Below are 115,343 nucleotides of genomic sequence, written 5' to 3'. Positions count from 1 at the left end.
TATACTGCTTTGATGGTGTTGACGAAAAACGTCAGGAACATCAGGTTGTTTTTCGGTGTTTTACCGGGAGAAAGTAGATTGATGCCGGTGTTGGTAATTAATGACCAGTTATTATGTTTACCGGATCCGTTGATACCACTGAAAGGTTTCTCGTGCAATAATACTTTAAAGTGGTGACGAACAGCAATCTGCTCCATAAGATTCATTAACAATTGGTTGTGGTCAATTGCTAAGTTGATTTCTTCGAACATCGGCGCACACTCAAATTGGGATGGTGCTACCTCGTTGTGTCGCGTTTTGAGTGGAATGCCTAGTTTTAATGCTTCATTCTCCAAATCGACCATATACGCGAGTACGCGCTCTGGGATGGCTCCGAAGTAATGGTCTTCCAATTGCTGACCTTTTGCAGACATGTGACCGAAAAGTGTGCGTCCGGTAAATTGAAGATCCGGGCGAGCATGAAATAAGGAAAGATCTACTAAGAAATATTCTTGTTCTATACCGAGTGAGGCGTTTACTTTGGTAACGGATTTATCAAAATATTGTACCACGTCTGTGGCAGCCTTGTTAATCGCTTCTATCGTTTTTAATAAAGGAGCTTTATAATCTAAAGATTCGCCGGTATAAGAAACAAATACCGTTGGAATACATAGTGTTTTGCCTGCTGCAGTTTCGAAAATAAAGGCAGGAGAGGAAGGATCCCAAGCAGTATAACCACGTGCTTCGAAAGTATTCCGGATACCACCACTTGGAAAGGAAGATGCATCGGGTTCTTGTTGTGCCAAAGAATCGCCGGAGAATTTTTCAATTGCTTCGCCGTTCGAATCGGGTTCGAAGAAAGCGTCGTGTTTCTCTGCTGTAGTTCCTGTCAAAGGTTGAAACCAGTGGGTATAATGCGTGGTACCATTGCTAATAGCCCACGTTTTCATGGCCTGTGCAATTTCGTCGGCAAGTTCGCGTGAAATCTTCGTGCCGGCATCAATTGTCTGAACAAGCTCGTTGTATGTACTTTTCGAAAGATAATTCTTCATCTTCGCAATGGTAAATACATTTTTCCCGTAGATACTGGTGGGGTTTAATGACTCCACTTTCTCCATATCTTCCGCTGGACGGGATATGGCTAACTCTGCTGCTTTAAATCTGGGGCTTGACATTTTTTTTGATATTTTTTAGTTTGGGTTGTTATTTCGTTGTAAAAGTACGTTTATTTTGATAAATACAATAGAAAAATTGAAAAAAACTGAATTTTTATCGTGTTTATGTTGGATTTTTGTGTAATTTTTTGTGAATAGTGAGTTTTTTTGTGAAATCTGATTTTTTTTGTGGGTTTATTTGATGGGTGTATTGTTTTTTTTTAGTGGTTGTTTGTCTTTGTCAAGATTTTTGTGTCGCGGAGACGAAACTCGGGTGGATGTGATGAATCTGTTTCGCTTGAAAGGGTATATCCAGTAGTAGGCTATATTTTAAGCAACGCACGTGTCGAAGGTGAGGTTTATCGGAAATAGGCATGAAAGTTGGAGAAGGTGAAGGTAAAAATACATATGAAATCAAATGGTTTATTAATGGCGCTGATCGGTGGCTTGGCTTTTGTTATTTTTGCTGTCGTTTTGGCGAATGCTTATAAGTTTAAGTATAAAATCAGCAGCACCATCAATGTGACGGGAAATGCTAAAAAGAATTTTGAATCGGATATTGTAAAATGGTCCGCATCGTTTAACCGTAAATCGATGGATTTAAGTGTAGCTTCCGAACAATTGAAGCAAGATAGGGACTTAGTACGACAATTTTTGGAGCAGCAGGGAATCAATCCGCAAGAAATTGTTTTTAATGCGGTTAATATTAATCGGGAATTTTCCTATCATTCCGACGGGCAGGGAAATAGTTACAATACCTTTACGGGGTATAACCTGTCCCAAAACGTAACTGTGGAATCCAAAGATCTGGATAAGGTAGATAATGCTTCGCGAGAGATTTCTGCGTTGATTTCTCAAGGTATCGAATTGAGCTCTAATTCGCCGAACTACTATTTTTCAAAATTGGAAGATCTGAAATTGGAGCTGATTTCCCAGGCTTCTGAAAATGCTAAACAGCGTGCTTCTAATATCGCTACCGAGGCAGGGTCATCACTTGGGGATCTCGTGAAGGCTGATCTGGGGATCTTCCAGATAACTGGCCAAAATGATAATGAAGAGTATTCTTATGGCGGAGCATTTAATACGACGGCGCGGAATAAAACAGCTAATATTACCGTTAGAGCGAGTTATACTGCTCGCTAAAAAGGTTGATAGGATCTTTTAATCGTTAGACGCCTCCGTTGGTCGCTTCAAAAACGGTGTCTATTTGCCAATTGGCTTTATCCTTAGACGCTTTTACGGCGAGCTGGTCACAGCGCTCGTTGAGTGGGTGTCCTGCGTGCCCTTTGACCCAGACTAATTTGATGTGGTGTTGTCTATAGAGATTCATTAGCCGCATCCAGAGGTCTTGGTTCTTTTTTCCGGCGAACCCTTTTTGCATCCAACCATACACCCATTTTTTGTCAATCGCATCGATGACATATTTGGAATCGGAATATATGGTTACGTTTTGCTTACTGTTTTTGAGTGCTTCCAGCCCAATGATCACGGCCAAAAGCTCCATTCGGTTATTTGTGGTCTTTCGAAAACCTCCAGAGAATTCTTTTTCAATCAGTTTACCTTGGTATGCTGCATTATTACCTTGATAAATGGTTCTTAAAATAGTGCCGTATCCTCCTGGACCGGGATTGCCGCTCGAGGCGCCGTCTGTATAAAGTTCGATCATGAATGCCAAAAATAAGAATATCTGTTATTACAAAAAAAGCCCGCGTGGAATTTGCGGGCTTAAAATATTAATCTGTTCTATTCAGCTCCTTGGGATGTTTGACTTTCTCTTTTAAAAGTGCGATCTCAATAACTTCGGCCATTTTGGTTACATAATGAAACCTTAAATCTTTGATGTAATCTTCTTTGATTTCCAAGACATCTTTCTCGTTTGCTTTACACAAGATGATGTCTTTAATATTGGCGCGTTTTGCGGCTAATATTTTTTCTTGTATACCACCTACAGGAAGTACACGGCCGCGTAGAGTAATTTCACCGGTCATGGCCAGCTTTTCTTTGACTTTTCGTTGTGTAAAAAGTGAGGTTAAAGCTGTTAGCATCGTGATACCTGCCGACGGGCCGTCTTTTGGCGTGGCTCCGGCGGGCACGTGGATGTTGACGTCCCATTTGTCGAAGACGTGGTAGTCGATACCGAATGCTTCTGCATGGGAGCGGAGGTAGGCCATCGCGATGGCTGCGGATTCTTTCATGACATCGCCCAAATTACCAGTAAGGCTTAATTTTCCTTTTCCTGGACTCAAGCTGGATTCAATAAATAGAATGTCGCCGCCCACGGCTGTCCAAGCCAATCCAGTAACAACGCCTGCGATCTCATTGTCCTCATATAAATCTTTGTCGAATATTGGTGGGCCAAGGATTTCCTCCACCATCTGGGCGTTTATTTTGGTGTTGTACGCTTTTTCCATAACGATACGTGTTGCCACGCCGCGTACAATGGAACCAATTTTCTTTTCCAATCCCCGAACGCCAGACTCGCGGGTGTATTCTTCTATAATTTTTTCATTGATGCTACTCGATAAAGAAAGATTTTTTTTTGTCAGTCCGTGTTGCTGAAGCTGCTTAGGGAGCAGGTGTTTTTTAGCGATTTCTTTCTTTTCTTCGATGGTATAACCATTTACTTCGATGATTTCCATGCGATCTAACAAAGCAGGTTGAATACTGTTCAGTGAATTGGCTGTTGCGATAAACATCACCTTAGAAAGGTCGTATTCCATTTCTACGTAATGATCATAGAAATTCGTGTTTTGCTCGGGATCCAATACTTCTAGTAAAGCTGATGAGGGATCTCCTTTAAAGTCCGCACCTAATTTATCGATCTCATCTAAAACAAATACGGGATTGGAGGTTCCAGCTTTATTAAGGGACTGAATGATGCGTCCAGGCATTGCGCCTATATAGGTTTTTCGATGCCCACGGATTTCTGCTTCATCGCGTACACCACCTAAGGCCATTCGTGTGTATTTACGGCCTAAGGCTTTTGCAATAGATTTTCCGAGCGAGGTTTTCCCGACTCCCGGAGGTCCTACTAAGCAAAGGATCGGCGCTTTCATGTCATTTTTTAGTTTCAATACGGCCAGGTACTCAATAATACGTTGTTTTACCTTCTCTAGTCCATAGTGATCTTTATCTAGCACCTTGATGGCTCGGTTTAAATCGAAATTGTCTTTGGTATATTCTCCCCAAGGTAAATCCAATAGGAGTTCCAGGTAATTGATCTGCACGGAATAATCTGCCGCAGCCGGATTAATACGTCCTAGTTTTTCCAGCTCTTTGTGGAAATGTTTTTCTACCTCTGCCGGCCATTTCTTACTTTTCGACCTTTTTTCGAGTTCCTGCATTTCCAAATCTGGCGTGTTGCCACCCAACTCTTCTTGAATGGTTTTTAGCTGTTGGTTTAGGAAATAGTCCCGTTGCTGTTTGTCTAAATCTACCCGGACTTTGTTTTGGATTTGGTTCTTCAACTCCAGCATCTGAATTTCGGTCGTAAGGTGCTCTAATAAGATTTGAGCGCGCTTTACAAAGTCTTTGGTCTCTAGCAACTCCTGCTTTTGATTGATTTCGAGCGACATATTCGACGAAATAAAATTCACTAGGAACGTCGGACTCTCAATATTCTTAATGGCCATGCCAGCTTCGCTAGGCAGGTGGGGAGAAAGCTGGATGATTTGCAAGGCCATTTCTTTGATAGAAGAAATTAATGCCTTGAATTCTTTGCTGGAGACTTTTGGTTTATCTTCCGTAACCCTTTCTACTTTAGCTTTTAGATAAGGGTCGGTAGAAACCATTTCGGTGATTTTAAATCGTTGTTGACCTTGGATGATAACCGTAGTGTTGCCGTCTGGCATCTGCAGGATTTTGATAATGTTTGCTGCCGTCCCAATTTTATGAAGTTGATCGAGTGTGGGCTCTTCAATGTTCATGTCTTTTTGAGACACCACGCCAATGGTACGATCTCCTTTGTAAGCTTCCTTGACAAGTTTAATGGATTTGTCGCGCCCAACGGTAATTGGAATGACCACTCCAGGAAAAAGGACCGTATTGCGTAAAGGAAGTATGGGTAATATTTCGGGTATATCGGCTTTGCTCATTTCTTCTTCATCCTGCGAGCTCAATAACGGAAAAAATTCCGTATCCTCGTTTATGACAGAAAATACTTGTTTGATATCAAATGTGTCGTTTTTATTCATATATGCGTATGTTCTTCCGACAATATGTCAGAACTTTTCCTAATTGTTGCGATAATAATATCGGATGGAGTAATTGCAAGAGAAATGCCAAGTTTAAAATTTGGTATCATTTATGTTAATAAACGTTGAAACCTGTTAAATCGTCAGAATGGACCAGGTGAGGAAGTTAAATAGTTTAGGAGGAAATGTGGAAATGTTTATAACTTCGCGTTGTGTTGTTAAACTATTTAGCGGAGATTTATTCCAATGACACAGTATTAGTAAAGCAGAATAAAAAAAATTATATGAAACGGAGATTTTTGAATAACTCATGGAAAGCAGTGAAGTTAGGTTTAGCTTCGGCTACGCTTGCTCTATTTACGTTGACAGTGCAAGCGCAAGAGCAGGCTCAACACAACAACCCAAATGTTCGGCTCGGACAGAAAGCGTTATTGGAAGGTGATTTTAAGGCAGCAGCTTCCCATTTGCAAAAAGCTCTTCCAAGCGAAGCTAATGATCCGGATGTACAGTATTTGTTAGGGTATTCTCAATTCCATAATGGAGATTACAACAAGGCGATCGAGACGTTTAGAAAAGTCATTGCTTTGGATGCTAAACATACATCAGCTTATTATTATAAAGGAAAGGCCAGTAGTAACTTAGCAGTGGCTAGCGATAGTAAATTGGATCTCTCAGCAAAAGAGCAGCTGCTAAAAACAGCGATTGAAGATTATAGTAAGGCTTTAACGATTACACCGAACGATGCGAAACTTTATCAAAACCGGGCGGTAACTTATCGTGATCTTGGTATTTTAACCGGTACATCGGGGGCGACGAATTATAATAAACAAAAAGCTACCGACGCATATAACAAAGCGGTTGCCGATTACGAGAAGGTATTAAGTTACGATGCATCGCGTAAAGACATTCAAACCGAGGTAAAGAAAGCGAAGGTTTATCGGGATAACTTGAAATAACAATATAGCACTCCTTATATAGCTATAAAGGCCACCCCATACTGGGTGGTCTTTTTTATTAACCTACATCAGCCGCAAAAGAAATAAGCCTATTTGTCTTGACACAAAGAGGCTTATTTCTTTTTTACATAGCGTTTGATGTTTCCCTCTTTAATGTATTCCAGTTCACCTTCTTTACAGTAGGTGCTAAGATAGACGGAGAATTTATTACTGTCACTTTTATCAGAATCCAATTCTTCGATAACCTCCGCAACCCTTTTAGGCGTATGGAAGAAATCACTATTATTGACGAGCTCGTCTAATTTTTTAGTGATATCGATTCTACGCTTCGTAGATGGTGGCAGGTTGTACAAGGGTGTGAGTTCGATGTCGTTGATAAAAACCTCTTTGGGTTGTATCTTTAAGGCGCGGCAAATAAGGATAAAATTATTTATGGTAGATCCTTTTCCTTTTTCGAGGGCAGAAATTGTATTAACCGTGAGCCCTGTCATGTTAGCGATATCATTCAATGATAAGGACAATCTCTCGCGTCGGGCACGAAGTATAGCGCCGATGCTAATTAGTATATCTTGATTGATATGCTGCACAACGCAAATAGAATTATTGTTTGCGCAAAATTTGTACAAATAAATTTCATATAATTATTTGCTATTAGAAAAGAATATTGTATATTTGAAATAGAAACCATTTCTTAGCTATGCAAACCGTATTATACTTTTAGTAAACTGAGACCTGCTAAGAATAGACTTGATAAAAAATTAATGTTCTTAAAGATATTGAGATCAAAGTCTCAAAAAGGTAGTCATTTGATGAATGGTGGTAGATGTTAGTCTATGTGCCCGTTTGTAGTGTGTTCTCATACCGTTACACACAGCCCGGTACAGATGGAAAGCACATAGACTTGCTACCGCTACGATTCAAAAAGAGCCCCAACTTACGCAGCCTCGTAAAAAAATCCGCTAAGTATACACGTCATACGGGGCTGCCGTAAGTTGTTTCCAAAAATAGGTAACAAAAAAATAGGGAGCCATGCTCCCTATTTTTTTACTACGAATATGCTATTTTTTCTTTCCTTTTTTAGGCGAATCTACCGCTTCTTTAAGCGCTTTTCCCGCCGTAAACTTCGGGAGTTTTTTTGCAGCTATTTTGATAGTAGCTCCTGTTTGCGGGTTTCTACCATTGCGAGCAGCACGATCAGATATACCAAAAGTACCGAAACCGATTAAGGTAACGTTTTCACCGTTTGCTAAAGAGGAAGATATAGCTCCCGTAAAACTATTAACGGCTTTCTCTGCTTGTGACTGCGTAATTCCAGCCTCGCTGGCAATATGCTTAATCAAGTCTGTTTTGTTCATTATTATTCAAGTTTAAGATTTATAGTGTATGTACTAATTCTATGCCACAAATATTAATTTTAGATAATAGTCTAATCTTCACTCAACTCTGCTATGGCTATCTTATCAGGCTTATCTTTGCTCTCGGCTCGAATATAAATATAATATCGCTTATCGCAAAATTAATGCGGGAGAATAATAACTTTTTTTCTTTCTTTAAAATGTGATGGGTTTCCCGGTATTTAATCCGTTATTTTTAGCGAAAACACCACATAGGTGGAATAATAAGCGAGCACCTACATTTCCATCCCATTCATCGTTTTCGCCCGGAGCTACTTCTACTAAATCGATTCCAATGATACGCTTATTCGAATGGGCTAGGACACTTAACATATACGTTGCCTGCTCATAAGATAATCCTCCAGGAACGGGGGTTCCGGTATTTGGACAGTACCAGCGGTTCAGGGCGTCGATGTCAAAACTCACTACTACGTTTTCGGGAAGTAGCTCAATCATTTCATCTACTTGTTGTCGCCAAGTTTTTCCTTCAAATTGTTTTGCTTTAAGATCGGCGTCTGTAAATACATGTACTTTATCCGATGATTTCACAACGGACACTTCCTGGTCGCAAAAATCACGTATACCTACCTGTACTAATTTGCTGATTTGTGGTATTTGAATGGCATTGTACATGATGGAGGCGTGGGAATAAGTGAAACCCTCGTAGGCAACACGAAGATCCATATGTGCGTCAAAATGAAGAATACCAAAATCTGCATATTGAGCTGCCAAAGCCCGATAGTATCCGAGAGGTGTAGAATGGTCTCCGCCTAGTAGGATAACTTTTTTTTCCTTAGCTAGCCATTCGGACACGCGCTGCTGCAACGTATTATTTAGTGTTTCACAAGCGTCGTTTATTCGGGCTAAATCTGTAGCAAGCGCTGGATTTTCTTGGATATCGCTTCCTGCTTCCAATGCTTCTATAATCGGCTGGGCGAGCTTTTTATACCGCTCACTATTGGTCGTCCATTCGCCGGGCGCTTCATCCATGTAAATGCCCAATTTCCAGAGATCTGGAAACTCTTGGTGGAGCAAATCTACCTGAAAGGACGCGTCCATAATCGCGTCGGGTCCTAGCGAGGCTCCTGCGCCATAACTTACCGTAACTTCCCAAGGTACAGGGACGATGATAATTTCGCTTTCAGCTGCGTCAAAGGGTAAACCATAGATACTCGCATCGGCCAGTCCAGGTTGCGACGGATCAAAATTTGCTATCTTTTGTTCTTTTGTAGACATGGGTTATGATTAAATTTAGGGGTAAAGATAATAGAAGATGTATAACTTAATACAATATTAATATTGGATTTATTAATATTGTACTTTATTAAAGAGGTAATTCAGATCATCAAACTTGTCGTCTGTGAGATACGGAGCTATAGATATTGGATCTAACGCGGTCAGATTATTGATTGCGGAAGTCAACCGGGAAATTGAACCCATACAGTTTAAAAAAGAAGCACTTATTCGTGTACCCCTGCGCTTAGGGGATGATGCCTTTATCCATCATCATATTTCCGTGCCAAAATTTGATAATATGGTGAAAACGATGCAGGCGTTTAGAAATTTAATGGATGTTTATCGGGTTTCGGAGTATATGGCTTGTGCAACCTCTGCTATGCGGGAGGCAGACAACGGAGCGGACATTATAAAAGCTTGTCAGCAAGTTGGTGTAGATATCCAAATTATAGATGGGGGAAAGGAGGCACGGATTATCTATAGCAGTCATCTCCAAGACCAGATGAATTCGGATAAAGTCTATCTTTATATTGATGTCGGAGGAGGAAGTACAGAGATTTCCCTATTTGCTTACGGAACTTTGGTTGCATCTAAATCTTTTAATTTGGGAACAATCCGCATATTGGATAATCAGGATAAAACAGAAACCTGGGATGATATGCGGGGTTGGGTAAAAGAACATACCAAAAAGTATAAACACATATATGGAATAGGAACAGGAGGGAATATCAATAAGCTTTCCCGGATTGCCAACGAGAAGGCAGATAAACCGATGTCATACGCCAAACTACGGGCTATTTATGAGCATTTAAATGCATATTCTCTTAAAGACCGTATTCATGTATTGGGATTGAAGCAGGATAGGGCAGATGTTATTATTCCCGCTGCAGAAATTTTTCTTACTATTATGCGGATAGGGCGTTTAAAGAATATTGTAGCGCCTAGGGTGGGTTTAGTGGATGGAATTATTCAGACTTTGATAGACAAGAACTTACAGAAATAATCGTAAAAATGCCGAAATTTCTTTTTCAAATGTCCTAAAAAGCATTACTTTTGCTAGCGCAATGCCCAGGTGGCGAAATTGGTAGACGCACCATCTTGAGGGGGTGGCGCTCGCAAGGGCGTGGCAGTTCGAATCTGCTCCTGGGCACTGGAATAAAATAAAAAAAGAGGTCATTATTGACCTCTTTTTTTATGCTTAAGTTGTTTATAGCTTACTCTCTTTTTTTACTTTGCGTTTGGTGCTTACGGCTTTGGCTGCTTGTGTAATTGCATATTGCCCTTCCAGGTATTTCACGATTTCGTTTGCAATGTCTTTTCCGGTGGCAGTTTCAATGCCTTCTAAACCCGGCGATGAATTGACTTCTAAGATAAGTGGTCCGCGAGCAGAAGGAAGCATATCTACTCCCGCTACAGTAAGTCCCATGGCTTTAGCTGCAGATACGGCAGTATGTTTTTCCTGGCGGGTTAATTTGACGATTTCTGCGGTTCCACCTCGATGGAGATTTGATCGAAACTCGCCTTCCCGAGCCGTGCGTTTCATGGCACCTACTACTTTTCCATCTACAACAAAAGCCCTTATATCGGTTCCCTTGGCTTCTTTGATATATTCCTGTATGAGGATATTGTTTCCTAATCCGTAGAAAGCTTCTATAACCGACGAAGCAGCTTTTTTGGTTTCTGCCAAGACAACTCCTATGCCTTGTGTTCCTTCCAATAGCTTGATGACCAAGGGGGCGCCGCCAACCATATTGATCAAATCATCCACATCAGAAACGGATCGTGCAAAACCGGTTATAGGAAGCCCCAGGCCAGCACCCGAAAGGATTTGCATACAACGCAATTTGTCACGCGAACGTGTAATGGCTTGGCTCGGGTTGGCTGATACCACATTCATTACTTCAAATTGGCGTACGATAGCCGACCCGTAGAATGTTAAGGAAGAACCGATGCGAGGGATGATGGCATCAATATGGGCTAAATCTTGACCTCTGTAGTGAATGGTGGGTTTCCCTTGTTGAATCCCTACATAACACTTACTGTGATCGATTACTTCGCAATGGTGGCCACGGAATTGCACGGCTTCTACTAAGCGCTTAGTCGAATACAGATTTTTATTTGTTGATAATACAGCAATGTTCACTGGAATTGTTTTTTATAGTTAAAACAGATGAAGCACGGATAAGTTTCTTCGGATCTTTATATATTCTTTGCCAGATAATCGTGGGAAACATCCACAATAAACTTGCCGCTAATAAAGTTTCTGCCGAGCAGCATGGGATAAGACATGGAAGAACGGTCTCTTACGGATAGTTTGATGTCGAAGAGATTATCGAATAATTTAATCTTCGTTATAAATATGTGCCGTGTTTCAGATTGGCCAAAAGAGCTTTTCACCACTCGCTCCCTATGAATGAGGAAAGTGAAATCGGGGTGCCCTTGTATGGTACACCGGATATAGCGATGGCCGTCTTTTTCGAAAATTTCAAACTGATCGCAATGCAATACCGAAGTTTCGGCACCCGTATCTACTTTTGCAGGAATATCGTAGAGTCCCAACTCGGGTAAATCTACGATTTCAATGCGGCCAATGAGACGTTTTTCTTGCATCGCTTAGCACAATTTAGTGGTTTATCTTCTTTACTTTAGGTATAGATAAATTCTCCATGGGTGGAACGGATGGTCACTTTTTTAGCAGTAGCCTCTTCCACACGACCTATTATTTGAGCAGGTATACCGTATGATTCGGATATGCGAATTATATCTTCGGCAATTTCTTGCGGAACGTAGAGTTCCATGCGATGCCCCATATTAAAGACTTTATACATCTCCTCCCAATTGGTATTGGACTGTTTTTGTATAAGTTCAAATAGCGGAGGGGTTGGGAATAAATTATCCTTGATTACATGAACGTCGTCCACAAAGTGTAATACTTTGGTCTGTGCACCGCCTGAGCAATGCACCATTCCATCTATTTGTTGACGATACTTGTCGAGAATGGTTTTGATCACGGGAGCATAGGTGCGCGTAGGCGAGAGTACAAGCTTACCTGCAGTGACATCGGTATCTTCATCTACCTTAATGAGGTCTGTTAATTGACAGCCGCCGGAAAATACTAATTCGTAAGGAACGGCAGGGTCATAACTTTCGGGATATTTTTCAGCTACGTATTTATGAAAAACGTCATGACGGGCCGATGTTAAACCGTTGGACCCCATACCGCCGTTATAAGCGTTTTCGTAGCTTGCCTGTCCGTAAGACGCTAGTCCAACGATAACGTTGCCTGCCTGTATACGGTGGTTCGAGATCACGTCTTCCCGCTTCATCCTACAGGTGACCGTGCTGTCTACGATAATGGTACGTACTAAATCGCCTACATCTGCCGTTTCTCCACCCGTAGAATAAATCCCAATGCCGAGCTGGCGTAATTCAGCGAGAATATCTTCTGTACCGTTGATGATTTCTGCAATTACCTCGCCGGGGATTAGATTCTTATTACGTCCGATAGTCGAGGAAAGCAAGATGTTGTCCACTGCACCTACACACAACAAGTCATCCACATTCATAATGATTGCGTCTTGGGCAATACCTCGCCAGACGGAACTGTCTCCCGTTTCTTTCCAATAAACGTAAGCTAATGAAGATTTGGTTCCGGCACCATCGGCATGCATGATGTTGCACCAAGCTTCGTCTCCGCCTAATATATCAGGTATGATTTTACAAAAAGCTTTAGGAAATAAGCCCTTGTCAATGTTTTTGATCGCATTGTGTACATCCTCTTTACCGGCGGACACACCCCTTTGGTTGTATTTTAAGTCTGACATCGTATGTGCAAAAATAACAAACCCAATGATATTCCTATAACAGAAAGATAAAAAGTAGCAGATCAGGAGTTACTTACCATCGTCTGAACTATTTGCCAGGCTGCTAACAAGCGTTCTTGGTTGAAACTTGCATTTGCAGGGCTAGTGCTCGGAAGAGTAATATATTGAAGGTGAGGAAGGCGTTTAAAATACTTATCGAATAACTTTTGTGCTTTTTGACCGTTAAAGCAAACGACACGGATCTCTGGGTGTTCGTGCAGTAAGCGATCAATGTTATTAGGCTGTTCTTCCATAATATCCATGTCCATGCTTCCTTTTCGGATAGCGGCTTTACAAACGTCCCATAAAGCGATATGGTGTTGATGTAATAAATGCATCTTCTCGGCGTAATGGATGGGGAAGGGTTTGTCAAAGAGCAAGGTGAGTGTTCTCCAAAAGCGGTTTTGTGGATGTGCGTAATATTCGTTTTGCTGCAGCGATCGATCGCCCGGTAAGGAGCCTAAAATGAGCAATTTGCTTGTTGCAGGAATAATAGGAGCGAATGATTTTTTGAACATACTTCTAATGTAGTGTTTTGTGTTCTTTTTTAGAAAAAAAAGGACGAAAAAATCGTCGCTTCGAATGTTTTACATTGGGGATATTGCTAAGGATGGATGTGTACAGTTGTAAAACGTTCGGATGCGACCTAAAAGGTTAAGAAAGGGGTAATACAATTGCACAATCTCTCTTTTAACATGCATTGTCGCCTCCGGATTTTTGAGATATGTAGAAACTTATTCTTAGTACAATCCAATCCTCTCAAAAATCCGAATCGACGCTTTTTTGCGGTACTTTTTTCTAAAAAAAGTACCTAAAATATTTATTAGCTTTGTTCAGAACGTTATGAAGCAAAAGAAGAAAATAATTGTCGCTATTACAGGTGCTAGCGGGTCGATATACGCGAAAGTATTATTGGATAAATTAAGCAAGCTGGGTGATCAGGTAGCCGAAGTAGGTGTGGTGATGTCTGATAATGCAAAAGACGTGTGGAAATTTGAGCTGGGAAACGAGGATTATCGAAAATATCCGTTTACTTTTTATAATAAAAATGATTTTATGGCGCCTTTTGCGTCGGGTTCTGCTCGTTTCGAGACCATGATTGTATGCCCGTGTTCTATGGGGACGTTAGGTCGCATTGCTCAAGGGACATCTTCTGATTTAACTACTCGGGCAGCCGATGTAATATTAAAAGAACGTAGAAAGTTAATCCTGGTTGCGCGTGAGACTCCTTTAAGCGCGATCCATCTACAAAATATGCAGGTTGTAACGCAAGCTGGTGGAATCGTTTGTCCGGCTAGTCCTTCGTTTTACAGTTTACCCAAAACTTTTGAAGAACTAGCAGCAACAGTAATTGATCGGGTACTTTCGCTCTGCGATCTATACGTAGATAGCTACGCGTGGGGAGAGCAGGAATAAAAACCCGTATTTTCAATATCGAGGTTTAGATATATTTTGTACATTTGTTCTTCAATGAAACGACGTATAAATTTGGATAACTACCTTCCATATTTCATTGGTTTATCTGCGGCGAAGCTATATTGTTTTGAGCCTTTATATGTTTCGTTTATTCACCATTTTAAAACCCAATTTTCTGTTTATTTTGTTTAATTACTATTCATGGATAATATATTGATTTCTTCTGCCCACCTTATATTGCCCGGTCATCCGCAGAATGGAAATATCGTTGATATCCTTATTGAAGAAGGACGTATTAGCCGTATCGCGCCACGCATTGAGTCGACAAATAAAAAGTTACTTACCCTATCAGGGCAGGGAAAGATAGTTACTGCAGGATTTTTTGATTTGCACGCTAATTTTGGTGAGCCTGGCCAGGAGACCAAAGAAGATATTGTAAGCGGTACCGCCGCCGCCGCCGCCGGGGGATATACAGGGGTTGCGGTTTACCCAAACACCAATCCACCTATCCACAGCCGATCTGAAGTAGCCCTAGTGGTCAATTCCGCAAAGGGAAATATCGTAGACGTGCATCCAGTAGGTGCCGTGAGTAAAAAACGGGAAGGCAAGGAACTGGCTGAGTTGTATGATATGCAAACAGCAGGGGCGATTGCATTCAGTGATGGGGACCGTGCGGTTCAGCAAGCGGGTTTAATGGGAAGAGCATTGTTGTATGCAAAAGGATTTGATGGATTGGTAATCGCTTTTGCGGAAGATGAATCCGTGGCCGGTGGGCACCAAATGAATGAAGGTTTAATGAGTACCTACTTGGGTATGAAAGGTAAACCTAATCTCGCTGAATCATTAATGGTTTCGCGTGACTTATTCTTAGCGGAATATAATGAAGCACGCATTCATTTTACCTGTATTTCTACTTCGGAATCGGTAGATTTGATAAAGAAAGCAAAAGCTAAGGGTGTACAGGTAACCTGTGACGTAGCCGCACACAACTTGTTGTATACTGATGAAGAAGTGGCTGGGTTTGATAGTAATTTCAAGGTCAATCCGCCGCTCCGGACAAAAAAGGATATTAAAGCGCTGGTGAAAGGTTTGAAAGACGGTACGATAGATGCGGTTGTTTCGCAGCACACGCCGCACGAAATAGAATATAAGAATGTAGAGTTTCATATTGCCAAAGACGGTATCTTAGGCCTACAAACGGTATTACCTTTTTTAATAGCCTCAGGATTTAAAGCTACGGAGATTGTGCAATATCTGGTCGTGCAACCTCGGCAGGTGGTAGGAAAAGCTATTCCGACACTCGAAGAGGGAAGTGAGGCTAATTTGGTGTTGTTTGATATGCAGGAAAAATGGCAATTAACGCGGGATACCAATAAATCGAAATCGGAAAATAGCCCCGTTTTTGGACAAGAATTAACAGGTAAAGTAAATTTAGTAATTAACCACAATCAAGTGGTACAAATTAAGTAAGCTATGGATGCAAAAGTAAAAAGAGCGTTTGAAGCCGGTATAGAGACCTATGCACAAACCGAACAAATTGATGCAGCGGCATTTGCTGTGGCATTACAAGAAGCTTTTGAGAAAGAGGCTCCTTTTTTAGAAAAGGTACAAGCGTTGGACGAGACTTTCGATGATCATCAGCGTTTTGAGGAGCTTCGGGAGATTTACTTCGATTTATTGATGGTTAATTTCTTCGCTGCTGATGTGCAGAAACTAGAAGAGGATTATTTGGATTCGCCGGAATGGGAAGCGATTGAAGAAGAAACCATCGACAGAGGGACGGAATTGTTGAATATCTTCTTGTATCTTCAGGAATGTGAGGACGATGATATTGATCCTTCGTTGGACGACTATTTAAAAGAGTTTCTACTGGTCGAAGAGGATGAGTTTCAGGATGAATATGCTATTTATGAAAAGGTTATTGCAAACCAGATTTTGGTAGACAGCACTTTTTCTGAAATCCATAAAGTGGCTTCCTCACTAGCTCCTCACGATGAATTGAAGGAGTTATTCTATTCGATTATGTCTTTTTTCAACGAGCCGTATCCGGAAGCGGAACATCTAGCGAATTACCTTGAAGCCTCGGCAAACAAACCGTTTGATGCTGCACTCTACCAGATTATTGTAAACTTTAATAAATAGATTATGAATCAGGACGTCGATTTGGCTTTTCCTACGGAAGAAGTTAAAAAAGAAGGTATTAAATACGGGATTTATTTAGGGATTATCTCTTTGGTCATCAGTATCGTGTCGATGTATGTGTTGGTTAACAGCACCGATTTTAAGACTGGGTCTATGGTGACAGGAGTGGTTTCTTTCGTGCTTATGATTGCTTTGTCGGCATATTTTGCGGTGTTGCTGAGAAGAGTAGCTGGAGGATTTTGGAATTTCAGCCAGGCACTAAAAGGAATTTTTGTGATGCTGGCAATAACGGTTATTGTGTCGACTGTGGGAGGTGCTTTGTTTAATTTCGCTAATCCGGAGCCACAGCAGATCGTTTTTGATAAGACGATTAATTTGACGATCGAGACTATGGAAAGCATTGGAGCCGATGATGATTTGATCGATAAACAAGTGGCAGATCTAGAGAAACAGCGAGACGAACTTCGAGAGTTTTCTATTGGACAAAATTTGAAAGGGTTGGGTGTAGCCTTGATTATGTATTTTATTTTTGCGCTTATTCTCGCGGCAATTTTAAAACGGGAACGTCCTGCCTTTTTAATGGTACCCCGCGATTTGGACCGACAAGATGGCGAAGGGCAATCTAAGCCAGATGGAGAATAAGATGGATATATCGGTTGTTGTTCCCTTATATAACGAAGAAGAGTCTTTGCCGGAATTAACCGAATGGATTCGTCGGGTCATGAACGAACATGGTTTCGCCTATGAAATTATTTTGGTAGATGATGGTAGCAAGGATCGTTCGTGGATGGTTATAGACGGGTTAAAAGCGAACCATCCGCAGATCGTAGGGATTAAATTCCGTAGAAATTACGGGAAGTCTGCAGCTTTAAATGTAGGCTTTACTGCTGCGCAAGGAGATGTAGTGATTACGATGGATGCCGACTTGCAGGACAGTCCGGATGAAATACCGGAATTATACGACCGCATAAAAAATCGTGGTGCCGATTTAGTTTCCGGTTGGAAACAAAAGCGCTACGATCCAATTACCAAAACGATTCCTACCAAGTTGTTTAACGCTGTAACACGGCAGATGTCGGGTATCCATAATTTGCATGACTTCAATTGTGGATTAAAGGCTTATCGCCGTGAGGTGGTAAAGAGCGTAGAAGTCTATGGGGAAATGCATCGTTATATCCCGGTATTGGCTAAATGGGCTGGATTTCGGAATATACAGGAACAAATCGTTAAGCATTATCCGCGTAAATATGGGACAACTAAGTTTGGTCCCGGACGTTTCGTAAAAGGCTTTTTAGATTTGCTTTCGATTTTCTTTGTGGGGAAATTTGGAAAACGCCCGATGCACTTTTTTGGCACAATAGGTGTCCTGAGCTTTTTGATCGGCTTTTTTATCACTTTTTATTTGATATTTGAAAAGCTGCGGAGTATTGCGGAAGGGACGGTGTATCGTAATGTTACGGATCAGCCGTTGTTTTACCTATCGTTGGTGGCTATTCTAATCGGAACGCAATTGTTTGTGACGGGTTTTATTGCAGAACTTGTCTCTCGTAATTCTTCCGAAAGAAATCAATATCATATCGAAAAGGAAATCTAGCCTATGTTTTTCTCGATTGTCATTCCTTTGTACAACCGGCCACAGGAAATTGACGAGCTTTTGGCATCGTTAACCCTACAAAAATACACCTCATTTGAGGTTATTGTTGTTGAAGACGGTTCGGATAAGGGAGCTAGGCACATGGTAGAAAGCTATCAGGATCGGTTGGATATTCGCTATTTCGAGAAACAAAATGAAGGACAAGGTTTTGCGCGCAACTACGGCTTTGCCCGTGCAAAGGGCGATTATTTTATCGTTTTTGATTCGGATATTATTGTGCCTCCGCATTACCTTCAAAATGCCGTTGCCGGTATTGCCCGGGATAATTGGGATGCTTTTGGCGGACCGGATGCGGCACATCATTCCTTTACGCCTATTCAGAAAGCGATTTCCTACGCCATGACGAGTCCGTTTACCACGGGAGGGATTCGTGGTAACAAAAAGCACGTCGGACAATTTCATCCGCGGAGTTTCAATATGGGGCTGTCTCGAAAGGTGTATGAACAAACGGGAGGTTTTAAATTATCCCGTCGGTCGGAAGATATTGAATTTAGTATCCGAATGATTCAGCAGGGTTTCCGGGTCGGATTGATTCCGGAAGCTTTTGTATATCATAAACGCAGGGCGACTTTTACACAATTCTTTAAACAAACCTATGGTTTTGGCAAGGGGCGTATTGATATTTATAAGCTTTTTCCAAACGAGTTGAAACTGGTGCATGCGCTGCCTGCTTTTTTCGTCATTGGGTTAGTCTGTTTACTGCTATTAAATCCGGTATTACCCACATGGAGCGGGATAGGCAACAGGTTACTTTTCCTTTACACGTTTTTATTGTTTTTGCACGCTTGGTTTGTTACTCGGAGTATACAGGTCGCCGGACTGGCTGTGTTGGCTGCTTATACGCAGCTGATCGCCTATGGTTTAGGTTTTATACGGCATTATCTGCAACGGGTGGTGTGGAAAAAATAGCGCTGGAACAAGCAGATAATAGAATAAAGTTTTATAATTTAGATTTGTGCTAACATTCACTCAACATAATTTAGGAAAACTGGAAGACCTTTTTGCTGCGCTGGGTTATCACATACGGTACGAAAAAGGTTCTTTTCGGACGGGCGCCTGTGTACTTCAAAACACCCGCGTTATTGTCGTTAATCGATTTTCGAATTTAGAAGTCCGGATACAGTCTTTAATACGATTATTACGGGATATGGACGTAGACCTGACACTATTAGATGAAAAAAAGACGGCATTTTATAACTTGGTTAAGAAAGAAGAGGCTCCGTTGTGAGGATAACTTTTTTAGGTACAGGAACATCTCAGGGTGTGCCCGTTATAGCCTGTCGCTGTACGGTATGTCAATCGACCGAACCCCGTGATAGGCGTTTGCGTACTTCTATTTTAGTGTGTTTTGACGACGGCACGCAAATCGTTGTGGATACGGGACCAGATTTTCGCTATCAGATGTTGAGGGAGGATGTCCGGCAGTTGGATGCGGTATTGGTGACGCATGCGCACAAAGATCATATCGCTGGCATGGACGATGTGCGTGCATTTAATTATCAACAACAAGGGCCTATTCCAATATACGGAACGACGGTCACCCATGAATCCTTAATGCGGGAGTTCTATTATGCTTTCGGTGAACAAAAATATCCCGGCGTCCCGCGGTTGGAACTGAAAACTATTGTCGCAGGAGAAGCCTTCCCTATAGGTGAGCAGCATATTCTACCGCTTGAGGTCATGCATTATAAAATGCCGGTTATGGGATTCCGAATGGGGAATTTTGCCTATATTACGGATGCCAAAACGGTCTCGGACGAATCAAAAGCGCTTCTGGACGGGGTAGAAGTATTGGTCGTGAATGCTTTGCAAGAAGAGCCGCATATTTCCCACTTTACAAAAGAGGAAGCGATAGCGTTTGCCGAGGAAATTGGAGCAAAGACGACTTACCTGACGCATATCAGTCACCGTTTCGGCAAACACACCGCGATAGAAGAGACCCTTCCGAAGGGCATTTACTTAGCCTATGACGGCCTTGTTATCGAGGTGAGATAACTGAAAAACGTTTACCTAGAGAAAACTTTTCTTATTATTTCCTGTTCTATAATAAAAAATGTATTTATCTAATTTTTATAAGTCATGGGAAATATACTTTATTTAATCGCAGTAATTTTGGTTATTATTTGGGCTGTTAGCTTTTTCGGTGGCTATGCTTCAGGAGGTATTATCCATATCCTGTTGGTGATTGCCGTTGTTGCTATTCTATTACGTGTGATACGCGGTGCGGCCTAATTGGTTAATGAATTTAAATAAAATTGGGCTATAGCGATGTCTTCTGGAAAGGTGATTTTGATATTTCTATAATCACCTGGGATGAGATGTATGTTATAGCCCAGTTTTTCAACCACGGATGCATCGTCCGTGAAAGACGGCAATTCTTCTTGCAGGAACGCCTCATGTAAGAGATCTCCTCGAAATGTTTGAGGGGTCTGTACGATCCATATATTTTCTCTGTCTACCGCTTTATTTTCTACAACATTTCCTTGGCGCACAGAATTGGTACTCCGAACGGCAAGCACAGTGGCCTGGAATCGTGTCGTTTGTTCGTAGCAGCTGTCTATAATTGTAGGTGTAACAACGGGACGAGCAGCGTCATGAATGGCGATAAGGGTATTTTCTAAAAGCCCAGGCTGTTGCTTTGCAATATAATCTATTCCATTCCGAACACTTTGAAAGCGCGTGTATCCACCGGCAATAACGCTATGGGGGATTTCAAAATGATGGTTGCGGCATAAGTCTTCCCAGACGGAAAACATATCGGGATGTAATACCAAAATCAATTGTGGCTTACTCTTGGAATTAGCAAACTTTTCCAAAGTATGCATCATCACGGGTCTATCCTCCAAAAGTAGAAACTGTTTCGGCAAATCACTTTTCATTCGGCTTCCTGATCCGCCAGCAACTATAATGGCATATTTATTTTGCATGTTGCAAATTAAGATTTTATCTTCTTTTTCTTGACAAAAAGAAGCAAAAGTCATGACCTTATATCGTTCTGCTCTTTTTCTTCGTTTATTCCTAAACAAAATAAACTCGCTCTGCTCAAAAATTTTGTTTTATACGGAATAATCTTATAAAAATGACCGCAGAACAATATAAGGTCGTTTTGACGGTATAATCACCTGTTTATCATTGGCCACTTTCAGGTATGTATTGCACACGACCTTCATTTAACCGCTAAGGTCGCATCCGAATTTTTGAGGTATGTAGAAATTCATTTTGAGTAATACACCTCTCCTCAAAAAATTTGAAGCGACGATTTTTTTGGTTCTTTTTTGAGGAAAAAAAGAACATAGAAAATCAATTATACCGTAACTGACTTCCCTTTTCGTTATCATTTACTACGGTAATAGCCCGTGGTATCCGTTCCTTCAGCTCTTCTACGTGTGAAATAATACCAACAATTCGGTTGTCTTTATGTAAGTATTGTAAAGTTTCAAAGACGGTATTCATACTGTCCGGGTCCTGCGTGCCAAAGCCTTCATCAATGAAAAAGAAGTTTTTATCTGCTTTGTTCATAGACTGGATGTTTTCTGCCAAGGCAAGTGCAAGACAGAGCGATGCCTGAAAAGCTTGACCACCCGAAAGGGTTTTGACAGAACGTCTAAAACCATTGTTTAAGAAGTCTACGACCTCAAATTCGTTGCTTTCGTTAATGGTAAGACTGAGGTTGTTTTTCGTTAACCGGTGAAAACGTTGATTGGTAATTTCGCAAAGTCCCTGCAAATGTATGCTAGAGACGTAATTGACAAATCCCGAGCCTCGGAAGAGATTTTCTAGGGTAGTCAGATTACTTTTTCGGAGCGACAGCTTTTCATAGGCCTCTAATAATTTTTCTTTTTTCTCAAATTCTACACGAAGATGGGTGTACTCTTTTTCCAGTGCACCGGTTACACGGATTTGCAACTCCATTTCCTCGCGCTTTAATTTGTAAAAGGTAGTCTTTTCCTGGTAGTTAGACTCGTCGTAGTTGTCGTGAACGATACGTTGCTCCAAGGTGGCAATTTGACGTAGCAGTATCTGTAAGTGGAGGTTAAATTCCTGTATCGTTTTACGAAGACGTTCCACATCCATGTTTTTTTGAAGAATGTGCTGCACCTCTACGATATCGTTGTAGCGATGTTCTTTTAGTAAAGCGGATATTTCAGCTTGCTTACTACTAATTTGTTGATAAAGCTGTTGGAATTGTTCTTTTGATGCGCCTCGCTCGCCATTAATATGGGCAAACTCGGTCCTAAGGGATTGGATCGAAGCGGTCAGGCGTTCGTGGCTTTTTTCTAGCAGGTTGATTTTATTTTCTATTTCTGCTTTTTTGTCGCGCAGTATGTTTTCATCAACCCCTTTATAATCAACCTCTTTTAGTGTTTTGATTTGCTGGAGATTATAATGGATAAGTTGATCGAGTACACTCATACGTTGTTCAAATTCGGTGAGCGTGCTTTTGTATTTTTCTATTTTAGCTTGGGTCGCCTGTAACTGGGTGCGGAGGTCCTTCAGAGCTACTTCACCCGATTTAATGTGGGTCTCAGCAAGCTGATTCTTATTCTTATAAGAAAGGAAGTCCGTTTTGTCCGTCGGTGAAAATTCAGGCCAGCAAAATGCCGCCCGATGTTGGTTTCGTTTTTCGCGCAAGTTCGTCAAAGCGGACTCCAATTGGGCTAGTTGGGTGTTTTTTTCTCGATGACGTACCGACGCTGTCGTTAAAAGCTGATGATTGGCTTTCAGTTGCTGTAAATGATCTTTGATTTCTGCCTGTTTGTCGAGTACTTCATGGAGTTTGATCGCCATATTTTGGTTCATCATCGGGGTTGGATGATCTAACGCACCACAAAGCGGGCAAGGTTGCCCTTCGATTAAGTTGTCTGCGAATTCGGACAGCTTCGCCTGTACCTTTAAATGAGTTTCTTCCTGCTGCAGCGACGCAAACCGATTATTTAAATCCGTTTCCTTTTGCATTAAATCCGCTTCCCACTTATCTATTGCAAGCGTTTGTTTTTCAAATACTTCGGCTATTTGCGCTAATTCGTGTCCGTTTTTTTGAATCTGCGTTTCTAGCTCTGTTATATGATGCTGCATGTTTTCATCGCCCTGATACCAAGCTTCCAACGCTAACAATACGGAGGTATCCACGCGGGTGTTTTTGAGCTCCTCCAAGCGCTTTTCTGCGGTATCAATGGATACCATGACGTGTTTTTCTTCATCCTGAGCCTTTAACAAATAGGGTCTGCCGTCTTGTAGGCGTTTGTAGAGCGTCTCTCGCTCTTTTTTCTCTTTTTCAATATCAATCAGTAAACGTAAGTCTTCACCTTCGGCTTTAAATACATCTAACCGTTGAAAATCCGGAGCTATTTTTTCCCACTCGATCTCTTCCTTTTCGAGCCGACTTAGTACTTCCTGTTTGCGCACTGTTAGCTGTTCAATTTTGTGGGTAAGCAGTTCTTTTTCCTTATTTAAGGTGTGGGTGGTGTTTAGGATTTCCCGGAAAGCCACCTGTGTCTTTTCATAGGTCTGCAATTCTTTTTCCAATTGCAGGATGCGAGGCTGCTCCTGTAAATATTCTTGAACTTCCTCCTGCTTTTTACGGAGTTCTTCCCTTACTTTCTTGCTTTCCGAAAGCTGCGCTACTTCGTTTTCCAACAGCATCGTTTCTTCTTTTACCAAAATCAATTGGCGTTGTGCTGCGTCGAGTTCTTCCTTCTTCCCGTGTAACGTTTCCGTACTAACCGCTTCGAAGCCAGAGAGCGCTCCGCTGAGTTGTTCTAAGCGGCTATTATTCTTCCTTTGCAATAACGCGGTCTTAGGGCCGAGGTCAAAACGGTTCAGATTAAAGATCTCTTTCATCATTTCCGATCGGTCTTTCCCGCGTAATTCCAGGAATTCTTTAAACTGTCCTTGCGGAATAATGATCGTGCGCCGAAAGTTAGGATAACTAAGCTGGGTGACGGCGGTTCCATCGTTAGATGCTAAGGGAATCCATGCATCATCCTTCCATTCGTAAGCATAGCGTTCTACGGTGCTGGTATCCTCAAATTTTTTTCTACGCTTCCATTGTGCTGTAAATCGAAATTTCCGCCCTTCGTAATTTAGAAATTCAAAGACGATGCAGGCATTGTCTGATCGGAGATTAAGCATGTTGTAAGCACGTTTCTCCTGTTTGTTAAGGCGTTCCGTTTCTCCGTATAAAGCAAAACTGATGGCTTCCAATATGCTGGATTTGCCAGAGCCCACTTTGCCGAAAATACCAAATAAGCCTGCTTCCGTTAAATGCGTAAAGTCAATTTCTTGTTTATCTTGATAAGAATATAATCCTTCGATGCTTAAATAAAGTGGTAACATGTTTAGTCTTCTGGTTCCGTTTCACAATTAATAACCTCTTGTAATAAATCCAATATTTCTGGATTAGGCGCCTGCCCGAGCCGATGCTGAAAGTAATCTTTAAAAAGCATATCGATATCCTGATTGAGATTGATAGCAAGAGCGGGGGGAACGTTGGTGCCTGTATGCTGTACGACGGGAATGATATGGATGATGCCGTCGTGCGCTTCATGTATGCGCTTGAGATCGGCCGACTGCAAAAAGGTTTCGCTCACCAGGGTGAGTTCTACCAATGTATCGGGGTTTTCGTTTAACCAAGTCACGGCGGTGTCGATATCCGAAAAGCGTTTGCGGTGCAGTTTCCTTCCAGTCGTAAGGGGAATAAACCGATGTTGAACGGGATAGGCTGGAAGGGCTTCAATGATGACGACACCTTTCTGCTGTCCGGTTTCTGAAAAGGAGTAGGCAAGTGGACTGCTCGGATATACAGCCGGACGTTGTTGATCACCAATATTTTGAAAACGGTGAAGATGCCCCAGCGCCGTGTATTGAATTTGTGGCGGTATAGCATCGTGATAAACGAGATCGGCATGGCCAACCTTCAGTGGTTTTTCACCTTCGGGTTCCTCTAATATCGGTCCTCCACGCTGTAGCATATAGAGGTGTGTGGTAAGGATGTTTACGCCTTGGGTATCACAATAACTATTTCCTAGACTGAGCCAGTGTTTTCTCAGCAGGTCGTTGAGCTGCTCTGCTTTATCGTCCAATCCTAAGAACTGTTTTAAACGAAGTTCGTTGGCGAACGGTGTATGAATAATTCGTAGCGGATAGGCATGTTGAGGAAGCGTTATCTCCAAAAATCCGGGTGCCGAAGCGCTGATCGAAAACTGGTCCTGCATTTGAAAGGGCCGCACCGTCGCTTTCGGGTAACCGACAAAGATAATACCACATTCGCGCGCCAGTATATCGGGTGCATCGATGCGATCGGCGCTATCATGATTCCCGGCGATAGCAAGGACTGGCCGACGGCCGTCGCGGCTAAGCCGCCGTAAAGTACTGTATAATAATTCGACAGCCTCGACAGGCGGATTAAAGGTGTCAAAGAGATCACCCGCGACGATGACGGCGTCTACGTCTTCTTGATCGGCTATTTCAACTATTTCTGCTAATACGGCGCGCTGTTCGGCTAATCGTGAAAAATAATCTAATCGTTTACCCAGATGCCAGTCGCTCGTATGTAATATCTTCATGCGTATATTTTTTATTCGTTCCCGAAAAAATTATGCCATCTCGCTATTTCTTGTCAGAATGTCCTAAATCTTTCTGTGGGTTAACCACGTCGCGAATTAACTGCTTAAGCTCTTTAATTTCTGGAAACCGGCCCGCTACTTTTCTGTCAAATATAACATGTCCGTCAATGGTTACCGAGAATCGACCGCTTATTTCGCTAGGAACGAGCGTAACCCCATAAATATCATCTACAAACGTAGTCAATAATTCTTGAGCCATGTAAGCAGACCGGAGCATCCAACCGCATTTGGGGCAATATACAATGGTAATAGTGGGCTTCATATCGTGTGAAATTATCCTGTTTGAAAATAAATATAGTTTTTTCTTGGATATATGCAAAGTAGTTTCTAAATTAGTAGTTCATAATTCAGACCGCTAGAGCATGGCGGTAGTTATAATTGGTTTTACAAAGGTTTCTACTCGCCCGGGTAGAAACCTTTATTTTTAGTCAATTATTTTTTTTAATTTTACCGCTACTTTTTGTTAATGCTTGTCATAAAAATTAGGAGAAAATTTTGGATTATTTAGCAGGATTAAACCCTTCGCAACGGGCAGCGGTGGAACAGACGGAAGGGCCAGTCATGATTGTTGCCGGTGCGGGTTCGGGAAAGACGCGCGTCATTACGTTTCGGGTGGCGCATTTGATTCGCAAGGGGGTAGACCCATTTAATATTTTGGTGCTGACATTTACCAACAAAGCGGCAAAAGAAATGCGGGAGCGTATCACGAGTGTCGTGGGGAAGGAAGCAAAAAATATATGGATGGGAACATTCCACTCCGTGTTTGCCCGTATTCTGCGGGTAGAAGCGGAACTTATCGGTTATCCCAAAAATTTCACGATATATGATACAGATGATACAAAAAGCTTGATTCGCGCCATTCTCAAGGAGATGAATCTAGATGATAAGCTGTATAATGCTAATCACGTATATGGGCGGATATCTTCTGCCAAGAACAACCTGATCTCACCGCAGGAATATAATAAGAACGAGGCGATTATGGCGGAGGACATTGCCAATGGTCGTCCGCAAATGGGACAGATCTACATGACCTATGCACAACGTTGTTACCGAGCGGGAGCGATGGATTTTGATGATCTTTTGTTTAAGACCAACGTATTATTAAATAAATACCCAGAAGTTCTGCACAAATACCAGCACCAGTTTAAATACCTGATGGTAGATGAGTATCAGGATACCAACTTTTCGCAATACCTTATTGTAAAACGATTAGCAGCGGTTAACGAAAACATTTGTGTCGTGGGAGATGATGCGCAAAGTATTTATGCGTTTCGGGGAGCGAATATTCAGAATATTCTGAACTTCCAAAAGGATTATCCAGATGTGCGAGTTTTTAAATTGGAGCAGAACTACCGTTCTACCCAAATGATCGTCAATGCGGCGAACAGTGTGATTGCAAAAAACGAGAACCAGCTGGAGAAGAATGTTTTCTCCGAAAACGAAGAAGGCGAGAAAATAAAGGTCGTCCGTGCCTTTTCGGATAATGAAGAGGGAAAAATTGTGGCCGAAGCGATTAGCCAAGAACGCATGCTAAAAGATCTTCGTTACAAAGATTTCGCTATTTTGTATCGGACCAACGCACAGTCCCGTGCCATGGAGGAGGCGTTACGTAAAATTAACGTGCCTTATAAACTATATGGAGGTACGTCTTTCTATCAACGCAAGGAAATTAAAGATCTAATTGCCTATTTTCGACTGACATTCAATCCGAATGACGAAGAAGCGTTAAAAAGGGTTATCAACTATCCCCGTAGAGGAATAGGGGATACGTCGTTGGAACGTATTTTGGTAGCCGCAGACCAACATCAATATCCATTGTGGGATGTTGTGGCCAATGCATCGCAGTTTTTGGATGGCCGAAGTGCCAATGCCGTGGGTAATTTCGGTCTGATGATCCAAAGTTTCCAGGCGGTAGCAAAAACGAATTCCGCTTTTGAGACCGCTATGCATATTGCGCAACATTCGGGCATCTTAAAAGATCTTTATGAGGATAAGTCGGTCGAAGGCCTGAGTCGCTACGAGAATATTCAAGAACTGTTAAACGGTATCAAGGAGTTTTCCGAACGTGAAGATATCGAAGAGCGTGGTCTGGATATCTTTATGCAGGATATCGCCTTGCTGACGAACGATGATAAGGATAAAGACCCCAACGCCGATACCGTATCCTTAATGACCATACATGCATCGAAGGGCTTAGAGTTTCCGGTCGTTTTTATCGTCGGTTTAGAAGAAAACCTGTTCCCTTCGCAGCTGGCACTTAATTCCCGATCGGAGCTAGAGGAAGAAAGACGTCTGTTTTATGTTGCAGTGACGCGTGCAGAAAAAAAGCTACATCTGTCTTATGCGACATCCCGTTATCGCTGGGGTACACTCAATAACTGTGAGCCAAGTCGTTTCTTAGATGAGCTTAATCCAGCCTGTTTAGAACTCGATTTTAAAACGCGCAGCGGTGGATTCGATACGAGTGGTAGTTTCCAGTCCGAACGTGTGGCTTGGAAACAGAAAGATAGTGAATCGTTTTCGAAGCCTAAGCCGAAAGTGGTCAAAACGACCACCATATTGCCCAAAGCACACGTGCCTACAGCAGGTTTTGCGCCTTCAGATACTTCTTCCTTACAGGTGGGGATGGAAGTGGAACACGAACGGTTTGGTTTTGGGAAGGTGGTAAGCCTAGAAGGTAACCGACCGGATATGAAAGCAACTATTTTTTTTAAAGAGTTGGGACAGAAACAATTGTTGCTTAAATTTGCAAAACTTAGAATAGTATAATAATCAGACAAAACAATAAAATACGCTTATATAACGTTTTCTAAGCGTAAAATTACACTTTATGGATTTCGACTACAACAGTACACGGCCAAAATTGATTTTGGCAGAATATGGAAGAAATGTGCAAAATATGGTAGAATATATATGCACACTTCCGACGAAAGAGGAAAGAAACCGATATGCACAGGTCGTTATTGATATGATGGGTGTATTGAATCCGCATTTGCGGGATGTCTCCGATTTTAAACACAAATTATGGGATCACCTACAGATCATCTCCGATTTTAAGATTGATGTGGATTCCCCTTATCCTATTCCTTCACGTGATGCGATTCATAAGAAGCCTGATCTGTTGGAATATCCGCAACATCGTATACGTTATAAACATTATGGACATACGGTTGAGCGTATGATCGAAAAAGCGTTGGCCATGTCTACGCCGGAGAACAGAGAACGTATGGCCTTATCTATAGCCAACTTCATGAAGATGGCTTACATGACTTGGAATAAGGACACCGTACAGGATGAACACATTATCCAAAATTTGGCAGAGCTTTCCGACGGACAGTTGGTTTTGCCCGCCGATACGGTGTTGACTAAACTAGATTTTAAAACGCCGCCTCCGGGAAGCCGGACGAAGGGCGGTGGAACGGCGACTAATAATAACAATAACCAAAAAAATAACCAGAAGAGCGGTGCTAAAAAGGTTATGGTTAAGAAAAAAATTGGACCCAAAAAAGGTTCGTTTAGGAAATAGGCTTGTTTTACCTGTTTAATATAGGAGGGCAATTGTGTGGCGGAAATCGTTATTCAGTTGCTCTCTGCATTTTGTAGCGGACTTCTTCGATCGCCATTTGCTGGGTATTATCCTTGCCTAGCGGCTGGTTCGGTGAAGGTAGGGTTTACGGACCAAAGCTATCTGTTTTTTACTATTAAATAATACGATAATAAAAGTATGAGCGCATTTGAAATAATCGGTGGAAAGAAATTAAAAGGAGAGATCATTCCTCAGGGAGCAAAAAACGAAGCATTACAGATCTTGTCTGCCGTGTTGCTCACCGAAGAAAAAGTAGAGATTAGCAATATCCCGGATATCAAAGATGTGAATAAACTGATCGATCTTTTAGCAGCATTGGGCGTTTCTGTAAACCGGATTAATAAAGACACGTATTCCTTTGAGGCGAAAGATATTCGTATAGATTATTTCCAGTCAGAAGAATTTAAGCATAAAGGTGGCGGATTGCGCGGGTCGATCATGATCGTAGGACCTTTGTTGGCGCGCTTTGGAAAGGCGGCTATCCCCAAGCCGGGAGGAGATAAGATCGGGAGGCGCCGATTGGATACACATTTTCTCGGCTTCGAGAAATTAGGTGCCAAATTCGTGTACGATGCCGAGCAGAATTTTTTTAACGTGGATGCATCCGCGTTAAAAGGTACTTATATTTTGATGGACGAAGCTTCGGTAACCGGTACGGCCAATATTGTTATGGCGGCTGTGTTGGCGGAAGGAGTTACGACCATTTATAACGCGGCTTGTGAACCTTATTTACAACAGTTATGTAAGATGTTGAACCGCATGGGAGCTAAAATATCCGGGATTGGATCGAACCTCTTGACGATAGAAGGGGTAGAGCGTCTAGGGGGGACGACCCATCGCATGTTGCCGGATATGATTGAGATTGGTTCTTTTATCGGTTTGGCTGCGATGACGGGGTCAGAAATCACGATCAAAAATGTATGTTTTTCTGAGTTAGGTATAATTCCTACGGTATTTAGAAAACTGGGGATTCAGTTTGAATTGCGTGGAGATGATATTTTTATTCCAGAACAGGACTCCTACGAAATAGAAACCTTTATCGACGGCTCTATATTAACGGTTGCAGACGCACCATGGCCGGGCTTTACACCGGATTTGCTAAGTATTGTGCTGGTAACTGCTATTCAAGCAAAAGGTAACGTATTGATCCATCAAAAAATGTTTGAAAGCCGGTTGTTTTTTGTCGATAAATTAATTGATATGGGGGCGCAGATTATTCTCTGTGATCCGCACCGGGCCACCGTCATCGGGCTAAACAAACAGGTGAAATTAAGAGGTATTGAAATGACCTCGCCTGACATCCGCGCAGGGGTTTCTCTCTTAATAGCCGCACTTTCTGCTCAAGGCAAGTCTATTATATACAATATAGATCAGATCGAGCGCGGATATCAGGACATAGAAGAACGGCTCCGTGCGCTAGGTGCTGATATGCGAAGAATAGAAGTTTCATCCCATTCATAAGGGAGCGCGTTTCGTAAGAATTTTACACCCTGCTGGAAGGCGAAGTATTTAAAATCCTGCCCAATTTTAGAGTTTATCTAAAAATTGGGCAGGATTTTATCATAATAGATAGGGTTGTTTTTAGGAACGCTTTAGGTAGTCTGTGTATTTTGTTTTATTTAATAAAATTCTATTTCTGCTGTTGTTTTTATAATTTTTATATTATTTCATTATTTTTTATTCAATAAAAATGAATATTATGTATAATTTTCATATTATTGCGTTATAAAAATTGTGAAACATGTCTATTTATCAAAAAAAATCGTTTTTACCATTCCTTTTAATGGTTGTTTTGGTGGTTATTGCTTTTTTTAACCCCGCTTTGCCTACTTCGTCATCAGCATATGAATACGATCCCGCCGATGTGGCGTGGATGTTAACTTCAACCGCTCTTGTTTTAATCATGACGCCTGGTCTGGCGTATTTTTATGGTGGGATGGTTAAGAAAAGAAATGTCATTTCAACCATGCTCCAAAGTTTTATATGTATGGCGGTCGTAGCCGTTATGTGGTTTGCTTTCGGTTTCAGTCTGGTTTTCGGAGATTCTATCGGCGGAGTCATTGGAAATCCGATGACTTTTTTTATGTTTAACGGGGTTGCTGATCATGCGCCTTGGGATGGCGCGCCTACAATTCCGTTCATTTTGTTTGCGATGTTTCAACTGAAGTTTGCCATTATCACACCGGCGCTAATTACAGGTGCCTTTGCAGAGCGTATCCGGTTTACGTCCTATATTCTCTTTATTTGCTTGTTTTTTATATTTATTTACGCGCCTTTGGCACACGCTACTTGGCATCCCGACGGGGTTTTACTTCAAATGGGTGTTTTAGATTTTGCAGGTGGAACGGTTGTCCATATGTCTGCGGGTCTAACGGCGTTGGCATCTGCTATTTACCTGAAGCAAGGTAAAACAGCGAAAGAACATACGCCTGCTCGTATTACATATGTATTATTAGGTACCGGCTTATTGTGGTTTGGCTGGTTTGGTTTTAACGCCGGTTCGGCATTTGCAGCGGATGCATTGGCAGCGACGGCTATGGCCACAACGACCGCGGCATCAGGAGCGGCAGCCGTAATGTACATCTTATTCGACGCCGCACGCGGGATCAAACCTTCTGCCATGGGCACTTGTATTGGCGTGGTCGTCGGGCTGGTAGCCATTACGCCTGCGGCTGGTTTTGTTAGCATTCCTCATTCTATTGTTATTGGCGCGGTAGCAGCTATTGTAAGTCGGTTGTTGATCGACTGGCGTACCAAGTCTACGATCGATGATACGTTAGATGTATTCCCGAGTCATGGTGTAGGAGGAATGGTCGGTATGGTGTTAACCGGGGTGTTTGCCCATTCTGCGATCAACGGCGCGGTGGAATCAAATGGTCTGTATTATGGGGAAACGGATCTGTTTTTTGCGCACATCATTGGTCTGATAGGGAGTATGGTATTTATTTTAATCATGGCGTTTCTGCTTTTAAAGATAACCGATACCATCACTCCTTTACGTGTCACGGAACAGGAAGAGGAAGAAGGATTGGATTTATCGCAACACGGTGAAAGGCTTTCGTATGATGCTAATAATTGATAGAAATTAGTGAAAATAAGATGGCAGAAAGTTTAGATTTGCTTTATGAAGAGGTGAAGACGTATGTCAGGGCGCACTATGGAGAGAAAGATTTAAACCGTTTGGGTATCGCTAAGGCATTTGGATGTTCTACCAGACAGCTTAGTCGGGCTTTTGAAGGTCGGCCAGAGACGCTACACGCTTGGATAATAAAAATCCGATTGCTGGCAGGTCACAATCTGTTGATGAACGAACCGAAACTATCCATACGGGAAGTGGCACGTCGGTTGCATTTTCATGATGACAAGCATTTTAAACGTGCCTATAAAAAGCAATTTGGTTACCTGCCCCGGCAATCGTAAATCATCGGGGTCAGGTAAAAAAATTGTTATCCACAAAGATTAAAGTCGGTTCGTGTTAACCGACTTTATTTTTGGATTAGGAACAATTTGTTGGTGAATACCTATAATCGCTCAGCACTTACGGACTTTATTTTCAGATTAAGAATAATTGGTTGGGGAATAAAAATCATTGGTTCGTGCTTTTGAACGCTGTTTTCAGATTAAGAATGATTGGTTGGGGAATAAAGATCATTGGTTAGTGCTTTTGAACGCTGTTTCCAGATTAAGAATGATTGGTTGGGGAATAAAGATCATTGGTTAGTGCTTTTGAACGCTATTTTCAGATTAAGAATGATTTGTTGGTGAAAAAGACTTTTCTTATTTCGAAAAAACGGGCAATAAAACGGTGTCTAAATGGTCTTTAAGGCGGTTTTTTGAGTTAAAACGAGCTGCCTGCGTGGGGTATATTTTCGCCAAATAAAACGGATTCTGAACGTTCATCATATTGGATATAGCTATTTAACGCTTATTGCCTGTCAGATACTGGTTTCAGCGAAACCCCTATGGCTGGAGCGGAAAGCTCTCGCCAGCCAGGTGATGCGTTTTTTATATCAATATCTGCTTTAAAAAAATTATCTTTGCCAATTAGAATATTGGATAAGGACCTGTATGAAGCATATACGTAATTTTTGTATTATCGCCCATATCGACCACGGGAAGAGCACATTGGCCGATCGCCTGTTGGAGTTTACGAACACCATTACACAACGGGAGGCTCAAGCACAACTGTTGGACAGTATGGATTTAGAGCGTGAACGTGGGATAACGATTAAATCGCACGCCATTCAAATGGAATACACCCAAGATGGCGAGCAATATATTTTGAATTTGATTGATACGCCCGGGCACGTCGATTTCTCCTACGAAGTCTCGCGTTCTATCGCGGCCTGTGAGGGAGCGCTGTTAATCGTGGATGCTTCGCAAGGTATTCAAGCACAGACCATATCGAATTTATATCTAGCGCTGGAGCATGATCTGGAGATTATTCCAATTCTTAATAAAATGGATTTGCCGGGCGCTATGCCTGAAGAGGTTAAAGATCAGATTATTGAGTTGATCGGCGGTAAGCGCGAAGAGATTATACCAGCTTCGGGTAAAACTGGAATGGGTGTACCCGATATTTTAAGGGCCATTGTGGAGCGCGTTCCGCATCCGGTCGGCGATCCGACAGCCCCTTTACAAGCCTTGATTTTTGACTCTGTCTTTAACTCTTTTAGGGGAATCATGGCCTATTTTAAAGTAGAAAATGGGGAAATTCGCAAGGGTGATAAAGTGAAGTTCGTGGCAACTGGAAAGGAGTATAATGCGGATGAAGTCGGTACGCTTAAATTGAACCAAGTAGCGAAGGATGTTATTAAAACCGGCGATGTAGGGTATATTATATCCGGTATCAAGGAGGCGCGTGAGGTAAAGGTTGGAGACACGATTACACATCGCGAGCGTCCTTGCGCACAAGCGATTCAAGGGTTCGAAGAGGTTAAGCCGATGGTATTCGCGGGGATTTATCCGGTGGATACGGAAGATTATGAAGAGCTTCGCGAATCCATGCACCGTTTGCAGCTCAATGATGCGTCCCTGGTTTTTGAACCGGAATCGTCTGCCGCTTTAGGATTTGGTTTCCGCTGTGGGTTCTTGGGGATGCTCCATATGGAGATTATCCAAGAGCGTTTGGAGCGCGAGTTCAACATGACGGTTATTACCACTGTACCTAACGTGTCTTACCGTGCTTTTTTAACAAAGGATCAATCAGAAGTTGTTGTACATAATCCATCTGATTTACCCGATCCAAGTAAATTGGATTTCATCGAAGAGCCGTATATTAAAGCAAACGTGATCACGAAAGCGGATTTCGTGGGAGCGGTCATGTCGTTGTGTATTCAAAAACGCGGTACCATCACTAATCAGTCTTATCTAACATCTGACCGGGTGGAACTGACCTTTGAGATGCCGATGGGGGAGATCGTTTTTGATTTCTACGATAAATTGAAGACAATTTCTAAAGGGTATGCATCGTTCGATTATCAGCAGATTGGGTATCGCCAATCGGATCTCGTAAAGTTAGATATCCGCTTGAATGATGAGCCCGTAGATGCTTTGTCATCCCTGATCCATCGAAGCAATGCGTATGATTTTGGAAAGAAGATCTGTGAGAAATTAAAAGAACTCTTACCACGCCAGCAGTTTGAAATTCGTATACAGGCCTCCATCGGTGCTAAGATTATTGCGCGCGAAACGATTTCGGCTTTGCGTAAAGACGTAACAGCAAAATGTTACGGAGGGGATATCTCGCGTAAGCGTAAGTTATTGGAGAAGCAGAAAAAAGGGAAAAAGAGAATGCGCCAGGTAGGAAATGTGGAGATTCCGCAGTCTGCATTTATGGCGGTTTTGAAATTGGATTAGGGGTTATCGGATAACAAATATACAGCATGAATATTTTAGACGGAAAGCTGGTTTCAGCAAAAATTAAGGAAGATATAAAAAAGGAGGCTGCGGCATTTACAGCGCAGTCTGGACGTAAACCTCATTTAGTAGCTATTCTTGTCGGAAACGACGGAGGTAGTGAAACGTATGTCGCCAGTAAAATGCGTAATTGTGAACTGGTTGGATTTGAATCGACTAATATCCGTTACGATGTAGACGTTACAGAGGATGAATTGCTTGCTAAAATCCAGGAAATAAACGGCGATGCGAATATAGACGGCTTAATTGTGCAGTTGCCACTGCCTAAGCATATCGATCCGGAAAGGGTTACCGAAGCCATTGATTACCGGAAAGATGTAGATGGTTTTCATCCGATTAATCTGGGAAGAATGCAACGTAATTTACCATGTTTCATCCCTGCAACACCTTATGGCATCATGCTTATGCTGGAATATTATGGCATCGAAACCGCCGGTAAGAAAGCCGTGATCGTGGGGCGGAGTAACATCGTTGGGTCGCCGATGAGTATCTTGCTTGCTCGGAACAGTAATCCGGGGAATTGTACGGTGACGGTCACCCACAGCCGCACGGCGAATCTAAAGGAAGAAGTACAGGCTGCTGATATCGTTGTAGCTGCGATTGGACGGAAACACTTTGTAACCGCCGATATGGTAAAAGATGGGGCGGTTGTGATCGATGTGGGGATCAATAGAGAGGAGTCTACAGAAACAAAATCAGGCTTTAAACTATATGGCGATGTGGATTATGACGCGGTGTCGAAAAAGGCTTCTTGGATTACGCCTGTCCCAGGGGGAGTCGGATTGATGACGATTGTCGGTCTATTGAAAAATACGTTAGAAGCTGCTAAGGGCACGGTCTATTCGAAATAGGATTAATCTATTTGGTATAGTAATTGTTTAAATAGTATTAACTAGGTAAAACTTAAATAGATTAATAAGATGAAAAAATTAATGTTAATGGCGGCCGTTGCAGGCACGATCGTGGCTGCATCGTGTAATAACAGTGCTAAGCACAACGATACGGAAACGGAGATTACGGCGGAAGAAAGATTAGACGACGCACATGATTCGTTGCAAGTAGCGTTGGACAAAGCAGAAGAGCAAGTGAACCAAGCCAAAGCAGATTTGGATGCGGCGATTGAGCGCGGCGATAAAGCTGCGGAGGAACGTGCGCGCGAATCGTATAACGAAGCGAACACGCTATGGGATAAAACCAAAGCAACTGCCCGTGACGCAGGGATGAAGATAGAAGAGGGTGCGAACAAGGCGGTGGATGCCACAAAAGATGCGGCCAAAGCTACCGGTAATGCACTCGATAGGGCATATGACAAAACGGTTGATGCTACAAAAAATGCGGCTGACGCTACGGGAAAGGCGATCGATAATGCGGTGAAAAAGACCGGAGAGACCGCAAATAAAGTGGCTGATGATGCCGAAAAAAAGATGGAAGATTTAAAAAAACGTAACGATTAAGCTGTTTACGCGATCATTCAGTTAAATATTTTTGAGCCTCCTGAATCCCAGGAGGCTTTTTTATAAATTGCTCGATATGGACATGGAAATAAAGAAGAAAGTCATCCAGCATTGTTTGGACAGGGTAGACAAACGTTCGGCTGAAATTATGAAAGCCATTCAGCAGGCGGAGGAAGCCATACAAGGTGAAACTAAAAGTAGCGCGGGTGATAAATACGAGACATCTCGTGAAATGATTCAGCAGGATTTAGATCGATACCATAAGCAGCTGGTCCAGGTCAAAAAGGATCGTATTGTATTGCAAAAGATCGAGCTAACAGCGCGCGAGGAGATAGGTCTTGGCGCTATCGTTCTGACGGACCACATAACGTATTTCATCGCGGTGAGTTTAGGGCAACAAGCCATAGAGGGAATAAATATGATGGTTATTTCGCCTTCTTCACCTATAGGCGGCTTGTTGCTCGGGAACAAGGTGGGCGAGCATATACGGTTTAACGGAACGACGCAAACTATACAAGCAATTCATTAAAAGGATGGTAGAAAGATGACTTAAAACAATCAGGTCTCCTTGGGTGTTTTGTTAATACATAGCCCTAAACTATCCGCCGATGTTTAGGGTAATACAAAACAATAACTTTATAGATATGACACTATTAAACAAATATAGACCCCTTATTGCTGCTGTGGATGAATTGATCCCAACGGGTGTGGAAGTTATGGAACAAAATAGTGTGTTGATTTTCAGGGGTATTGCACCCAATGGGGAAGTGAAAAATAAGCTATGGGATCTATATAGTCAAATCGATCCAAACTTTATTTCTGGAGAAGTTATTCTGGACATCCAAGTCGCACCTGCTGTAAAGGGCTGTAAAGCCAAATTGATTGTCGATAGTCCGACACTTACTATTCGCAAGGGACCTGGCGTAGAACTACCTATTATCGATACGCTCGGGAGTGACGAAATGGTCACGGTGTTATGTCGTGCAAACGTTTACTGGTGGCTTATACGTGTCAACGATAAGGAGGGATATTGTTATGCAGAGAATATTGACTTGCACAAGGAATAGTATACTTTATTATTGAAACTAACTAAATATATCTTCGAAGCGGAACGTTTCTTTTAGCCGAATGCCTTTTTCGGTATGTTGTAAGGTACAGCAGGCGTTTGCTGGGTCGTGGCCGAGAAACAGGATATAATCATTATCGACTATTTCTTGCCAATAATCTTGACGTTCGTCCATGGTGGTCAGGGGGCGAACATCGTAGCCCATGACATAAGGAAGTGGGATATGTCCGACTGTGGGTAGCAAATCGGCCGTATATAAAAGGGTTTTCCCCTGATAACGAATTTGAGGCAGCATCATCGCTTCGGTATGTCCGTATGCATAACGAATGTCAATGTTCGGAGAAAAGGATTCGCCTTCTGTTATAAAGTGCAATTGTCCGCTTTCCTGTATGGGCAGGATATTCTCCCGGAGAAAGGTAGCTTTTTCGCGAGGGTTGGGGTTTACCGCCCATTCCCAATGTTTTTCGTTGCTCCAAAAACGTGCATTTTTAAATGCAGGTACCAGCCGATCGTCTTCTCGTTTTATTGCTCCACCGCAATGGTCGAAATGGAGGTGCGTGAGGATAATGTCGGTAATATCGTCTCGATGGAAGCCGTGTTTGGCCAAGGATCGATCTAAGCTAGCGTCTCCGTGTAGATAATAATGGCTAAAAAATTTATCGTCTTGTTTATCGCCAATCGCTGTATCAATCAAAATTAATTGTTTGCCATCCTCTATGAGCAACAGTCGATTGGTCAAGGTACAGAGATTACGCTCATCGGCCGGATTAGTACGTTGCCACAGGGATTTAGGCACTACGCCAAACATAGCGCCACCGTCCAACTTAAAGAATTCCGTCTCAATGCTGTATAATTTCATATTTACCTTTTTCTTTGAAAACTATATAAAAATAGGAAATTCGGTCGGCATCCCTGTATTTTATCTTTTATAAATTGTTTTTGGCTATATAAAGACGATTAGAAAACAATTGTCATCTAGCGAAAAAAGATTTATCTTTACTGATGACCGGTAACGTATCGGATATTGACCGAATATGAGAAACATAAGCAAGTCTAGTGAGAAAAGCACGGAAGACGAAGACGCTTCTGCAAGAATGAAGGCGGACGAAAGCAGTTCTATTGATTTATTGAATCAACTACAGGAAAGCGAATCAAAACTTCGGTTGGCCATTGATTCGACCGAGCAAAATACTTTGTTCGCAGCGATTATTGCATCTTCCAATGATGCGATTGTGGCTAAGACATTGGAAGGAAGAATAATGACCTGGAATAACGCTGCGCAGAAGTTGTTTGGCTATATGGCAGAAGAAATTATCGGGAAGTCTATCATGACCATCATTCCCAAAGATAGGACGGATGAGGAACTTTATATCTTATCCAAATTACGAAATGGCGAAACGGTTGAACATTACGAAACTAATCGACTGACCAAGACGGGACTGCAAATAGATGTATCGCTCACGATATCGCCTATAAAGGATCACTCGGGACGAGTCATCGGGATTTCGAAAATTGCACGTGATATTACGGAGAAAAAGCAGGAAGAAAAGCGCAAGAACGATTTTGTGGCCATGGTAAGTCATGAACTCAAAACTCCGTTAACATCGATGTTGTTATATGCGCAACTTTTAGTTAGAAAATCGAGTACGGTCGAAGATACGGCTTTTCTTAACATGAGCACGAAGATGGAAGCGTATGTAAAACGGATGATTTCCATGATCGTCGATTATTTGGGGCTGTCACGCATTGAGGAAGGGAATATTGATTTAAATAGAACACATTTTGACCTGAGACTATTAGCGGAGGAGGTCATGGAGGAAGCGGGATTGATTAGTGCTAAGCACCAACTGCAAATTGTAGGTTGTGAGGGGGGGCAGCTTTATGCAGATATAGAGAAAATGCGTCAAGTGCTCATCAACCTTGTCAGTAATGCGGTGAAATATTCGCCTGCTGGAGGGGTAGTTACTTTAGGTTGTGAATGTATGTCGGGCAAAGTACGGATCTATGTAAAGGATGAAGGAATGGGGATTACGGCTGTCGATCAAGCTAAATTATTCCAACGATTCTATCGGGTAAAGGATGAACAGAACAAAAATATATCGGGATTTGGGATAGGCTTATATCTGGTTTCCGAGTTATTGCGTTTGCACGGGAGCGAGATTGTGGTAGATAGTGTAATAGGAGAGGGATCCACGTTCTATTTCTATTTGGATATGGATAACTAGTTCTCATCCCGCTTTAAAATAAAAAAGCCACTGGTGTTCAGTGGCTTTGTCGGGTTGGCGGGATTCGAACCCACGACCTCCAGCACCCCATGCTGGCGCGATACCTGGCTACGCTACAACCCGTGATGGAAGCGCAAATATAATAAAAAAACGATATTTCGGAAATCTATTCAAAAAAGTCTTTTTTTATTAAAAAATTTCCGCTATAAAATTACCGGTTTGGTCAATAATATCCTTTTTATCAAGGATTTCCTGTAAGTTGATTTCGCCGATAACATAATGGAAGTCGGAACCATAGAAGCGTTCCGTGATTTGATTGAATTTCAGCTGATTTAAGGTGTTTTCGTGCTCATATCGAAAATATACCTGTAGGTTGTAATCATTGCTGTATGCAATTTGAGAAGCTTCTATATGTTTCTTGTATTCGTAACGGTATCCATAGCGTAACGCCGCAATGTCGGAAAGAACGGCAGAACCGGTCGGATGGCCTCCTGCGCCCTTACCATAAAAGAACTGTTCATCGGCAAATGCTGCTTTAACCAATACGCCGTTATTTTCGTTTTCGACGTTAAACAACATATTATCTGCATCGATAAGCCGAGGCAACACATACAGCACCACTTGATGTTGATTAATTTCTTTTGCTAAGGGTAGGAGTTTGATCTTGAGTCCTTTTTCTTTCGCAAAGCGTATGTCCTGATAGCCCAATTTATCAATACCGATGTTGAGGATATCGTCCGGGTTGACATAGATTCCGTAAGCATGCGAAGCGACAATAGCTAGTTTGTATTTGGCGTCGAAACCGCCGACGTCTAATGTTGGATCACTTTCCGCGAAGCCTAGTTCCTGAGCCTGTTTCAATGCCTCCTCGTAAGGCTTATTTTCATTGAAAATCTTTGATAGGATGTAATTAGAAGAGCCGTTAAAAATCCCGGTTATGGCATAGAGCAGTTCGTTGTCATAGTATTCTTCCAAGTTACGGATAATAGGTATACTGCCGCATACTGCACCCTCGTATAACAAAGCAGTGCCGTATTCTTGTTGAATCTGTGTCAACTCTTCTAGATGTAGGGCGATCATCTTCTTGTTAGCAGAGACGACATTTTTACCCGATTTTAGTGCGCGTTTGGTTATCTCGAAAGCGGCGTCGGCATTATCAATAAGCTCCACGACGGTGTTAATTTCTGTATCGGACAAAATCTCTTCGGCATCGGTTGTGAATAAGTCTGCCGGTAAGGTTCTTTTTTTTGCGGCATTTTTTATTACGAATTTTTTGATTTCTAAATTTAGCTTTTTCGTTTTTATAATGTCGTATAATCCCTGTCCCACCACACCGAAACCAAACATACCAATGATTAATCTTTCACCCATCGTTATTGTACTATTATGTAGTTGCGTAAAGTATATATTTATAGGTCTAATCGTTTGCTATCAGGCGAATAGCATCGCAACCGGATATTTGAATTAGGTTAAGATTGATTTTATCCTATGCCTTCATTCAAATATCCGAAGCGACGATTTTTAGTGTTGAAAAAACACTTATTTTATTTTATCGAAAGCTTGTTGCAAGTCTGCTTTGATATCATCGACGTGTTCAATCCCCACGGAAATGCGTAGTTGGCCGGGGAATACGCCTGCACTTTTTTGTGCTTCTTCCGACAGTTGTTGATGGGTAGTGGCGGCGGGGTGGATGATCAATGTTTTGGCATCACCCACATTCGCTAAGTGGCTGATCAATTCCAATGCATCAATAAATTCATTGGCCTTTTCAGCACCGCCTTTGATCGTGAACGATAACACGGCACCGTATCCGTTTTTTAAATATTTTTGTGCTGCCAAATGGTTAGGATCACTTTTTAACCCGGGGAAGTTTACTTTTTCTACTTGCGGGTGAGCTTCCAGCCATTGTGCTATTTCTAATGCGTTGTCTACGTGACGCTGTACGCGTAAGGAGAGTGTTTCCAGTCCCTGTGTTAACAAGAATGAATTGAACGGAGAAAGTGCTGGTCCGAAGTCGCGCAAGCCTTCTACGCGTGCACGGATGGCAAATTGAATGTTGCCAAATGGTCCGTCTGGTCCAAACACATCCGAAAATACCAATCCGTGATAACCTTCAGATGGTTCGGAGAATTGTTTGAACTTGCCATTTCCCCAGTTATAGTTACCGCCGTCGATGATGATACCGCCTATACTCGTGCCATGGCCCCCAATCCATTTTGTTGCGGCTTCGACCACGACGTGTGCTCCGTGCTCCAAGGGCTTGAAAAGATAGCCTCCGGCGCCAAATGTATTGTCAACGATTAAGGGGAGGTCGTATTTCTGTGCCAAAGCGGAAATTTTCTCGAAATCTGGGATCGTATAGCTCGGATTACCTATTGTTTCGACGTAAAGTGCTTTTGTCTTATCATCGATTAACGGTTCCATATTTTCAGCTGTGCTACCTGTTGCAAATCGCGCTTCAATTCCCAGACGCTTAAACGATACTTTGAACTGGTTGTAGGTGCCGCCGTATAAGTCAGAACCGGTCACGAAGTTTTCGCCACTTTCAAGAATGTTGGTCAGTGCTAAGAACTGTGCCGCCATACCGGAAGATACTGCAACAGCTGCAACACCGCCTTCTAAAGCCGCCATACGCTTTTCAAAAGCGTCCGTAGTGGGGTTCATGATACGGGTGTAGATATTTCCGAATTGCTTTAATGCAAAAAGATTAGCACCGTGCTCCGCATTTTCAAAAACATACGAAGTCGTTTGATAAATCGGTAGCGCTCTGGAGCCTGTAGTTGGATCTACCTCTTGTCCGGCGTGGACTTGTAACGTTTCGAATTTTAGGTTTTTATTTGTTGACATAATTTAAAATATTTTAATGTAGTAAAGATAACGAATTAAATAGATATCCCGGTTGGGAATGACGTGGCCATTCAAAGCTTGTTGATGTGAATTTGAGCGACTAGCGCATTCGCATGGTTGTGCGAAAAGAATAACAAACGGCTATTACCGAAGAGAATAGGAGGGTGTTAGAAATTGTGAATGTAGATGCTTCCATTGTCTTAATCATTTATATTTTCCAAAACGGTATTGTTCTGGACAGGATTTGGCACCTTTTCAATTTTTACTTTGCTGGTTGCCAGTGGGTCATTGAGCCAGTCTCTCGCCACTTCTTTATAAACCAAGACCTAACAGGTTGTGAGGTGATGATTGATTTTCCCGGAGGAAAGTTTTTTGTGGTGCCAGCTGGATTCGAACCAGCGACACAAGGATTTTCAGTCCTTTGCTCTACCAACTGAGCTATGGCACCTTAAGTTTTTGATTGAAAACTGTTACTTTCAGTTTTTAGTGGTGGTGCCAGCTGGATTCGAACCAGCGACACAAGGATTTTCAGTCCTTTGCTCTACCAACTGAGCTATGGCACCTTCCGCAACCGCGTTTTTCCCTTGATTGCGTTGCAAATCTATATTCTTTTTTTGATATCTAAAACTTTTGTGTGGATTATTTTTTAAGTATTTTTCAAGTGGTTGATTCTTATAGAAATAAATTACACGAAATTAACACGGCAATGTTTCAAATAATCTATCTTTGCAACTCACAAAATCAATATGAGTAAAAAAGGCAGGGTATTGGTCGCGATGAGTGGGGGAGTGGATAGTTCCGTAGCGGCCATTATGTTACATGAGCAAGGCTATGAAGTTATCGGAATTACCATGAAAACGTGGGACTATGCTTCGGCTGGTGGTTCGTCCAAAGAAACGGGCTGTTGTAGCTTAGATAGTATAAACGACGCACGTGCTTTGGCGGTAGGGTATGGTTTCCCTCATTATATATTGGATATACGGGACGAATTTGGAGATTTTGTTATCGATAATTTTGTTGATGAGTATATCGCGGGACGCACCCCTAATCCTTGCGTCTTATGTAATACACATATTAAATGGTCGGCTTTGATGAAGCGGGCAGACAAGTTAGATTGCGAGTTCATCGCAACAGGGCACTATGCTAATATTCGTCAACAGGATAATGGAAGGTATGTTATTTCCAAAGGCCGTGACGAAAATAAGGATCAATCTTATGTGTTATGGGGGGTGTCGCAAGAAAATCTTGCTCGTACGCAGTTTCCATTAGGCAATTTTACCAAGCAGGAGATCCGACAGATGGCCTTGGAAATGGGGCAAGAGGAGTTGGCAAAGAAATCGGAGAGCTATGAGATCTGCTTCGTTCCTGATAACGATTATCGAGCCTTTTTACGGCATAAACGCCCGACGCTTGATGCGGAAATAGGTCCCGGCAATTTTATATTGTCAGACGGCACAGTTGTAGGTCAGCATATCGGTTATCCGTATTTTACGATCGGTCAGCGTAAGGGCCTCGGCATTGCCTTAGGTAAGCCTATGTTCGTGATCGAGATATTGCCAGAGAGTAATACCGTCATGTTAGGGGAAGAGCACGAACTCGAAAAATCGCAGGCTTTCGTACGGGATATCAATTTGATCAAATATGCTTCAATCGAAGAGCCGATGGAAGCCATTACAAAAATACGTTATAAAGACGCCGGCGCGTTGTCTACAATTACGCAGCAGGGTAACGTCATGCAAGTTGACTTCGCACATCGTGTGAAAGGAATTGCACCGGGCCAATCAGCTGTCTTCTATGAAGGCAATGATTTATTAGGTGGAGGATTTTTAATGAAATAAAAAAGGTTCGCTTTAGCGAACCTTTTTTTATGGTTATAATTTACCGACTTCTTGTGCTAAATCGATAATCTTATTAGAGTAACCCCATTCGTTATCGTACCAGGATACCACTTTCACAAAGTTATCGTTCAAAGATATACCTGCTTTCGCATCAAAAATCGATGTGCGTGCATCTCCGATGAAGTCAGAAGATACTACTTCATCTTCCGTGTACCCTAGGATACCTTTCAAATCCCCTTCAGAAGCCTCTTTCATCACTTTTTTAATTTCTTCGTAAGAAGCTCCTTTTTCCAAACGAACGGTCAAGTCTACTACAGAAACGTCAGCAGTCGGAACACGCATAGACATACCTGTTAATTTTCCTTTTAATTCAGGAAGAACCAATCCAACGGCTTTCGCTGCGCCGGTAGAAGATGGGATGATATTTTGGTATGCACCACGGCCGCCTCTCCAGTCTTTTACAGATGGACCGTCTACGGTTTTTTGGGTAGCTGTTACTGCATGTACGGTAGTCATCAAACCTTCTAGAATACCGAAGTTATCGTTCAATACTTTTGCAAGTGGCGCTAAACAGTTTGTTGTACAAGATGCGTTGGATACAATGGTGTACTCCGCCTTTAATTCTTTATGGTTTACACCCATTACGAAAGTAGGTGTGTCATCCTTTGCAGGGGCTGACATCACTACCTTTTTAGCACCGGCATCGATGTGTTTCTGTGCTGTTTCTTTTGTTAAGAAAAAGCCAGTTGATTCGATAATGACCTCGGCACCTACTTCGTCCCATTTTAAGTTGGCAGGATCTCTCTCCGCTGTTACGCGAATCGTGTTTCCGTTGACGATTAAGTTTCCGTCTTTAACTTCTACTGTACCATCGAATTTTCCGTGTGTAGAATCGTATTTTAACATGTATGCCAAATAATCTGGCTCTACCAAATCGTTAATACCTACTACTTCAATATCCTTGCGGTTAATTGCCGCTCTAAAAGCTAAACGGCCAATACGACCGAATCCGTTAATTCCAATTTTCATTTTCTCTATTAGTTTTTATTAATGTAATACTTTATTAAGTTTTGAACTGGCTCCTTAATAATAGAGCCAATATGTAAGCCATGTTCTGCGCTTAGTTCCCGCAACCAATCTGCGTAATTGTTGGCGACGGACCCCGTGAAATTGAACACGCTATCCGGGTAATTTTCCGATAGCGGTATCAAATATGTTCTTATATATATATCCAGCCCTTTTTTTATTAGTTGTGTAAAATAAGGTTCATCACGATGTTCATAGATAAAATCTGCAAAGCTGGTTAAGAAAAGATTCGGGTTAGGGTTGTAATATACTCGTTCTAATATGGAGCGTCGGTCAAGGTTATATTTATTTAATAATTTTTCTCGGATGCTACTGGGCATTAAACCAGTTAAAAAATCTTTCAGCAATTGTCGACCTAACCAATTTGTAGAGCCTTCATCCGCTAAAATATATCCCATGCCGTAATTGTTCGGTAAGAGTTTACGACCATTATAATAGGCTGCATTCGAACCGCTGCCTATAATACCCACGATGCCCTTTTCGTCTCCAAAGGTTGACTTTGCAGAGGCTTCCATATCGTGTCCTGCTTTTACTTTAGCATGCTTAAAAAATTGCGCGAATATTTGTTCTATTTTTTGTTGCCGCTCCGGTGTAGATACCCCTGCACCGAAAAAGAAGATTTTACGAATTTTTTCGGCATTGTTAATGAGATGGTTGCTCTTATTTAGTAATTGTGTGATGTATCGCTCATCTTGTATATACGAGTTGATGCCCGGTGTGCGAAATCCGTGTAGTACACGTTTTTTATCCGCAATCCGCCAGTCTGCATACCTTGACCCGCTAAATACAACTACTATCATTCTTAAAAATATATAAAGATGAATGCACGAAAAGTCAAAAATAAAGAATGTTAACTTATAAAGCCATTATTTTTGCAATTTCAACAAGGTCTTCATTAAGTTTTAATTCTTTTTTACTAAGTGCCTCTTCTAAAGGTGTGGTTACCATCTCTGATCCACGGATGCCGATCGTTGCTCTGGTGTTTCCTTTTAAAAGCTCATTAACAGCGGAATAGCCCATTCGGGTCGCTAATACCCGATCGGCGCTACTGGGAGCGCCACCCCGCTGTAAATGTCCTAATATACTAACTTTTGTATCATAATCACCAAATTTTTCACGAACACGTTTCGCAACATTATTCGCGCCCCCGTTTTTATCTCCTTCCGCGACAATAACAATCATGGACGTTTTGTTTCGGTCGGCAGCGTGGGCTAACATGTCGATAAGCTCATCAATAGCGGTATCTTTCTCGGGGAGAAGGATCGCTTCAGCGCCACCAGCGATACCCGCATTAAGTGCAATACATCCCGAATCACGTCCCATCACTTCGATAAAAAACAGGCGGTTATGGGAGGCTGCCGTATCGCGGATTTTATCAATCGCTTCGATAACAGTATTGTTTGCCGTGTCATAGCCGATGGTCAGATCCGTACCATTTAGGTCATTGTCGATAGTTCCTGGGATACACATCACCGGGATGTCGAATTCCCGCGAAAAGATCTCTGCACCGGTAAACGTCCCATCACCCCCAATCGCTACCAAAGCATCAATACCCGCCGCACGAACATTTTCGTAGGCTTTTGCACGTCCCTCGGCCGTTTTGAATAGCATACACCGGGCGGTCTTCAGTATAGTTCCGCCTTTTTGTATAATAGAACTTACCGATCTGCTATCCATCTCGAACATCGTATTATCGATCATGCCTTGATAGCCGTGATAAATACCGGTGACTTTCTTATCATTATGTAAAGCCGTTCTCACAACAGCGCGTATAGCAGCATTCATTCCCGGGGAATCTCCCCCCGAAGTAAAAACGCCGACTCTTGTTATTTTTCTCACTCGATTACTCATTTTAGGTTCTACGAATATAGTGTGTATTTCCTACACTATTAAATTTTTTTTGTTTTTTTTGGATTATTATGATAATATTGGTGAATATTGATTTTAAATCACATTGTTTTGCAGACTCATTTCACCATAGATTGTGTTATATATAGTTTCAACGAAGGTAAACTTCAGTTGTTATTAACGGAGAGGAGTGTATATCCTTATAAGGATTGGTGGGCGTTGCCGGGATTCTTCGTAGAAAAAGACGAAGAAATGGAGGACGCCGTGAAACGTATTTTGTACGAGCATACCGGTCTAAAAGACATTTTTATGGAGCAGTTAGGCGCGTTTGCGGATGTAAAGCGCCATCCGGAGGGGCGCATATTAACTGTTGCCTTTTCGACTATCGTGAAATATGAGGACGTAAAATCTAAGATTAAGCCGACGACTTCCTATATGCGTCAGGCGAAGTGGTTCCCTATCGATCAGTTGCCCGTGGTGGCTTTTGATCATGCCAAAATCGTAGAGCAAAGTATGCAGAAGCTCAAGCATACAATTAGTTATTCTACGGCCGTTTATGAGCTTTTGCCCGAGAAATTTACATTAACGCAGTTGCAGCAGGTGTATGAAGCTATTTTAGGAAAAACGCTTGATAAGCGAAATTTCCGAAAAAAGATAGCTAATGCAGGATTTCTTAAAGAACTATCGGAAGTACAAAAGGGGGTTTCTTATCGCGCAGCACGGTTGTATAAGTTTGATAAGCGTAAGTTTCAGAAACAGCTAGGCCTCCTATAATTTTTTTATTTACAGTTAGATTACAAATCCTGTGAGATTATTTCTTGCAGTATCATTTTGTTTTTATACTTTTGAACGTTTTTAGAAAAAAGTCAAAAAGTATAAAGGTAAGTATGGATCGTAAAAAGGAACAGATTGTGCAGGCGGCTCTTAAACGATTTTCCCATTATGGTTTTAATAAAACAACGATGAGCGAGATCGCGGTAGATCTGAATATTACAAAAGCGAACCTCTATTACTATTATCCTGATAAAAACGCACTTATTAGAGATGTGCTTGCTTATATCTCCGAAGAGATTTTTGCGAAGCAATATGAGGTGTTAAAGCAGTATAACGGTGGATTGGTGGAAGTGCTATGTAAATTGTTGGAAGTAAAGGCTGACTTTTTGAAAGACTATTATGTTCTTCATATTAATGAGAATCTGGAATGGATCAAAGGGCAAGGGATAGGGACATTGTTGGAGCAATTCCATTATAAAAATATCGAGATAGCCCAAGATTTGTTAGCGCAGGCTACCGAACGCGGTGAAATTGAGTTGTCTTCCGTCGAGGAAGCAGCTGTCTCGTATACGGAGATTATGGCAGGATTAAGCCTCATTCGCAGCGTCGCAGATACGATTTCTGGCATGCCAAATGCGGCGAATGTAGATGATATTCTGGTTAGCCAGAAAAAGGCTACAAAATTGATATTCCAAAATAAAATAGAGTCGAAAAATTAGTTTTATAAATCATGTTTTCAAAAATGAGATTTAAATATTTAGGAGTAGTAGCTGTCGGCATATTGCTGCAGGTAAATCCACTCCAAGCGCAAGAAGTGCTGACGTTACAAGATGCGATAAAGTATGCGCTCGAAAACAAAGCCGAAGCCAAAACTGCTAAGCTAGATGTTGAAAACGCCCAATATCAGATTGACGAAGTACGGGCTGGAGCCCTGCCCCAAATCAACGGTTCGGGAACATTGAAGTATAATATCATTATACCGGAAATGGCACTTGATTTTGGGGGGGAGACGATTACAGCGAAGATGGGTCAACCGTGGAATTCCACTGCAGTTGTTTCATTGAATCAGCAATTGTTTAACCAAACGGTTTTTACCGGACTGAAAGCAGCCCGCACAACAAGAGAGTTTTATCAGCTTAACGCACAATTAACCGATGAGCAGTTAATTGAAAATGTTTCGAATGCGTATTATGATATTTTCCAAACGCAACTGCAATTACAAACGATCCAGAATAATTTAGACAATACAAGCAAAACACAAAGAATCATCGATGGCATGGTCACGGCAGGTCTAGCGAAGAAAATTGATCTAGATCGTTTATCTGTAGCGGTAAATAATTTGGAGTCGCAAAAGCAACAGATAAAAAGCGCTTTACAGTTAAAAGAAAATGCGTTGAAATTTGCGATTGGCATGCCGATGCAAAAGGGGATTGAACTGCCTGAAGAAACATTTGAAATAAATCCATCTATTTCTTTGCAAATCAATGATGTGGATAGAAGGTCGGAAGTGCTTTTGAGCGAAAAACAGATCGAATTGTACGAATTAAATAAGAAGGCGCAGATATCGAATTTATACCCTACATTATCGTTGGGAACTGATTTTGGATTTACTGGTTTCGGGAAAGGGTTCCCGATAGGGGGAGATTTCATGTGGCCAAAAACGTCCAGTATCGGACTGAATTTGTCAATTCCGATTTTTACCGGGGGAGCAACTAAGGCGCGAATTTCTCAGGCCAATATCGATATTCGCAAGGCGCGGGTAGCGTTAGAGGATATGAAGTTAGGTATTTCCTTAGCGAATGAAAACGCAAAAACCCAAATTCGGAATAGTTTATTAACAGTGGATGCAAACCGAAGAAACGTGACGTTGGCTAGAGAGGTATTGAGCAATACGCAAAACAACTACAATAATGGTTTGGCTACGTTAACTGATCTACTGGATGCCGAAAAGGCTTTGGCTGATGCTGAGACTAATTTGAATACTTCTTTATTAGATTACAAACTAGCGGAGATACAAATTATCAAAGCAAACGGAAATTTAAAAACATTAATCAACCAATAATCAACATACTTATACATATCAAATATGAAACGGGTAATTATAACGGTAATCATCATTGCTGCAGCACTAGCAGGAATAGTGTTTATTTTGAGTCAGAACAAGGCTAAGAACGAGGCCGATACAGCTACAGTGGCCATTCAAAATGCAGCGGTAGCCGTTCGCGCTGATACGGCAGATTTTAAAGATGTAAATGCGGAATACATAACCAATGGTGTATTTGCGCCTAAGCAGGAAGTGATGTTATCAGCAGAAGCTTCCGGCAAGGTGATCAGGGTACTAGTAGAAGAGGGGACTTATGTAAAAGGCGGTCAGACTTTAGCAATCATCGATGGTGATAAACAGAGTGTCAACGTGTCTAACGCGCAAGCGGTTTACGCAAATGCTGAGGCGGAAGTAGCCCGTTTTGAAAGTGCATTTTCGACGGGAGGGGTTACGAAGCAACAATTGGATCAAGTCAAGCTCCAGTTGGAAAACGCCAAGAACAACTTGAAGTCCGCACAGCTTTCCGCATCGGATGTAAATATTTCAGCTTCCTTTGCAGGTATTATTAACAAGAGAAATATTGAACCCGGATCTTATGTAAGTCCCGGACAAGAACTCTTTGAAGTGGTTAATGTATCAACGTTAAAGTTGAAAATAAATGTCGACGAAAAGAATATTGGACAGACAAAATTGGGGCAAAGTGTTAGGGTGGAATCACCGGTATTGCCTGATCAAACTTTTTATGGTACAGTGACATTTATTGCACCCAAAGCAGATGGTAGTCTGAATTTTCCGGTAGAGTTGGAAATAAAGAACAATGCTAACAACGATTTGAAAGCGGGTATGTATGGTACGGCTTATTTCGGCGGAGAACAGTCGGTTAATGCCTTGGTTGTGCCGCGTGGTGCTTTCGTGGGAAGCGTTAGTTCTAATCAGATCTTCGCTATAGAAAACGGAAAAGCAGTTTTGAAGAAGGTCGTGTCGGGTAGAAACTTTGGTGATTATATTGAAGTTGTCTCTGGATTAGAGAAAGGCACGGTGGTAGTTACTTCCGGTCAGATTAACCTATTGGAGGGAACGCCTGTAGAAATTATTAAGTAAAAAAAGACTCTTTCAATGAAGATTTCTGAAATATCTATAAAAAGACCGAGTATAATAATCGTCTTGTTTATTATACTTACGCTTGGCGGGATATTCTCCTATAGCCAAATGGGTTACGAGCTCGTGCCGAAATTTGAGGTCAATGTCATCACGGTACAAACGATTTATCCGGGTGCGGCTCCTTCGGAGGTTGAAACATCCGTAACTAAAGTTGTCGAAGACGCCGTCGCCTCATTAGAAAACGTAAAGAAGATCGAGTCGAAATCGATGGAATCGGTTTCCGTTGTCATGATTCAGCTCAATACCGGTGCAGATGTTAACTTCTTGCTTACGGATGCACAGCGAAAAATAAACGCAGTCATCAACGAATTTCCGGATGATGTCGAAACCCCGGCTTTATCTAAATTCTCGTTGGACGACGTACCGATTATGAATCTTTCGGTGACGTCTAATCTGTCAGAGAAGGATTTATACGATCTCCTCGATCAGAAAATTCAGCCCGTTTTTGCCCGAATTAATGGGGTAGCCAAAGTGGATATGATCGGGGGAGAAGAGCGTGAAATTCAGGTAAGTGTAGATCCTAATAAATTGGAGGGTTACGGGCTGTCCGTTTCGCAGGTGCAGCAAGCTATAGCTTCTGCTAACCTTGATTTTCCCACTGGTAACGTGCGTACACGGAATAACCAGACGACTTTGCGTCTAGCGGGTAAATTTACGAGTATTGATGAATTGCGCGATTTGCCCATCACGACGCCGAGTGGGTCCTCCATTCGTCTACGCGATGTTGCGGATGTGCAAGATGGTATCAAAGATATCGAGAAAATATCCCGTATGGATCGTCAAAATACGATCTTGATGCAGGTGTTTAAACAATCAGATGCCAATGCTGTGGCTGTTTCCGAATTGGTACAAGAGGCAATTGCGGCGATTAACACCGATTATCAATCACAAGGAGTAAATATCATTATTGCAAATGACACGACGGATTATACCTTAACCGCGGCTAATAATGTGATTCATGACTTGATGATTGCAATCGCATTGGTAGCATTTATTATGTTGTTTTTCCTACATAGTTTACGGGATGCATTCATTGCGGTGGTAGCTATACCCTTATCGTTGATAGCTACCTTTATTTTCCTCAACATGTTGGGCTATACGTTAAACCTGATGTCGCTTTTAGGTTTGTCGTTGGTGGTCGGTATTTTGGTAGATGATGCCATCGTCGTTATCGAGAACATCCACCGCCATATGGAGATGGGGAAAAATAAAGTGCGCGCTTCCTTCGATGGAGCAAAAGAGATCGGTTTTACCGTCTCGGCAATTACGCTGGTTATCGTAGTTGTATTCTTACCTATTGCGATGTCATCGGGGTTGGTTTCTGACATCTTGCGCCAATTCTGTGTTACCGTTATGGTGTCCACATTGCTGTCCTTTTTGGTGTCATTTACCATTGTACCCTGGTTGTACTCCCGTATGGGGAAATTGTCACAAATTAATAAACGATCATTTTTTGGCGGGATTCTACATGGTTTCGAAAGCGGACTGAGTGGTTTAACAAATTGGATTTCCGGGATATTGAAATGGTCCTTAAAACGCCGTTTAAATAAGGTTTTAGTCTTGCTAATTTCCGTAGGTTTGTTGTTTGCCTCCTTTGCCTTAGTGGGTATGGGATATATCGGTTCAGATTTCTTCCCAGGTAACGATAAAGGGGAGTTTTATCTGCAAATGGAGATAAATAAAGATGCGTCTTTAGAGCAAACCAACTTTATGGTGCAAAAGGCGGAAAACTATCTAGCACAAAAGCCCGAAATTGAACGGATGATTACAACTGTAGGGCAAGCTTCGGACGGGATGATGAATGTAGGGGGGACGAAATATAAAGCGGAGATACATATCATTTTAGAAAACGGATATAATAAAACCGAATCCACTAAAGTATACTCGGCGAAGTTAAAACGGGAGATGGAGAAGGTGCTTGTAGGTGCGAAATTAAAGACCGTGAATATGGGCATTATGGGGGCAGAACAAGCTCCGTTAATGATGACCGTAGTGGGTGCATCGCCCGAAGACGCTTTAGAAACGGCACGCACATTCGCGGATATACTCCGCGGTGTAGCAGGTGCTTCCGAAATCGAGTTGACCTCCGAGGATGGTAATCCCGAGATCAGTGTACAGGTAGATCGTGATAAGATGAACACCCTAGGGCTAAACGTAGCGACGGTTGGAATGACGATGCAAACCGCATTCTCAGGAAACACCGATACGAAATATCGCGCGGGTGACACCGAATACGATATTAACATCCGTTACGATGAATTTGGTCGTGGTAATATTGACGATGTCCGAAACTTGAATTTTATTAATCAACAAGGACAAGTGATCAAATTGGAGCAGTTTGCCGACGTTAGTTACGCCTCGGGGCCGAGTTTATTGGAGCGCCGGGATAAATCACCTTCCGTTTCCGTACAGGCTCAAGTGGTTGGCCGTCCGGTGGGTACGGTAGCAACAGAATGGGAAGCAGAAATTCAGAATCAAATTAGCAATAATACCCTTACCCTGAAACCGGGTGTTGCCTATATGTGGGGAGGGAATATGGAAAATCAGGAAGAAGGTTTCGGTACCTTAGGCGTAGCTTTGGTGGCAGCAATCTTGTTAGTATATTTAGTCATGGTCGCCTTGTACGATAGCTTTATGACGCCTTTTGTGGTGTTGTTCTCTATTCCTTTGTCATTTATCGGGGCATTATTGGCCTTGGCGATCGCAAACCAAACGCTGAACATCTTTACCATTTTGGGTATTATTATGTTGATCGGACTAGTAGCTAAAAATGCAATTTTACTGGTAGATTTTGCGAACCATCGGAAAGATGCAGGTGCCAGTACTTACGATGCTCTGATTGCCGCTAACCATGCCCGTTTCCGCCCGATCCTCATGACTACAATTGCCATGGTGGTGGGAATGGTACCTATTGCGTTGGCTACAGGTGACGGTGCCGATATGAACAGAGGGCTTGCTATTGTTATTATCGGCGGGCTATTGTCCTCACTTTTTCTCACCTTGGTTGTCGTACCTGTTGTTTATTCGATTTTTGACAGTATTAGCGCTAGATTCGGAAAAAAAGAGAAAGTTGATTATGTCGAATTGATGACCGCTGATTATGTGAAAAACGAAGAATACGTAGACGAGATGGAAGTCAAATATTAGTTTTCCAAAATTTGAAGAAATATCAAAGAGGTCAGCAATACATATGTTGACCTCTTTTTTGTTTCGTTAATTGAGCACGATTTTTGTAACAAACTAAATAACTATAAACCGACCCTTAGAACTGTACAGCTCTCTATTTGGTCGGCCGTCCATTATGTTGTGTTTGCTCACCTCGTCGGTGGACTATTTATTGTTTTTGGATTTCTTTATTCGTTTTGGTTTTATTGTTTTTGTTCCTGATCGTAGGTTCCGGAAAATACTCGAGGGATCATCTTATGGACAAACCCGGATATAATAGGTCTATCTAAACAAACGATAAAGACGTAGCGATATCGCTACGTCTTTTCTTTATCTTTTTCTATACATCGCTAATTCTTTCTGAAGAAATTTGCGAGTATGATGTATGCGGGTTTTTACGGTGCCCTCAGGTAAGCCAAAATGATCAGAAAGCTCACGGTATTTATATCCCTCCATGTACTGGACAAAAAGATCGTAATGGTCCTGCGGTAACTTTTGAAGGGCGTCCCGGATATCTTTCATAACAAATTTCCCCTCTACAGCATTGATCGTAAATGGCTCCGAACAGCCTTCACCACGATACCCAGCGCTCTGGAAGTTTTCATATTCCGTGTGCCGTTGATTCCGGCGATAATGATTGATATAGACGTTCTTCATGATCACATATAGCCATGATACGACTTTGGGATTATTAAAGAAATTGTCGAGGTATTTAATAGAACGTACTAACGTTTCCTGCACAAGCTCGTTGATTTCTTCGGGATCTTTGGTGAACTTAAACGCTATATTCTTAAGGATACTTTGGTTCTCCAATAATGCTAGATTTAATTTTTTGCTTTCCATAGTTTTCATGTTTTATCTAGTTTACGTTCGTTGTGGTTAAGAGGATACAAAAACAATGCAAACAAATCTGGCGAAAGCCTCGGGAGAGAGGCCAATCTCGAAATACGATAAAAATACGTATTAAGGGGATTTGTCGTATAAAAAGGTTTAATAGTTGAAAAAAAGATTAAGCGCGTTGTGTCAATGATAGCACGAATTTTGAAAGAAAACGTAAAACAGGTATTTTATTTTGCAGACAAGTATAAGACGCAAAACAAGTGTATAATTTACTAAGTTGCCCTATTTCTATAGTGGTTTAACGTAAAAAGTGTCTTTTTTTGAATGATGTTGCCCTTTTTTATTTATCTATGCCAATAACAGGCTGGCGTAGAATGTATGAGCAAACGTAGGCGATTTGGTACGGTGTATGGATAGTAGTTTTTTTTAATAGTTAGCCAAACAATAAATCGACATAATTGTTATGTCGTGGGCGATATGCTCTTTTATCCGGTGTCATGAAGCAATTTGAAAATCTCATCCTACGAGCCTTGGGGCAGTCGCCGGGCGCGACCGCAGTATACGATACTGCAATGATCCGTATTGCTTTTGCCAACCGGGCGATGCTCGAAATTTGGGGACGTGGTGAAGAGATTATTGGTCAAGATCTTGAAATTACTTTTCCGGAGTTTAAAACACAAGGTTTTACCGAAATTTTGAAAAATGTGTGGGTGACAGGGAAGATATATGAAGCCAAAGCTTGTCCTGTGAATATTACTATTAAAGGTGTTACAGAACTCAAATACTTTGATTTTACTTATCAGGCGATTGTAGAAGATGGAAATACAATAGCGATTGTGCATACAGCGGCTGACGTTTCCGCTCGGTTACGCGCATTAAAAAAAGTGGAGGAGCAAGAAGCTATCCTGTCGTTTAATAACGAATTGGAGCAATTGACGCGTATTTTATCACATGACTTAAAAAATCCACTGTCCATTGCTAGGATGGGAGCCCAGTACCTCCAGACAAAACGCACCATAGATGATTCGGAGCAATATAAATGGGCTAATATTATTTTAGAGGCGTTAAATAGTATTGAACATATTATCAACCACAAAATACAATTAAACCAAACCCGTATGTTGGTATACGATAAGGCCTGGATTTCTTTAGATAAGATTGTCCCTCAAGTATGTTCTGAAAGCCAGGAACTTTATAACAATCACCACGGTGTATTCGAAATTGGGAACTTGGATGCGTTGTACGGAAATGAAGATGTATTCTACCAGATATTTTTTAACATTATCGGCAACGCTGTAAAATATTCATCCAAAGAAAAGAATCCATTGATATCGATAAACAGTTCAAGAAAGCAGGGTTTTATTGTTTATACCATACGAGATAATGGTATCGGTATTCCGGAAAACGAACAAGTGTCCGTTTTTCAGGAATTTCATCGTGCAAAGAATACCGTAGGATTTCCAGGAACGGGTGTTGGATTATGTGTGGTTCAAAAGATTATGATTCGGCTGAAAGGTCAAATTACGCTTTCCAGTGAAGTGAATAAGGGCACTACTATCGAGTTATTTTTTCCAGATTTTACCAACGATAGCGATAAGAGCGATAATTAAAAATCCCGTACCAAGCGGTACGGGATTTTAATGTAATAGCTTACCAGATTTTAATCCGATCCGCTTGCGGTACATAAAGTTTATCACCTTCCTTTGTATTAAAAGCTTCGTGGAAAGCGTCTAAGTTGATGATAGGAGCGAAAGCACGATATTGAGCTGGCGAATGTGGATCCGTTTTTACTTGGTTCACCACAAACGCATCGGTTGTTTTGGTTCTCCAGATGGTAGCCCAAGACATAAAGAATCGTTGCTCAGGTGTAAATCCATCAATTAAACCTGGACTTCCTTTATCTGCCAAATACATTTTTAACGCATCAAAGGCGACTGAGGAGCCACCAAGGTCACCAATGTTTTCTCCCAAGGTGAATCTTCCGTTGACAAATACGCCGGGCACCGGTTCGTATCCTTCAAACTGAGCCACAAGTGCATCTGCGGCGGCATCAAATTTTTCTTTGTCTTCCGGTGTCCACCAGTTATTGAGGTTACCGTCTCCGTCGTATTGTGAGCCAGAGTCATCAAATCCATGCGATAATTCGTGACCGATAACTGCACCAATACCGCCAAAGTTTACCGCCGCATCTGCACGATAATCATAAAATGGTGCTTGCAAGATGGCTGCAGGAAATACAATTTCGTTATATAACGGACTGTAATATGCGTTAACCGTCTGTGGTGTCATTCCCCATTCTGTTTTATCTACAGGTTTGCCTTGTTTTGCTAAATTATCCTCGAAAGCCCATTTATTAAGCGCATGAACATTCTCAAAAAGAGACGTTCCTACCTGTAGTTTAGAATAATCTTTCCATTTGTCAGGATAACCGATTTTTACATTAAATTTAGCTAGTTTTTCGAGTGCTTTTTCTTTAGTAGGAGCCGACATCCAATCCAATTCTTTGATATGCACTTCAAACGACTTGATGAGGTATTTTACTAGCTCTTCACAAGCAGCTTTTGCTTCCGGTGGAAAATTATCGTCTACATATATTTTTCCTAATAATTCGCCAGCCGAACCATTGACAAAATCAAGGCCTCTTTTCTCCATAGCACGTTGCTCTTGTTGTCCTTTTAGCTGGCGTCCGTAAAAATCGAACGCTAGGGAGTCCAAATCCGACGATAGGTAGCCACTAGCTTCATTCATCACATTGAACTTAAGATACTCTTTAATTGTTGGCAGCTTTTCGGGTGTAAGAATTTTATCTAAGTTTTGGTAATAATTAATTTCCCCGATAATAACAGTGTCTGCTTTAAAACCGATATCGGCAATGTACTGTGCAATATCCATGTTCTTTACCATCTTACCCAAATCAGTTACTGCTACCGGGTTGTATCTTTTTTGGGCATCGCGGGATTCTTCGATGGTCTTTAGATATGACGCAATTTCCTTTTCAAAAGCGAGAATTTTAGGGCCTTTCAGGTCTCTGGAACGTTGATCCACTTTGCTGTACAATGTGGAAATAAAGTTCGCATATTGTCCGAGTGTTTCTGTATTTTTTTCGTCTACTTTTTGGTAATACGAACGTCCTAAGCCCAAACTGCCTCCACCAAGATAAACGGCATTTATATCGCTGTTTTTCATATGTGCATACACGTAGCCGCCGAAGAATGGATTTCCTCCTTCTGGTCCAACCTCCACTAGATAACGGTAAAGATCATCTAGGTTTTCGATGGCATCAATTTTGGTAAGATAGGGTTTGATCGGTTCAAAGCCCAATTGATTCCGATTCTCAGTGTCCACATAAGACTTATAGAGATCCGCAATTTTTTGACCGTCAGAACCTTGTTCAAACGTTTCTTTGAGCGATTTTTTCAAAATTGCTAACACGGCTTCGTCGGTATTCTCCCGTAGTTCATCAAAAGAGCCCCAACGCGCTTTGTCAGCAGGAATTACCGCGGTTTTCATCCAATTGCCATTCACATAGTTGTAAAAGTCGTCCTGGGGGCGGACGGTAGTATCCATGTGAGATAAATTAATGGCTTGGTGTAGTTCTTGAGGCGAACTACACCCCGCTGTCATCGCCGCTACTGCGGCTACTCCAACAATTTTTTTTATCATACGTTTTGTTTTAGTTTGAAAACCGGCTCTGAAGCTGTTTCCATTGTTGTTATTTAGTATGCAAACATAACAAAACTTCAGAAAATGAAAGGTAACGATTGCATAGGATGAACGGATTTTTCTGTATCTTGCTCCCATGATTTGGGTGGTCGATGATCAAGAGGTAGAGGTTCTTTTTAGTACGAAAGAAGAGGTCGAAGTGCACCGGTGGACGGAACAAAAAAAGGTTATACGTATACCTTTAAGTATGCAGAAGGCCGAAGCCGTTTGGACCATACGCAACTTTTTGCGTACGAAACGGCCGATGGACATGTTGTTCGGAGAAGAGCAAGTAGTGGTTTTTGATAAGCAGTGGCCCGTCAAATTAATAAGTAGTAAGAAAACTCCCTTTATTAAAGACGGCATCATTTACTGTTATACCAAAAACCGTCGATTATCCGAGGGGGAGCAGTTGAGGTTAAAAGAAGAACTCTTACAACAGGTTGTTTTCCAGCATGTCGGACACTGGGAAGAAATACTCGATTTATTGATCCCTCGTATTACCTTTCGAAAACTCAAAGGAAAGCCCTATATCGTTCAGCGCGAAAAAGAGGGTATTTGCTTTAACAAACAACTCTTAAGCCTGCCATTACAAGCTTTGACGTTTTGTGTATTTCAATCCGTAGTAGTCTACGGTGGGATAGCAGATAATTTAAGAAAACGAATCGTCGAAAAGCATTTTCCGACCGCTAAGACATTGGAGAAGACGATTTCGCATTTCTACCAGAATCTTATATAGACTATGAAAGAAATAATATCGAATTTAAGAGACTTAAACATAGGTATCGTAGGCTGCGGTTGGCTTGGAACCAGAATGGCGGAAAAATGGCAGCGAAATAATCTTCTCTATACGACAACCACTTCTCCACAGAAATTGCCGGTATTGGAAGCTCAGCGTTTCCACCCTTTCTGCATAGATTTCAATAGCAGTCGGGTAGAAGAAGTCTCGAGATGGGACGTCATGGAGAAGTTAGACGTCCTTATTATCACGGTACCTATTTCTTCCCGAAAGGATCGAAGTCTTCAGCACATTGAACAACGTATCCGTAATTTGACACTTTTCCTAGGTCGATTCGAAGGGCAGTTGTTTTTTATGGATTCCACTAGTATTTACCCAGCGGAAAAAAGGGAATTTACAGAAGATGATGTATCGGTTGAAGAAGTTGCTGCTGAACGTCTTTTAAGAAAATCCTATCCGGAGGTTAATATATTAAGACTTGGAGGGCTAATGGGGGATGAGAGACAACTGGGTAAATATGCTGTTACGGATCTGGATGCACCTGTTAATCATATTCATTTTAAGGATATTATAGCGATTGTCGAACAGATGATTCAGAAGCAATGTCGTGCTAAAGTGTACAATGTGGTAGCTCCTGTCCATCCGCAAAAAGGGGAGGTGATAGCCATTCAAAAAAATCAGTCATATGCTGGGCCTAAAGTGCAGAAGGGTAGGATAATTTCATCCGATAAACTCTTGATCGAGTTAACGTACGATTTTATATACCCGGACCCTCGTTATTTTCATATTTCACCCGGATTAGCTGATAATATATTGTAAAATTTATCTTTTACCAGTTTGAGGTACATGGAAAAAAAACAAGGTAATGACCTAGCAATTCCAGGCGCGGAAGTAAAATCACGCGGCTGGATTTTAGCTGCCCTCATGGTAACGATGATGCTTGCGGCTATGGATAGCACCATTGTGTCTACGGCTATCCCGCAGATTGTAGGTGATTTGGGAGGGTTTTCGTTGTTCAGCTGGGTGTTTTCGATTTATTTGCTCGTGCAGACTATCACCATTCCATTATATGGAAAGTTGGCTGATATGTACGGGCGGAAGCCGATACTGATTTATGGTATTAGCCTATTTTTGTTAGGGTCGGCCCTTTGCGCATTAGCTTGGAGCATGTACATGCTGATTTTTTTTCGTGGCGTGCAGGCACTTGGGGCCGGTGCAATTATGGCAACAGTGAGTACGTTAGCAGGCGATCTCTATAGTGTAGAAGAACGGGCAAAAATACAAGGTTGGTTGTCCAGTGTTTGGGGCGTATCAGCCATCGCAGGACCCGCATTGGGTGGCGCATTCGCAGCGTACCTTTCGTGGCATTGGATCTTTTTGATCAACCTGCCCCTGGGTGCAATTTCCATTACTTTAATCTATCTCTTTCTGCGCGAACGTAAACCTAAAATAATCCATAAGATAAAATTTTCAGGCGCGGCTTCCTTGCTCGTTACGACTGCACTTTTAATGTATGGCTTGTTGCAGGGTGGACAAGCTTGGCCCTGGCTATCATTTCCAAGTTTATGTATTGGCATGTTGTGCGTTGTTTTGTTAGGTGTTACGATCCGGTTAGAAAGCCGAAATCCCGAACCCATTCTGCCCAAATGGATTTGGGAGAATCGGGTATTGTTGGGTACCAATCTGGCATTAGTTGGAATGGGAATGACGATGATGGTGCCGAGTATGTATCTGCCTGTGTATGCTCAATCGGTTACAGGTGTGCATCCAATTGCAGCCGGCTTTATCTTAGCCAGTATGAGTCTCACTTGGCCACTCTTTTCGGGATTTTCGGGTAGGCTTTATCTATCCATTGGCTTCCGAAATACGGCTTTAGTAGGCATACTTTTCGTGATTACGGGTATTTTACTTTTTTTGTTTCTTCCTTTTCCTGGACCGGTGTGGATGCTTGTCGGTAGTCAGCTTTTGATGGGAGCGGGGTTTGGCCTGATATCAACACCTTTAGTCGTAGGCGTTCAATCTATTGTGGGGTGGCATCGACGTGGAGTGGCAACAGGCGCAAGTATGTTCTCCCGCTACTTTGGCCAAACGCTGGGTGCAGCCTTATTTGCAGCCGTTTTCAATTCCGTGTTGAGCTACACGTTTCAGCAAGTTCCAGCCGATCTACTTGGTGTATTACCGGAAGCCAATCAGGTAATTGAAGCGTTGCAGTCAAATCACACGACATCCGACACGCTGTTTTTTTTACGGCAAATGTTTCATTCGGCTGTTCATTATGTGTATATCGGGCTACTTATCTCTGCAACAGCTACTTTTTTGGTACTATTAGTTACCCCAAGTAAGTTCGAGCCATTAGCGGATAAATAGTTAAAAACCTTATCTTTGCTCCATGCTTGTAAAAACCGCAGAATTTGTCACCAGCAATACCGACGTTAGAAAACTTCCGGAACCTACGTTGCCGGAATACGCATTTATCGGTCGGTCGAATGTTGGAAAATCTTCTTTAATTAACGCAATAGTTAATAAGAAAGATTTAGCAAAGACTTCCCAGAAACCTGGCAAAACACAACTTATCAATCATTTTATAATAAATAAAAACTGGTATCTGGTGGATCTTCCAGGCTACGGTTATGCGCAAACGTCAAAAAAGAACCGCGCAGAATGGGGGCTTTTTATTCGAAAATATTTAAGACAACGCGAAAATTTACAGTGCATTTTTGTTCTCATTGACAGCCGGCATGAGCCTCAGAAGATCGATTTGGAGTTTTGTCAGTGGTTAGGCGAAAATGGTCTACCATTTGTGCTGATATTTACCAAAGCTGACAAGCAGTCCAAAACAAAATCCGAGCAGCATATGGCCCAATTTAGAAAAGCTCTCTTAACTTGGTTTGAAGAAGTACCCCCATTTTTTTTAACGTCGGCAGAAAAGAAACACGGAATGGAGGAAATTTTGGTCATGATAGATGAGATCAATATCAATTTTGTTTCGCCGGTCGCTGAATAGTAATCACCATGAAGAAGTATATGTCTCTCGTGCTGTTTGCTCACAGCATTTTCGCATTGCCTTTTGCGGTTATTGGATTTTTTTTAGCCATACAAACTACCGAGCACAGTTTTGACTGGAAAAAACTCTTATTGATGTTGGTGTGTATGGTTGCTGCCCGAAACGCAGCCATGGCATTTAATCGATATTTAGATCGGGATATCGACGCACAAAATCCTAGGACGGCGACGCGTGATATTCCCGCAGGAAAAATTTCTGCTTCCAATGCGTTAGGTTTTACTATCATAAATTGTTTGCTATTTATTGTGGCAACCTATTTTATCAACACACTGTGTTTTTATCTATCGCCCATAGCGCTGTTTGTTGTATTATTTTACAGTTATACCAAACGATTCACCCCTTTATGTCACATAGTTTTAGGGATCGGTTTAGGGCTGTCTCCGATTGGCGCTTACTTGGTAGTCACCAATCAATTTGATATGGTGCCGATATTTTATGGTATCGCTGTAATGTGCTGGTCTGGAGGATTCGATATTATTTACGCTCTTCAGGACGAAGAATTTGATAAAGCAAATGGACTACGTTCTATACCCGCTTATTTTGGAGGAAAGGGGGCCTTACGTATTTCGGAATTACTCCATGTAATCTCCTTCCTTTTCGTTTTGTTACCGGCTTTCTATATGCCGGTAGGCTGGTTTTATTATCTAGGCGTTATCTTTTACGGTGTCTTATTGATTTACCAACATCGTATTGTTAGTCCTACAGACTTGAGCCGTGTTGATCGCGCCTTTATGACGACGAATGGCGTTGCTTCGGTTATATTTACCGCATGCTATTTACTGGATATTCTCATCCTAAATTAGCTCTCCTTAACGTTCGTAAACCAACCGCAAGATCGTTGCAAAATAAAAAAGCCCAATATTAATTGGGCTTCTATCGCTTATTACAAAAAGTTTTAGTTCTTTTTATGACCAAACTCACCGTCTGCTTTGATTTGTACTTCATCGCTGATCATAGGCGCTGGGAAACCAGACCCTAAGCCGAAATCAGAACGTTTGATCTTTCCAGTAATTTGAATACCTGCTACAGGAGCACCGTCCGCATTCGGGTTTTCTGTAGTTCCACGATATTTCATTGTCATTGTCACCGGTTTGCTTACACCCAATAAGGTAAGGTTACCTTCCAGTGTATATGCATCTTTCCCTGCCTTTTTGATTGAAGTACTTTTGAAGGTCATCGTAGGGTGTTTTTCGACATCGAAAAAATCCGCACTTCTCAGGTGATTATCACGAGGTTCAACTCTTGTATCAATAGAGTTTGTCTGTACGGTTAACTCAATGGTGGCGTCGCTAAAATCGTCTTTAGCAGAAACGATAGAAACGTCGTATGCATTAAAATGTCCAGGAACATCAGCGATGCCTAAGTGGGTAACCGTAAAACCAAGCTTAGAGTGGTATGGATCTGCTGTCCAAGTGGTCTGTGCAAATAATCCTACTGAAACGAATAGGAATGTAAAAAATAACGTTAACTTTTTCATCTTCTCTCTTTTTTTATGATATAACAAAGTTACTATATACTTGGATGGCGTCTATTGATGTATGTTAAGAAATCAATTTAGCCGTATATATTCGTTCTAACCTCGCTATTATTCCGCTTCCGTTCGCTTCGCACAATTAAGCGCAAACCAGAATTTGCAGAATAAAAAGACCAAACCCAATTTCCCAGTAATTTCCATCTGTTTCTAAACCCAGCTATAGGGAATAAATGAATAAGTAACCAAGTGAGCCATGCAAAAAATCCCGTAAAAGAAAACTTCGGTAGATCGGTCACGGCATGATAGCGGGCGATAATAGCCATGCTGCCTTTATCTACGTAAGAGAAGGGTTTTCGCGTCTGACCTTGATCGTTAGCTACGATATTCTTTGCTAAGCGCCCTCCTTGTTGTATAGCTACTTGTGCAAGTTGAGGATGCCCATTTGGAAATTTAGCGTCTGTGGTTTGATAGCAAATGTCACCGATAGCAAATATATTATCATAACCTATTACCGTATTGAATTCATCCACTAAGACACGACGGCCACGGCCAAATTTCTCCGCCGGTAGACCCGGTAATTCCCGAGCTATGACACCGGAAGTCCAGATCAATGTTTTTGTTTTTATTTCCGTGCCGTTAGCGAGGATTACCGTATCATCTACATAGTCTTTGACCGCGGTATTCAGTGTAATATCCACGCCAAGCTTTTCTAAAACCTCTTGTGCCTCTTTTTGGGCGACACTACTCATCGGTCCCAACAAAGCTGGAGCTGCATCCACCAAGTGGATTTTCGCTTTTAATCCCACTAATTCCGGATATTCTTTTTTTACAACACGCTCGTTGAGTTCAGCGATCATGCCGGACACTTCGACGCCCGACGGGCCGCCTCCTGCTACTACGATGTTTATGTAAGCCTCCCGATTTGGATCATCTTTACGTTGGATATAATCCTCGAGATTAAGCAATAGTTTATTCCGAATCGCCAAAGCATCTGTAATATTTTTCATCGGGAAGGCATGCTTTTTTACATTTTCCATACCGAAAAAATTCGTTTCCGTGCCCGTAGCTAACACGAGGTAATCGTACAGGAGTTCTCCTGTATCAGTTTCGATAAGATTACGCTCAGGCTGAATATTCAATAACTTTCCCAGATGAAAAGCAAAACCGTTATATTTTTTAAACATTTTGCGGAAAGGCATACTGATATTCGATGCTTCGATAAATGCAGTAGCAGCTTGATAAATTAAAGGAGGGAAAAAATTATAATTATTAATGTCGACTAAGGTCACTTTATAGGCAGAACTCTTTCCGAGGGATTTTATAAAATTTATCCCGGCAAATCCACCACCCACAACGACAATGTGTTTTTTATTATCTGCCATAAATAAGCTGTTCGTTTGTTAAAGTAGTCGCCGCACGCAGATAGAACATCGTTTTCTTCTCTTTTGTTTGGCAAATGTAGAGCAAAGATAGGAAAACCGATAAGAATTGCAGTGTTATTTTCGGATACTCACTGCATTCTTATGCGCGTGTAGCCCCTCCAGTTCTGCCAGCGTTTCCACCACAGAACCTATGTGACTTAACCCTTCCTGAGAAATATGCTGAAAAGTGATTTTCTTGACAAAGGAATCTACTGATACACCGGAGTAAGACCGTGCGTAGCCTGAGGTAGGTAAAGTATGGTTTGTCCCAGATGCGTAATCACCTGCACTTTCCGGTGTAAGGTGTCCCAAGAAAACAGAACCGGCATTGGTAATGCGAGGGATTAAAGGCTTCCAATCGTTCGTTTCCAAGATTAAATGTTCCGGTGCGTAGTGGTTAGAAAACTCAAGGGCTTCCTGTAAATCACTTACTTCAATCGCATATGAATTCCGAAGCGCCATTTGTGCAATTTCGGCCCGCGGTAAAACCTCTAGTTGCTTGCCAAGTTCTTCATTCACGCGTTTGATGATGTCTGCCGAGGTAGCAACTAAAACCGCTTGACTGTCTGGTCCATGTTCTGCCTGTGCCAATAAATCGGCGGCCACAAAAGCAGGTTGAGCAGTATGATCGGCAACGACCAAAACTTCTGATGGTCCGGCCGGCATATCGATACTTACATTCGTCATGCTTTGGACCATGCTCTTCGCTTTGGTGACAAACTGATTGCCAGGACCAAATATCTTGTCTACTTTCGGTACACTTTCTGTTCCATAAGCCATGGCTGCAACGGCTTGTGCACCACCAACGAGATATATTTTGTCAATTTTCAGCAATTGAAGACAATAAGCTACGAAGCCATTGATTTTTCCTGTTTGTTGTGGCGGCGAGCAAACCACGATTTCTTTACAGCCAGCGATGCGGGCCGGAACACCCAACATCAGTAAGGTGCTCGGTAAAACAGCAGATCCACCTGGTATATACAACCCTACTTTTTCAATTGGGCGAACTTCTCGCCAACATTCCACGCCGGGCATGGTTTCCACCACACGTTCCCTACGAAGTTGGCTACTATGGAATTTATGAATATTTTGAAAAGCAATCTCCAATGCACGCTGTTGATCCCGCGTAATCGTACTCGCAAGTGCCGCAATATCTTCCTTTTCTAGATAAAGGCGTTCCAACGCAACCTTGTCAAACTTTAAGGCGAACTCTTTAAGCGAGTCATCCCCCCGTTTGCACACATCGCTTATAATCTGTGATACGGCATCTTGAATTGTATGCGTAGCATCCACATTGCGGGCAAGCAATTGCTCCATATCCGCAGAGGTTAAATGCTGAAATGAATACTGTTTTAACATTATAGTATTATTTTTTCAATAGGCATGACCACAATACCTTGTGCACCTGCAGCTTTTAATTTATTGATTTTATCCCAAAAATCATCCTCCGGAATAACGGTGTGAACGGCAACCCAATTCTCTTCTGCTAGTGGCACCACGGTAGGACTTTTAACACCTGGTAGCAACGAGGTAATTTGTGATAAGTTGCTTTTTTCAACATTTAATACGACATATTTAGTCTCTTTCGCGCGTAACACAGACCGCACACGCTGTAAAAGCTCACACAAAATCGGGTTTTCGGCAAGACCTTCGCGACCGATCAGAATAGCTTCCGAGCGCCTTACGTCAGCAAAAGGTTTGAGACCGTTACTTTTAAGCGTACCACCAGTAGAAACAATATCACAGATTGCGTCGCTTAAACCCAATCCGGGAGCAATCTCTACAGAACCCGAAATCTGACGTATTTCTGCTGAAAGATTGTTCTCCGCCAAAAACTCCTGCAAAATATTCGGATAACTGGTCGCAATTGCCTTGCCGTCTAGATCTTGAAGTGATATGATACTCGAGTCCTTCGGGATACCGATCTTTAAGGTACAACGTCCGAAACCTAGGCGTTCCAGATAGGTAACATTTTCCTGCGATTCATCGATAACATTCTCGCCTACTATACCCAAATCCGCGATACCCTGAGCAACATAACCAGGAATATCATCGTCGCGCAGAAATAAGATTTCAAGGTTGAAATTATTCACCGTAGTGATAAGGGAACTTTTATAATTTTCAAAATCAAGTCCACAGTTTTTAAGCAACTGAACCGATTTTTCATTTAATCTACCCGATTTTTGGATAGCGATTTTAAGATTCTTCAAAATGTAGGATTTTTTAATGTTTATTATATATTAATAAAAGAAAGATGACTCGGGGTTTTTGCTTCACATAGAAACACATTACATTACATATCGCCTAAATGGCGATGATGGAAATGGAAGTGATGCGTAAACAAGTAAGTCATTTTATTAATATAGCTGAACAAAAGTATATTATTGTCATGTGTTCTGCAAGTTTACCCCGAAATTATTTGATAATCCGCTTGATCTTATTCGATTTTTTTATCAATTTATGTAAACCTTCATAGTCTTCTTTTTCTAATTTCGTGTATAAATTTTGAAGTTGTTTAATATGCTCTTCCAACACTTCTAATACATTATCTCGATTTTGTTTGAAGATCGGAGTCCACATATCGGGCGATGACTTCGCTAAGCGAACGGTAGATTCAAATCCCGAGCCAGCAAGCTCAAAAATACGGCCTTGCGATTTTTCCTTTTCCAGAACCGTTAGTGCCAATGCGAATGAAGTGAGGTGGGAGATATGTGATACATACGCAGTGTGCATGTCGTGCTCCGCTGCATTCATGAATGTCGTCTTCATTTCCAATTGTTCGGTGAGCGCATCTGCTATTTCAAAAGCATCTTCATCTGTTCGGAAAGCTTCGACATAGACCATCACCTTATCTTTATATAGGTTGGGTATAGCTGCCTCAGGTCCGGAGTACTCTGTTCCCGCCATGGGGTGAGCTGCGATATAGCGACCGCGATTGGGATGTTGTTCGATTTTACGTAAAATATTCGTTTTTGTAGACCCCATATCAATAATAACTTGATCTGTTACCTTATCTAATACAGTAGGCAGTAGGTTCATAATGGTGTCCACGGGTACGGTGAGGATAACAACGCGGCTTGACAAAATTGCTTCCTCCAAGGGTAGTATTTCGTCTACTAATCCTCGTTGTAAAGCTTTTTTGGCATTAGCTTCATTTTTTTCTACGCCAATTATTTTATCGCAAAACTGTGTCTCTTTCAGTCGGAGGCCGATAGAACCACCGATTAATCCGACACCGACAATAGTTATATTCATGGTATAAGTTATGATTGATGCGTATTGGAAATTCGTTCAATGGCCTGATCAAACACCTCCTCTTTAGCACAGAGACTAATGCGGATATACGGTTTTCCGGCACTACCGAATATCCCGCCCGGCGTAAGAAATACATGCGCGTTCTGCAAGATGCGATCGCTTAAAACATATCCATCCGCGTGTGATTCCGGCACTTTCGCCCAAACAAAAAGGCCGACCTGCGAAAGGTCATATGTACAACCCAATATATCTAAAATCCGAAAAACCTTTTCTCGTCTTCGGGTATATACCGTATTTAACTCGGAATACCAGGAAGGATCTAAACGGAGTGCGGTAGCTGCTGCTAACTGCAATGGCAGAAACATGCCTGAATCCATATTGCTTTTAAACCGTAGAATTTCATCAATTCGTTTTTCATCAGCTATGAGCATACCAATACGCCATCCGGCCATATTAGATGATTTGCTTAATGAGTTTAACTCAATAGCCACTTCTTTTGCTTCCGGTACAGCCATTAAACTCAGTGGTTTATCATTTAATATAAAGCTGTAAGGGTTATCGTGGCAGATCAAAATATGATGTTTCTTTCCAAACGCCACGAGTTTCTCAAACAACGCTAAAGTAGCAGATGCACCAGTGGGCATGTGTGGATAATTAACCCACATCATTTTCACTTTACTTAAGTCGCGTTCTTCTAGTGCTTCAAAATCAGGCTGCCAGTTTTCTTCAGCCCGCAATTCATAGGAGATAGCAGTTGCTCCACTTATACGGACCGCACTGGTGTATGCCGGATAGCCTGGGTTTGGAATTAAAACCTCATCGCCCTCTTGAAGATAAGTCATACAAATATGTACAATCCCCTCTTTGGAACCAATTAATGGAAGAATCTCTGTTTGTGGGTTTAGGTGCACCTGGTAATAACGTACATACCAGTCCGCCATCGCTTCCCGAAGTACGGCAACACCCCTATAACTTTGATAACCGTGCGTACTAGTTTTACTTGCTTCGTCCTTTAGAACCTGTAATACGTCAGGGTGGGGTGGCATATCCGGGCTGCCAATACCTAAGTTGATCACTTGGGCCCCACGTTTGTTCATCGCGTCGATCTCCCGTAATTTTTTAGAGAAGTAATACTCCTCGGTATGTTGCAACCGTTGCGCAACTTCTATCTGCATATCAATAATTTTGAAATTTAGCGCCTAAATTACAGATAAAATGCAATAAAATCTGGTATTTGGTAGGAAAATATCAAAACAGTGCAACAATGGAGCAATGTAACTGCATTTCGATTAGATAAAACGCTTTAGTTTGTTACTTTTGTAGACTTAATACTGTACATGAAGACATACCTTAGACTGTTATCTTTTGCAAGACCTATTGGGAAATACGCGATTCCGTATATTATTTGCACCATCATCACGGTCGTTTTCGGTACACTGAACCTCGCTTTATTAGTTCCTCTTTTACAGGTGCTATTTAAAGGCACAGGGGATAAGAATTTAGAAAACGTAAGTGCAGTAAGTAAACCAGAAACCTTGGATGACATTGGCGGATGGTTTACCTATTACGCAGATCGGTTATATCAGGATCTGGGGCCGTATGAAGCATTGAAATATGTGTGTATAGTCATCATTACTTCCGTCTTTATTAGTAATCTTTTCCGGTATCTTTCACAACGCGTGATGGAAAATCTACGTATCCATACCTTGTTAAATTTGCGGAAAGCCGTTTTTGACAATGTAATGGATCTGCATTTAGGCTTTTTTACCAACAGCCGAAAAGGAGATGTAATGTCTAAAATTGCATCCGACGTGCAGGTAGTGCAATTTTCGGTGACTTCCACACTACAAGTCATTTTTAAAGAACCTTTGCAACTGATCGCTTATATTATTGTTTTGTTTGGCTTATCTACCAAGCTTACGCTATTTTCGCTAGCGGTGATTCCCGTATCGGCATTTTTCATTTCCATGATCGTAAAAAAATTGCGCCAACAGGCACGTGAAGGCCAGCAATCTTATGCCAATATGATTTCCTACCTGGATGAGGCACTATCCGGTGTGAAAATTATCAAAGCGTTTAATGCGACTCCCTTTGTTAAAGACCGTTTCAACGGAGAAAGTGCCTATTACTCGAAAATTATGCGGCGAATGGTGCGTAGGCAACAGATGAGTTCACCCGTTTCTGAATTGCTGGGGGTAGTCATGGTAGCAGTAATTTTGCTGTATGGAGGCAACTTGGTTTTGACAGGGCAGGGGGAATTGGCAGCTTCGGAGTTTATCGGATACATTGCTATCTTCTCACAGGTTATGCGACCGGCAAAAGCACTTACAGATTCCTTTTCCAATATTCACAACGGTATAGCTGCCGGCGAACGGGTTTTAGCACTTATTGACGAAAAAAGTTCGGTAACCGATAAGCTAGATGCAAAAGCCATTACGACCTTTGAGGAGGAAATTACTTTTCGGGATGTTGATTTCGCATATGGCGAGAAGCAAGTATTAAAAAATATCAACATGGTCATTCCGAAAGGAAAGACTGTCGCTTTAGTAGGGCCTTCTGGGGGAGGAAAATCGACGTTAATAGACCTAATACCACGGTTTATGGATGTAACGCACGGAGCAATTTTGCTGGACGGTATAGATGTGCGTGATCTTCAACAGGAATCGCTCCGGAATATGATTGGCACCGTGAATCAGGAGACAGTTTTATTTAACGATAGTATATTCAACAACATCGCATTTGCTAAACCTAATGTCACGATGGAGGAAGTCACGCACGCTGCACGAATTGCGAATGCACACGATTTTATATTAAAAACCGAACAAGGCTATGATACAAATATCGGTGACCGCGGTGCGAAGTTATCTGGTGGCCAACGGCAACGTATTTGTATTGCTCGGGCCGTATTACGGAATCCGCCGATTATGCTATTGGATGAAGCGACTTCAGCGTTGGATACCGAATCCGAAAAACTCGTGCAAGACTCTTTGTATAAATTGATGGAAAACCGGACAACTGTGGTTATCGCCCACCGGTTGAGCACAATTCAAAGTGCAGATTTGATCGTTGTGATAGAAAATGGTCAGATAGTAGAGCAAGGTAATCATCATGATTTGATAGATAAAGATGGGTTATATAAACGGTTGATTGATATGCAGCAGTTTATTGATTAATCTTTTAACTTCTTTTTTCCCGTGAAAAAGAAGCAAAAACCTCGTCGCTTCGAATGTTTTACATTTGGAATAGTACTAAGGATGAATTTGTACAGTTGCAAAACATTCGGATGCGACTGTTAATGTTAAGAGGGGGATTGTGCAATTGTATTATCCCATCCTTAACCTTTCAATGCCACATATAAAATTTTGAAATATGTAGAAATTTGATGGCTGCACTTCCGCCCCGTCAAAATTTTAAAGTGGCGAGTTTTTTTTATACTTTTTTTGCGGTAAAAAAAGTATAAAACAATAAATTTGTTTAGGAGACAGAAATGAACGCAACAGAAAAATTGGATTTTTTAATTCAAGACAAAAACTTAGATACAGCATTAAAAGAGATTGCCCAAAAAGTGCTCGATGGGATCCGGTTGACTGTTGAAGAAGGTGTCCTGCTTTATGAGCGTGGAGAATTGGGGTATTTAGGTGTTTTGGCAAATTATATCCGCGAAAAAAAACACGGTGACTTTACCTATTTCAACAGAAATTTTCATATCGAACCAACCAACGTATGTGTTTACGATTGTAAATTCTGCGCGTATTCCCGCCTGATTAAAGAGAGGGAGCAGGGATGGGAGATGGATGTAGCAGGAATGGTGGAGATCGTCCGGAAATATGACAATGAACCGGTAACTGAAGTGCATATTACGGGTGGAGTAGTTCCTAACCAAAACTTAAAATTTTACGCTGACTTTTTTCGGAAATGTAAAGAACATCGGCCTGATTTACATATCAAAGGGCTTACTCCAGTGGAGTATTACTACATATTCAAGAAGGCTAAAATGAATCATTACGACGGTTTGAAATACCTGCAAGAATGTGGCCTTGACTCTATGCCAGGAGGAGGAGCAGAAATTTTCCATCCTGAGATTAGGGAGAAAATTGCCGGTGATAAGTGTACCGCGGAGCAATGGTTAGATATTCACGAACAGGCACATCGTTTAGGAATGCGCAGTAATGCGACCATGTTATATGGACATATCGAAGAATTTTGGCATCGCGTAGACCATATGGAACGCTTGCGTCAATTACAAGATAAAACTTCCGGATTTCAAGCCTTTATACCTTTGAAGTTTCGTAACCAAGGTCACCAAATGTCACACGTTCCTGAAGTATCTGTTGTAGAAGATCTGCGAAATTATGCCATTGCACGAATATATATGGATAATTTTGATCACATCAAAGCATATTGGGCGATGATTTCACGAGATACCGCACAGCTTTCATTAGCTTTCGGTGTAGACGATATTGATGGCACACTAGATGATACAACCAAAATATATTCTATGGCTGGAGCAGAAGAACAAAATCCGGCGATGAGTACACGCGAGTTGGTGGAATTGGTCAAGCAGGTGGATAGGCATCCTATCGAGCGTGATACACTCTACAACGTGGTGACCGATTATAAAGATATCACTTTTGATGAGGGGGAGAAACCAAATTATTATTCATTACCTGTAGTAGAATAATCTTTAGACATTGAGAAAGACATTTTATTTTATCCGACACGGACAGACAGATTTAAATTTAAGAGGTATTGTACAGGGCAGAGGAGTGAACTCTCCGCTGAATGAAACGGGCCATAAACAAGCACAGGCTTTTTTTGAAGCTTTTCATCAAGTACGTTTTGATAAAATATACACCTCCACCTTGTTACGAACTAAACAAACCGTTCGTCCATTTATAGAATTGGGCATACCCAGTGAAGAACTGAGCGGTTTAGACGAGATTTCGTGGGGAATTTACGAGGGAAAAGAACAGGACGAAACCATCATGACGGGCTTTGATAAAGTTGTTCACTCCTGGCGGGAAGGGAATCTAGATCTTGGTATTGAGCAAGGGGAATCTCCCAATCAGCTTGTTGCTCGTCAGCAACAGGCCATATCCTACATGTTACAGCAGGAACAAGAAGAAACGATATTGGTTTGTATGCATGGTAGAGCTATGCGTATCCTTCTCTGTCATTTGACCGGTGTGTCGGTATGCCTTATGGACGATTTCCCACATACCAATACCGCACTTTATGTATTGGAACATAATGGTAACGAGTTTCATATCGTAGACCATTATAACGTCAAACATCTAGAAAATTTATAAAGAAACCCGGTTATACATAATGTAGCTATCATTACGGAGACGCGGTTCTCATTAAATCTTAAAAAAGAAAAATATTTACATGAAAAAAATAGCAATATCTGCTGTTTCTTATACCAATACACTCCCATTTCTTAACGGTATAAAAAATGCAGATGTGATAAATAGGATAGACCTATCCGTAGATTACCCAAGTGAATGTGCTAGAAAGGTAATTGACGACGAAGTAGATATGGGGATTATACCTATTGCGGCCTTAGCTAAGCTTCCCGAATACCATATTATCGGCGATTATTGTATTGGTAGTGATGGTGCAGTAGATTCGGTTTTTATCTTTTCAGAAAAACCTATTGATGAAATTGAAACGCTTTTGTTAGACAAGCAGTCCAGAACATCTAACGGATTAGCCCAAATTCTTTTAAAACACTATTGGAAAAGAGATGTAGAGGTTCTAACAGAGGGCGAAGCAGATGCCTATGTGCTGATAGGGGATCGCACGTTTGGTAAAAAGAACCACGTTCCATTCGCCTATGATTTGGGGTGTTATTGGAAAGAAATGACAGGTTTACCTTTTGCATTTGCTGTCTGGGTGGCAAACAAAGAATTACCAGAGGATTTCAAAGAATCATTTAATAATGCTTTAGCTGAAGGGGTAGCTCATTTAGAAGATGTTATATCCGGTTTGCCTGTGTACGAAAATTTCGACTATCACACCTATCTCACGGAAAACCTTGATTTTAATCTGACTGCCGATCGACGAAAAGCGATAGACAAATATTTGGATCTGTATAAGGGACTCAACCTTTAAAAAGCTTTAAAGTTTTGTTTCGCTGAGCGGCATAAATACCTCGAGGACCAGATATTACAAAGCTAATTAAGCAGGTTGTCAGGAAAAATAGACCGTAGTGCCAACCGAATAACTCCATCGCCATTACGGTACACGCAAGTGGCGTTTTAGTACAGCCCGCAAATACGGAAACAAAACCCGTCGCTGCTAAAAGTGTTAACGGAAGCGGAATAAAAGGTGCCAAGGCATTGCCTAGCGTAGCACCGATGAAAAAAAGCGGGGTAACCTCTCCGCCCTTAAAACCGGCACACAATGTCAATGCGGTTAATACGATCTTGATGAGGAAATCGCTTGGCGGCAAAGGGTATTTAAATGCCTCCACAATAGTGGGTATACCTAGGCCTATGTGCTTGGTTGTCTGCAATAGGTAAACGGCTAATACAATCAATATCCCACCAACAAAAGGTCGGAGTAGGGGATGTTTTATTTTCTGGAATCCTATGTTGCATATGTCCATGGTAACACGAAACAGGATGGCGGCCAATCCAAATAAGATCCCCGCAAGAATCAGATAAGCCATTGTAGAAAAAGACCATGTAGTGACTTCAACAAGGGGAGGATAATGCGTATGTAAATCACCATATAGGTCGCATACCCAATTTGAGATTAACGCAGTAGCACATATTGCACTGATGCCGAACCAGCGTTTTTTGCCTAGCTTTACCACCTCGACTGCGAAAATCGCTCCTGCCCACGGCGTTCCAAAAAGCGAGGCAAAACCCGCTGCTATCCCGCATAATAGAAGAATGCGTTTTTCTTGTTTTCCTACATGAACAAACCTAGTGAACTGAGCAGCTACGGTACCACCGTACTGCACTGCTGTTCCCTCGCGGCCGGCCGAACCACCAAAGAGATGGGTGATCAGCGTAGTCAAGACAATCATCGGTGCCATTCTCCATGGAACCCCAGCCGATGTCGGATAATAATATTCTTCCAATAATAGATTGTTTCCTTTTTGCGCATTTCCACCGTACCACTGGTACCACCAAACAATACCTACACCCGCTAAAGGTAATAGATATATGATCCAAAGATGCGTCTCGCGGAAGTGAGTAACTTCATTGAGCGCGTATAGAAATGCAGCCGAGATCGAACCAACTAGACCAGCGAGCGGGAAGACCAACAATAACCATGTGAAAAAAATAGGTACTAGCGAGAAAGCTGATTTTTTCATGCTCTATACGTAATTATCTTATTTGAAGATGATTAAATAAAGTAGACGTCATCAGCTTTTGAGGGCGGTTTAGGGCAGACATCATTGCCACTGTACAGCAAAAATAACTATTTCCCAAGAAATTCACAACCATCTTATACTAAGACATTGCTGCACGATAAGCGGTGGGTGTGTGGGTGGTGAGGGACTTGAATATTTTGTGGAAACTAACATAATTATGGAAGCCACATTCGAAACATATCTCTTTAATAGGCGCACTTCCTTCCGTTAACAGTTTACACGCTTGTCCTATCCGGAGTTCATTTACAAATTCAATCAATGTTTTTCCTGTTCGTTGTTTAAAATAACGACAGAAAGAATTTGGGGTCATCCCCGCTATATGGGCGATTTCATCCAACTGGATTCTGGACTTATACTGTAAACGGATGAAGTTTAGAATTTTGTTCATACGAAGATAATCCCCCTGTTGCTGTGGATTCGTATAACTTGGACTAACCAAGGTGATGGGATCGGTCAATGTTGCCGTATAATCCAATATTTGGAGCAGCGCCGCCAGGCGCATAATTGGAGCTTGATTGGGCAGATTTTCAAAGAACTGTAGCAAAGTGCTGTCATTAGGCGCAAACACTATCGCCTGCTTAGCGAGTCGATATACCTGCTTGATCGATGTAGATTCCGATATCTCCAAAAAATCGGCACCCATAAAATCCGGCTTGAAATGAACCACTTGAATATCTGCCGGAAACCCATTCGCTTTGAGGTATTCTTCATCAAATAGCCAGTAATGTGGTGTGTTTGACCCTATTAATACCGTGAAGTTTTCTGAAAATTGCTGTATACAATCGCCGACAAAAAATGTGCCTTTTCCTCCCCTAATATAGATGAATTCCAATTCTTCATGATAATGCCACACATTATGGTTTTGTGGAGCGTTATCCCGACGAACAGCTATATTACTGCGGGTAGAGGAAGTATGATTTAACCTTTGCATACAAGCGGTGTAATTTATTTATTCGTGCAGAGGGTGTAAATATACACAACCATGTTAATATCGCTTAGTAAAACGGTAAAATAGTTCAATAATCTTGTGTTAAATTAACTTAGTTTTACTTTTCCATGAGGCCTTAATTTCCATAGCTAGGGGCCCATAGCGCGTAAAGAGAGAAAAATGAAGAGATATGCATTTGCACTCGATTTGGTAGATGACCCGAATTTAATCGCAGAATACGACACCTATCATCAGTCAGTATGGCCAGAAATCCACGCATCATTGATAGAAGCAGGTATCGTAGATATGACTATATATCGGTTTGGTAATCGGCTATTTATGACGATGGATGTATCGGATTTATTTAGCTTAGAACAAAAAAACGAAATGGATCTTCGCAACCCAAAAGTACAAGAATGGGAAAAATTGATGTGGAAATATCAGCGGTCGGTGCCGGGGGCAAAACCAGGGGAAAAATGGGTATTGATGAATAAAATTTTTGAATTATAAGAATGGAAAAAGAACGTTTGTCCTATTTACAGATACACCCAAAAGATAATGTATTGGTGGCGTTGCGGGATTTACCCCAAGGATTTGAAGTAACGGTTAACGGACAGACTTTTCTGTTACGAGAAGGCGTCCGTGCGAAACATAAATTTACCATTTATCCTTTAGACAAGGATGCGGATGTGATGATGTATGGGGTGCTGGTCGGCAAAATGAACTATGCTGTAACAGAGGGTATTCTTATCAGCACCGAAAATTTGCGACACGCTTCGGATAACTTTAAACTAGGTGCCCGCAAATTAGGCTGGGAAAAGCCGGATGTTTCAGGATTTCGAGATCGTATGTTTAACGGATTCCACCGCAGTAATGGAAGCGTAGGAACTGCCAATTACTGGTTGGTTATCCCTTTGGTATTTTGTGAGAACCGGAATGTCCTGACATTAAAAGAAGCGCTAGAAGAGAAGTTAGGTTACCAAGTAGCATCAAAAGATTATTCCAACGAGGTAGATGAATTAATTGCACGTTATCAGGCAGGTGCATCCGTCGATGAATTGTTGTCTCTAGATCTTTCGTCGACAAAGGACAATCGCGAAAGAATTCGTTTATTTCCGAATGTCGACGGCGTTAAATTTTTGAATCATGAAATGGGCTGTGGTGGAACACGCATGGATTCCGACGCGCTTTGTGGACTATTAGCCGGCTATATTACCCATCCCAATGTAGCGGGTGCTACCGTTTTAAGCCTAGGTTGTCAACATGCGCAGGCCACTATCCTGCAGGAGGAAATAAAAAAACGCGATGCAGCATTTGATAAACCGCTATTTGTTTTTGAGCAGCAATCCGAAGGCACGGAACAAGAACTGATGCAAAAAGCTATAAAAGCAACGTTTGCCGGACTCACACAAGCCAATCAGCAGACCCGTCAACCGGCACCCTTAGATAAATTATGTATCGGTTTAGAGTGCGGTGGTTCCGATGGATTTTCAGGTATTTCTGCTAACCCAGCCTTAGGTTACGTTTCTGATATGCTCGTAACGATGGGCGGTTCGGTTATATTGGCCGAATTTCCCGAACTCTGTGGCGTCGAGCAAGAAATGAGTGATCGCTGTATTGATGAAGCCACTGCTGAAAAATTTATGCATCTGATGAAGACCTACAATGCGAAAGCGGAAGCAGACGGTTCAGGCTTTTATATGAATCCCTCGCCCGGAAATATTCGGGACGGACTGATTACGGACGCTATAAAATCTGCGGGAGCGGCCAAAAAAGGCGGAAACTCTCCCGTAACGGCGGTCGTCGATTATCCGGGAGTAGTCACTAAACCGGGGCTGAATCTCTTATGTACGCCGGGAAACGATGTGGAAAGCACGACGGCAGAAGTGGCTGCCGGAGCGAATATTGTACTTTTTACCACGGGGTTGGGTACACCGACTGGAAATCCGATTGCTCCCGTCGTAAAGTTATCCACCAACACACGAACATTTGAAAAAATGCCCGATATCATTGACCTCAATTGCGGAACGGTGATAGATGGCGAAGAAACAATAGCCGAAACCGCACACCGTATTTTAGAATATGTTATTCAGGTTGCCAGCGGTGAGCAGCAGCCAAAAGCTGTACAGCTGGGGCAAGATGACTTCATTCCTTGGCGAAGGGGTGTATCGTTATAGATTTTACGAAAATTAATAATTACATAAACATGTCGAAATTAAATAATAAAGTGGCGATTATAACAGGAGGAGGAAGTGGGATAGGAAGAGCCATTGCTGAACTTTTCGCCCAAGAGGGTGCATATGTACATATTATAGATTTGAACGCGGAGGTTGCCCAACCAGTAGTAGACGGCATTATAGCAGCCGGCGGACAAGCGAAGTTGCACACTTGCAACGTGGCAGAACAAGCGGAGGTATTAGATGCTGTGAACAGTATAGGTGCAGTAGACATTTTGGTGAACAATGCTGGCATTGCACACGTTGGTAATTTAGAAAAATGCGCACCCGAAGACTTCGATCGCGTATTCAGTGTCAACGTAAAAGGAGCCTACAACGCACTTTATGCAGCGGTGCCGGCCATGAAAGCAAATGGAGGTGGGGCGATCTTAAATCTAGCGTCTATCGCGTCCGTCGTTGGAATCAGCGATCGATTTGCCTATTCCATGAGCAAAGGGGCCATTTATGCGATGAGTATGTCGGTTGCTCGGGATTACATAGCGGACAATATCCGTTCGAATTCGATTTCTCCCGCACGAGTACACACCCCTTTTGTAGATGGCTTTATCGCTAAAAATTATCCGGGACAAGAAACAGAAATGTTTGAGAAGCTTTCCCAATCCCAACCCATAGGCAGAATGGCTAAACCAGAAGAAATTGCTAAATTAGCGTTGTTTCTGTGTTCCGACGATGCGGCGTTTATCACGGGTAACGACTATCCTATCGACGGAGGATTTATTAAATTAAACAATTAATGAGTCACACAAAACATTTTATCAACAAATAGACATTACATACACAATATAAAAAAATGAAGTTAATACGATTCGGAGAATTTGGAAAAGAAAAAATCGGCGTACAAATCGATGGTGTAAATTACGATGTTTCTGCGTTAGGCGGCGATTACAACGAGCAGTTTTTTGCAGAGAACGGATTAGCTAAACTAGCTGAATTTGTACAAGAACAGAAAGGCAACTTACAAGAGGTACCTGCAGGCGTACGTTTAGGAGCACCGTTTGCGCGTCCTTCTAAAATCGTTTGTATCGGCTTGAACTATAAAGATCACGCAGAAGAAACTGGCGCCGCTATACCGAGCGAACCCATTATTTTCATGAAGTCAACGACTTCTCTTGTAGGGCCGAATGATCAAATTGTTATCCCTAAAAACTCGACTAAAACGGATTGGGAAGTGGAATTCGGTATCGTTATCGGCAAGAAAACATCTTATGTAGAAGAGGCAGAGGCGTTAGATTACGTAGCCGGTTACGTATTGCATAATGATGTTTCCGAACGCGCATTCCAATTGGAACGTGGAGGTACCTGGGACAAAGGGAAAGGATGTGATACTTTTGCGCCGATGGGCCCATATATGACGACAAAAGATGAGATTCCTGATATCAATAACGTGCGTTTATGGTTAAAAGTAAATGGTAAAACCTATCAGGACGGTAATACCGCTAATTTAATTTTCTCCGTACAACAGGTGGTTTCTTATGTTTCCCAATTTATGACGCTATTACCAGGAGATATTATTTCAACAGGTACACCAGCAGGCGTAGGATTGGGATTCAATCCGCCAATTTATCTTAAAGCCGGAGACGTTGTCGAGTTAGGAGCAGATCATTTAGGCGAATCACGTCAAGAAGTTATCGCATATGCGTATTGATTCACACCAGCACTTTTGGCTATTCGATGCACAGCGAGATGCATGGATAACCGATGATATGGCCGCCATCCGTCGTGACTTTTTGCCGACGGACTTGGCTGCCGTACTGAAGTCGAACGGTATAGACGGTACGATCGCCGTGCAAGCCTCGCAATCGCATAAAGAAACCCAGTTTTTGGTTGACTTATCGAGCATATATGCGATGATCAAAGGTGTCGTCGGGTGGGTGGATTTGCAGTCAGATGATATTGAAAAACATTTGACACATTTTAGTCAACATGCTATTATCAAAGGGTTTCGGCATGTTATAGAAGGCGAAGAAGATCCTGATTTTCTCGTTCGGCCAGCCTTTCTTCGAGGTATTAAAGCATTGACAACTCATGGTTATACGTACGATTTACTAATTCGGCCCCGACATTACGAAAGCACATTAGCTTGTGTCACGCAAAATCCCGAGCAGCGTTTTGTGCTGGATCATATGGCAAAACCCGCAATACGAACACATGAATTTGCGGAATGGGCAACTTTTATTAAAAAGCTGGCCAAGTTTCCAAATGTGTATTGCAAGGTTTCGGGACTGGTAACCGAAGCAGATTGGAATAATTGGACGGTAGATGATTTTAAGCCTTATATACAGCATGTTGTAGCGTGTTTTGGAAAGCATCGCATTATGTTCGGAACCGATTGGCCTGTTTGTCGCGTTGCGGCCAGCTATGAAGAAGTGATGCAAATCGCGGATGCAGCGTTGGTTGACTTTTCAGACGAAGAGCGCAAAGCTTTTTGGGGAGGGAATGCCGCAGAATTCTACAATGTGAAGTAATCATATACAAATGGATTTAAATTTAAAAGATAAAGTAGTCGTTGTTACGGGCGGAGCAAAAGGGATTGGCCGAGCAGTGGTTTTAGCGCTTGCAAAAGAAGGCGCGATTCCGGTAGTCGTAGGTAGAAAACAGGACGATAACAACCGTGTTGTGGCCGAAGTTAAAGCTTTAGGTGAAAAAGCACTAGCTGTCCAAGCAGAACTTTCTAAGCCCGAAGATTGTGCAAGGGCGATACAGGAAACCTTGAGCGCGCTGGGGCGTATCGATGGTTTAGTAAATAACGCGGGACATAACGACGGGGTAGGGCTGCTTTCCGGTAACTATGAAAAATTTGTGGAATCGCTACACAAGAACTTGATCCACTATTATTTAATGACGCACCACAGCGTAGATGCATTACGCGCGAATAAAGGAAGTATCGTTAATATCAGCTCTAAAACAGCCGAAACCGGCCAAGGGAATACTTCCGGGTACGCCGCTTCCAATGGCGGTCGCAATGCCCTAACACGTGAGTGGGCGGTAGAACTATTACCGTATAGTATCCGGGTGAATGCCATCGTCGTAGCAGAGTGTGCGACCCCGCAATATGATTCATGGATAAAGACACTAGATAATCCGGAAGAAACGTTAAAGAAAATAACCGATCGGATACCGTTTGAAAATCGTATGACTACGCCAGAAGAAATCGCCCATACGGCAGTTTTTCTGCTATCCGATAAATCCAGCCATACTACCGGTCAACTTATTCATGTGGATGGCGGATATGTGCATTTGGACAGATCGCTCATTAAGCAGCATTAATCTTCTTCAAACGGTTCAATGTGAACAAAAACATTTCCGATGTTATCGAGGTGGGCAATGAGGTAATCTTTCAGATCGTGGGCTATAGCATGGCCCTCCCTGACGGATAAATCAGGATTTACAACGGCATGCAGATCTATTTGGAATAGCATGCCGATTTTTCGTATATAACATTTTTCGATCAACTCTACTCCCGGAACCTGTTTAGCATGTTGACGAATTTCTTCTTCAAGCTCTTCATATCGATTCTCATCCATAATTTCCGCCAATGCTGGTCGGAATATGCCATAACAATTGTAGATAATCAATCCGGAAGCAAATAAAGCAGCCCAGTCGTCTGCACTTTCGTATCCTTCGCCGAATATTAGTGCTATAGCTATACCGATAAACGCCGCCACAGAAGTAATCGCGTCACTGCGATGGTGCCAAGCATCCGCCTTTAACGAGCTGCTGTTGAGTTTTTTACTCCTTCGCATGATTACCCGAAAAGAAATCTCTTTCCAAAGAATAATCGCACCTAATACATATAGCGTCCAAGATTTCGGAGCCTCATGCGGCGTTTGTATATTAACGATACTTTCCTTTGCAATAATAAATGCAGAAACAATAAGGAAAATGACAACAATAAAGGTAATCAAAGGTTCAATTCGCCCATGTCCATAAGGATGGGTATGGTCAGCCGGGCGTTTCGAGTAGCGCAAACCTAGCAAAACTAAAAAAGAAGAAAAAATATCGGTAGTCGATTCTATCGCGTCGGCAATCAACGCATGCGAATTCCCGAAGAAACCCGCTAACCACTTCGCCAAGGCCAACAAAAAATTGGTCAATATGCTAAAGTAAATCGTCCGAATTGCCTTTTCCGAGTTTGACATGGTATCTCGCTGTTATTCGCCAAAGATAAGGCATTTTCCGGAACTCCCTACCTTTCTCTATTTATTAGATAGCATATCGAGCCCGATGCAGTGATAGCATGAAATGCCACTCCGATCAATCATTCTCCTAGATGGACTCTTATAAACCGGAAAAATAAATGATCGGAAAAAATGTCTGTTTTCTAGAAAAAAAACCTTTTCTTTAACCATTGAAAACACCTTGTTGAACCGAACGTGTCAAAAAACACATGGAAAGTATTGTAAAAGTAATATCTAACCTTATTTGGAGTGATTTTCTGATTTATCTCTGTTTGTTCACCGGACTGTATTTTTCCCTTCGCACTCGATTTATCCAAGTAGGATACATCAAAGAAATGTTGCGTCTCCTATTTTTGAAACCGAACTCCAGTAAAGGCATTTCTTCGTTTCAGGCTTTTGCTTTAGCCATTTCAGGACGGGTAGGAACCGGCAATATCGTGGGGGTGGCCACAGCAATATTTATGGGCGGTCCGGGCGCCGTCTTCTGGATGTGGGTAATCGCTTTTTTAGGATCTGCGTCGGCCTTTGTAGAGGCAACCTTGGGGCAATTGTATAAACAGGAGCAGGGGGGCGAATATCGGGGAGGACCAGCCTATTACATTGAAAAAGGACTAGGTGTAAAATGGTATGCCGTTCTTTTCGCGGTGGTTACCATTATCAGTACCGGTTTTCTGCTGCCTGGCGTACAGAGCAATGCTATCAACAGTACCTTAGCCACGGCTTTTGATATCCAATTGAGTAGCCTTCCCGTATTCGGAATGGATTTTCCTATCAGTTGGGTGGGCATTGTGATCGTTGTTCTATTGACGGTTATCATTATCGGAGGTGTTAAACGCCTGGGTTTAGCCTCAGAATTTATTGTCCCATTGATGGCTGGCGCTTACATTTTGATGGCTTTGATTATTATTGGATTGAATTTCTTCCAGATTCCAGCGGTACTAGAACTTATTATTACATCCGCTTTTAGCATGGATGCCACATTTGGCGGCGTTGTCGGTATGGCGATTGCTTGGGGTATCAAACGTGGTATTTATTCCAATGAAGCGGGGCAGGGAACAGCCCCTCACGTGGCCGCTGCGGCAGAGGTAAAACACCCGGCACAGCAGGGCTTAGTCCAAGCATTTTCCGTATATGTCGACACCTTATTTGTCTGTACCGCCACCGCTTTGATGATTTTGTTTACTGGTATGTACAATACCGGCGAAACCTTTGATGCTACCGGTAAACCTTTAACATTTTTAACGGAATACCTGCCCGGAGTCGAACCCGATGGCTTTACGCAAGCAGCTATAGCCCATCATTTCCCTGCTATTGGAAACCAGTTTGTGGCGATTGCGGTATTCTTTTTTGCTTTCACAACGATTATGGCCTATTATTATTACGCGGAAACAAATATCGCTTATATTTTCCGAAAAGGAAATGCGCCGGTCGTTATCTGGATCTTACGGATCGGATTTCTAGCGGCAACCTATTTCGGTACGGTTAGAACCGCTGGACTTGCCTGGGATTTAGGAGATATAGGAGTCGGTTTAATGGCATGGGTAAACCTAATTGCCATCTTATTGCTCAGCAAACCGGCTCTAAAAGTATGGGAAGATTACAGAAGAAAACGTAAAGCCGGTATCCAAAGTCCTTCTTTTGATCCAAAAGAGCTTGGTATTAAAAACGCAGACTTTTGGGAAAAAGAATAATTATGCGATACCGGCACAGGTCGTGGCGAATATAAGTACTAACGCTACCACGGCGAGTATAATAAATGTTGTTGCTGGTGTTCTTTTCATGTTTCTACCGCTAGTTATATCTTGTATTGAGCAAAAGCTATGCCTTAAATATATAAACGGTATAAATCAATAAAACGTAACAGGCTAGGATAATTGCTCCATCAAACCGTCAAATTCTTTTTTCAGCTCCGCGAGCTGTTCCTCCAACACATTAACCCGTTCTTCAAGCTCTTGTATGCGGCTCGGTGAATTATTGTCCGTTTGACTGGCGAAATTTTCATAATCTTCTTCATTTACTTCTCCCAACAGATGTACGTAGCGGACTTCTTTTTGCCCCGGGCGCTTAGACAACTGTTTTACAAAGGGAGGTTGCTGTTCTTGGAGGCGGTTAAGTACTTCTTGCACTTCTTCAATACTTTCAAAATTAAACAGGCGGCCGGCGTTAGAGTTAATTTCGCCTGGCGTTAGCGGACCTCGGAGAACGAGCAAGCATAATGCAGCTAATTCCTGGGGGATTAACGGATATTGTATAGCAAGATTATGCTTATATTTCGTGACGCGGCTCCCGCCTCCAACTGCTGTCGATACCAATCCTCTTTTTCGCAAAGTATCCAACGCTTCTATAATGGTATGCTCATCATAGGCTACCACAGGCTTCCGAGAAGTTTTTTGGTTGCAAGCGGTCTGCAATGCGTTTAAGGTCATGGGGTAATATTCCGGAGTCGTTTTGGATTTCTCTAAAAGCGAACCTAAAACGCGTAATTCTTCGGCATTTAAAATAGGGAGCGTACTTGTTTCTTCCATTTTTCTGATCAATTGATTGGGTCTGTTATTGTCGAAGATATAAAAATATCCGTTAACTTCGCGCTGAATAAAACAAAAATAGTGTGTTAAGAATAGCGTACCATCCAGCTTATGTGCACCCCCTGCGAACCGGGCACCGATTTCCGATGGTGAAGTATGAACTTATTCCCGCACAACTACTTTATGAAGGGGTAGTTTCGGCAGCATGTTTTTTCCAGCCACAACTTGTTGATATTCCCAACATCGTATTAGCACACGACGCTGCGTACGTCGCTTCGCTAATAGACCTTTCGCTTGACGCTAAGATGGTTCGACGAATAGGTTTTCCACTCTCGCAGTCTCTGGTCGATCGCGAACGCTACATTCTGGACGGAACCATTCAAGCAAGTTTATTCGCTTTAACGCATGGAGTAGCCTTTAATATTGCCGGCGGGACACATCACGCCGGACGTGATTTTGGCGAAGGATTCTGTTTACTCAATGATCAAGCTGTAGCCGCCGCCTATCTGTTGGATACGCAACAGGCAAAAAAGGTGTTGATTATAGATCTGGACGTCCATCAAGGGAATGGTACCGCCCATATTTTTGAACACCATCCAGACGTCTTTACATTTTCTATGCATAGCGAGAAAAACTTTCCCTTTATCAAGGAACGTTCCGATCTCGACGTAGCGTTGCCGGACGGTATGCCCGATGAAGCATACTTAGCCTTATTAAAAATGCACCTAAGCGAAGTATTTCATACCTTTAATCCTGACTTTGTTTTTTACCAAGCAGGCGTTGATATTTTGGCCACCGACAAACTCGGCAAGCTGAAATTGACCGCGACGGGATGCCGGCTCCGGGATGAAATTGTGTTCGAAAAATGCCGAGAAAATGTAGTGCCCGTACAAGTAAGTATGGGTGGGGGATATTCCGAACACATCAAAGATATCGTGAATGCTCACGTAAATACCTATAAAACAGCCCTTGATATCTTTGATCTATAATAATAAACGAAAAAAGTAACTTTAATAATAACATATGTTCTTTCACCAAGACGCGACTTTTGAACAACTTTCTATACATCGTGTAGGAAATAAAGCCCAGGATGAGTTTTACGTATTATCCGATGAACCCATCGATATGACGCAAGATGAGGTTTTACCGGATTTGTTAATGCAGTATTTCATGAACCCTTTTAGTAAAGCGAAAGAAGTATATCGTTTTTATCATCCAAATGAGGATTTGCAGTTAAACGAAGTATATTATTTCGCGAGCCAATATTTTGATGGCAAAATCGCCTTCCACGATATGTCTCAGCAATTGGCAAAGCACCTATACGAAGTCTCTGAACATCCGAAAATAAAAGCCGGCGAGGTGTATGTTGTCGCGCTCAATAATGTGCAGCTTGAAGGGGAGGAGCATCAGGCGATAGGCGTATTTAAATCAGAGACTAAAGAAGCGTACCTGAAAGTCTACCCAAACGCAGGTGGATTTGATCTGGATTATGAACAAGAAGCCATTAATATTAATAAACTTGATAAAGGCGTGGTCATTGTGAACACGGAGCGTGAAGAGGGGTATAAGGTGTTGGTCGTGGACCAGACCAACCAATCAGAAGCTGTATATTGGAAAGATGATTTCTTAAAAATCAAAGCCCGCAACGATAACTTCCAGCAGACAGGCAATCTCCTGAAAGTCTATAAGAATTTTGTGAACGACAAATTAGACGAAAACTTTGAGTTAGAAAGCGCCGATAAAATCGACTTACTAAACCGTTCGATGAATTATTTCAAGACGAAAGAAACGTTCGATCAAGGAGAGTTCGAAGAAGAAGTTATCGGAAACCCACAGGCCGCTTCACTGTTTAAAGAATACCAACAAAATTTTGCAGAAGAATTCGATACGCCGTTCCAGTCTAATTTTGAAATCGCCTCACCCGCCGTGAAGAAAATGGCTGCATCCTATAAGTCGGTTATCAAATTGGATAAAAATTTTCATATTTACGTACACGGTAAGCGGGACTATATTGAATCCGGCTTTGACGAAGAACGTGGTTTAAATTATTATAAACTATATTTTGACACCGAAAGTTAAAACATCCCATAGCAAAAAAAATGGTCTGATCGCGGTGGCACTATGTCTTACCGTGATTGTGCTCTTATCGTTTATAAAGCAATCACCGCATTTTATAGAGCAGTATTATAGCCGCCAATTTTATCCGCTTTTCGCCCAGTTTCCAAAAATGCTCTTCGGCTGGTTGCCCTTTAGCATGGGAGATCTGCTTTATGTATTGCTGCTCGGGAGCTTATTGGGAATCGCAATTTCAACAATACGTGCATTCATTAAACGAAAGTGGTCGACCGCGCAGCAACACTTGATTCGATTAACTTTGGTTGCCCTTGGTGCTTATATTTATTTCTACGTCAGCTGGGGCTTACAATACTATCGTGTACCACTACAACAGCAATTGAACCTACAGATCGACACCATTACTTCGGAAGAACACCTTCGGATATTGGATCGCTACATCACGGAGGCCAATCACCTTCGTGCACGCCTAGACACCACACAGCTAGATAGAGCTCGTGCACGCCGCGAGCTGGAAAAGTTGATGCGTGGAAGTGAAAACCGCTTGCCGATGCTCTCGCGAACACGGGTAAAAGCCAAAGAACCGTTATCCAACACTTTGGTTTCCCACTTTACGGTGACGGGTTATTTCAATCCTTTTACGCACGAAGTGCAGGTAAACGGTATGGTGCCCAAAGCAGCTTATCCATTTACCGTTGTACACGAACTAGCACACCAAATGGGGATCGGTTTTGAAGACGAGTGCAATTTTATCGCTTTTTTGATGCTTCAAGATCACTCCGACACCTGGTACCGCTACGCAGCGTACTATGAGACTGTTCAATATCTACTTCGTCCCATCTATTTTCAGGATAAAGCGCTTTATGAACGTTATTTATCTAAGCTTTCCCAAGATGTTCTTGCCGATTACGAAAAAGAACGGGCATTTTGGAGACCCTACCAAGGCACTTTCAATACACTGACTAATTTAATTTATGGATCCTATTTACGCCATAACAATCAGCCAGAAGGGATGGCACGTTACTCGCTCATGAGCCGTCTAGTCATCGCTTGGGAACAAAAAAAGAGTCTTTAAATGTTCATTTTTGACCGGACAACCTTTCGCCAAAAAATATACGCAAGAAGCGCCCCCATACTGGCCATAGATACCCCCACGAGCGACGGATAATTATAAGCATATCCCAATGAAATCGGAATGGCACCGATATAAGCCCCCAAGGTGTTTCCGATATTAAAACTTGCCTGTCCGGCGGCTGCGGCAAAGGTTTCAGCACCTTTTGCGTTGTTGATCAACATCATTTGAAGGGGGGAGCCGATGGAGAAAGAAATCAAACCGGTAATGAAGGCCATCGGATAAGCCAGGTAGGTAATGTGTGCAATAAAGAATACCAAGAGTAAACAGATCGCCATAGCCACAAAGCCGGTAATAACCGCTTTAGATGGCGTTATACTATCCGCTAATTTTCCACCGATGAAATTCCCGAAAAACATACCTAAGCCCACGAGTATCATAATGAGCGGCACCCGGTTTTCCGGAAGATTGGAAACCTCCGTAACCAGCGGCGCTATATACGATATCCAAGCAAACAATCCCCCCGTGCCAATTGCGATAACAGCAACCATCAGCCAAGCATCCCAACGGGTAAAATAACGGATCTGCTTCAAAACATTGTTGGTTTTGCTTGCTTCCATTTTTGGCATCCAAATGTAAAGGGCGAAAAAGGTGATCAAGCCCAATAAACTGATGACACCGTATGTTATCCGCCAAGAATAATGATGACCGATATAGGTTCCTAACGGTACACCCGCTAAGTTGGCTACGGTCAGCCCGGTAAACATAATGGATATGGCCTGCGCTTCTTTGCCAGGCTTTGCCAGCCGTGCAGCAACCACTGAACCGACGCCGAAGAAAGCACCGTGGGGAAACCCAGAAATAAAACGAGAAGTAAGTAACAACATCTTATTAGGAGCGATCGCAAAAATGCCATTAAATACGAAAAATAAAAGCATTAAAAACAGCAAAATATTTCGTGGAGCATACTTTCCGCTCAGAGCGACTAGGGTAGGAGCGCCGACCACTACACCCAATGCATAAAGAGCAATTAAATTACTGGCTTCTGGAATGTCAATATGTAAATCTTTGGCGATGTCGGGAAGGATGCCCATCATAGTAAATTCAGTCATCCCGATAGCTAATCCGCCACAAGCTAACGCAATAAGTGCTTTGTTCATTTGCCTGTACTGATAGAGAGAGCGCAAAGGTAGACTTTCTTTACGAATCCAACGAATAATTCTTTTTTTTCGAAGAATGTTTAATTTTACCAAATGGACGTCACTAAGCGATTTAACAGAATCCTCACCATCTACTTTCAGTTGCAAGCCAAGCCCGTTGTAAAAGCGCAGGATCTTGCCGCGCAATTTGAGGTTAGCCAACGGACAATTTATCGAGATATAAAGGCTTTGGAGCAAGCAGGTATTCCTATTTATGGCGAAGCCGGTACGGGATATGGCCTGGTGGAAGGATATCGTTTGCCTCCAACTAAATTTTCGAGGGAAGAAATATTAACCCTTGCTGCGGCCGAAAAGTTGATGCAGAAATTTGTTGACCCTGATCTATACCGGCATTTTACCTCCGCACTTAACAAAATTAAGTCCTATCTGCAGTACAGCGATAAGAACGATATTAACGTTTTGGAAAAAAACATGTTGATGGGGTCACTGGCGCACCGATTCAATGCAAATGTGCCCGCAGCCCTGTCCACATTATTTGAGAGCATCGCGCAGCGCAGGGCGGTGACTATGGGTTATCAGAATAGTTTGTCTACAAAAGCAACGCAACGGGAAATCGAACCCGTAGGCGTGTTTCATCAGGGAGCCTATTGGTATTTTATAGCGTATTGCCATCTCCGAAAAGACTATCGACAATTCCGTGTCGACCGTATCCAGGAAATTGATTTATCGCCTATTCCCTTTACCAGAGAGCATGAACCACTTTCGCATTATCTGAAAAAGGAAGAGCCTACGCAGGTAACGACCATCCGGATTAAAGTGCCTTTAGCCTACGCACGTTATATGGAATGGGAACGGCCCTATTACGGATTTCAGTCGGAGGAAATTACCGATGACGGAGTTACGATGACTTTCGCCTGCAAAAATAGGGAGCATGAATTTGCGCGCTGGTACCTTATGTACGCCGATCAAGCGGAGATTTTAGAGCCGGAAGAACTTAGAGAGCAAGTCAAAACATTACTGTCTAATATTAAAGTTTGATTACAGATTTTCAAAAGCCTCCACGCTATTACAATAACGCGGAGGCTTTCTCTAAACGAGGATATTTGACGCTCGCTCTTAAGGTCTCTCCCAAAAGAAGGGGGGCTCAATGCCCAATGCGCGAAGGTATACGAAACCCTGTGCCCGATGGTGAATTTCATTATCAATAAAATATAACAAATTACTGTAGATAGGGAATTTGTACTCACCGAACAAATTGTGGGTCTGGTGGAAATCTTCTTCTTTGATTTGACCGAACAATTCGATGATTTTAGGCGTATCGCTGTCCCATTTCTTTAGAAGATCTTCCTTGGTGTGTAAAGCCAATTTGTGGTTGTAAGGCTGCTCGTCTCTTTCTACGATCCCGCGTAATCCAGGTTCAGCAATAGATAATAATTCCATCACCAGTTCCGAAAACGGACGCATACCCCCAATCGAGAACTCAAAAAGGTCTTTTTCCGGAAATTTTTCTAGGGTACGGCGGGTTAAATCTCGATGCCCTAACCAGTGTTTTAAAAACTCGTCTTTTGTTAAAATTGCTGTTGTTTCCATACTGTTAAATAATTTAAAATCAATAAATAATCGTTTATTAACACCGTTATAACAGCAAAATTAAGCGGCGCTTTGACAACCCTATGTCAGCAGTACCTGTATATTTTCGGTTGATTTAAAAAGACGAAAAATTAGTTTTACATCATAAATATTGTATATTTGCTTCGCCTTTGGAAAGGTGTCAGAGTGGTCGAATGAGCAGACCTGGAAAGTCTGTATACGGGATGACTGTATCGAGGGTTCGAATCCCTCCCTTTCCGCAAAAGCTTTAGTCGTAAGATTAAAGCTTTTTTCGTTATATTATAGAGCTTTTCGAAAAATTTAGTTGGAGGGATGAGAACCCTCGGGTTCGATTCGAAGAAGGTTCAGGGTAGTGCAGGGGGCAAGCGGGGCTGAACCAATCCCTCCCTTTCCGCAAAAGCTTTAGTCGTAAGATTAAAGCTTTTTTCGTTATATTATAGAGCTTTTCGAAAAATTTAGTTGGAGGGATGAGAACCCTCGGGTTTAAAAAAAAGAAGCCAATCAACGATTGGCTTCTTTTTTTGACGAACGTTCTATCTAGAACAGTTCGCCGACCATACCCGTCCATCACGCGCATACGCAATATTAAGACTTGACTCGGTGATGCGAATGGTTCCGATCTCTCCATCGTCAAAAACCAGCGTGCTATTATCGCCTTTTTCCATTACAATATCCCCTAATGTGGGTATACCGTCAGAAAAATTGAAGGTGTAGTTGTTGCCAACTTTTGTGACGGTAACCGATCCGTTAGATTCCGATACATCGTCCCCATCGTCCGGACCATTATAACCAACAGAACCTTCGTATTTTCCTAGAAACAAATCATTGTCAGCAGGATCATCGTCTTTGCTACAAGAACTAAAAGCGATCAAACTGATAAATAACAAACTCAAAATTTTAATACCTGTTTTCATATATTTTAAAATTAGTACACATTAATTGTCACTCTACTGTTACAATACGGATGCCATTTCCGGTGCCGTTAACAAAAATTAACGTTCGCCATCATTGGTCATTGCCTTCTTTTTTGCTTGTTCGATTTCTTCAGCAATATCTTGTTGAAGTTCGGCTTGACTCGTTAGCATCGCTATTGTATCTTCTCTCCACTTGTCGGTGTGGGAAAGCATATATTCAAAAACGGCGCATAGTGCTTCTTCAGTTTTCGCGATGACCTGCATCACCGGCTCACCGGATTCGGCATCGCTGAGCAGCGGTCGCCGTTCCTTCCAAAGAGCATATAGATCGCCTGCGACCCAATCTGCTTCCGAAAAAGCATGGTCTTCTTTAGCCAGCACACCGTTAAGTTGGGATATGAACTGCTGCGTCAATTGCATGGCGTTCTCCAAGAAAGCAATCAGACCGACATCTCGATCAGCATCTAAAGCGGAGATAGTAGCACGGTAAATATCCAGTCGTTCCGTAAGAATCGGGATAAGGTCCCACAAGGGTTTTGCGTGTATAGTTGTGTCGTTTTTCATAAAACAAATAAGATATTGTCTATCCAGTGAACAATTTCATAGGGATTCAGTTTCTAATAAAGGAAGTATTCACATATCGTGTTACAATTAATAGAAATTAAAATATGGAAACCAATCTCATTACAATGGAACAGCTCGATAAGGTTGTGGAGCGGGTAGAAGAACAATTTCAAGCATATTTCACTTCGGAATATTCAAAAGTAAAATCGTTACGCGATTGCTTTTTCAAGCCAGAGATTTATGAAGAAGAAGACCTAGTAAGCCTCGACCAAGACGTATTTGTACAACTCCCCGAAGAGATACAGGCAAAAACACATGAGCTCATCGCATCATTTACAAAAGTAGATTAATCGTTTCATCGCCCAGGGTAAGAACTTTTTCTATACGAAAGAGTTCTTATGGTATGGAAGAAAAATTACCAGGGCGACCGATAAAAATTATTAAAAGTGTAGAAAACAAAAATTCCGGTGTTTTCTCCGAAGAGGTATATAAAGTCTGTCCGAATGATAAAGAGGCATTGCGGACTTTAAAAGAGATCGAGAAAGTACTGGTTGCCGATGTAAACTACGAACTTGTGCATCCCTTAAAAGACTATTCGTCGGTCTCTTTTATGAACGTACATACACAAGAAGAGATCCGTTTCTTTACCGAAGATTAACATACGCTAATCTGCCGGCCTGACATCTAGTGAAATTTTATAAAACGTTAATAATCAGTTTCGATTAAAGAAATACGGACGAGCTATTTTAGTAGAAACAAAACGTCTACTATATGATCAGAATAGCCTTTTTTGCAGAGATTTTATTTGAAGAATACGATGGTGCAGCCCGAACCATGTTTCAGATCATCAATCGCATAGATAAAGAACGCTTTACTTTCTTTTTTATTTATGGAACAGGCCCCGAAAAAATAGAAGGACATGAATCACTTCGTGTCCCCACATTAAATACCGGGTTAAATGCAGATTATAGTATTAGTTTACCGACCCTGGTAAAGGGGCATATTAAACAGCGGCTCGATGCTTTCCAGCCCGATGTTATTCATATTGCAACCCCTTCCTTGTTAGGTTTTTTCGCACTGCGGTATGCGCGTACGCGACGCATATCAACCATTAGCCTTTATCATACCAATTTTCTTTCGTACATCCCTTATTATTTTCGTAAAGTACCTACGTTGATCAAACCCGTGCAGCGATGGATGACCACCGCCATACGACGGTTTTACAATAATTGTGATGTCGTGTACGTTCCATCCCCGACCATGCAAAGGAAGCTAGAAGGCTTAGGTGTGGAAAAAGAGAAGATGACCTTGTGGCAACGCGGTATTGATTTGAAGCTTTTCCATCCTACAAAACGGGATGAAAACTATATCCGCGCTATTACCGGTAACGATAAGCCTAATATTTTATTTGCCAGCAGGCTGGTGTGGGAGAAAAATGTCCATACTTTGATGGAACTATACAAGCGGCTTCAGCAGTCTGGATTACCACATAATTTTATCGTAGCAGGAGATGGGGTAGCGGGAGAGGAGATGAAACGACAAATGCCGAAAGCTATTTTTTTGGGTACATTAACGCACGATGAACTTTCGAAGTTATATGCCTCATCCGATATCTTTGTTTTCCCGTCTATTTCCGAAACCTATGGAAACGTCGTTGTAGAAGCCATGGCATCCGGTCTACCTTGTGTTATCGCAGATGGAGGGGGAAGTGCAGATTTGATACGTCATGGCCAAACAGGCTATAAATGTCCGCCCCGGTCGGCTGACGATTTCCTAATTTATATCCGCATGTTATTATCGGACCCTACGTTACACGGGTTTATCCGTGACAATGGCCTAGCTTACGTCCAAAAGTTAGATTGGACGAATCTCGTTAACCGCTATTTTGAAGAAGTGACACAGCTAGGACTCCAGTCTGGCAAAAACATGGTTTGGGCGGCGAGCTGATGTATAAAACAAGCTTCAAGGTTTTAATTCTTGTTTGTATTGCCGTTCCTATAACGATATTCATTCTTCAAGTAGACTTTAAGATCGTTTTAGAAGAGCTGCGCAGGGTCGGTGTCGGTTTTTGTCTGATACTCTTGGTAACCTTTGTCGCCTATCTGTTGGGTACGATAGGCTGGTGGATCTGTTTGGGATCCGAACGTACGGGCATTTCCCTGTGGCAGCTGTTCGGCATACGGCAAATTGGAGAAACAGTGGGGCTTTACAACCCCTCCAGTATCGTTGGAGGAGATATGCTGAAAAATGAATTGTTGAAACCACATGGCATCTCGAACAGCGGCGCATCCACATCTGTCGTTGTATCTCGTGTGGCTGCGGTATTATCGCAGCTATTACTTCTTATGCTGTATTTATGCTGGTGGGCGGCAACCGAAATTAACCTGCTGACACCGTTTTGGTTAGGTGGTTTATTTATCCTTATTGCATTGTTGCTGTTGGTGAAAATTGGTTTTTTTTATTTGCTCCTTCGGTATCGATCTCCATCTGTAGCGACTAAGCAAACATCAACTAATTTATGGCAACGCTTCCGGAGTGCCATTTACCAATTGATTGGGCAGACACAGATTTTTTTTCAGCAGCATAGGAACTTGTTTTGGTGGTGTTACGGTTTCTTTTTTCTCCATTGGTTAGTAGGAGGCTTAGAGTTTTATATCATTCTTCGCTACCTGAATTACCCGGTACAGCTCATGCAAAGTATTGGAATGGATATGGGCGTGGTGTTTTTTAAAAGTTTAGGCGCATTTGTACCGGGACAGGTTGGGGTAGAGGAGTTGGGGAATAAAGTCATGTTATCAAGTATAAGTATCCATGCCGCTAGTATATGGGCGACGGTGTCGATATTGCGCCGTGCTCGTCAGCTATTTTGGATATTGGTGGGTGTGGTCTGTTATGTTTTTGTCCGGAAAACCGATACACTTAAAGTTTTCAGACATGGAAATACTGTTCGTCAGCCATAAATATCCACCAGCTACCGGCGGCATGGAGAAACAGAGTTATGAATTGATTGAAGGAATGCGTGCGCATGCCACCGTGCGAAAGATCGTATATACTGGCGAAGAAAGCTATCTGCAGTTTTTTCGCAAACTAAACGGCCGCATTTTAACGATGATTCATCGATACCCTCAAATCAGTGTTATCCATTTTAATGACGGCCTGATCGCTACGATGAGTCTTTGGCATGTAGGATACAAACATTTGCGCAGCGTAGTTACCTTTCACGGTTTAGATGTCGTTTTTCCGCTCAAAATTTATCAGCGGTTTATTTTACCGCGCTTTAATCGCTACGACCATATCGTTGCGGTCAGCCGGGCGACGGCCACTGCGGCGATTTGTCGCGGTATCGATGCAAAGAAGGTATCTGTCATCCCAAATGGGATTGATCATCAATGGAAACCTGAAAATAATAAAGTAGCTTGGATACAGTTTTGCCGTAAATATCAATTGCCTGCGCATAAAAAAATGCTCGTCACATTAGGTAGACCCGTAAAACGAAAAGGATTTTCGTGGTTTATCCGCGAGGTGCTCCCTATGCTTCCTGAAGATTATCACCTGGCCATGGCCGGCCCGCTTTCTAAAAAGCCGTCAAAAGCAGATAAATGGATTGCGCGTTTGCCTAAACGGTGGCAGATGCTGTACATACTTTTTATGGGATATCCTTCCGATCAGGCTGCCATATGTAGCTTGCTAAACGATCCTCGCTATGCCGATAAAATTACGCATCTGGGTAAATTGCCTGCCGAGGAACTGCGGATTCTGCTAAGTCATAGCGAAGCGTTTTTGATGCCTAATATTCCTGTAGAGGGCGACATGGAAGGATTTGGCCTAGTGTGCTTGGAAGCAAGCGCTTGTGGCGCGTGGGTATTAGCTTCCGCTATAGAAGGGATTACTGATGCGATACAGCATCAAAAAAATGGTATACAAGTAGAACCTCAAAACGCGCAGGCCTGGGTGCGAGCCATTCAAGACCGCAAATCCGATCAGGATCAACAGCTGCGCGATACCTATCGAGCATACACGCTGCGTCAGTTTAGTTGGGAAAAAATGGTGGACGATTACGCATCGTTATTTCGCGCATTAAAAGGCATAAAAAAAGAGGCTACAAAATAGCCTCCTTTTACTTTTATCGTATCAAACAATATTAAACGTTTTCTTGATTTAATTGTTGTTTGTAGATTGCTTTTTTACGTTGGGTACGACGAGTGATTGATTTTTTCTCGTATGCTTGACGAGAACGAAGTTCACGTAATACACCAGTTTTTTCAAATTTCTTTTTGAAACGTTTCAACGCTCTGTCTAAAGATTCTCCTTCTTTTACATTTACGATAATCATGCTGTTAAATACCTCCTTTCGTGCCCTTTTATTTTTTTTGTGTGTGCAAAGATAGATAAATAAATTAGATATAGAAAGAAATAGTAAATATATATCTGTGTTTTTAACTACATTTTTGACAGCCAAGTATATACAAGTTTTGGTCACTTAAACTTAATCGATATGAAAAGGAAAGACATCCCGCTCAATATATTATTTTTCATTTTTTTGCAGATAAAATTTTGTTTTCTCCCTACAAATATCGATAATTGCATCGTCAAAACGGAACGACTATGTTCTTTTTGATAGGTTTACAAAAGCCTGCGCCTATAGCTCAGTCGGTTAGAGTAGAAGACTCATAATCTTTTGGTCCCTGGTTCGAGCCCAGGTGGGCGCACTTTCGTAAAAGTCGTTTTTTCGCAAGGAAAAACGGCTTTTTTTCGTTTATTAAGGCACTTTAGGAGCATGTGCCCTACGCCGAGTCGGATACCCCGATACGGTGTGATTTGCATAGTTTTTTGTTGAACTTCACGTAAAACCGTTACAAATACGTTACGGAAATTTTTGCGTGCTAATTCGAATGAATTATGGCAACCGTTAGCGCCAAGGTGTTTGAGCACCACAAGAAAGCCGATGGAACGTACAATGTAAAAATCTGTATCCATCACAAAGACCAAAGAAAGTATCTTGACACGGTACACTTCGTTGTCAGAAAACAGTTGACCAAGAGTAACAAGGTCAAAGACCCGTTTATCGCCGACAAGGTCGAGCAACAATTGCGAGACTACCGAAAAGAGATCAGTGAACTAGATGACCGGCTGGATTTTTTTACGGCTGAATCGTTACGGGATTATCTCCGTGACAAAAATGAGGACATCGATTTCATCAAGTTCTGCCAGCAGCACATCGAGATTCTGAAAGGTGAGGGACGAACAGGCACGGCAAACAACCATCGAAAAATCCGCAACAGTCTGGTCGATTATTTTAATCGGTCAGCCGTATCCATCAAGGAAATCAACTCCAATATGCTGCTTGCATACGAGCGTTACCTACGGTCAGAAAGGACAATGACACGGATCAACCAATTAGGAAATGAGGTTATCACGAAAGAAAAAGGATTGTCCGATAGCGGTTTGCACAACCAAATGCGAGATCTGCGTACCTTGTTCAATGCCGCAAGGGATCACTATAACAATGAGGACCTCGGCATCTACCGCATCAAACATTATCCGTTTAAGAAGTACAAGATCGGCTCTCCACCTCTTACCAAGAAACGGAACAACACACTTGAACAGGTTCTGACTATCCGTGATTGCGTGACCAAACCCGGAAGCCGTGCAGAATTGGCAAAGGATCTTTATATGCTTTCGTTCTACCTTTGTGGCATAAATGCCGTAGACCTGTACCAAATAACAGAACGTGACGTTAGAAACGGACGTTTAGACTATAACCGTTCCAAGACACAGGGCAAACGTAAGGATAATGCCTTTATCAGTATTAAGATTGTCGATGAAGCTAAACCTTTATTGGAAAAATATTTAGGGAAATTGCGTGAACGCTATTCAAGTGCAAATGCACTTAATTGGGCATTATGTAAAGGCATGGAGCAATTACGCAAGTTGACTGGCATACCCGAACTAACGTTGTATTGGGCGAGACACACATTTGCGAACACGGCGAGAAACGATTGCCGTATGAGCAAAGACGACGTAGCTCTTGCACTCAACCACGTTGACGAGGGAAACCGTACAACGGATATTTACATTGCCAAAGATTGGAAGATTGTGGACGACGTACAGCGGAAAGTCATTATGCAGCTTAGAAAAGTCGAAATTAAGGCGATGAAAAAAGTACAAAAAGAGAACAAAAAGGAGCGCATCGCTGCCTAATGAACTTAACCGAATTACATGGGGATCAACCTCATGTAATTCTTTTTGATTTAAAAACGTAAATTTGAAATACTATGAGAACTGTAATTTGGTTTTTTATTACTTGTATCATTGCTACATTTGGATATTTCGCAGCTTTGAGTATGCAAAACCCGTGGCCGGGTTACGCGGTGGCTTTTGGTGTCTGGGCGATTTTTATATGGACAACGACAAAACCGAGAAAACGGAGACGCTAATATATTAGGTGGTGATATGGTTTACTATTTCACCACCCAATTACTTTCCTCTCTGATATTCTGTACTCCATTATCATCCAACCATTTTTTAAAAGCATCCTCGTCATCAGGAGTAAATTTTACAATATCCCCATCATTCAGCATTAAGGTGAAATCTTTAAGAATATACATATACTTGAAAACTTCCGATGCGGAATATTCAAAATTTGGAAAGTATATCGAGGCTGCCATTTTGTAAAGAATTGATTTCAAATCATCATGCTGCCGTCTTTAAAAAAAGCGTAGGCAACAACTTACAGCACTGAGGTCTTAGGAAACCCAACAACAATAAGTGCGCCCACGCCGTAGCATGAGCGTTTTACACTTGTTGTCCTGCTGTTTTGAAAGTTCCTAAGTTTCAGTGCCGGACTCAAAGCAAAACGCTTCAAGAATATCTTTACACAAAGGTACTAATTAACTCTGTTTTAGTGAAAGGTAATATCATCGGTGGTCAAACCGTCACAGGAGGAAAAGAAAATGGCGACCGAAAGCAATTCGATACGATATTGTTTAAACAGGTAATTTGAAATAGAAAGCCTTTCGCCAGGTTATAGTATCGATTGTAAGATTGGCCTAAAAATGTTTTAATACGAAGTACAAAGCCATTTTAAAAACTGTTTTAGTTTTCAAATCGATAATAACTTTTGATTCGAAATGTGATACTGTTTCGATATTGTTCCCTCCATATCAAGAGATAAACTACAACGCTAAGAAAAATGGTATAAAACATTATTCTTGTTACTCTATACCCAAATAATAAACCACTCTCGCACTAAAAACTATTTACTATTTTGCATTGTAATTCTAAAGAATTGAATATTAGTTGTTATAATCAATATCCAGATTGTGTTTGTATACTAAACCATCCAAATTTAATGCAGAGAATTTTGCCTTTTTCATCTTGTTACCATCAGGATCTATAGCAAAATTTATGGCTGTTCTAAAATCTGCTTTTTCAAGATTCGTATTGGAAAACCTCGCAGAAGTAAGATCGCAAGCCAAAAATTCTGAAGCAGTCAGGTCGGCTTCGGTAAACTCCACGTCTTTCAATGTACAATTTTTAAATATGGTCTTTTTCAACTTTGTTCCAAAAAAATTACTGTAATCTAAATGGCAGTCTGTAAATGAAAAAGAGAAAGCGAACTTACTACATCTTGTGAAATCCATGCCGAGCATTTTACAACTAATGAACACAGCGTTACGAAACCCTGTTCCGTCGATGTCGGCCATTGAAAAATTACATTGTTTAAATATACAATCTTCGAAGTCATTCTCTTTCAGATCACTTTTGTTGAAATCACAACTTACAAATTCACATTGTACGAACTCTCTGTTTCTTAATTTTTTTTCTGAATAATCAATACCTGAAAATGTTTTGTTGGTGTGAACGACTGTTTCTTCCATTTATTTTTAGTTTCAATTGATATTAGTGACTTAAACTTTTCGAGAAAAAATTCATTACAAATACGCCTGATACGATAAGCACAATCCCTATGATGGCAGGTATATCTAACTTTTGCTTGAATACCAACACTGAAATTGTCGCTGTTAGGACAATTCCCAATCCGCCCCAAATAGCATAAGCAACTCCCAATGGAATGTACCTTAAAGCTTGTGCCAAAAAATAGAAACAAATCATATAAGCTATGGCAACAATGGTAGTAGGGAGCCATTTAGAAAATCCATCTGACGCTTTTATAAAAGATGAACCGACAACTTCAAAAATTATAGCTAATGCTAAATACAAATATTTCATTACTTATAGGGTTTTGACATAGTTCATAATCCGTTTTTTATCTTTTTCAGAATAGGTATGTGAATTCATGTTTTCGCCATACCAAATACCATCTGCAATTAGATAAATAGCCAAACTTTTGGCGCTCATTTCACCTTCGGGAGGTATAATATGTTTATTGTACCATTTGTTCCATTCTGTTCTGTATTTGGGATTTACCAAAATAGCCTGTAGAACTATTCGCATTGTTATTTGATAACTTTCATCTTTTCTTTCGTTCAATACAAAATCCAAATATGCCGTTGCCCCTTCCTTATCAGGATGCTCTTTCTTATATCGCTCTATCCAGTTTGTCAGTTCCGCTAAACTTTCACTCATCAACTCGTCCAAAAGCTCTTCCTTATTCCTGAAATGATGAATGATTCCGCCTTTACTCAATCCAATACGATCAGCAATGGCTTGAAAAGTAACTTGGCTCCAGTCGGTTTCAGAGCCAATATCTGTAGCAGCATCTATAATTGATTGCCTGTTCAATTCCGGTTCTTTCTTTCTTGTATATTGATTGCTCTCTCTCATAAAAAAATATTTTTTTCAAAGATACCGAACGATTGGTTTGTTTCAAAAAAAATTCTACATTTGCATGTCGTTTAGACAAAAAAACGACTTCTGAACAAGGATAATATGGATAACAATTTGGATGCTGTAAACAATAATTGGGATATTAATGTACGTTTTAAAGCGTTACGAGTGTCTGCTGTAAGCATTATTCACTGCTATTCTCTTTCTTCTTCGGATAGTCCCTTTCTACCTGAACTTTTCGGATGCACATCAGAAATTAACCCAACATTGCCGCAGGTCGCTCCATTGGTCGCCTTCTGGTTCGTACTTTATTAAAATAGTCCCGTCAAATCAAATGCCATTAGTCGGTACAATTCCTGTATCCGGCCTTTTCAACTTGCATTGTTTTCTAATAAATATATATATCATAATCATGTCAAAATCAATTCGTTCAATTTTATTAAACGATCCTGTCAATCCTGTTAAACCACTTAAAAACAGATTTTTTCAGATGGGTTCGCCGGGCTTGCTCTTGTCTATATTTTTAATGACAGGCTGCGGGCAGAATAATCAGGAAAGTGGGTGGAATCAGGGAGCTCCCGAACTTCCATTCGCTGTGGTGCAACAGCAAAACGTTGCCATTGAAAAAGAATATTCAGCAAGTATAGAAGGTATTGCCAATGTGGAGATCCGTCCTCAGGTATCCGGCTATCTAAGTAAAATCTATGTAGATGAGGGTGAGTACGTCAAAGCAGGTCAGCCGTTGTTTAAGATAGATGATCGTGTCTATCAGGAACAGCTACGCACTGCACAGGCGGCTCTTACCACTGCTAAAGCCAACCTTTTAACTGCAAAAATCAATTTGGACAGAAAAAAGGAATTGGTCAGCAGTAAAGTTGTTACCGATATTCAGATACAGGAAGCGCAAGCAACATATGATGGAGCGCAGGGAGCTGTTGCACAAGCCGAATCGGCAATAGAATCGGCACGGATTAACGTTAATTTCAGCACCATTAAAGCACCGGTAAGCGGATATATCGGAAGATTGAATTACCGTCTTGGAAGTTTGCTTTCTCCTACAAACGTAGAATCGATCACGGTACTTTCGGATATACAGGAAGTGTATGTCTATTTCAGTATGAGCGAAAATGATTTCGTGGATTTCCAGCAAAGATATGACGGCAAACTGAATAATGCACCTGCTGTTGACCTGTTGATTTCAAATGGGAGTAAATATGAGCTACAGGGAAAAATAGATGCAATTGATGGTCAATTCAGCAGAACCACAGGTTCCATTACGATGCGGGCAAAATTCAGCAATCCGAAATTGTTGCTCAGAAGCGGTAATACAGGAAGAATTGTACTGGGGCAAAACCATGACAATGCCATACTGTTCCCGATTTCTTCCACAATGAGTATTCAGGACAGGATATTTGCTTATTCCGTTGATCAGGAAAGCAAGGTAGTCCAACTTCCCATTCAGGTTTCAGGAAAATCAGGACAAAATTTCATCGTAACGGACGGAATCAAACCCGGCGATAAATACATTGTTTCAGGCTTTGAAAGGTTACAGTCCGGCGATGCAGTGGTGGAACAAAAATCAGTTTCTGAAGAACATAAAAATTCCCATAACTAATTAAATACATTTCAGAGATATTATGCTAAAAAGTATTATAAAAAAACCCGTATTGGCGACAGTTATTTCTGTTCTATTGGTGATATTGGGGATCGTAGGGATGGTCAGCCTTCCTATTACCAAGTTCCCTGACATTGCCCCGCCTACGGTAATGGTCATCGCAACCTATCCCGGAGCCAATGCCGAAGCAATTTCCCGTTCTGTAGCACCTCCATTGGAGAATGCAATCAACGGTGTGGAAAATATGGATTATATCAGTTCGGTTGCCAGTAATGACGGAACATTACAGATTACCGTTATTTTCAAATTGGGAACTGACCCCGATCAAGCGGCTATCAATGTACAGAACCGTGTGGCACAGGTCACGAATCAATTGCCTGTAGAAGTCGTACAGACCGGTATTACTACGATAAAAAGACAGAACAGCCAGATAGCGATTATAAGTTTGACCAGTGAAGACGGTTCGTTGGACGATCTTTTTATAGAGAACTATGCCAAGATCAATATCCTGCCCGAGCTGAAAAGGATCAAGGGTGTGGGTGATGCAATGGCCTGGGGTAACAAGGATTATTCTATGCGTGTGTGGTTAGACCCCGCCAAGCTGAATGCTTATAATCTAACGCCATTTGAGGTTTCCAATGCTATCCAATCCCAAAACCTCGAAGCTGCACCCGGTCGTTTCGGTGAGCGCACGGATGAAGCGATGGAGTATGTCATGCGATACAGGGGTAAATTTACAGAACCCGAACAATATGAAAATATTGTAGTACGGGCTTTAAACGATGGTTCCGTATTACGGCTGAAAGATGTGGCAACCGTAGAATTTGCTGCGTATAATTATGCCATATCTTCCAAATCGGATAAGAAACAGTCCGTTTCTATGGCTGTTTTCCAGATGGCAGGTTCCAATGCCAACGAGGTGCAGATAGAGGTGATGGAAAAAATGAAAGAGCTGTCCAGATCATTTCCAGATAAAATGATCTATCAGATACCTTTTGCTACCAAAGATTCGCTTGACCAATCCATCGATCAGGTTATCATGACGTTGATTGAAGCCTTTTTACTTGTGTTTTTGGTGGTATATATTTTCCTTCAGGATTTCCGTTCTACGTTGATACCTGCTATTGCAGTGCCGGTTTCCATTGTAGGTACCTTTTTCTTTATGAACCTCTTTGGCTTTTCGATAAATATACTCACTTTATTTGCACTCGTGCTGGCCATCGGTATAGTCGTGGATGATGCGATTGTGGTGGTCGAAGCCGTACACGCCAAGATGGAGAAGAAAAAACTCAATGCAAGGGCTGCTACAGTCTCTGCCATGAGTGAAATATCGGGAGCGATTGTTTCCATTACACTGGTGATGTCTGCCGTGTTTATTCCGGTTTCATTTATGGAGGGTTCGACCGGGCTGTTCTATCAGCAGTTTGCCCTAACCTTGGCCATAGCGATTGTCATTTCGGCTATTAATGCCTTGACATTAAGCCCTGCATTGTGCGCGTTGTTTTTAAAGCAACATCATACGGAAGATGGTGAACATAAAAAGCTCGGTTTTAAAGATCGTTTCTTTGCAGGTTTCAATGCCTCATTCAATAAAATGACCAACAGGTACGGAAAATCAATCCTGTTCCTTATCAAGAGAAAATGGGTAGCATTTTCCATCATGGCAGTATTTGGTGGATTGTTTGCGTGGATGTCGATTGTAACGCCAACAGGATTTATTCCTGATGAAGATCAGAATTTTATTATTGCAACGGTAAATCTTCCTCCGGGAGCTTCCATTGACCGTACAGCAGATGTTGTCAATAAAGCGGAAGATGTTCTTGTCCACCATCCGGCGACCGACAATGTGATGTCCGTGACGGGATTGGGTCTATTCAGCGGTGCCAATGCCTCGAATGCAGCGACCTTCTTTGTGAAGCTGAAAAAACCTAAAGAACGCGGGGATGTACATAACATAGATGAAGTAATCGGACAATTGACGGGCATCTTATCGCAGGACAAGAGGGCAAACTTCCTTGTTGTGAACACGCCTACGGTGGATGGTTTTGGCAATACCAGTGGTATAGAACTGGTATTGCAGGACAGGACCAATGGCGAGCTGCACAACCTTGGGAATGCCTCTTACGCGATGATGGGCGCTTTGATGCAAAGGCCCGAGATTATGGTGGCCTACACCACTTTTGATGTTTCCTATCCGCAATATGAAGTGGTAGTGGATGAATCCAAAGCAGCCCAATTGGGCGTAACCGTCGCTGAAGTGATGGGCGTTATGCAGGGATATTACGGCAGTATCCAGTCTTCGGATTTCAACCGATTTGGTAAATATTACCGGGTATTGGTACAGGCCACTCCCGAAACACGTAAGGACGAAGCCTCATTGAACGGTGTTTTTGTAAAAAATAACAGTGGGGAAATGGTGCCTATAAACACGTTGGTTACACTAAAAAGAACAACAGGTGCCGAAGTCGTGGACAGGTTCAACCTGTTCAATTCTTCCAATCTGACGGTAATGCCGGGTTGGGGATATAGTACGGGACAGGCTATGGCGGCCATCGAAGAAGTGAGCCAGCAGGTATTGCCTCCGGGCTATACCTATAACTATAAAGGAATGAGCCGCGAGGAAAGCAAGTCAGGTGCGCAATCGACCTTGATTTTTGCCCTGTGTATCATCTTTGTTTACTTCCTGCTTGCAGCACAATACGAAAGTTATGTACTGCCGTTATCGGTGCTGTTAGCTATTCCGATAGGTCTAAGCGGGGTATTTATCGGAATCACCTTTGCCGGTATATCCAACAATATCTATGTACAGATTGCGCTGGTGATGCTGATCGGTCTGTTGGCGAAGAACGGTATCCTGATCGTGGAATTTGCCATTCAGCGTAGACGGGCAGGTAAAAGCCTGCTTGCATCTGCCATTGAAGGTGCCAAGGCCCGTCTGCGCCCTATCCTGATGACTTCACTGGCATTTATCACGGGATTGATCCCTTTGCTGTTCGTTGTCGGTCCGTCAGCAATGGGTAACCACTCTATTGGCTGGGCTGCTATTTCAGGGATGCTTTTCGGAACCATTTTAGGACTGTTTATTACACCTGTTCTGTTCGTGGTTTTCCAATACCTCCACGAGAAAATCAGTGGCAAAGCTATTTCGGATGCGGATTGGGAATATTAATCTTAAAAATTTTTAAAATGGGTTCAGTAAAAAACATAATATATTTATTAGGCGGTTCTCTGTTTATTGCAGTGTCTGTGACTTCCTGTTCTGTTCAGAAGTACCAGCAACCGGAGCTTAGGCTTCCTGACACTTACAGAACAGAATTAGAGCTTTCCGATGATACTTTGAACATTGCACATATTGGTTACAGGGATTTCTTTAAAGACCCGATATTGGTAAATCTTATTGATAAATCCTTAGAACAGAACAATGATTTACAGGTGGCTTTGAAACAGATAGAGTTTGCCTCATTAGGGTACAAACAATCTAAATGGGGATATGCACCAGTGATTGATGCACAGGTTGCAAGCGCCAATATCAACCGTCCGTCGCAAAATAGTATGAACGGACAGTCATTGGGTTATTTTCTTGGACAGAATTATTTGACGGATTATTCTACCGCTATCAATCTTTCTTGGGAAGCAGATGTTTGGGGCAAGATAAAAGGTGCAAAAGAAGAAGCGTTAGCTGACTACCTGCAAACACAGGAAGCCGCTAAAGCCGTTCAGACAAGGTTAATTGCTGAAGTAGTACAAGGGTACTATAACCTCTTGATGCTTGATAAGCAGTTAGCGATCAGTAAAAACAACTTGGCTTTTGCAGATAGTACATTAACTATTTTGAATAAGCAGTTTGAACTTGGAATGATTAACTCGCTTGCGGTCGAACAGCAACAAATTGCAAGAGAGCAAATATTAAAGAATATCCCGCCGATTGAAGCGTCTATCACTGTACAGGAAAATGCACTAAGCATTCTTGCCGGTTCACTTCCTGATAAAATTGTAAGACAAGCAAATTTGGATAATGTATCTACCCCTGAAAATATTTCAACAGGAATACCTGCCGAAATATTGAGTTATCGACCTGATGTAAAAAAACAGGAATTAGCCTTGCGGAAAAGTATAGCAAGCATTCACGTGGCAAAAGTCAGTATGTACCCTGCCTTGAACATAACGGCACAGGGTGGTTTGAACGCTCTAAAAGCGACAAATTGGTTCAATGTACCGGGATCTCTTTTCGGCCTTGCTACTGGAACAATAGCTCAACCAATCTTGCAAAGTCGCCAGCTAAAAACAAGGTACGAACAGGCAAAAATTGCATCGGAACAAGCAGAGCTTAATTTCAAACAATCTGTATTGGTGGCTTTTGGCGAAGTTTCGGATGCATTGGTTCAAATTGATAAGTTGGAAGAACAAGAAACAACAGCAATCGGATTGGTAGAAAAGGCCGATGTCGTCGTAACTAATTCATTGAAACTATATCAATTCGGCGAAGCGACCTATCTCGATGTTATTTTGGCGCAGTCGAACAAATTACAGGCAGAACTGGATTTGGCTACCGTCAAAGCACTTCGGCTGAATGCAATCACAGCATTGTACCGTGCCGTTGGCGGTGGCTGGCAATAAGAATTATTTTGATTGACCGACATTATCTAAAAGGTAATAGATAGTGTTGGTCATTTTCATAAAGCGGTTGTTTACGTATAAATAATTAAACATGGAAAATCAATCTAACTCACCAATATTGATATTGGTCAATCAATCGGACGACAAACCCGAAAAGCTCCTCAAAAACATAAAATTCTGGTATTATTCAAAGTTTATTTTGATTGATAATGATCTGGAGAGAATAAACCAGTTAGCAATCCTGATAGAAAACAAGGGAAGAGATGTATTTATTCTTAAAGATATTGAGGAATTGGAAAAATTGGCAGGAAATAAGGAAATGGGAATTTCCCTTGAAAGGCTTACCATCCACATATGCAAATGAAAACAAAGGAAAGTCTAACGTCAGATAAATCAGATTTTATTGCAAAGATAATTGAAACATCTATTCGGATTGTAGAGAGCAATGGATTGGAATATTTAAAACTAAGTAATGTAAGCTACGTTACGGGTTATTCCAAAAGTCATATCTATAATTATTTCGGGAACAGATTAGGCATATTGGATATTGTAATCGAACATCTTTTCCTTCAGATGAAAACAGAGATTTTGAACAGTTTGCCCAATAATTTAGGTTTTGCAGAGCTTTTTATTACAATGGTTCATAGTCGAAAGGATTTTATATTGAAAAATAAGGTGCTGGAATCATATTTTAAGCGAAGTGTCAGAGCGACGAAGCAGTTCAAAGACTTTAACAAGAAAATACAAAAAAAAGAAGATATACTTTTTGCTAACATTTCATCCAAGTATTACGAAACGGACAAAAATATGATGACCTATATCGGATTAGACTTTTTGCAAATATGGACATTGGTTTTACCCCTTGATTTAAGGAATAAATTTTTATTATCACAGGATAACAAAGAAACAGAACAAAAGATGCGTTCGATATTTAATGTCAATCAAGAGGTGTCCTTTTAAATATTAACCTGTCGACTAATTTTTAAGCTAATGCCACGACGATTACAAAAGTTAGAGATAGGTTATCAAATCTTGTTGACATCTTGATTGGTTAATGGTAAGTATAAGTTAAAACGATACACAATACATTAAAGATTTGCTACCACCGCATCACGTTAGGCTTATTATAATATTTAGATAAGACAAAAGAGGTGAAATTCTTATTAACCACACCTCTCAATACGGGCATCTATATGGAACATAACAAATACCCATTAGAATGGTTAGATTTATTAATAACAGTTACGCTCAATCCTTCAAACACGGATGTTTCTGTTATCACCCAAGAGCAGACAGAGCAGGTCGAAAATCGTTTAAAGGAAGAAAGCTTGCGTTTACAGTCACTTATAAAAAGCCAAGTGTTTTCCATCAATAAAGAAAACGAAATAGACCTGCTCATAAAACAATACCATGCTTCTCTGATTGCATTGCTTGATCAGACCATCAAGAACCAACAACTAACTGTGTCCAAAGAAAAGATAATTCAGAATTTGAACGAAGCGATCCTCACAAATCTGGACGAGCTTTTCTCCTTTTTGGAAACACGTTTTTCAAAATATATCAGTCTCGACGAGCGGGTGCCTGCTACGTATTTTGACGTAACCAAGCACGAGCTGAAAATTAAAGTGGATAGGTTGTGGAAGTATGCAGAAGATAATCAGGTTGCGAAACTATTGCTCAAAAGGTTGACACATTTTGTGACGGCATCCACATACCCCTACGAGTTGACTTTTAGAGTTGTATTGTATTTGCGTGAACTAATAAACGGATTGGAAGAAATCGACTGGATACGCAGTGACCGAGAGGACTTTTCCCAATTGGAACAATTGCTGATATACATGAATTTCAACAGCAAAAAATTCATGAACATACTTACCGACCGTCTTGCAAAAGAAGTCAATCGCTATGAACAGCCCGTAGAAAGAATGGATAAGCTATTGTACTTTTATAAGGCTTATAACCAATTGCACCGCAAACCGGACACGAAACTAAATCCTAAATATCGGGATTTGGACACGGTAATCAACAACTGGTTTTCGCAGGAAATAGTTTATCTGGAAAAGAAGTTGAGATTAACCGTGATACCATTGCAGGGCAATACAGACACTACATCGAATAACAGAACGACACCAATACAAAAAGTCCTTTGTGTACTTTCGACCGATCAAATGGCATTGATACTGCGGGCAACGGATGACCTAAGGATTATCCACGCTAAATCACTTACCGAGGTTTTCAGAACCATAGCACCGCATCTATCCACCCCCTATAAAGAGGATATTTCTCATGAAGCAATGAGAAGCAAGTCATATAACCCCGAAGAAAGAGACAGACAGATCGCTATCGAAACATTGGAACGCATTATACAGAGGATCAGAGAATATTAGCCTAAACAACCCAAGTCTTAATCCCTGTTCCAAATTCGTATTAAAAATGACCAAACAGCCACGGGAACGAAAAAGGAACGGATAATCCGTCCTTGCAACCGCCTTTGTTTCACCATACTTTGGTACTACCATATAAACTTTTAGATGGATAGCACGATGTGGAATTATAGACTTTGCGGTTATGGAACAGGCATCAATCGAAAAACTTTATTCCGGCATGCTGGGGCAATTGGGATATATCAATGGGTCGATTAGAGAATCGGTAAAGAACCTTAATGAATCGCTTTCCTGTATCGCCGACACGATCAACGAATTGAGAGAGCGCATAAGACGCCACCCATTCGAGGATGAAACGGACGAAATCAGTTTTTTCAAATATGCCAAACCCCGTTTCTGCGCATGGCAAACCTATGTCGTGGAGTTGCACAAGATCCTGTCCTCGGTTCCCGTCGGTACCGACCAGATGGTAAGGGATTATTATATGGAAGAAATCGGCGTAGTGAACCGCTTATTTCGTTTGCATGCTTTTCATTATCAATACTATGTTACGGACGAATACAGCAAAGACAAACAATTTTTTCTTCGCCGTAACAGATCGTTATTCCCCCCAGGGCGGGAGCTCCTGCCCGACGACCCCGAATTTTCTACCGATCTCGATCATCTTTTCGGTGTGTTCCGAGCATACGAGATGCTCCGAGACTTTTTAATAGGGCGAATTCGGCTATTATACCAAGAACCCGATAATGTATTCATGAGGGAAATAATGCAAGGCCGAAAACGATGGTGGTCGGGTACCAAAATGGAGCTGGTGGAATTTGCCTACGGTATCTATTTTACGCGACGTGTCAATGGAGGAAAGTCCGATATTTCGGATATAATCACATGGTTGGAAGAAAGTTTTAACGAAGATTTGGCACAGGCTTACCGTATGTTTGTCGATATAACCCGTCGCAAGACCATTAGTCACACCAAATATCTCGATGAGATGCGCGGTGCCATTCATGGACATATCGAAGAATCCTTGAAATACAAACCTCAAAAAAGACGCCCAAAAAATTGAGCGATCAACCGAATATCCATTATGTCCAAAGAAAAAAATAACCTTACCAATATACCCATCTTGTTAAAGGGTTTGACCCATACCATTCCCGAAAACGCCATAAAATCCATATAGCGAAAAAAATACACTATTTATACCCCAATTCATAGATAATCTCCCATCCCAACCCCAATTACCTACCTAAAATCCCCTTACAAAACACAAAAAATCCCACCGAAAAAAATCGATACCAATGCTCCCATATTGGGAAAGCTCCGTCTGCCCACTCGCCAATTTTGACCCAAATAAGGACACGTTCTTTGACATTAGGGGAAGAAGCATTTCTGGTGAAGAACCGGAAATTATTGTGCAGTCGGACAGTATAATCCCAGCATACGTGTATGCAGGGAGTGCCGTGCGATGAACCATAGGCAGCCGGTTTCGGCGGGTATGTAGGTACCCACGTGAGTATTCCCGATCGAAGTATATAGAGCGGTCCGCTCCGTAGCGATACGTTATTGACTTTACAGCAAAATGAAAGACATTCATTGACCAAAAAATATAATATACGGAGGGGGCAAAATGCCCCCTCTTATTTTACAAACGGCCATTCAGAAACCAGTACCATAAAATTATGCCAACACGGACAAACAACCTTTCGAGCAAGGAACTGGCGACACTGTTAAAAAATGCAGTCCAAGAGGGGACTGATAATGCCATAAAAAAAGAACAACCTATTCCCGATAAACTGACCAAAGCCACAGCCTACCGCCTTTACGGTCGAAGCAATGTTGACAGATGGTTGCGGGAGGGGCTGATCTCCACTCATACAGATGGCGGCTCCCAGACTTTCCTTGACAGATCGGAACTTGAAACCGTTTCGGGTTCAAGCAACCGAATTACCTACCTGCCCGTAACGGACAGATAGACCGACCAGCCGACAAGAGCGGATCATTACAGGCTCGTTACCTGTTGTCGGTTCCAATGGAGTAACTCCAAACTCCCTTTATCAGTAAACCATCAAACCCCAAGAAGCCATGAACATACTATTGACACCGATGCAATTGCAGACATTGCTTTCTTATGCCGCCGAAATGGGGGCAAAACTGGCCCTGTCCAAAACCGGACACATCCGGCCATACCTCAAAAAATCAGAAGCATTCAAGCGGTACGGACGAAAGAACGTGGAGCATTGGATCGGTCTGGGGCTGATTACCCCGCGCAAGGACGGCAACCATTCCGCCGCTTGGCGCATCGACCGCATGGAGATCGAAGCCGTGAGCAAATCCCGTGAAGCTATGCGCTACCTGTAAAAACCTATCCACCACATCAAAAACATTTCTTATGACATCTTACAAAAGCAACACACCACACGATGAGCCGTTGACCATCGTTACCCTGCTCAAAGCATTGGGGCATGAACCTGTATTGACCAATAACGATGAACATCAGTACGCAAGTGTATTCGGAAATCGAACCAACAACAAAATAGTCTTAACGGTCAATAACCGATTGAACACTTGGTTTGACAGCTCACTTGGTCTACTTGGCAAAGGTGGCAACCTCATGGACTTTGCCCGTACCTATTGGCCCGATCTATCCACCGAACAGATCGAAGAAAAACTTCGGAGCATACAACGCCAATCAGCTAAAAAAGATAGACCCCTGCGGAAGCGCAAAGCGACCAAGATACCCCATTATCAGATCGACCGTACCCGCCCATTGGGCTACAATAATGAGATTACCGATTTTCTGATGGAAAGCGGCCTTTGGGAACTCGCCGATCTGAACATCCAAGAAGCCTATTATTATGTAATTGACCAAAAGGGCAACCGCAAAGACTTCTGCGCCGCTGGTTGGCAGAACGAAAACGGAGGTTGGGAAGTACGCGCCCAAAATTATACAGGCTGTATCGGCCCAAGAGGGATGACCTTTATTTCGGCAAGTGAAACCGCGCTTACCATATTCCCCGAATATGTGGACTATCTGAAAAGGCGGAGCGACAAATATCTGCACTACGCATCGGTACTGATATTGAACCATCCCGATTTCATATCCGCATCGCTGAAACGTGCGTATCATTTTCAAAGAGTGCTACTGTACACCGATGAGACAGGAGGCGATTACCAATCGCTTGCCGAAATGTTCAAGGACAAACTACCGCACACAGAAGTAATACCCCTTTAATAATCCAATCCCTGCTTATGTCAAAATATGTAAACGTGGACGATCTGCGAGAAATCCCAATTTCGGACTTTCTGGCTCGGCTCGGTCACCATCCTGTACGCAAATCGGGCAAAGAACTCTTTTACCACAGTATGCTACGGGAAACCAAGCAAGACACCCCATCGCTGACCGTTTGGGATGAGGGTGGAAAATGGATCGACCGAGGTGGCCCGAACTCGACGGGCATACAGGGCGGTAGTATCGTACAGCTCGGCCTTGCCTATTGGCCCCAGCTTTCCTTTGTCGAGGTACTGGGCAAGATAAAGGAAACCTGCGATATGCAGGTCTCCATGATACCGGCCTACAAACCTGTCAAATCCACTTCGGAACAAGAACAAAAAGGCTATACTTTTGAACTTGTCCGAACACAGCCTATCGGCAGAAACTTTGTCCTGACCAAATACCTCGAAGAACGTGGGATATTGGACGTTGCACATGGACACCTGCAAGAAATCTATTACAGAAACCGTCTTGACAACGAAAATAAAAACATCTTCTATGCCATCGGCTGGAAGAACGATCAAGGCAATTGGGAGTTTACCAATGCCAAAGGTTTCAAGAGCAGTATCGGCAAAAAGGGAATATCCGTGGTACCCGGCAATCCAAGCCATGCCGTTCTCTTTGAGGGCTATATGGACTACCTAAGTTGGCTCAAAGTAAACCGCCCCGATCCTGCACCTACCGCCATTGTCCTAAACTCCATTGTCCAATTGAAGAATGCCATCGAGCGGGTCAAGGGCATACCCACCGTGGACGTCTATTTCGACAACGACGATCCCGGCCGGAACTGTACACAAAGGCTGATCGAAGCCGTGCCACAGGCCAAAGACCGTTCCGGTGTTTATGAGGCGTACAAGGATTACAACGATATGCTAAGGGCAGCCATGAACGAGCATGAAA

109 protein-coding genes, 6 tRNA genes and 2 riboswitches (2 of these 117 running past the window's edge) are annotated in these 115,343 nt (G+C 41.9%); of the genes, 71 read left to right on the top strand and 44 right to left on the bottom strand.

The genetic code is table 11. The features are described from left to right. Positions 1–1,154: the 5' portion of a glutamine synthetase III gene (locus LKO28_RS02820; RefSeq protein ID WP_227693186.1), read on the bottom strand. 1,036 nt of this gene lie to the left of the window's left edge; the window shows 1,154 of its 2,190 coding nt (coding positions 1–1,154); its start codon is at positions 1,152–1,154; the stop codon falls past the left edge of the window. 387 nt (positions 1,155–1,541) lie between these two features. Here LKO28_RS02820 and LKO28_RS02815 point away from each other — a divergent pair, with 387 nt between their 5' ends. Beyond that, positions 1,542–2,276 (top strand): SIMPL domain-containing protein, encoded by a 735-nt coding sequence (locus LKO28_RS02815; protein WP_227693185.1) that lies wholly within the window; start codon positions 1,542–1,544, stop codon positions 2,274–2,276. Between the two features lie 25 nt (positions 2,277–2,301). On the opposite strand, the gene rnhA is transcribed toward LKO28_RS02815, so the two are convergent. Further along, entirely contained in the window at positions 2,302–2,799 is a 498-nt protein-coding gene (gene rnhA, locus LKO28_RS02810) for a ribonuclease HI (RefSeq protein ID WP_227693184.1), read from the bottom strand. A gap of 67 nt (positions 2,800–2,866) precedes the next feature. Then, on the bottom strand, positions 2,867–5,326 hold the full coding sequence (gene lon, locus LKO28_RS02805) for an endopeptidase La (protein ID WP_227693183.1): 2,460 nt from the start codon (positions 5,324–5,326) through the stop codon (positions 2,867–2,869). A gap of 284 nt (positions 5,327–5,610) precedes the next feature. Between lon and LKO28_RS02800 the strand changes: the two genes are divergently transcribed. Then, positions 5,611–6,282: a tetratricopeptide repeat protein gene (locus LKO28_RS02800; RefSeq protein WP_227693182.1), complete on the top strand. Its 672-nt coding sequence runs from the start codon at positions 5,611–5,613 to the stop codon at positions 6,280–6,282. A 113-nt stretch (positions 6,283–6,395) separates the two neighbouring features. Here the strand turns inward: LKO28_RS02800 and LKO28_RS02795 are convergent, their stop codons facing one another. From LKO28_RS02795 to LKO28_RS02785, 3 genes are all read right to left on the bottom strand, one after another. Then, the gene (locus tag LKO28_RS02795; protein WP_227693181.1) at positions 6,396–6,869 is read right to left on the bottom strand and encodes a helix-turn-helix domain-containing protein; all 474 of its coding nucleotides are present in this window, start codon (positions 6,867–6,869) and stop codon (positions 6,396–6,398) included. A gap of 471 nt (positions 6,870–7,340) precedes the next feature. Continuing rightward, positions 7,341–7,637, bottom strand: a complete 297-nt coding sequence (locus LKO28_RS02790) for an HU family DNA-binding protein (RefSeq protein ID WP_227693180.1) — start codon at positions 7,635–7,637, stop codon at positions 7,341–7,343. Between the two features lie 195 nt (positions 7,638–7,832). Continuing rightward, positions 7,833–8,912 (bottom strand): agmatinase family protein, encoded by a 1,080-nt coding sequence (locus LKO28_RS02785; RefSeq protein WP_227693179.1) that lies wholly within the window; start codon positions 8,910–8,912, stop codon positions 7,833–7,835. A 124-nt stretch (positions 8,913–9,036) separates the two neighbouring features. Here LKO28_RS02785 and LKO28_RS02780 point away from each other — a divergent pair, with 124 nt between their 5' ends. Both LKO28_RS02780 and LKO28_RS02775 read left to right on the top strand, forming a co-directional pair. After that, positions 9,037–9,915 (top strand): exopolyphosphatase, encoded by an 879-nt coding sequence (locus tag LKO28_RS02780; protein ID WP_227693178.1) that lies wholly within the window; start codon positions 9,037–9,039, stop codon positions 9,913–9,915. Positions 9,916–9,978: 63 nt separating this feature from the next. After that, positions 9,979–10,062 (top strand) — tRNA-Leu (locus tag LKO28_RS02775). 57 nt (positions 10,063–10,119) lie between these two features. Here the strand turns inward: LKO28_RS02775 and rimK are convergent. The 4 genes from rimK to LKO28_RS02755 all read right to left on the bottom strand — a co-directional run bounded on the left by rimK (position 10,120) and on the right by LKO28_RS02755 (position 13,293). Further along, entirely contained in the window at positions 10,120–11,055 is a 936-nt protein-coding gene (gene rimK / locus LKO28_RS02770; protein WP_227693177.1) for a 30S ribosomal protein S6--L-glutamate ligase, read from the bottom strand. Between the two features lie 56 nt (positions 11,056–11,111). Then, positions 11,112–11,522: an ATP-dependent zinc protease gene (locus LKO28_RS02765; protein WP_227693176.1), complete on the bottom strand. Its 411-nt coding sequence runs from the start codon at positions 11,520–11,522 to the stop codon at positions 11,112–11,114. A 35-nt stretch (positions 11,523–11,557) separates the two neighbouring features. Beyond that, the gene (locus tag LKO28_RS02760; RefSeq protein ID WP_227693174.1) at positions 11,558–12,736 is read right to left on the bottom strand and encodes an AIR synthase related protein; all 1,179 of its coding nucleotides are present in this window, start codon (positions 12,734–12,736) and stop codon (positions 11,558–11,560) included. A gap of 62 nt (positions 12,737–12,798) precedes the next feature. Then, the gene (locus LKO28_RS02755; protein WP_227693172.1) at positions 12,799–13,293 is read right to left on the bottom strand and encodes a DNA-deoxyinosine glycosylase; all 495 of its coding nucleotides are present in this window, start codon (positions 13,291–13,293) and stop codon (positions 12,799–12,801) included. Positions 13,294–13,618: 325 nt separating this feature from the next. Here LKO28_RS02755 and LKO28_RS02750 point away from each other — a divergent pair, with 325 nt between their 5' ends. The 9 genes from LKO28_RS02750 to LKO28_RS02710 all read left to right on the top strand — a co-directional run bounded on the left by LKO28_RS02750 (position 13,619) and on the right by LKO28_RS02710 (position 20,219). Further along, positions 13,619–14,191, top strand: a complete 573-nt coding sequence (locus LKO28_RS02750) for a UbiX family flavin prenyltransferase (RefSeq protein ID WP_227693170.1) — start codon at positions 13,619–13,621, stop codon at positions 14,189–14,191. Positions 14,192–14,392: 201 nt separating this feature from the next. After that, positions 14,393–15,661 (top strand): dihydroorotase, encoded by a 1,269-nt coding sequence (locus LKO28_RS02745; RefSeq protein ID WP_227693161.1) that lies wholly within the window; start codon positions 14,393–14,395, stop codon positions 15,659–15,661. Between the two features lie 3 nt (positions 15,662–15,664). After that, complete coding sequence (locus tag LKO28_RS02740; RefSeq protein ID WP_227693159.1) at positions 15,665–16,333, top strand: hypothetical protein; 669 nt, start codon at positions 15,665–15,667, stop codon at positions 16,331–16,333. Between the two features lie 3 nt (positions 16,334–16,336). Then, on the top strand, positions 16,337–16,975 hold the full coding sequence (locus tag LKO28_RS02735; RefSeq protein ID WP_227693158.1) for a DUF4199 domain-containing protein: 639 nt from the start codon (positions 16,337–16,339) through the stop codon (positions 16,973–16,975). Between the two features lies 1 nt (position 16,976). Continuing rightward, complete coding sequence (locus LKO28_RS02730) at positions 16,977–17,927, top strand: glycosyltransferase family 2 protein (protein WP_227693538.1); 951 nt, start codon at positions 16,977–16,979, stop codon at positions 17,925–17,927. Between the two features lie 3 nt (positions 17,928–17,930). After that, on the top strand, positions 17,931–18,896 hold the full coding sequence (locus LKO28_RS02725) for a glycosyltransferase (RefSeq protein ID WP_227693156.1): 966 nt from the start codon (positions 17,931–17,933) through the stop codon (positions 18,894–18,896). Between the two features lie 46 nt (positions 18,897–18,942). Continuing rightward, positions 18,943–19,215 carry a hypothetical protein gene (locus LKO28_RS02720; protein ID WP_227693154.1) on the top strand — a complete coding sequence of 91 codons (273 nt, stop codon included), beginning with the start codon at positions 18,943–18,945 and terminating at the stop codon, positions 19,213–19,215. Next, positions 19,212–19,982, top strand: coding sequence for an MBL fold metallo-hydrolase (locus tag LKO28_RS02715; RefSeq protein ID WP_227693152.1), 771 nt, complete (start codon positions 19,212–19,214; stop codon positions 19,980–19,982). Before LKO28_RS02720 ends, LKO28_RS02715 begins: the two co-directional genes overlap by 4 nt. 84 nt (positions 19,983–20,066) lie before the next feature. After that, positions 20,067–20,219 carry a lmo0937 family membrane protein gene (locus LKO28_RS02710; protein ID WP_227693151.1) on the top strand — a complete coding sequence of 51 codons (153 nt, stop codon included), beginning with the start codon at positions 20,067–20,069 and terminating at the stop codon, positions 20,217–20,219. Here LKO28_RS02710 and LKO28_RS02705 read toward each other — a convergent pair. The 4 genes from LKO28_RS02705 to LKO28_RS02690 form a co-directional block, all read right to left on the bottom strand. Further along, on the bottom strand, positions 20,216–20,914 hold the full coding sequence (locus LKO28_RS02705; protein WP_227693149.1) for a 2-C-methyl-D-erythritol 4-phosphate cytidylyltransferase: 699 nt from the start codon (positions 20,912–20,914) through the stop codon (positions 20,216–20,218). The genes LKO28_RS02710 and LKO28_RS02705 overlap by 4 nt on opposite strands. Before the next feature lie 373 nt (positions 20,915–21,287). Beyond that, positions 21,288–24,323: an AAA family ATPase gene (locus LKO28_RS02700; protein WP_227693147.1), complete on the bottom strand. Its 3,036-nt coding sequence runs from the start codon at positions 24,321–24,323 to the stop codon at positions 21,288–21,290. A gap of 2 nt (positions 24,324–24,325) precedes the next feature. Beyond that, on the bottom strand, positions 24,326–25,552 hold the full coding sequence (locus LKO28_RS02695) for an exonuclease SbcCD subunit D (protein ID WP_227693142.1): 1,227 nt from the start codon (positions 25,550–25,552) through the stop codon (positions 24,326–24,328). 43 nt (positions 25,553–25,595) lie between these two features. Further along, positions 25,596–25,874: a SelT/SelW/SelH family protein gene (locus tag LKO28_RS02690; protein WP_227693140.1), complete on the bottom strand. Its 279-nt coding sequence runs from the start codon at positions 25,872–25,874 to the stop codon at positions 25,596–25,598. Between the two features lie 233 nt (positions 25,875–26,107). Here LKO28_RS02690 and LKO28_RS02685 point away from each other — a divergent pair, with 233 nt between their 5' ends. The 10 genes from LKO28_RS02685 to LKO28_RS02640 all read left to right on the top strand — a co-directional run bounded on the left by LKO28_RS02685 (position 26,108) and on the right by LKO28_RS02640 (position 37,638). Then, positions 26,108–28,381 (top strand): ATP-dependent helicase, encoded by a 2,274-nt coding sequence (locus LKO28_RS02685; RefSeq protein ID WP_227693138.1) that lies wholly within the window; start codon positions 26,108–26,110, stop codon positions 28,379–28,381. Positions 28,382–28,442: 61 nt separating this feature from the next. Beyond that, positions 28,443–29,138 (top strand): DUF4290 domain-containing protein, encoded by a 696-nt coding sequence (locus tag LKO28_RS02680; protein ID WP_227693136.1) that lies wholly within the window; start codon positions 28,443–28,445, stop codon positions 29,136–29,138. Positions 29,139–29,336: 198 nt separating this feature from the next. Next, positions 29,337–30,659, top strand: a complete 1,323-nt coding sequence (gene murA / locus LKO28_RS02675; RefSeq protein WP_227693134.1) for a UDP-N-acetylglucosamine 1-carboxyvinyltransferase — start codon at positions 29,337–29,339, stop codon at positions 30,657–30,659. A 280-nt stretch (positions 30,660–30,939) separates the two neighbouring features. Beyond that, complete coding sequence (locus LKO28_RS02670; RefSeq protein ID WP_227693132.1) at positions 30,940–32,277, top strand: ammonium transporter; 1,338 nt, start codon at positions 30,940–30,942, stop codon at positions 32,275–32,277. A gap of 20 nt (positions 32,278–32,297) precedes the next feature. Then, positions 32,298–32,618, top strand: a complete 321-nt coding sequence (locus tag LKO28_RS02665; protein ID WP_227693131.1) for a helix-turn-helix domain-containing protein — start codon at positions 32,298–32,300, stop codon at positions 32,616–32,618. A 648-nt stretch (positions 32,619–33,266) separates the two neighbouring features. Beyond that, positions 33,267–35,057 (top strand): translation elongation factor 4, encoded by a 1,791-nt coding sequence (lepA, locus tag LKO28_RS02660; protein ID WP_227693129.1) that lies wholly within the window; start codon positions 33,267–33,269, stop codon positions 35,055–35,057. Between the two features lie 26 nt (positions 35,058–35,083). Continuing rightward, positions 35,084–35,968: a bifunctional 5,10-methylenetetrahydrofolate dehydrogenase/5,10-methenyltetrahydrofolate cyclohydrolase gene (locus LKO28_RS02655; protein WP_227693125.1), complete on the top strand. Its 885-nt coding sequence runs from the start codon at positions 35,084–35,086 to the stop codon at positions 35,966–35,968. A 69-nt stretch (positions 35,969–36,037) separates the two neighbouring features. Beyond that, on the top strand, positions 36,038–36,571 hold the full coding sequence (locus LKO28_RS02650) for a hypothetical protein (RefSeq protein WP_227693124.1): 534 nt from the start codon (positions 36,038–36,040) through the stop codon (positions 36,569–36,571). A gap of 76 nt (positions 36,572–36,647) precedes the next feature. Continuing rightward, positions 36,648–37,100: a hypothetical protein gene (locus LKO28_RS02645; protein WP_227693122.1), complete on the top strand. Its 453-nt coding sequence runs from the start codon at positions 36,648–36,650 to the stop codon at positions 37,098–37,100. 115 nt (positions 37,101–37,215) lie between these two features. Continuing rightward, positions 37,216–37,638 carry an SH3 domain-containing protein gene (locus LKO28_RS02640; RefSeq protein ID WP_227693120.1) on the top strand — a complete coding sequence of 141 codons (423 nt, stop codon included), beginning with the start codon at positions 37,216–37,218 and terminating at the stop codon, positions 37,636–37,638. An 18-nt stretch (positions 37,639–37,656) separates the two neighbouring features. Here LKO28_RS02640 and LKO28_RS02635 read toward each other — a convergent pair whose 3' ends face one another. Next, positions 37,657–38,496, bottom strand: coding sequence for an MBL fold metallo-hydrolase (locus LKO28_RS02635; protein WP_227693118.1), 840 nt, complete (start codon positions 38,494–38,496; stop codon positions 37,657–37,659). Positions 38,497–38,671: 175 nt separating this feature from the next. Between LKO28_RS02635 and LKO28_RS02630 the strand changes: the two genes are divergently transcribed. After that, a complete protein-coding gene (locus LKO28_RS02630; protein WP_227693116.1) occupies positions 38,672–39,862 on the top strand; it encodes a sensor histidine kinase in 1,191 nt (396 codons plus the stop codon). Between the two features lie 49 nt (positions 39,863–39,911). On the opposite strand, the gene LKO28_RS02625 is transcribed toward LKO28_RS02630, so the two are convergent. From LKO28_RS02625 to LKO28_RS02605, 5 genes are all read right to left on the bottom strand, one after another. Then, positions 39,912–39,985 (bottom strand) — tRNA-Pro (locus tag LKO28_RS02625). A 66-nt stretch (positions 39,986–40,051) separates the two neighbouring features. After that, the gene (locus LKO28_RS02620; RefSeq protein ID WP_227693110.1) at positions 40,052–41,233 is read right to left on the bottom strand and encodes a homoserine dehydrogenase; all 1,182 of its coding nucleotides are present in this window, start codon (positions 41,231–41,233) and stop codon (positions 40,052–40,054) included. A 168-nt stretch (positions 41,234–41,401) separates the two neighbouring features. Beyond that, positions 41,402–42,709, bottom strand: a complete 1,308-nt coding sequence (locus tag LKO28_RS02615) for an O-acetylhomoserine aminocarboxypropyltransferase/cysteine synthase family protein (RefSeq protein ID WP_227693108.1) — start codon at positions 42,707–42,709, stop codon at positions 41,402–41,404. Between the two features lie 205 nt (positions 42,710–42,914). Beyond that, positions 42,915–43,030, bottom strand: a riboswitch (SAM riboswitch). A 54-nt stretch (positions 43,031–43,084) separates the two neighbouring features. Beyond that, a tRNA-Phe gene (locus LKO28_RS02610) sits at positions 43,085–43,157 on the bottom strand. A gap of 39 nt (positions 43,158–43,196) precedes the next feature. Then, positions 43,197–43,272: transfer RNA gene (locus LKO28_RS02605), tRNA-Phe, on the bottom strand. A gap of 183 nt (positions 43,273–43,455) precedes the next feature. Between LKO28_RS02605 and mnmA the strand changes: the two genes are divergently transcribed. Then, positions 43,456–44,547 carry a tRNA 2-thiouridine(34) synthase MnmA gene (mnmA, locus tag LKO28_RS02600; RefSeq protein WP_227693107.1) on the top strand — a complete coding sequence of 364 codons (1,092 nt, stop codon included), beginning with the start codon at positions 43,456–43,458 and terminating at the stop codon, positions 44,545–44,547. Between the two features lie 33 nt (positions 44,548–44,580). On the opposite strand, the gene gap is transcribed toward mnmA, so the two are convergent. From gap to pfkA, 3 genes are read right to left on the bottom strand one after another with little or no spacing between them, the layout of a single operon-like run. After that, entirely contained in the window at positions 44,581–45,576 is a 996-nt protein-coding gene (gap, locus tag LKO28_RS02595; RefSeq protein WP_227693105.1) for a type I glyceraldehyde-3-phosphate dehydrogenase, read from the bottom strand. 8 nt (positions 45,577–45,584) lie between these two features. Beyond that, positions 45,585–46,433, bottom strand: coding sequence for a hypothetical protein (locus LKO28_RS02590; RefSeq protein ID WP_227693103.1), 849 nt, complete (start codon positions 46,431–46,433; stop codon positions 45,585–45,587). A gap of 55 nt (positions 46,434–46,488) precedes the next feature. Beyond that, complete coding sequence (pfkA, locus tag LKO28_RS02585; RefSeq protein ID WP_262905966.1) at positions 46,489–47,484, bottom strand: 6-phosphofructokinase; 996 nt, start codon at positions 47,482–47,484, stop codon at positions 46,489–46,491. A 108-nt stretch (positions 47,485–47,592) separates the two neighbouring features. On the opposite strand from pfkA, the gene LKO28_RS02580 reads away from it, so the two are divergent. The 5 genes from LKO28_RS02580 to LKO28_RS02560 all read left to right on the top strand — a co-directional run bounded on the left by LKO28_RS02580 (position 47,593) and on the right by LKO28_RS02560 (position 54,607). Beyond that, a complete protein-coding gene (locus tag LKO28_RS02580) occupies positions 47,593–48,255 on the top strand; it encodes an NUDIX hydrolase (protein ID WP_227693099.1) in 663 nt (220 codons plus the stop codon). Positions 48,256–48,368: 113 nt separating this feature from the next. Further along, positions 48,369–48,974, top strand: a complete 606-nt coding sequence (locus tag LKO28_RS02575; protein WP_227693097.1) for a TetR/AcrR family transcriptional regulator — start codon at positions 48,369–48,371, stop codon at positions 48,972–48,974. 23 nt (positions 48,975–48,997) lie between these two features. After that, positions 48,998–50,317 (top strand): TolC family protein, encoded by a 1,320-nt coding sequence (locus LKO28_RS02570; protein WP_227693096.1) that lies wholly within the window; start codon positions 48,998–49,000, stop codon positions 50,315–50,317. A gap of 24 nt (positions 50,318–50,341) precedes the next feature. Further along, the gene (locus LKO28_RS02565) at positions 50,342–51,400 is read left to right on the top strand and encodes an efflux RND transporter periplasmic adaptor subunit (RefSeq protein ID WP_227693094.1); all 1,059 of its coding nucleotides are present in this window, start codon (positions 50,342–50,344) and stop codon (positions 51,398–51,400) included. A 15-nt stretch (positions 51,401–51,415) separates the two neighbouring features. Continuing rightward, on the top strand, positions 51,416–54,607 hold the full coding sequence (locus LKO28_RS02560; RefSeq protein WP_227693091.1) for an efflux RND transporter permease subunit: 3,192 nt from the start codon (positions 51,416–51,418) through the stop codon (positions 54,605–54,607). 348 nt (positions 54,608–54,955) lie between these two features. Here the strand turns inward: LKO28_RS02560 and LKO28_RS02555 are convergent, their stop codons facing one another. Then, on the bottom strand, positions 54,956–55,468 hold the full coding sequence (locus LKO28_RS02555; RefSeq protein ID WP_227693089.1) for an RNA polymerase sigma factor: 513 nt from the start codon (positions 55,466–55,468) through the stop codon (positions 54,956–54,958). 494 nt (positions 55,469–55,962) lie between these two features. Between LKO28_RS02555 and LKO28_RS02550 the strand changes: the two genes are divergently transcribed. Beyond that, positions 55,963–57,075, top strand: a complete 1,113-nt coding sequence (locus LKO28_RS02550) for a PAS domain-containing sensor histidine kinase (protein ID WP_227693087.1) — start codon at positions 55,963–55,965, stop codon at positions 57,073–57,075. Between the two features lie 40 nt (positions 57,076–57,115). Here the strand turns inward: LKO28_RS02550 and LKO28_RS02545 are convergent, their stop codons facing one another. After that, positions 57,116–59,128 (bottom strand): M13 family metallopeptidase, encoded by a 2,013-nt coding sequence (locus tag LKO28_RS02545; protein ID WP_227693086.1) that lies wholly within the window; start codon positions 59,126–59,128, stop codon positions 57,116–57,118. A 136-nt stretch (positions 59,129–59,264) separates the two neighbouring features. On the opposite strand from LKO28_RS02545, the gene LKO28_RS02540 reads away from it, so the two are divergent. Genes LKO28_RS02540 through LKO28_RS02520 form a run of 5 tightly spaced genes read left to right on the top strand, consistent with a single transcriptional unit; the run spans position 59,265 to position 63,773 of the window. Next, positions 59,265–59,906 (top strand): hypothetical protein, encoded by a 642-nt coding sequence (locus tag LKO28_RS02540; RefSeq protein WP_227693084.1) that lies wholly within the window; start codon positions 59,265–59,267, stop codon positions 59,904–59,906. Between the two features lie 3 nt (positions 59,907–59,909). Further along, positions 59,910–60,725 (top strand): hypothetical protein, encoded by an 816-nt coding sequence (locus LKO28_RS02535; protein WP_227693083.1) that lies wholly within the window; start codon positions 59,910–59,912, stop codon positions 60,723–60,725. A gap of 27 nt (positions 60,726–60,752) precedes the next feature. Beyond that, positions 60,753–62,273, top strand: coding sequence for an MDR family MFS transporter (locus LKO28_RS02530; RefSeq protein WP_227693082.1), 1,521 nt, complete (start codon positions 60,753–60,755; stop codon positions 62,271–62,273). A gap of 22 nt (positions 62,274–62,295) precedes the next feature. After that, positions 62,296–62,910 (top strand): ribosome biogenesis GTP-binding protein YihA/YsxC, encoded by a 615-nt coding sequence (gene yihA, locus LKO28_RS02525; RefSeq protein WP_227693081.1) that lies wholly within the window; start codon positions 62,296–62,298, stop codon positions 62,908–62,910. Positions 62,911–62,918: 8 nt separating this feature from the next. After that, complete coding sequence (locus tag LKO28_RS02520) at positions 62,919–63,773, top strand: 4-hydroxybenzoate octaprenyltransferase (RefSeq protein WP_227693079.1); 855 nt, start codon at positions 62,919–62,921, stop codon at positions 63,771–63,773. A 92-nt stretch (positions 63,774–63,865) separates the two neighbouring features. Here LKO28_RS02520 and LKO28_RS02515 read toward each other — a convergent pair whose 3' ends face one another. The 6 genes from LKO28_RS02515 to LKO28_RS02490 form a co-directional block, all read right to left on the bottom strand. Continuing rightward, complete coding sequence (locus LKO28_RS02515) at positions 63,866–64,447, bottom strand: YceI family protein (protein WP_227693072.1); 582 nt, start codon at positions 64,445–64,447, stop codon at positions 63,866–63,868. 77 nt (positions 64,448–64,524) lie between these two features. Then, positions 64,525–65,826, bottom strand: a complete 1,302-nt coding sequence (locus LKO28_RS02510) for an NAD(P)/FAD-dependent oxidoreductase (RefSeq protein WP_227693070.1) — start codon at positions 65,824–65,826, stop codon at positions 64,525–64,527. A 114-nt stretch (positions 65,827–65,940) separates the two neighbouring features. Continuing rightward, positions 65,941–67,224 (bottom strand): histidinol dehydrogenase, encoded by a 1,284-nt coding sequence (gene hisD / locus LKO28_RS02505; protein WP_227693069.1) that lies wholly within the window; start codon positions 67,222–67,224, stop codon positions 65,941–65,943. Then, positions 67,224–68,075: an ATP phosphoribosyltransferase gene (gene hisG / locus LKO28_RS02500; RefSeq protein WP_227693068.1), complete on the bottom strand. Its 852-nt coding sequence runs from the start codon at positions 68,073–68,075 to the stop codon at positions 67,224–67,226. The genes hisD and hisG overlap by 1 nt, the downstream gene beginning before the upstream one ends. Positions 68,076–68,280: 205 nt before the next feature. After that, the gene (locus LKO28_RS02495; RefSeq protein WP_227693063.1) at positions 68,281–69,120 is read right to left on the bottom strand and encodes a prephenate dehydrogenase; all 840 of its coding nucleotides are present in this window, start codon (positions 69,118–69,120) and stop codon (positions 68,281–68,283) included. 8 nt (positions 69,121–69,128) lie between these two features. Beyond that, positions 69,129–70,295, bottom strand: coding sequence for a pyridoxal phosphate-dependent aminotransferase (locus LKO28_RS02490; RefSeq protein ID WP_227693062.1), 1,167 nt, complete (start codon positions 70,293–70,295; stop codon positions 69,129–69,131). A 162-nt stretch (positions 70,296–70,457) separates the two neighbouring features. Between LKO28_RS02490 and LKO28_RS02485 the strand changes: the two genes are divergently transcribed. From LKO28_RS02485 to LKO28_RS02470, 4 genes are all read left to right on the top strand, one after another. After that, complete coding sequence (locus LKO28_RS02485) at positions 70,458–72,293, top strand: ABC transporter ATP-binding protein (protein WP_227693060.1); 1,836 nt, start codon at positions 70,458–70,460, stop codon at positions 72,291–72,293. Positions 72,294–72,607: 314 nt separating this feature from the next. Further along, positions 72,608–73,801 (top strand): radical SAM protein, encoded by a 1,194-nt coding sequence (locus tag LKO28_RS02480; RefSeq protein WP_227693058.1) that lies wholly within the window; start codon positions 72,608–72,610, stop codon positions 73,799–73,801. A gap of 10 nt (positions 73,802–73,811) precedes the next feature. Continuing rightward, positions 73,812–74,429 (top strand): histidine phosphatase family protein, encoded by a 618-nt coding sequence (locus LKO28_RS02475; protein WP_227693056.1) that lies wholly within the window; start codon positions 73,812–73,814, stop codon positions 74,427–74,429. A 79-nt stretch (positions 74,430–74,508) separates the two neighbouring features. Next, complete coding sequence (locus LKO28_RS02470) at positions 74,509–75,234, top strand: menaquinone biosynthetic enzyme MqnA/MqnD family protein (RefSeq protein WP_227693054.1); 726 nt, start codon at positions 74,509–74,511, stop codon at positions 75,232–75,234. On the opposite strand, the gene LKO28_RS02465 is transcribed toward LKO28_RS02470, so the two are convergent. Together LKO28_RS02465 and LKO28_RS02460 are read right to left on the bottom strand one after the other, a co-directional pair. Then, positions 75,224–76,447 carry a chloride channel protein gene (locus tag LKO28_RS02465; protein ID WP_227693052.1) on the bottom strand — a complete coding sequence of 408 codons (1,224 nt, stop codon included), beginning with the start codon at positions 76,445–76,447 and terminating at the stop codon, positions 75,224–75,226. The two genes, LKO28_RS02470 and LKO28_RS02465, sit on opposite strands and share 11 nt — an antisense overlap. A 35-nt stretch (positions 76,448–76,482) precedes the next feature. After that, a riboswitch (Fluoride riboswitch) is annotated at positions 76,483–76,545 on the bottom strand. Positions 76,546–76,586: 41 nt separating this feature from the next. After that, positions 76,587–77,438 carry an AraC family transcriptional regulator gene (locus LKO28_RS02460; RefSeq protein WP_227693048.1) on the bottom strand — a complete coding sequence of 284 codons (852 nt, stop codon included), beginning with the start codon at positions 77,436–77,438 and terminating at the stop codon, positions 76,587–76,589. Between the two features lie 177 nt (positions 77,439–77,615). Between LKO28_RS02460 and LKO28_RS02455 the strand changes: the two genes are divergently transcribed. Genes LKO28_RS02455 through LKO28_RS02430 form a run of 6 tightly spaced genes read left to right on the top strand, consistent with a single transcriptional unit; the run spans position 77,616 to position 82,939 of the window. Then, positions 77,616–77,945: an L-rhamnose mutarotase gene (locus LKO28_RS02455; RefSeq protein WP_227693046.1), complete on the top strand. Its 330-nt coding sequence runs from the start codon at positions 77,616–77,618 to the stop codon at positions 77,943–77,945. Positions 77,946–77,947: 2 nt separating this feature from the next. Further along, complete coding sequence (locus LKO28_RS02450; protein ID WP_227693044.1) at positions 77,948–79,612, top strand: UxaA family hydrolase; 1,665 nt, start codon at positions 77,948–77,950, stop codon at positions 79,610–79,612. A 29-nt stretch (positions 79,613–79,641) separates the two neighbouring features. Continuing rightward, positions 79,642–80,406: an SDR family NAD(P)-dependent oxidoreductase gene (locus tag LKO28_RS02445; protein WP_227693042.1), complete on the top strand. Its 765-nt coding sequence runs from the start codon at positions 79,642–79,644 to the stop codon at positions 80,404–80,406. 56 nt (positions 80,407–80,462) lie between these two features. After that, positions 80,463–81,317 carry a fumarylacetoacetate hydrolase family protein gene (locus LKO28_RS02440; protein ID WP_227693041.1) on the top strand — a complete coding sequence of 285 codons (855 nt, stop codon included), beginning with the start codon at positions 80,463–80,465 and terminating at the stop codon, positions 81,315–81,317. Further along, entirely contained in the window at positions 81,307–82,137 is an 831-nt protein-coding gene (locus LKO28_RS02435; RefSeq protein WP_227693039.1) for an amidohydrolase family protein, read from the top strand. Before LKO28_RS02440 ends, LKO28_RS02435 begins: the two co-directional genes overlap by 11 nt. A gap of 10 nt (positions 82,138–82,147) precedes the next feature. Further along, positions 82,148–82,939 (top strand): SDR family oxidoreductase, encoded by a 792-nt coding sequence (locus LKO28_RS02430; RefSeq protein ID WP_227693037.1) that lies wholly within the window; start codon positions 82,148–82,150, stop codon positions 82,937–82,939. Here LKO28_RS02430 and LKO28_RS02425 read toward each other — a convergent pair. Continuing rightward, positions 82,936–83,811, bottom strand: coding sequence for a cation diffusion facilitator family transporter (locus LKO28_RS02425; protein WP_227693035.1), 876 nt, complete (start codon positions 83,809–83,811; stop codon positions 82,936–82,938). The two genes, LKO28_RS02430 and LKO28_RS02425, sit on opposite strands and share 4 nt — an antisense overlap. A gap of 248 nt (positions 83,812–84,059) precedes the next feature. Here LKO28_RS02425 and LKO28_RS02420 point away from each other — a divergent pair, with 248 nt between their 5' ends. Continuing rightward, a complete protein-coding gene (locus LKO28_RS02420) occupies positions 84,060–85,541 on the top strand; it encodes an alanine/glycine:cation symporter family protein (RefSeq protein ID WP_227693033.1) in 1,482 nt (493 codons plus the stop codon). Positions 85,542–85,715: 174 nt separating this feature from the next. On the opposite strand, the gene LKO28_RS02415 is transcribed toward LKO28_RS02420, so the two are convergent. Further along, positions 85,716–86,375 (bottom strand): YceH family protein, encoded by a 660-nt coding sequence (locus LKO28_RS02415; protein WP_227693031.1) that lies wholly within the window; start codon positions 86,373–86,375, stop codon positions 85,716–85,718. Between the two features lie 83 nt (positions 86,376–86,458). On the opposite strand from LKO28_RS02415, the gene LKO28_RS02410 reads away from it, so the two are divergent. Genes LKO28_RS02410 through LKO28_RS02400 form a run of 3 tightly spaced genes read left to right on the top strand, consistent with a single transcriptional unit; the run spans position 86,459 to position 89,523 of the window. Then, positions 86,459–87,364, top strand: coding sequence for a histone deacetylase (locus LKO28_RS02410; RefSeq protein WP_227693029.1), 906 nt, complete (start codon positions 86,459–86,461; stop codon positions 87,362–87,364). 34 nt (positions 87,365–87,398) lie between these two features. Beyond that, positions 87,399–88,454: a nucleoid-associated protein gene (locus tag LKO28_RS02405; RefSeq protein WP_227693027.1), complete on the top strand. Its 1,056-nt coding sequence runs from the start codon at positions 87,399–87,401 to the stop codon at positions 88,452–88,454. Next, the gene (locus LKO28_RS02400; RefSeq protein ID WP_227693025.1) at positions 88,438–89,523 is read left to right on the top strand and encodes a DUF3810 domain-containing protein; all 1,086 of its coding nucleotides are present in this window, start codon (positions 88,438–88,440) and stop codon (positions 89,521–89,523) included. The genes LKO28_RS02405 and LKO28_RS02400 overlap by 17 nt, the downstream gene beginning before the upstream one ends. On the opposite strand, the gene LKO28_RS02395 is transcribed toward LKO28_RS02400, so the two are convergent. Further along, complete coding sequence (locus LKO28_RS02395; RefSeq protein ID WP_227693024.1) at positions 89,520–90,680, bottom strand: MFS transporter; 1,161 nt, start codon at positions 90,678–90,680, stop codon at positions 89,520–89,522. The two genes, LKO28_RS02400 and LKO28_RS02395, sit on opposite strands and share 4 nt — an antisense overlap. Positions 90,681–90,773: 93 nt before the next feature. Between LKO28_RS02395 and LKO28_RS02390 the strand changes: the two genes are divergently transcribed. Then, positions 90,774–91,718: a helix-turn-helix transcriptional regulator gene (locus LKO28_RS02390; protein ID WP_227693022.1), complete on the top strand. Its 945-nt coding sequence runs from the start codon at positions 90,774–90,776 to the stop codon at positions 91,716–91,718. Between the two features lie 78 nt (positions 91,719–91,796). Here the strand turns inward: LKO28_RS02390 and LKO28_RS02385 are convergent, their stop codons facing one another. Next, positions 91,797–92,270, bottom strand: a complete 474-nt coding sequence (locus tag LKO28_RS02385; RefSeq protein WP_227693020.1) for a DinB family protein — start codon at positions 92,268–92,270, stop codon at positions 91,797–91,799. Between the two features lie 172 nt (positions 92,271–92,442). Between LKO28_RS02385 and LKO28_RS02380 the strand changes: the two genes are divergently transcribed. Next, a tRNA-Ser gene (locus tag LKO28_RS02380) sits at positions 92,443–92,530 on the top strand. A 294-nt stretch (positions 92,531–92,824) separates the two neighbouring features. Here the strand turns inward: LKO28_RS02380 and LKO28_RS02375 are convergent. Both LKO28_RS02375 and LKO28_RS02370 read right to left on the bottom strand, forming a co-directional pair. Then, positions 92,825–93,205, bottom strand: coding sequence for a hypothetical protein (locus tag LKO28_RS02375; RefSeq protein WP_227693018.1), 381 nt, complete (start codon positions 93,203–93,205; stop codon positions 92,825–92,827). 78 nt (positions 93,206–93,283) lie between these two features. Continuing rightward, entirely contained in the window at positions 93,284–93,769 is a 486-nt protein-coding gene (locus LKO28_RS02370) for a hypothetical protein (protein ID WP_227693012.1), read from the bottom strand. A gap of 104 nt (positions 93,770–93,873) precedes the next feature. Here LKO28_RS02370 and LKO28_RS02365 point away from each other — a divergent pair, with 104 nt between their 5' ends. The 5 genes from LKO28_RS02365 (at position 93,874) to LKO28_RS02345 (ending at position 97,879) form a co-directional block, all read left to right on the top strand. Continuing rightward, on the top strand, positions 93,874–94,119 hold the full coding sequence (locus LKO28_RS02365; RefSeq protein WP_227693009.1) for a hypothetical protein: 246 nt from the start codon (positions 93,874–93,876) through the stop codon (positions 94,117–94,119). A 53-nt stretch (positions 94,120–94,172) separates the two neighbouring features. After that, complete coding sequence (locus LKO28_RS02360; RefSeq protein ID WP_227693007.1) at positions 94,173–94,427, top strand: hypothetical protein; 255 nt, start codon at positions 94,173–94,175, stop codon at positions 94,425–94,427. Positions 94,428–94,540: 113 nt separating this feature from the next. Then, a complete protein-coding gene (locus tag LKO28_RS02355; protein ID WP_227693001.1) occupies positions 94,541–95,716 on the top strand; it encodes a glycosyltransferase family 4 protein in 1,176 nt (391 codons plus the stop codon). Continuing rightward, positions 95,716–96,729 (top strand): lysylphosphatidylglycerol synthase domain-containing protein, encoded by a 1,014-nt coding sequence (locus tag LKO28_RS02350; RefSeq protein ID WP_227692999.1) that lies wholly within the window; start codon positions 95,716–95,718, stop codon positions 96,727–96,729. Before LKO28_RS02355 ends, LKO28_RS02350 begins: the two co-directional genes overlap by 1 nt. Next, on the top strand, positions 96,704–97,879 hold the full coding sequence (locus LKO28_RS02345) for a glycosyltransferase family 4 protein (protein WP_227692998.1): 1,176 nt from the start codon (positions 96,704–96,706) through the stop codon (positions 97,877–97,879). The genes LKO28_RS02350 and LKO28_RS02345 overlap by 26 nt, the downstream gene beginning before the upstream one ends. A gap of 31 nt (positions 97,880–97,910) precedes the next feature. Here LKO28_RS02345 and rpsU read toward each other — a convergent pair whose 3' ends face one another. Further along, positions 97,911–98,102 carry a 30S ribosomal protein S21 gene (gene rpsU / locus LKO28_RS02340; protein WP_227693537.1) on the bottom strand — a complete coding sequence of 64 codons (192 nt, stop codon included), beginning with the start codon at positions 98,100–98,102 and terminating at the stop codon, positions 97,911–97,913. Positions 98,103–98,404: 302 nt separating this feature from the next. Between rpsU and LKO28_RS02335 the strand changes: the two genes are divergently transcribed. Together LKO28_RS02335 and LKO28_RS02330 are read left to right on the top strand one after the other, a co-directional pair. After that, positions 98,405–98,478: transfer RNA gene (locus LKO28_RS02335), tRNA-Ile, on the top strand. A gap of 190 nt (positions 98,479–98,668) precedes the next feature. Beyond that, entirely contained in the window at positions 98,669–99,970 is a 1,302-nt protein-coding gene (locus LKO28_RS02330; RefSeq protein ID WP_227692996.1) for a site-specific integrase, read from the top strand. Between the two features lie 260 nt (positions 99,971–100,230). Here LKO28_RS02330 and LKO28_RS02325 read toward each other — a convergent pair whose 3' ends face one another. From LKO28_RS02325 to LKO28_RS02310, 4 genes are all read right to left on the bottom strand, one after another. After that, positions 100,231–100,437: a hypothetical protein gene (locus tag LKO28_RS02325; RefSeq protein ID WP_227692995.1), complete on the bottom strand. Its 207-nt coding sequence runs from the start codon at positions 100,435–100,437 to the stop codon at positions 100,231–100,233. A gap of 627 nt (positions 100,438–101,064) precedes the next feature. Then, positions 101,065–101,649: a pentapeptide repeat-containing protein gene (locus tag LKO28_RS02320; RefSeq protein ID WP_227692993.1), complete on the bottom strand. Its 585-nt coding sequence runs from the start codon at positions 101,647–101,649 to the stop codon at positions 101,065–101,067. 22 nt (positions 101,650–101,671) lie between these two features. After that, positions 101,672–102,001, bottom strand: a complete 330-nt coding sequence (locus LKO28_RS02315) for a DMT family transporter (RefSeq protein WP_227692991.1) — start codon at positions 101,999–102,001, stop codon at positions 101,672–101,674. A gap of 3 nt (positions 102,002–102,004) precedes the next feature. Then, the gene (locus tag LKO28_RS02310) at positions 102,005–102,556 is read right to left on the bottom strand and encodes a TetR/AcrR family transcriptional regulator (protein WP_227692989.1); all 552 of its coding nucleotides are present in this window, start codon (positions 102,554–102,556) and stop codon (positions 102,005–102,007) included. A gap of 105 nt (positions 102,557–102,661) precedes the next feature. Here LKO28_RS02310 and LKO28_RS02305 point away from each other — a divergent pair, with 105 nt between their 5' ends. From LKO28_RS02305 to LKO28_RS02250, 12 genes are all read left to right on the top strand, one after another. Then, entirely contained in the window at positions 102,662–102,874 is a 213-nt protein-coding gene (locus tag LKO28_RS02305) for a hypothetical protein (RefSeq protein ID WP_227692987.1), read from the top strand. Positions 102,875–102,971: 97 nt separating this feature from the next. Next, positions 102,972–104,174, top strand: a complete 1,203-nt coding sequence (locus LKO28_RS02300) for an efflux RND transporter periplasmic adaptor subunit (protein ID WP_227692980.1) — start codon at positions 102,972–102,974, stop codon at positions 104,172–104,174. Positions 104,175–104,196: 22 nt separating this feature from the next. Continuing rightward, positions 104,197–107,343 carry an efflux RND transporter permease subunit gene (locus LKO28_RS02295; RefSeq protein WP_227692978.1) on the top strand — a complete coding sequence of 1,049 codons (3,147 nt, stop codon included), beginning with the start codon at positions 104,197–104,199 and terminating at the stop codon, positions 107,341–107,343. A gap of 17 nt (positions 107,344–107,360) precedes the next feature. Further along, the gene (locus tag LKO28_RS02290; protein ID WP_227692976.1) at positions 107,361–108,791 is read left to right on the top strand and encodes an efflux transporter outer membrane subunit; all 1,431 of its coding nucleotides are present in this window, start codon (positions 107,361–107,363) and stop codon (positions 108,789–108,791) included. A 91-nt stretch (positions 108,792–108,882) separates the two neighbouring features. Then, on the top strand, positions 108,883–109,155 hold the full coding sequence (locus tag LKO28_RS02285; protein WP_227692975.1) for a hypothetical protein: 273 nt from the start codon (positions 108,883–108,885) through the stop codon (positions 109,153–109,155). Continuing rightward, positions 109,152–109,751, top strand: a complete 600-nt coding sequence (locus LKO28_RS02280; protein ID WP_227692967.1) for a TetR/AcrR family transcriptional regulator — start codon at positions 109,152–109,154, stop codon at positions 109,749–109,751. Before LKO28_RS02285 ends, LKO28_RS02280 begins: the two co-directional genes overlap by 4 nt. 191 nt (positions 109,752–109,942) lie before the next feature. After that, on the top strand, positions 109,943–111,178 hold the full coding sequence (locus LKO28_RS02275; protein WP_227692965.1) for a hypothetical protein: 1,236 nt from the start codon (positions 109,943–109,945) through the stop codon (positions 111,176–111,178). A 181-nt stretch (positions 111,179–111,359) separates the two neighbouring features. Further along, positions 111,360–112,238 (top strand): RteC domain-containing protein, encoded by an 879-nt coding sequence (locus tag LKO28_RS02270; protein WP_227692963.1) that lies wholly within the window; start codon positions 111,360–111,362, stop codon positions 112,236–112,238. A 613-nt stretch (positions 112,239–112,851) separates the two neighbouring features. Next, positions 112,852–113,145: a hypothetical protein gene (locus LKO28_RS02265; RefSeq protein WP_227692961.1), complete on the top strand. Its 294-nt coding sequence runs from the start codon at positions 112,852–112,854 to the stop codon at positions 113,143–113,145. 109 nt (positions 113,146–113,254) lie between these two features. Then, the gene (locus tag LKO28_RS02260; protein ID WP_227692960.1) at positions 113,255–113,530 is read left to right on the top strand and encodes a hypothetical protein; all 276 of its coding nucleotides are present in this window, start codon (positions 113,255–113,257) and stop codon (positions 113,528–113,530) included. Positions 113,531–113,561: 31 nt separating this feature from the next. After that, positions 113,562–114,404 (top strand): hypothetical protein, encoded by an 843-nt coding sequence (locus LKO28_RS02255; protein WP_227692957.1) that lies wholly within the window; start codon positions 113,562–113,564, stop codon positions 114,402–114,404. Between the two features lie 17 nt (positions 114,405–114,421). Then, positions 114,422–115,343: the 5' portion of a toprim domain-containing protein gene (locus LKO28_RS02250; RefSeq protein ID WP_227692955.1), read on the top strand. 32 nt of this gene lie beyond the right edge of the window; 922 of the gene's 954 nt are visible here — the first part of the coding sequence; the start codon lies at positions 114,422–114,424; its stop codon lies beyond the right edge, outside the window.

The organism is Sphingobacterium sp. FBM7-1 (assembly GCF_020687765.1).
Taxonomy (GTDB): Bacteria; Bacteroidota; Bacteroidia; order Sphingobacteriales; family Sphingobacteriaceae; genus Sphingobacterium.
This window is presented reverse-complemented; position numbering and strand designations above follow the sequence as displayed.

Excerpts from the sequence above, each read along its gene's own strand:
- LKO28_RS02815 (WP_227693185.1), top strand. The coding sequence starts at position 1,542 with ATGAAATCAAATGGTTTATTAATGGCGCTGATCGGTGGCTTGGCTTTT.
- rnhA (WP_227693184.1), bottom strand. The coding sequence starts at position 2,799 with ATGATCGAACTTTATACAGACGGCGCCTCGAGCGGCAATCCCGGTCCA.
- lon (WP_227693183.1), bottom strand. The coding sequence starts at position 5,326 with ATGAATAAAAACGACACATTTGATATCAAACAAGTATTTTCTGTCATA.
- LKO28_RS02800 (WP_227693182.1), top strand. The coding sequence starts at position 5,611 with ATGAAACGGAGATTTTTGAATAACTCATGGAAAGCAGTGAAGTTAGGT.
- LKO28_RS02790 (WP_227693180.1), bottom strand. The coding sequence starts at position 7,637 with ATGAACAAAACAGACTTGATTAAGCATATTGCCAGCGAGGCTGGAATT.
- LKO28_RS02785 (WP_227693179.1), bottom strand. The coding sequence starts at position 8,912 with ATGTCTACAAAAGAACAAAAGATAGCAAATTTTGATCCGTCGCAACCT.
- LKO28_RS02765 (WP_227693176.1), bottom strand. The coding sequence starts at position 11,522 with ATGCAAGAAAAACGTCTCATTGGCCGCATTGAAATCGTAGATTTACCC.
- LKO28_RS02760 (WP_227693174.1), bottom strand. The coding sequence starts at position 12,736 with ATGTCAGACTTAAAATACAACCAAAGGGGTGTGTCCGCCGGTAAAGAG.
- LKO28_RS02755 (WP_227693172.1), bottom strand. The coding sequence starts at position 13,293 with ATGTTCAAAAAATCATTCGCTCCTATTATTCCTGCAACAAGCAAATTG.
- LKO28_RS02750 (WP_227693170.1), top strand. The coding sequence starts at position 13,619 with ATGAAGCAAAAGAAGAAAATAATTGTCGCTATTACAGGTGCTAGCGGG.
- LKO28_RS02745 (WP_227693161.1), top strand. The coding sequence starts at position 14,393 with ATGGATAATATATTGATTTCTTCTGCCCACCTTATATTGCCCGGTCAT.
- LKO28_RS02740 (WP_227693159.1), top strand. The coding sequence starts at position 15,665 with ATGGATGCAAAAGTAAAAAGAGCGTTTGAAGCCGGTATAGAGACCTAT.
- LKO28_RS02735 (WP_227693158.1), top strand. The coding sequence starts at position 16,337 with ATGAATCAGGACGTCGATTTGGCTTTTCCTACGGAAGAAGTTAAAAAA.
- LKO28_RS02730 (WP_227693538.1), top strand. The coding sequence starts at position 16,977 with ATGGATATATCGGTTGTTGTTCCCTTATATAACGAAGAAGAGTCTTTG.
- LKO28_RS02725 (WP_227693156.1), top strand. The coding sequence starts at position 17,931 with ATGTTTTTCTCGATTGTCATTCCTTTGTACAACCGGCCACAGGAAATT.
- LKO28_RS02710 (WP_227693151.1), top strand. The coding sequence starts at position 20,067 with ATGGGAAATATACTTTATTTAATCGCAGTAATTTTGGTTATTATTTGG.
- LKO28_RS02705 (WP_227693149.1), bottom strand. The coding sequence starts at position 20,914 with ATGCAAAATAAATATGCCATTATAGTTGCTGGCGGATCAGGAAGCCGA.
- LKO28_RS02700 (WP_227693147.1), bottom strand. The coding sequence starts at position 24,323 with ATGTTACCACTTTATTTAAGCATCGAAGGATTATATTCTTATCAAGAT.
- LKO28_RS02695 (WP_227693142.1), bottom strand. The coding sequence starts at position 25,552 with ATGAAGATATTACATACGAGCGACTGGCATCTGGGTAAACGATTAGAT.
- LKO28_RS02690 (WP_227693140.1), bottom strand. The coding sequence starts at position 25,874 with ATGAAGCCCACTATTACCATTGTATATTGCCCCAAATGCGGTTGGATG.
- LKO28_RS02680 (WP_227693136.1), top strand. The coding sequence starts at position 28,443 with ATGGATTTCGACTACAACAGTACACGGCCAAAATTGATTTTGGCAGAA.
- murA (WP_227693134.1), top strand. The coding sequence starts at position 29,337 with ATGAGCGCATTTGAAATAATCGGTGGAAAGAAATTAAAAGGAGAGATC.
- LKO28_RS02670 (WP_227693132.1), top strand. The coding sequence starts at position 30,940 with ATGTCTATTTATCAAAAAAAATCGTTTTTACCATTCCTTTTAATGGTT.
- LKO28_RS02665 (WP_227693131.1), top strand. The coding sequence starts at position 32,298 with ATGGCAGAAAGTTTAGATTTGCTTTATGAAGAGGTGAAGACGTATGTC.
- lepA (WP_227693129.1), top strand. The coding sequence starts at position 33,267 with ATGAAGCATATACGTAATTTTTGTATTATCGCCCATATCGACCACGGG.
- LKO28_RS02655 (WP_227693125.1), top strand. The coding sequence starts at position 35,084 with ATGAATATTTTAGACGGAAAGCTGGTTTCAGCAAAAATTAAGGAAGAT.
- LKO28_RS02650 (WP_227693124.1), top strand. The coding sequence starts at position 36,038 with ATGAAAAAATTAATGTTAATGGCGGCCGTTGCAGGCACGATCGTGGCT.
- LKO28_RS02645 (WP_227693122.1), top strand. The coding sequence starts at position 36,648 with ATGGACATGGAAATAAAGAAGAAAGTCATCCAGCATTGTTTGGACAGG.
- LKO28_RS02640 (WP_227693120.1), top strand. The coding sequence starts at position 37,216 with ATGACACTATTAAACAAATATAGACCCCTTATTGCTGCTGTGGATGAA.
- LKO28_RS02635 (WP_227693118.1), bottom strand. The coding sequence starts at position 38,496 with ATGAAATTATACAGCATTGAGACGGAATTCTTTAAGTTGGACGGTGGC.
- LKO28_RS02630 (WP_227693116.1), top strand. The coding sequence starts at position 38,672 with ATGAGAAACATAAGCAAGTCTAGTGAGAAAAGCACGGAAGACGAAGAC.
- LKO28_RS02620 (WP_227693110.1), bottom strand. The coding sequence starts at position 41,233 with ATGGGTGAAAGATTAATCATTGGTATGTTTGGTTTCGGTGTGGTGGGA.
- LKO28_RS02615 (WP_227693108.1), bottom strand. The coding sequence starts at position 42,709 with ATGTCAACAAATAAAAACCTAAAATTCGAAACGTTACAAGTCCACGCC.
- mnmA (WP_227693107.1), top strand. The coding sequence starts at position 43,456 with ATGAGTAAAAAAGGCAGGGTATTGGTCGCGATGAGTGGGGGAGTGGAT.
- gap (WP_227693105.1), bottom strand. The coding sequence starts at position 45,576 with ATGAAAATTGGAATTAACGGATTCGGTCGTATTGGCCGTTTAGCTTTT.
- LKO28_RS02590 (WP_227693103.1), bottom strand. The coding sequence starts at position 46,433 with ATGATAGTAGTTGTATTTAGCGGGTCAAGGTATGCAGACTGGCGGATT.
- pfkA (WP_262905966.1), bottom strand. The coding sequence starts at position 47,484 with ATGAGTAATCGAGTGAGAAAAATAACAAGAGTCGGCGTTTTTACTTCG.
- LKO28_RS02575 (WP_227693097.1), top strand. The coding sequence starts at position 48,369 with ATGGATCGTAAAAAGGAACAGATTGTGCAGGCGGCTCTTAAACGATTT.
- LKO28_RS02570 (WP_227693096.1), top strand. The coding sequence starts at position 48,998 with ATGAGATTTAAATATTTAGGAGTAGTAGCTGTCGGCATATTGCTGCAG.
- LKO28_RS02565 (WP_227693094.1), top strand. The coding sequence starts at position 50,342 with ATGAAACGGGTAATTATAACGGTAATCATCATTGCTGCAGCACTAGCA.
- LKO28_RS02560 (WP_227693091.1), top strand. The coding sequence starts at position 51,416 with ATGAAGATTTCTGAAATATCTATAAAAAGACCGAGTATAATAATCGTC.
- LKO28_RS02555 (WP_227693089.1), bottom strand. The coding sequence starts at position 55,468 with ATGGAAAGCAAAAAATTAAATCTAGCATTATTGGAGAACCAAAGTATC.
- LKO28_RS02550 (WP_227693087.1), top strand. The coding sequence starts at position 55,963 with ATGAAGCAATTTGAAAATCTCATCCTACGAGCCTTGGGGCAGTCGCCG.
- LKO28_RS02545 (WP_227693086.1), bottom strand. The coding sequence starts at position 59,128 with ATGATAAAAAAAATTGTTGGAGTAGCCGCAGTAGCGGCGATGACAGCG.
- LKO28_RS02540 (WP_227693084.1), top strand. The coding sequence starts at position 59,265 with ATGATTTGGGTGGTCGATGATCAAGAGGTAGAGGTTCTTTTTAGTACG.
- LKO28_RS02535 (WP_227693083.1), top strand. The coding sequence starts at position 59,910 with ATGAAAGAAATAATATCGAATTTAAGAGACTTAAACATAGGTATCGTA.
- LKO28_RS02530 (WP_227693082.1), top strand. The coding sequence starts at position 60,753 with ATGGAAAAAAAACAAGGTAATGACCTAGCAATTCCAGGCGCGGAAGTA.
- yihA (WP_227693081.1), top strand. The coding sequence starts at position 62,296 with ATGCTTGTAAAAACCGCAGAATTTGTCACCAGCAATACCGACGTTAGA.
- LKO28_RS02520 (WP_227693079.1), top strand. The coding sequence starts at position 62,919 with ATGAAGAAGTATATGTCTCTCGTGCTGTTTGCTCACAGCATTTTCGCA.
- LKO28_RS02515 (WP_227693072.1), bottom strand. The coding sequence starts at position 64,447 with ATGAAAAAGTTAACGTTATTTTTTACATTCCTATTCGTTTCAGTAGGA.
- LKO28_RS02510 (WP_227693070.1), bottom strand. The coding sequence starts at position 65,826 with ATGGCAGATAATAAAAAACACATTGTCGTTGTGGGTGGTGGATTTGCC.
- hisD (WP_227693069.1), bottom strand. The coding sequence starts at position 67,224 with ATGTTAAAACAGTATTCATTTCAGCATTTAACCTCTGCGGATATGGAG.
- LKO28_RS02495 (WP_227693063.1), bottom strand. The coding sequence starts at position 69,120 with ATGAATATAACTATTGTCGGTGTCGGATTAATCGGTGGTTCTATCGGC.
- LKO28_RS02490 (WP_227693062.1), bottom strand. The coding sequence starts at position 70,295 with ATGCAGATAGAAGTTGCGCAACGGTTGCAACATACCGAGGAGTATTAC.
- LKO28_RS02485 (WP_227693060.1), top strand. The coding sequence starts at position 70,458 with ATGAAGACATACCTTAGACTGTTATCTTTTGCAAGACCTATTGGGAAA.
- LKO28_RS02480 (WP_227693058.1), top strand. The coding sequence starts at position 72,608 with ATGAACGCAACAGAAAAATTGGATTTTTTAATTCAAGACAAAAACTTA.
- LKO28_RS02470 (WP_227693054.1), top strand. The coding sequence starts at position 74,509 with ATGAAAAAAATAGCAATATCTGCTGTTTCTTATACCAATACACTCCCA.
- LKO28_RS02465 (WP_227693052.1), bottom strand. The coding sequence starts at position 76,447 with ATGAAAAAATCAGCTTTCTCGCTAGTACCTATTTTTTTCACATGGTTA.
- LKO28_RS02460 (WP_227693048.1), bottom strand. The coding sequence starts at position 77,438 with ATGCAAAGGTTAAATCATACTTCCTCTACCCGCAGTAATATAGCTGTT.
- LKO28_RS02455 (WP_227693046.1), top strand. The coding sequence starts at position 77,616 with ATGAAGAGATATGCATTTGCACTCGATTTGGTAGATGACCCGAATTTA.
- LKO28_RS02450 (WP_227693044.1), top strand. The coding sequence starts at position 77,948 with ATGGAAAAAGAACGTTTGTCCTATTTACAGATACACCCAAAAGATAAT.
- LKO28_RS02445 (WP_227693042.1), top strand. The coding sequence starts at position 79,642 with ATGTCGAAATTAAATAATAAAGTGGCGATTATAACAGGAGGAGGAAGT.
- LKO28_RS02440 (WP_227693041.1), top strand. The coding sequence starts at position 80,463 with ATGAAGTTAATACGATTCGGAGAATTTGGAAAAGAAAAAATCGGCGTA.
- LKO28_RS02435 (WP_227693039.1), top strand. The coding sequence starts at position 81,307 with ATGCGTATTGATTCACACCAGCACTTTTGGCTATTCGATGCACAGCGA.
- LKO28_RS02430 (WP_227693037.1), top strand. The coding sequence starts at position 82,148 with ATGGATTTAAATTTAAAAGATAAAGTAGTCGTTGTTACGGGCGGAGCA.
- LKO28_RS02425 (WP_227693035.1), bottom strand. The coding sequence starts at position 83,811 with ATGTCAAACTCGGAAAAGGCAATTCGGACGATTTACTTTAGCATATTG.
- LKO28_RS02420 (WP_227693033.1), top strand. The coding sequence starts at position 84,060 with ATGGAAAGTATTGTAAAAGTAATATCTAACCTTATTTGGAGTGATTTT.
- LKO28_RS02415 (WP_227693031.1), bottom strand. The coding sequence starts at position 86,375 with ATGGAAGAAACAAGTACGCTCCCTATTTTAAATGCCGAAGAATTACGC.
- LKO28_RS02405 (WP_227693027.1), top strand. The coding sequence starts at position 87,399 with ATGTTCTTTCACCAAGACGCGACTTTTGAACAACTTTCTATACATCGT.
- LKO28_RS02395 (WP_227693024.1), bottom strand. The coding sequence starts at position 90,680 with ATGAACAAAGCACTTATTGCGTTAGCTTGTGGCGGATTAGCTATCGGG.
- LKO28_RS02390 (WP_227693022.1), top strand. The coding sequence starts at position 90,774 with ATGGACGTCACTAAGCGATTTAACAGAATCCTCACCATCTACTTTCAG.
- LKO28_RS02385 (WP_227693020.1), bottom strand. The coding sequence starts at position 92,270 with ATGGAAACAACAGCAATTTTAACAAAAGACGAGTTTTTAAAACACTGG.
- LKO28_RS02375 (WP_227693018.1), bottom strand. The coding sequence starts at position 93,205 with ATGAAAACAGGTATTAAAATTTTGAGTTTGTTATTTATCAGTTTGATC.
- LKO28_RS02370 (WP_227693012.1), bottom strand. The coding sequence starts at position 93,769 with ATGAAAAACGACACAACTATACACGCAAAACCCTTGTGGGACCTTATC.
- LKO28_RS02365 (WP_227693009.1), top strand. The coding sequence starts at position 93,874 with ATGGAAACCAATCTCATTACAATGGAACAGCTCGATAAGGTTGTGGAG.
- LKO28_RS02360 (WP_227693007.1), top strand. The coding sequence starts at position 94,173 with ATGGAAGAAAAATTACCAGGGCGACCGATAAAAATTATTAAAAGTGTA.
- LKO28_RS02355 (WP_227693001.1), top strand. The coding sequence starts at position 94,541 with ATGATCAGAATAGCCTTTTTTGCAGAGATTTTATTTGAAGAATACGAT.
- LKO28_RS02350 (WP_227692999.1), top strand. The coding sequence starts at position 95,716 with ATGTATAAAACAAGCTTCAAGGTTTTAATTCTTGTTTGTATTGCCGTT.
- LKO28_RS02345 (WP_227692998.1), top strand. The coding sequence starts at position 96,704 with ATGGAAATACTGTTCGTCAGCCATAAATATCCACCAGCTACCGGCGGC.
- rpsU (WP_227693537.1), bottom strand. The coding sequence starts at position 98,102 with ATGATTATCGTAAATGTAAAAGAAGGAGAATCTTTAGACAGAGCGTTG.
- LKO28_RS02330 (WP_227692996.1), top strand. The coding sequence starts at position 98,669 with ATGGCAACCGTTAGCGCCAAGGTGTTTGAGCACCACAAGAAAGCCGAT.
- LKO28_RS02325 (WP_227692995.1), bottom strand. The coding sequence starts at position 100,437 with ATGGCAGCCTCGATATACTTTCCAAATTTTGAATATTCCGCATCGGAA.
- LKO28_RS02320 (WP_227692993.1), bottom strand. The coding sequence starts at position 101,649 with ATGGAAGAAACAGTCGTTCACACCAACAAAACATTTTCAGGTATTGAT.
- LKO28_RS02315 (WP_227692991.1), bottom strand. The coding sequence starts at position 102,001 with ATGAAATATTTGTATTTAGCATTAGCTATAATTTTTGAAGTTGTCGGT.
- LKO28_RS02310 (WP_227692989.1), bottom strand. The coding sequence starts at position 102,556 with ATGAGAGAGAGCAATCAATATACAAGAAAGAAAGAACCGGAATTGAAC.
- LKO28_RS02305 (WP_227692987.1), top strand. The coding sequence starts at position 102,662 with ATGGATAACAATTTGGATGCTGTAAACAATAATTGGGATATTAATGTA.
- LKO28_RS02300 (WP_227692980.1), top strand. The coding sequence starts at position 102,972 with ATGTCAAAATCAATTCGTTCAATTTTATTAAACGATCCTGTCAATCCT.
- LKO28_RS02295 (WP_227692978.1), top strand. The coding sequence starts at position 104,197 with ATGCTAAAAAGTATTATAAAAAAACCCGTATTGGCGACAGTTATTTCT.
- LKO28_RS02290 (WP_227692976.1), top strand. The coding sequence starts at position 107,361 with ATGGGTTCAGTAAAAAACATAATATATTTATTAGGCGGTTCTCTGTTT.
- LKO28_RS02285 (WP_227692975.1), top strand. The coding sequence starts at position 108,883 with ATGGAAAATCAATCTAACTCACCAATATTGATATTGGTCAATCAATCG.
- LKO28_RS02280 (WP_227692967.1), top strand. The coding sequence starts at position 109,152 with ATGAAAACAAAGGAAAGTCTAACGTCAGATAAATCAGATTTTATTGCA.
- LKO28_RS02270 (WP_227692963.1), top strand. The coding sequence starts at position 111,360 with ATGGAACAGGCATCAATCGAAAAACTTTATTCCGGCATGCTGGGGCAA.
- LKO28_RS02265 (WP_227692961.1), top strand. The coding sequence starts at position 112,852 with ATGCCAACACGGACAAACAACCTTTCGAGCAAGGAACTGGCGACACTG.
- LKO28_RS02260 (WP_227692960.1), top strand. The coding sequence starts at position 113,255 with ATGAACATACTATTGACACCGATGCAATTGCAGACATTGCTTTCTTAT.
- LKO28_RS02255 (WP_227692957.1), top strand. The coding sequence starts at position 113,562 with ATGACATCTTACAAAAGCAACACACCACACGATGAGCCGTTGACCATC.